General features: G+C 70.0%; 98 protein-coding genes and 1 tRNA gene. 67 read left to right on the top strand and 32 right to left on the bottom strand.

The genetic code is table 11. The features are described from left to right. Positions 1-746, top strand: a 746-nt coding sequence (locus tag BA895_RS08615) for an HNH endonuclease signature motif containing protein (protein ID WP_217493867.1), incomplete at its 5' end; no start/stop codon positions are given. A gap of 226 nt (positions 747-972) precedes the next feature. Here BA895_RS08615 and BA895_RS08610 read toward each other — a convergent pair. The 8 genes from BA895_RS08610 to BA895_RS08575 all read right to left on the bottom strand — a co-directional run bounded on the left by BA895_RS08610 (position 973) and on the right by BA895_RS08575 (position 6,679). Then, complete coding sequence (locus tag BA895_RS08610; protein ID WP_070191500.1) at positions 973-1,683, bottom strand: class F sortase; 711 nt, start codon at positions 1,681-1,683, stop codon at positions 973-975. Between the two features lie 47 nt (positions 1,684-1,730). Beyond that, positions 1,731-2,501, bottom strand: coding sequence for a CHRD domain-containing protein (locus BA895_RS08605; RefSeq protein ID WP_083283137.1), 771 nt, complete (start codon positions 2,499-2,501; stop codon positions 1,731-1,733). Positions 2,502-2,743: 242 nt separating this feature from the next. Beyond that, entirely contained in the window at positions 2,744-3,559 is an 816-nt protein-coding gene (locus tag BA895_RS08600; protein WP_070191482.1) for an isocitrate lyase/phosphoenolpyruvate mutase family protein, read from the bottom strand. Positions 3,560-3,694: 135 nt separating this feature from the next. Continuing rightward, complete coding sequence (locus BA895_RS08595; protein ID WP_139142576.1) at positions 3,695-3,913, bottom strand: hypothetical protein; 219 nt, start codon at positions 3,911-3,913, stop codon at positions 3,695-3,697. A gap of 155 nt (positions 3,914-4,068) precedes the next feature. Beyond that, positions 4,069-4,818, bottom strand: coding sequence for a maleylpyruvate isomerase family mycothiol-dependent enzyme (locus BA895_RS08590; RefSeq protein ID WP_070191480.1), 750 nt, complete (start codon positions 4,816-4,818; stop codon positions 4,069-4,071). Positions 4,819-4,852: 34 nt separating this feature from the next. Continuing rightward, positions 4,853-5,494: a TetR/AcrR family transcriptional regulator gene (locus BA895_RS08585; protein WP_070191479.1), complete on the bottom strand. Its 642-nt coding sequence runs from the start codon at positions 5,492-5,494 to the stop codon at positions 4,853-4,855. 64 nt (positions 5,495-5,558) lie between these two features. Further along, positions 5,559-5,744 (bottom strand): hypothetical protein, encoded by a 186-nt coding sequence (locus tag BA895_RS08580; protein WP_070191478.1) that lies wholly within the window; start codon positions 5,742-5,744, stop codon positions 5,559-5,561. Between the two features lie 152 nt (positions 5,745-5,896). After that, complete coding sequence (locus tag BA895_RS08575) at positions 5,897-6,679, bottom strand: TauD/TfdA family dioxygenase (RefSeq protein WP_070191477.1); 783 nt, start codon at positions 6,677-6,679, stop codon at positions 5,897-5,899. 177 nt (positions 6,680-6,856) lie between these two features. On the opposite strand from BA895_RS08575, the gene BA895_RS08570 reads away from it, so the two are divergent. Continuing rightward, positions 6,857-7,405 (top strand): acyl-CoA thioesterase, encoded by a 549-nt coding sequence (locus tag BA895_RS08570; protein WP_070191476.1) that lies wholly within the window; start codon positions 6,857-6,859, stop codon positions 7,403-7,405. A 34-nt stretch (positions 7,406-7,439) separates the two neighbouring features. On the opposite strand, the gene BA895_RS08565 is transcribed toward BA895_RS08570, so the two are convergent. Then, entirely contained in the window at positions 7,440-8,159 is a 720-nt protein-coding gene (locus tag BA895_RS08565; protein WP_070191475.1) for a bacterial transcriptional activator domain-containing protein, read from the bottom strand. Positions 8,160-8,780: 621 nt separating this feature from the next. Here BA895_RS08565 and BA895_RS08560 point away from each other — a divergent pair. From BA895_RS08560 to BA895_RS08480, 17 genes are all read left to right on the top strand, one after another. Next, entirely contained in the window at positions 8,781-9,863 is a 1,083-nt protein-coding gene (locus BA895_RS08560; RefSeq protein WP_070191474.1) for a hypothetical protein, read from the top strand. Between the two features lie 26 nt (positions 9,864-9,889). Further along, positions 9,890-10,291 carry a hypothetical protein gene (locus BA895_RS08555; RefSeq protein ID WP_139142575.1) on the top strand — a complete coding sequence of 134 codons (402 nt, stop codon included), beginning with the start codon at positions 9,890-9,892 and terminating at the stop codon, positions 10,289-10,291. Between the two features lie 10 nt (positions 10,292-10,301). After that, complete coding sequence (locus BA895_RS08550) at positions 10,302-10,487, top strand: hypothetical protein (RefSeq protein ID WP_070191472.1); 186 nt, start codon at positions 10,302-10,304, stop codon at positions 10,485-10,487. After that, positions 10,474-10,860, top strand: coding sequence for a hypothetical protein (locus BA895_RS08545; RefSeq protein ID WP_139142574.1), 387 nt, complete (start codon positions 10,474-10,476; stop codon positions 10,858-10,860). The genes BA895_RS08550 and BA895_RS08545 overlap by 14 nt, the downstream gene beginning before the upstream one ends. Before the next feature lie 163 nt (positions 10,861-11,023). Continuing rightward, on the top strand, positions 11,024-11,959 hold the full coding sequence (locus BA895_RS08540) for a hypothetical protein (RefSeq protein WP_070191470.1): 936 nt from the start codon (positions 11,024-11,026) through the stop codon (positions 11,957-11,959). 313 nt (positions 11,960-12,272) lie between these two features. Next, positions 12,273-12,830: a hypothetical protein gene (locus tag BA895_RS08535; RefSeq protein WP_070191469.1), complete on the top strand. Its 558-nt coding sequence runs from the start codon at positions 12,273-12,275 to the stop codon at positions 12,828-12,830. A gap of 42 nt (positions 12,831-12,872) precedes the next feature. Continuing rightward, positions 12,873-14,408, top strand: a complete 1,536-nt coding sequence (locus BA895_RS08530; protein WP_070191468.1) for a hypothetical protein — start codon at positions 12,873-12,875, stop codon at positions 14,406-14,408. 97 nt (positions 14,409-14,505) lie between these two features. Beyond that, on the top strand, positions 14,506-15,018 hold the full coding sequence (locus BA895_RS08525) for a hypothetical protein (RefSeq protein WP_070191467.1): 513 nt from the start codon (positions 14,506-14,508) through the stop codon (positions 15,016-15,018). Beyond that, positions 15,015-15,818, top strand: coding sequence for a PP2C family serine/threonine-protein phosphatase (locus BA895_RS08520; RefSeq protein WP_070191498.1), 804 nt, complete (start codon positions 15,015-15,017; stop codon positions 15,816-15,818). Before BA895_RS08525 ends, BA895_RS08520 begins: the two co-directional genes overlap by 4 nt. Before the next feature lies 1 nt (position 15,819). Further along, a complete protein-coding gene (locus BA895_RS08515) occupies positions 15,820-18,585 on the top strand; it encodes an FHA domain-containing protein (RefSeq protein ID WP_070191466.1) in 2,766 nt (921 codons plus the stop codon). Further along, a complete protein-coding gene (locus BA895_RS08510) occupies positions 18,582-20,357 on the top strand; it encodes a serine/threonine-protein kinase (RefSeq protein WP_070191465.1) in 1,776 nt (591 codons plus the stop codon). Before BA895_RS08515 ends, BA895_RS08510 begins: the two co-directional genes overlap by 4 nt. A gap of 159 nt (positions 20,358-20,516) precedes the next feature. Next, positions 20,517-21,281 carry a hypothetical protein gene (locus tag BA895_RS08505; protein ID WP_083283135.1) on the top strand — a complete coding sequence of 255 codons (765 nt, stop codon included), beginning with the start codon at positions 20,517-20,519 and terminating at the stop codon, positions 21,279-21,281. Beyond that, positions 21,278-27,595 carry an Ig-like domain-containing protein gene (locus BA895_RS08500; RefSeq protein ID WP_070191464.1) on the top strand — a complete coding sequence of 2,106 codons (6,318 nt, stop codon included), beginning with the start codon at positions 21,278-21,280 and terminating at the stop codon, positions 27,593-27,595. Before BA895_RS08505 ends, BA895_RS08500 begins: the two co-directional genes overlap by 4 nt. Positions 27,596-27,659: 64 nt before the next feature. Further along, complete coding sequence (locus BA895_RS08495; protein WP_070191463.1) at positions 27,660-28,685, top strand: MoxR family ATPase; 1,026 nt, start codon at positions 27,660-27,662, stop codon at positions 28,683-28,685. A gap of 25 nt (positions 28,686-28,710) precedes the next feature. Beyond that, positions 28,711-30,165, top strand: a complete 1,455-nt coding sequence (locus BA895_RS08490; RefSeq protein ID WP_070191462.1) for a DUF58 domain-containing protein — start codon at positions 28,711-28,713, stop codon at positions 30,163-30,165. Continuing rightward, positions 30,162-32,903, top strand: coding sequence for a transglutaminase domain-containing protein (locus BA895_RS08485; protein ID WP_070191461.1), 2,742 nt, complete (start codon positions 30,162-30,164; stop codon positions 32,901-32,903). The genes BA895_RS08490 and BA895_RS08485 overlap by 4 nt, the downstream gene beginning before the upstream one ends. Next, positions 32,900-37,339, top strand: a complete 4,440-nt coding sequence (locus BA895_RS08480) for an FtsK/SpoIIIE domain-containing protein (RefSeq protein WP_070191460.1) — start codon at positions 32,900-32,902, stop codon at positions 37,337-37,339. The genes BA895_RS08485 and BA895_RS08480 overlap by 4 nt, the downstream gene beginning before the upstream one ends. 176 nt (positions 37,340-37,515) lie before the next feature. Here BA895_RS08480 and BA895_RS08475 read toward each other — a convergent pair whose 3' ends face one another. Genes BA895_RS08475 through BA895_RS08465 form a run of 3 tightly spaced genes read right to left on the bottom strand, consistent with a single transcriptional unit; the run spans position 37,516 to position 40,699 of the window. After that, complete coding sequence (locus tag BA895_RS08475; RefSeq protein ID WP_070191459.1) at positions 37,516-38,496, bottom strand: hypothetical protein; 981 nt, start codon at positions 38,494-38,496, stop codon at positions 37,516-37,518. A gap of 32 nt (positions 38,497-38,528) precedes the next feature. Continuing rightward, the gene (locus BA895_RS08470; protein WP_070191458.1) at positions 38,529-39,293 is read right to left on the bottom strand and encodes a FadR/GntR family transcriptional regulator; all 765 of its coding nucleotides are present in this window, start codon (positions 39,291-39,293) and stop codon (positions 38,529-38,531) included. Further along, entirely contained in the window at positions 39,290-40,699 is a 1,410-nt protein-coding gene (locus BA895_RS08465; protein ID WP_070191457.1) for an amidase, read from the bottom strand. Before BA895_RS08465 ends, BA895_RS08470 begins: the two co-directional genes overlap by 4 nt. 156 nt (positions 40,700-40,855) lie before the next feature. Between BA895_RS08465 and BA895_RS08460 the strand changes: the two genes are divergently transcribed. From BA895_RS08460 to BA895_RS08420, 9 genes are read left to right on the top strand one after another with little or no spacing between them, the layout of a single operon-like run. Beyond that, complete coding sequence (locus BA895_RS08460; protein WP_070191456.1) at positions 40,856-41,923, top strand: isocitrate/isopropylmalate dehydrogenase family protein; 1,068 nt, start codon at positions 40,856-40,858, stop codon at positions 41,921-41,923. A 31-nt stretch (positions 41,924-41,954) separates the two neighbouring features. Next, complete coding sequence (locus BA895_RS08455) at positions 41,955-43,490, top strand: ABC transporter substrate-binding protein (RefSeq protein ID WP_305778069.1); 1,536 nt, start codon at positions 41,955-41,957, stop codon at positions 43,488-43,490. 19 nt (positions 43,491-43,509) lie between these two features. Continuing rightward, positions 43,510-44,460 (top strand): ABC transporter permease, encoded by a 951-nt coding sequence (locus BA895_RS08450; RefSeq protein ID WP_070191455.1) that lies wholly within the window; start codon positions 43,510-43,512, stop codon positions 44,458-44,460. Beyond that, entirely contained in the window at positions 44,457-45,383 is a 927-nt protein-coding gene (locus tag BA895_RS08445; protein WP_083283134.1) for an ABC transporter permease, read from the top strand. The genes BA895_RS08450 and BA895_RS08445 overlap by 4 nt, the downstream gene beginning before the upstream one ends. Further along, positions 45,380-46,435 carry an ABC transporter ATP-binding protein gene (locus BA895_RS08440; protein ID WP_070191454.1) on the top strand — a complete coding sequence of 352 codons (1,056 nt, stop codon included), beginning with the start codon at positions 45,380-45,382 and terminating at the stop codon, positions 46,433-46,435. The genes BA895_RS08445 and BA895_RS08440 overlap by 4 nt, the downstream gene beginning before the upstream one ends. Next, positions 46,432-47,295, top strand: coding sequence for an ATP-binding cassette domain-containing protein (locus BA895_RS08435; protein WP_070191453.1), 864 nt, complete (start codon positions 46,432-46,434; stop codon positions 47,293-47,295). Before BA895_RS08440 ends, BA895_RS08435 begins: the two co-directional genes overlap by 4 nt. After that, on the top strand, positions 47,292-48,356 hold the full coding sequence (locus BA895_RS08430) for a P1 family peptidase (RefSeq protein WP_070191452.1): 1,065 nt from the start codon (positions 47,292-47,294) through the stop codon (positions 48,354-48,356). The genes BA895_RS08435 and BA895_RS08430 overlap by 4 nt, the downstream gene beginning before the upstream one ends. A gap of 8 nt (positions 48,357-48,364) precedes the next feature. Next, positions 48,365-49,825: an aldehyde dehydrogenase family protein gene (locus tag BA895_RS08425; RefSeq protein WP_217493866.1), complete on the top strand. Its 1,461-nt coding sequence runs from the start codon at positions 48,365-48,367 to the stop codon at positions 49,823-49,825. Positions 49,826-49,828: 3 nt separating this feature from the next. Further along, complete coding sequence (locus BA895_RS08420; protein ID WP_371327702.1) at positions 49,829-50,665, top strand: SDR family NAD(P)-dependent oxidoreductase; 837 nt, start codon at positions 49,829-49,831, stop codon at positions 50,663-50,665. Positions 50,666-50,828: 163 nt separating this feature from the next. Here BA895_RS08420 and BA895_RS08415 read toward each other — a convergent pair whose 3' ends face one another. Continuing rightward, positions 50,829-51,980 carry a hypothetical protein gene (locus BA895_RS08415; RefSeq protein WP_070191451.1) on the bottom strand — a complete coding sequence of 384 codons (1,152 nt, stop codon included), beginning with the start codon at positions 51,978-51,980 and terminating at the stop codon, positions 50,829-50,831. Positions 51,981-52,270: 290 nt separating this feature from the next. Here BA895_RS08415 and BA895_RS08410 point away from each other — a divergent pair, with 290 nt between their 5' ends. From BA895_RS08410 to BA895_RS08365, 10 genes are all read left to right on the top strand, one after another. Then, entirely contained in the window at positions 52,271-52,546 is a 276-nt protein-coding gene (locus tag BA895_RS08410; protein WP_083283133.1) for a WXG100 family type VII secretion target, read from the top strand. Positions 52,547-52,685: 139 nt separating this feature from the next. Then, positions 52,686-52,961, top strand: a complete 276-nt coding sequence (locus BA895_RS08405; RefSeq protein ID WP_139142573.1) for a WXG100 family type VII secretion target — start codon at positions 52,686-52,688, stop codon at positions 52,959-52,961. A gap of 747 nt (positions 52,962-53,708) precedes the next feature. Then, positions 53,709-55,061, top strand: coding sequence for a DUF6421 family protein (locus BA895_RS08400; protein WP_070191492.1), 1,353 nt, complete (start codon positions 53,709-53,711; stop codon positions 55,059-55,061). Between the two features lie 61 nt (positions 55,062-55,122). After that, a complete protein-coding gene (locus tag BA895_RS08395) occupies positions 55,123-55,845 on the top strand; it encodes an SDR family NAD(P)-dependent oxidoreductase (RefSeq protein WP_070191448.1) in 723 nt (240 codons plus the stop codon). Positions 55,846-55,924: 79 nt separating this feature from the next. Continuing rightward, entirely contained in the window at positions 55,925-57,010 is a 1,086-nt protein-coding gene (locus BA895_RS08390; protein ID WP_070191491.1) for a low specificity L-threonine aldolase, read from the top strand. A 67-nt stretch (positions 57,011-57,077) separates the two neighbouring features. After that, on the top strand, positions 57,078-58,115 hold the full coding sequence (locus BA895_RS08385) for an ATP-binding cassette domain-containing protein (protein ID WP_070191447.1): 1,038 nt from the start codon (positions 57,078-57,080) through the stop codon (positions 58,113-58,115). Then, positions 58,112-58,972 (top strand): ABC transporter permease, encoded by an 861-nt coding sequence (locus BA895_RS08380; RefSeq protein WP_070191446.1) that lies wholly within the window; start codon positions 58,112-58,114, stop codon positions 58,970-58,972. Before BA895_RS08385 ends, BA895_RS08380 begins: the two co-directional genes overlap by 4 nt. Before the next feature lie 65 nt (positions 58,973-59,037). Beyond that, entirely contained in the window at positions 59,038-59,355 is a 318-nt protein-coding gene (locus tag BA895_RS08375) for a helix-turn-helix transcriptional regulator (protein WP_070191445.1), read from the top strand. Between the two features lie 2 nt (positions 59,356-59,357). Then, positions 59,358-59,876, top strand: a complete 519-nt coding sequence (locus BA895_RS08370; RefSeq protein ID WP_139142572.1) for an SRPBCC domain-containing protein — start codon at positions 59,358-59,360, stop codon at positions 59,874-59,876. 87 nt (positions 59,877-59,963) lie between these two features. Continuing rightward, on the top strand, positions 59,964-61,112 hold the full coding sequence (locus BA895_RS08365; protein ID WP_070191443.1) for a DNA glycosylase AlkZ-like family protein: 1,149 nt from the start codon (positions 59,964-59,966) through the stop codon (positions 61,110-61,112). A 202-nt stretch (positions 61,113-61,314) separates the two neighbouring features. Here BA895_RS08365 and BA895_RS08355 read toward each other — a convergent pair whose 3' ends face one another. Together BA895_RS08355 and BA895_RS08350 are read right to left on the bottom strand one after the other, a co-directional pair. After that, positions 61,315-61,959, bottom strand: coding sequence for a DUF5701 family protein (locus BA895_RS08355; protein WP_254666394.1), 645 nt, complete (start codon positions 61,957-61,959; stop codon positions 61,315-61,317). A 404-nt stretch (positions 61,960-62,363) separates the two neighbouring features. Then, a complete protein-coding gene (locus tag BA895_RS08350; RefSeq protein ID WP_139142571.1) occupies positions 62,364-63,278 on the bottom strand; it encodes a hypothetical protein in 915 nt (304 codons plus the stop codon). Positions 63,279-63,597: 319 nt separating this feature from the next. Here BA895_RS08350 and BA895_RS08345 point away from each other — a divergent pair, with 319 nt between their 5' ends. From BA895_RS08345 to BA895_RS08325, 5 genes are all read left to right on the top strand, one after another. Continuing rightward, the gene (locus BA895_RS08345) at positions 63,598-65,328 is read left to right on the top strand and encodes a triacylglycerol lipase (RefSeq protein WP_070191440.1); all 1,731 of its coding nucleotides are present in this window, start codon (positions 63,598-63,600) and stop codon (positions 65,326-65,328) included. Between the two features lie 16 nt (positions 65,329-65,344). Next, the gene (locus BA895_RS08340; RefSeq protein ID WP_083283131.1) at positions 65,345-66,589 is read left to right on the top strand and encodes a low temperature requirement protein A; all 1,245 of its coding nucleotides are present in this window, start codon (positions 65,345-65,347) and stop codon (positions 66,587-66,589) included. A 204-nt stretch (positions 66,590-66,793) separates the two neighbouring features. After that, a complete protein-coding gene (locus tag BA895_RS08335; protein ID WP_083283130.1) occupies positions 66,794-67,204 on the top strand; it encodes a pyridoxamine 5'-phosphate oxidase family protein in 411 nt (136 codons plus the stop codon). Next, entirely contained in the window at positions 67,201-67,617 is a 417-nt protein-coding gene (locus tag BA895_RS08330) for a DUF488 domain-containing protein (RefSeq protein WP_070191439.1), read from the top strand. Before BA895_RS08335 ends, BA895_RS08330 begins: the two co-directional genes overlap by 4 nt. Before the next feature lie 40 nt (positions 67,618-67,657). Next, positions 67,658-67,924, top strand: a complete 267-nt coding sequence (locus BA895_RS08325; protein WP_139142570.1) for a hypothetical protein — start codon at positions 67,658-67,660, stop codon at positions 67,922-67,924. Positions 67,925-67,990: 66 nt separating this feature from the next. On the opposite strand, the gene BA895_RS08320 is transcribed toward BA895_RS08325, so the two are convergent. The 3 genes from BA895_RS08320 to BA895_RS08310 all read right to left on the bottom strand — a co-directional run bounded on the left by BA895_RS08320 (position 67,991) and on the right by BA895_RS08310 (position 70,441). After that, on the bottom strand, positions 67,991-68,737 hold the full coding sequence (locus BA895_RS08320) for a hypothetical protein (protein ID WP_254666393.1): 747 nt from the start codon (positions 68,735-68,737) through the stop codon (positions 67,991-67,993). 263 nt (positions 68,738-69,000) lie between these two features. Further along, positions 69,001-69,603: a hypothetical protein gene (locus BA895_RS08315; RefSeq protein ID WP_217493864.1), complete on the bottom strand. Its 603-nt coding sequence runs from the start codon at positions 69,601-69,603 to the stop codon at positions 69,001-69,003. Between the two features lie 22 nt (positions 69,604-69,625). Continuing rightward, positions 69,626-70,441, bottom strand: a complete 816-nt coding sequence (locus BA895_RS08310) for a DUF2249 domain-containing protein (RefSeq protein WP_070191436.1) — start codon at positions 70,439-70,441, stop codon at positions 69,626-69,628. Between the two features lie 66 nt (positions 70,442-70,507). Between BA895_RS08310 and BA895_RS08305 the strand changes: the two genes are divergently transcribed. From BA895_RS08305 to BA895_RS08275, 7 genes are all read left to right on the top strand, one after another. Further along, positions 70,508-71,239, top strand: a complete 732-nt coding sequence (locus BA895_RS08305; protein ID WP_217493863.1) for a metalloregulator ArsR/SmtB family transcription factor — start codon at positions 70,508-70,510, stop codon at positions 71,237-71,239. Further along, positions 71,236-72,531, top strand: a complete 1,296-nt coding sequence (locus BA895_RS08300; protein WP_070191434.1) for a hypothetical protein — start codon at positions 71,236-71,238, stop codon at positions 72,529-72,531. Before BA895_RS08305 ends, BA895_RS08300 begins: the two co-directional genes overlap by 4 nt. Then, positions 72,528-75,278, top strand: a complete 2,751-nt coding sequence (locus tag BA895_RS08295) for a multicopper oxidase domain-containing protein (protein WP_254666392.1) — start codon at positions 72,528-72,530, stop codon at positions 75,276-75,278. The genes BA895_RS08300 and BA895_RS08295 overlap by 4 nt, the downstream gene beginning before the upstream one ends. Positions 75,279-75,403: 125 nt before the next feature. Then, entirely contained in the window at positions 75,404-76,708 is a 1,305-nt protein-coding gene (locus tag BA895_RS08290) for a globin domain-containing protein (RefSeq protein ID WP_083283129.1), read from the top strand. A 101-nt stretch (positions 76,709-76,809) separates the two neighbouring features. Then, entirely contained in the window at positions 76,810-77,235 is a 426-nt protein-coding gene (locus BA895_RS08285; protein ID WP_083283139.1) for a TraR/DksA C4-type zinc finger protein, read from the top strand. A gap of 80 nt (positions 77,236-77,315) precedes the next feature. Further along, positions 77,316-77,780 (top strand): hypothetical protein, encoded by a 465-nt coding sequence (locus BA895_RS08280; protein ID WP_139142569.1) that lies wholly within the window; start codon positions 77,316-77,318, stop codon positions 77,778-77,780. A 44-nt stretch (positions 77,781-77,824) separates the two neighbouring features. Beyond that, the gene (locus BA895_RS08275) at positions 77,825-79,291 is read left to right on the top strand and encodes a hypothetical protein (RefSeq protein ID WP_070191431.1); all 1,467 of its coding nucleotides are present in this window, start codon (positions 77,825-77,827) and stop codon (positions 79,289-79,291) included. 88 nt (positions 79,292-79,379) lie between these two features. Here BA895_RS08275 and BA895_RS08270 read toward each other — a convergent pair whose 3' ends face one another. Next, the gene (locus BA895_RS08270) at positions 79,380-80,741 is read right to left on the bottom strand and encodes a S53 family peptidase (RefSeq protein WP_070191430.1); all 1,362 of its coding nucleotides are present in this window, start codon (positions 80,739-80,741) and stop codon (positions 79,380-79,382) included. Positions 80,742-80,919: 178 nt separating this feature from the next. Here BA895_RS08270 and BA895_RS08265 point away from each other — a divergent pair, with 178 nt between their 5' ends. The 5 genes from BA895_RS08265 to BA895_RS08245 all read left to right on the top strand — a co-directional run bounded on the left by BA895_RS08265 (position 80,920) and on the right by BA895_RS08245 (position 86,583). After that, the gene (locus tag BA895_RS08265) at positions 80,920-82,080 is read left to right on the top strand and encodes a CaiB/BaiF CoA-transferase family protein (protein WP_070191429.1); all 1,161 of its coding nucleotides are present in this window, start codon (positions 80,920-80,922) and stop codon (positions 82,078-82,080) included. A 67-nt stretch (positions 82,081-82,147) separates the two neighbouring features. Next, positions 82,148-83,344: an acyl-CoA dehydrogenase family protein gene (locus BA895_RS08260; protein ID WP_070191428.1), complete on the top strand. Its 1,197-nt coding sequence runs from the start codon at positions 82,148-82,150 to the stop codon at positions 83,342-83,344. Continuing rightward, on the top strand, positions 83,344-84,495 hold the full coding sequence (locus BA895_RS08255; protein ID WP_083283128.1) for an acyl-CoA dehydrogenase family protein: 1,152 nt from the start codon (positions 83,344-83,346) through the stop codon (positions 84,493-84,495). The genes BA895_RS08260 and BA895_RS08255 overlap by 1 nt, the downstream gene beginning before the upstream one ends. Before the next feature lie 67 nt (positions 84,496-84,562). Beyond that, the gene (locus tag BA895_RS08250; protein ID WP_070191427.1) at positions 84,563-85,300 is read left to right on the top strand and encodes an enoyl-CoA hydratase-related protein; all 738 of its coding nucleotides are present in this window, start codon (positions 84,563-84,565) and stop codon (positions 85,298-85,300) included. Between the two features lie 83 nt (positions 85,301-85,383). Beyond that, positions 85,384-86,583, top strand: a complete 1,200-nt coding sequence (locus BA895_RS08245; protein WP_070191426.1) for an MFS transporter — start codon at positions 85,384-85,386, stop codon at positions 86,581-86,583. Between the two features lie 52 nt (positions 86,584-86,635). Here the strand turns inward: BA895_RS08245 and BA895_RS08240 are convergent, their stop codons facing one another. The 4 genes from BA895_RS08240 to BA895_RS08225 form a co-directional block, all read right to left on the bottom strand. Beyond that, positions 86,636-87,229 carry a hypothetical protein gene (locus BA895_RS08240; protein ID WP_070191425.1) on the bottom strand — a complete coding sequence of 198 codons (594 nt, stop codon included), beginning with the start codon at positions 87,227-87,229 and terminating at the stop codon, positions 86,636-86,638. Between the two features lie 176 nt (positions 87,230-87,405). After that, positions 87,406-89,139, bottom strand: a complete 1,734-nt coding sequence (locus BA895_RS08235; protein WP_070191424.1) for an HNH endonuclease signature motif containing protein — start codon at positions 89,137-89,139, stop codon at positions 87,406-87,408. Positions 89,140-89,376: 237 nt separating this feature from the next. Beyond that, on the bottom strand, positions 89,377-91,137 hold the full coding sequence (locus BA895_RS08230; RefSeq protein ID WP_083283127.1) for an MDR family MFS transporter: 1,761 nt from the start codon (positions 91,135-91,137) through the stop codon (positions 89,377-89,379). 1 nt (position 91,138) lies between these two features. Then, positions 91,139-91,543 (bottom strand): MarR family winged helix-turn-helix transcriptional regulator, encoded by a 405-nt coding sequence (locus tag BA895_RS08225; RefSeq protein WP_139142568.1) that lies wholly within the window; start codon positions 91,541-91,543, stop codon positions 91,139-91,141. A 343-nt stretch (positions 91,544-91,886) separates the two neighbouring features. Here BA895_RS08225 and BA895_RS08220 point away from each other — a divergent pair, with 343 nt between their 5' ends. Beyond that, positions 91,887-92,633 (top strand): GAF and ANTAR domain-containing protein, encoded by a 747-nt coding sequence (locus BA895_RS08220; protein WP_070191422.1) that lies wholly within the window; start codon positions 91,887-91,889, stop codon positions 92,631-92,633. A gap of 99 nt (positions 92,634-92,732) precedes the next feature. Here BA895_RS08220 and BA895_RS08215 read toward each other — a convergent pair whose 3' ends face one another. Further along, positions 92,733-93,518: a sigma-70 family RNA polymerase sigma factor gene (locus BA895_RS08215; protein WP_070191421.1), complete on the bottom strand. Its 786-nt coding sequence runs from the start codon at positions 93,516-93,518 to the stop codon at positions 92,733-92,735. Positions 93,519-93,633: 115 nt separating this feature from the next. Further along, the gene (locus BA895_RS08210) at positions 93,634-94,512 is read right to left on the bottom strand and encodes a maleylpyruvate isomerase family mycothiol-dependent enzyme (protein WP_070191420.1); all 879 of its coding nucleotides are present in this window, start codon (positions 94,510-94,512) and stop codon (positions 93,634-93,636) included. A 26-nt stretch (positions 94,513-94,538) separates the two neighbouring features. On the opposite strand from BA895_RS08210, the gene BA895_RS08205 reads away from it, so the two are divergent. Continuing rightward, a complete protein-coding gene (locus tag BA895_RS08205; protein WP_070191419.1) occupies positions 94,539-96,575 on the top strand; it encodes a cytochrome c oxidase assembly protein in 2,037 nt (678 codons plus the stop codon). 98 nt (positions 96,576-96,673) lie between these two features. On the opposite strand, the gene BA895_RS08200 is transcribed toward BA895_RS08205, so the two are convergent. Then, complete coding sequence (locus BA895_RS08200; RefSeq protein ID WP_070191418.1) at positions 96,674-97,279, bottom strand: TetR/AcrR family transcriptional regulator; 606 nt, start codon at positions 97,277-97,279, stop codon at positions 96,674-96,676. 60 nt (positions 97,280-97,339) lie between these two features. Here BA895_RS08200 and BA895_RS08195 point away from each other — a divergent pair, with 60 nt between their 5' ends. After that, a complete protein-coding gene (locus BA895_RS08195; RefSeq protein WP_070191417.1) occupies positions 97,340-98,794 on the top strand; it encodes an MDR family MFS transporter in 1,455 nt (484 codons plus the stop codon). Between the two features lie 455 nt (positions 98,795-99,249). Here the strand turns inward: BA895_RS08195 and BA895_RS08190 are convergent, their stop codons facing one another. After that, on the bottom strand, positions 99,250-99,666 hold the full coding sequence (locus BA895_RS08190; protein ID WP_070191416.1) for a hypothetical protein: 417 nt from the start codon (positions 99,664-99,666) through the stop codon (positions 99,250-99,252). Positions 99,667-99,727: 61 nt separating this feature from the next. On the opposite strand from BA895_RS08190, the gene BA895_RS08185 reads away from it, so the two are divergent. The 5 genes from BA895_RS08185 to BA895_RS08165 all read left to right on the top strand — a co-directional run bounded on the left by BA895_RS08185 (position 99,728) and on the right by BA895_RS08165 (position 105,069). Next, positions 99,728-100,534: a carbon-nitrogen family hydrolase gene (locus BA895_RS08185; protein ID WP_070191415.1), complete on the top strand. Its 807-nt coding sequence runs from the start codon at positions 99,728-99,730 to the stop codon at positions 100,532-100,534. Continuing rightward, positions 100,531-102,456: an NHL domain-containing thioredoxin family protein gene (locus BA895_RS08180; RefSeq protein WP_083283125.1), complete on the top strand. Its 1,926-nt coding sequence runs from the start codon at positions 100,531-100,533 to the stop codon at positions 102,454-102,456. Before BA895_RS08185 ends, BA895_RS08180 begins: the two co-directional genes overlap by 4 nt. Before the next feature lie 13 nt (positions 102,457-102,469). Then, complete coding sequence (locus tag BA895_RS08175) at positions 102,470-103,381, top strand: hypothetical protein (protein WP_070191414.1); 912 nt, start codon at positions 102,470-102,472, stop codon at positions 103,379-103,381. 85 nt (positions 103,382-103,466) lie between these two features. Continuing rightward, a complete protein-coding gene (locus BA895_RS08170) occupies positions 103,467-103,943 on the top strand; it encodes a hypothetical protein (protein ID WP_139142567.1) in 477 nt (158 codons plus the stop codon). Positions 103,944-104,022: 79 nt separating this feature from the next. Then, the gene (locus BA895_RS08165) at positions 104,023-105,069 is read left to right on the top strand and encodes a zinc-dependent alcohol dehydrogenase family protein (protein ID WP_070191412.1); all 1,047 of its coding nucleotides are present in this window, start codon (positions 104,023-104,025) and stop codon (positions 105,067-105,069) included. Between the two features lie 635 nt (positions 105,070-105,704). On the opposite strand, the gene BA895_RS08155 is transcribed toward BA895_RS08165, so the two are convergent. Next, a complete protein-coding gene (locus BA895_RS08155) occupies positions 105,705-107,567 on the bottom strand; it encodes an acyl-CoA dehydrogenase (protein WP_070191410.1) in 1,863 nt (620 codons plus the stop codon). Positions 107,568-107,749: 182 nt separating this feature from the next. On the opposite strand from BA895_RS08155, the gene BA895_RS08150 reads away from it, so the two are divergent. Then, complete coding sequence (locus tag BA895_RS08150; protein ID WP_070191409.1) at positions 107,750-107,974, top strand: hypothetical protein; 225 nt, start codon at positions 107,750-107,752, stop codon at positions 107,972-107,974. 46 nt (positions 107,975-108,020) lie between these two features. On the opposite strand, the gene BA895_RS08145 is transcribed toward BA895_RS08150, so the two are convergent. Next, a tRNA-Gly gene (locus tag BA895_RS08145) sits at positions 108,021-108,094 on the bottom strand. Positions 108,095-108,229: 135 nt separating this feature from the next. Further along, positions 108,230-108,781 (bottom strand): TetR/AcrR family transcriptional regulator, encoded by a 552-nt coding sequence (locus BA895_RS08140; protein ID WP_070191408.1) that lies wholly within the window; start codon positions 108,779-108,781, stop codon positions 108,230-108,232. A gap of 87 nt (positions 108,782-108,868) precedes the next feature. Here BA895_RS08140 and BA895_RS08135 point away from each other — a divergent pair, with 87 nt between their 5' ends. Beyond that, positions 108,869-109,780 carry an NADP-dependent oxidoreductase gene (locus tag BA895_RS08135; RefSeq protein ID WP_070191407.1) on the top strand — a complete coding sequence of 304 codons (912 nt, stop codon included), beginning with the start codon at positions 108,869-108,871 and terminating at the stop codon, positions 109,778-109,780. Positions 109,781-109,847: 67 nt separating this feature from the next. Beyond that, positions 109,848-110,522: a TMEM175 family protein gene (locus tag BA895_RS08130; RefSeq protein WP_070191406.1), complete on the top strand. Its 675-nt coding sequence runs from the start codon at positions 109,848-109,850 to the stop codon at positions 110,520-110,522. Between the two features lie 71 nt (positions 110,523-110,593). Here BA895_RS08130 and BA895_RS08125 read toward each other — a convergent pair whose 3' ends face one another. Further along, positions 110,594-110,767 (bottom strand): CsbD family protein, encoded by a 174-nt coding sequence (locus BA895_RS08125; RefSeq protein ID WP_070191405.1) that lies wholly within the window; start codon positions 110,765-110,767, stop codon positions 110,594-110,596. Positions 110,768-111,034: 267 nt separating this feature from the next. Between BA895_RS08125 and BA895_RS08120 the strand changes: the two genes are divergently transcribed. Further along, entirely contained in the window at positions 111,035-112,996 is a 1,962-nt protein-coding gene (locus BA895_RS08120) for a translation factor GTPase family protein (protein ID WP_070191404.1), read from the top strand. A gap of 39 nt (positions 112,997-113,035) precedes the next feature. Here the strand turns inward: BA895_RS08120 and BA895_RS08115 are convergent, their stop codons facing one another. Beyond that, a complete protein-coding gene (locus BA895_RS08115) occupies positions 113,036-113,833 on the bottom strand; it encodes a hypothetical protein (RefSeq protein ID WP_217493861.1) in 798 nt (265 codons plus the stop codon). Positions 113,834-114,646: the final 813 nt, after the last annotated feature.

Genomic DNA, 114,646 nt, shown 5'->3' with positions numbered 1-114,646 from the left:
GCGGCACCCTCGACCCCGAAGGCGCCGCGACCCTCAAAGCCGCCATCGACCCCCTCAGTGCGCCCCGCCCCCTCACCGATGAGGCCGGGGTCAAGATCGAGGACGACCCCCGACCACCCCACCAGCGGCGGATGGACGCCCTGCTCGACCTCGTCGCCCGCGGTGTCACCGCGCCCGGTCAGGCACCGAGCACAGACAAGGCCAAGATCGTGGTCACCATCAACTTCGAGGCCCTACGCGACTGGGCCGCGAACGGTTGTCCACCCGACTGGGCCACCCGCGGCGGCGGAAAGGGCTCGGCCGGGAAGAACGGCGTGGCGGGCAAGGGCGGGAGCGGGTCGTGCCTGTCCGGGGACGTGCTCAGCGCGGCCATCGTGCGCCGGATGGCGTGCGACGCGACGATCATCCCCGTCGTGCTCGGCTCCGACTCCCAACCATTGGACGTCGGTCGGGAAGAACGCCTCGTCACCCGGGCCATGCGCACCGCCCTCTGGCTCCGCGACAAGGGCTGCTCGTTCCCGGGCTGCTCCACCCCCGCCCAATGGACCGACGCCCACCACGTGCGGCATTGGATCGATGGCGGCACCACCTGCCTGGGCAACCTCGCCCTGCTGTGCCGGCGACACCACATCTACGTCCACGACAAACACCTCACCGCGACCATCACCACCACCGGCGTCACCTGGCACACCTGGCAACACTGGCGCACCACCTTCGGCACCGGTCCGCCACCTCATCGAGCGTAATTAGACTCACCCCCTGAGCACCGAGCAGACGGTTGCGGCACTGGTTGAGCGGCCGCCTCGTGGTGTGGGGCACCCAGGCCGGCGGCTCGACGGCATCCTCATCGATGGGCACCCTTGTAGAGGGACCCCCTCGTCGATGGGCACCCTTGTAGACGGACCCCCTCGTCGATGGACACGGTGCAGTCCCAACAACGTTGGGTTGCGGGCCATGCGCCCGTGCAACTCTTCAGGCGCGGGTGAGGTGGGCGAAAACCACGACGTTGTCGCGGTACGTGCCGTTCCCGTCGAGCTGGCCACCACACGTGATCAGCCGCAGCTGTGAGCTGGCGAGCTGGCTCTCGTAGACAGCCGCGGTCGGGAAGGCCCTCTTCGAGAACGCCTGCACTCTGTCGACGGTGAACACGGGCGTTGTACCGTCGGCTCGGCTCACGCGTATCTGATCGCCTCGCCGCACTGCGCCGAGACGGTAGAACACGCCCTCGCGCCCTGACGCGGTGTCGACGTGTGCGGCCAGCACCGCCGATCCGAGCTGGCCTGGCGTGGGCCCGGCGGCGTAGACGCCGACCTGATCAGCCTCGACCGGCACCGACAGGGTGCCGTCACGCTGAACCTGCAGAGGCACGAAACTGCTGCTCCTCAGGCCGATCGAGCGAATATCGAGTCGCACCGGTTGCGACGCCGGCAGGAACGTCGCCGGTGATGGGCGGGCCTTCGCCTTCGCGGGTTTGCGAGCAGCCGGCCCGGTAGGGATGGGCGAGGCAGGTGCGGATGTCGTCACCGCAGCCGCCATCGCAGCTGGTGGCTGCGGTGGCGGGCCCGGACGGTCCAGACCGAAGCCCACCAGCACGGCACCGGCCGCGAGCAGCGAGACGCTGGCCAGCACGGCGCCGTGGGCGCCGCGCTGGCCAGCGTTAGCAGGTAGACCGTGTCGGTTCATCGCGTTGCCGTGCCCCGAGCCCAGAGGCCGGAGCACAACCATGGGGCCTAGGCCGCAGCGTTGGACCGACGCTTGAGGGCGAAGGCACCGGCTCCGGCGCCAGCCAGCAGCAGGCCGCCGCCCACCAGCAGCAGGTTCTGGTTCGAGCCTGCAGCCGTTCCACCGCCACCGGTTGCCATGCCGCCGGCCGGGGCGGCCTTGAGGATGCCGCAGAGCGCGGGGTCGGTGGCCTCGGTGGGCAGGCTGGGGTCGAGGTCGCTCTTGGTGGCGCCGTCGTACTTGCCGTTCTTGTTGTAGTCGACGCCGTGCACGACGATGGCGGCCTGGCCGGCCTTGATTCCGGCGGCGAGCTCGGGGCTGACCATGATGCTGCCGCGCTCGTAGCTGATCTTGCCGCCGGCGGCGGTGTCGAACCGGTCGATCGCGAGGGCGCTCTTGGGCGAGGTGTCGCCGGTCTTGGTCAGCGAGACCATGACGCCGCCGTAGGCCGGTCCGCCTTCGCTGGTGTTGATGTGGCCGTCGCCGTTCTTGTCATCGGCGATGGTGGGGCACGCGTGGGTGGCATCGGCCGCGAAGTGGATGTGGGCGGCGTGCGGAGAGCCGGCGAGCAGACCGGACGCGGCGACGGTCACGGTGACCATGTCGCCGTCGACCTGCACGGATGCCGTGCCGCTGACGTTGGAGACGTTGTTGTTGGCCACCGGGTTCAAGTTGCCCGACACGGTGGTGCCAGCGGCGAAGGCGGGCCCGACGGCGAGGGCCAGTGCCCCTGCCGCGGCGAGGGAGGTGCCGGCGATGCGGCGCGTGCTGATGTTCATGTTCGTTGCCCTTCGTTGATGGAGCTCAGACATGGCGCAACGACCCCTGCTCGATGGCAGGCCGCACTGACCACCCGTTGACGCAAACTATTACAAAAGTGCCGTTCGTGCGATTTGTCTAGGCTTCGACACCGAAATGAGACTCCTCTTGTGGTCGATGCGGTTCGCTACCGCGGCGATGCCTGATGGAGCTGTGCTCAGGAATGCCGAAGGACCGGCGGTCTGGCCGCCGGCCGCCCCCATCACGAACCGAAGCGTCGCTGGATGTCGCCATAGGCGATGGCACCGTCGAGGAAGCCGAGCGTTCCCGAGTCGAGCAGCTCCCGGCCAGCGCGCTCCAACGTGCTGAGCGCCGCGCGGGCCAGACTGCCGCCCAGGCTGACCCGCCTGACGCCGAGATTGAAGAGTGTCGGCGCATCGATGACATTGGCGAGCCCGGCCACCACGTTGAGCGGGCCGGGAATGGCTGCGGCGAGCCTGCGGATCGTGTCCTCCTCGACGACGCCCGGCACGAAGATGCAGTCGGCCCCGGCCTCGAGATACCGCATTGCCCGTTCGACCGTCTCCGAGAAGGGGTCGCGACCCGTGCCCGTGAAGTAGGTGTCGGTGCGGGCGTTCAGCACGAACGTGCCGCTGGGGGCCGCGGCCCGGGCAGCTGACAGGCGATCGACCGCCTCATCGACTCCGAAGAGGCCGCCCGGCCCGGCATCCTCGAGGTTGCCGCCCACCGCTCCGAGCTGCACGGCCCGCGCGACGGTGCGGCCTACCTTGTCGGGGGTGCTGCCGTATCCGGCTTCGAGGTCCGCGGTCACCGGCACCTTCACCGCGGCCACGATCTCAGCGACGCGCTCGAGCATCCTGTCGCGGTCCAACACCTCTCCGTCAGCGAGCCCGCAGGACCACGCGATACCTGCACTGGTGGTGGCGATCGCTGAGAAGCCGACCTGCTCGAGGATGCGAGCGGACCCGGCATCCCAGGCGTTGGGCAGCACGAACCCCTCACCTGCGTGCAGCGCCAGCAGGGCTCTCGCCTTGTCTGTCGAAGATCCCGTTGTCATGAGCGCTCCTTCTCGAGGTCGACGCCGGGCTCACCGTCGTCGAGATCGACGCACAAGGTTCTCCCGCGTGCGTAGACCTCGGCCGTGGACGGCAGTCGGCGATGGGGTAGACCGTTGCCCGTCGCGGGCGAGGCCTCAGTCGACTTGCAGGCGTACCGCGACGAAGCGGGCGCCGTCACCGTCGAAGTCGGTGATGCGGACCTTCAGATGCTCACCCACCGTGGCCCGTGACCCACCTGGGCCGCGGATGACGCCTTGCATTCCTTTGGCGGTCACGAGGGCGACGGCGCTGGTGACGCGAGTCACCTGGCACACGATGAGGTCGCCGACCTTGAGCTCTGGCATCTGGCTCACCACTTTCCTCTGCACCGGCAGAGCGGCAGGTCAGCAGTCTCAAGGAGACCCGTGCTCTGTGTGAAGGGGCCCTGGTTGCCGTGGCAGCCGAAGGTCACCGTGGCCACGGTAGCGCTACCGTGCCAGCCGATCGAGGGATGCGGGGCGCGGTTGTCTCACAGGGGCAGCGGGTGGCGCATCACTCCGGTGCCAGGCAGTCGCCCGGCCAGGGTGCGGATGAAGTCGAGTGCGTCCATCTCGACGGGCTCGCCGCCCTCGCCCTGCCTGAACGTGCCGCCTGCGGTGCCGGTCAGGTGCAGGTCGAACGGTTCGCCGTGCAGCTCGCCCCACTCCTGCACGATGTCGGCGACCAAGCGTCCGTCGTGGGCGGGGTCGAGCTCCATCGGCCGGCCGATGACGGCGTGGATGTCGATGCGGTGCGCCCACGTGTCGCGGGTGAAGCCCACTTCGAGCAGGTAGTTCACCGGCTTCCAGCCGACCGGGGGGCCGAACGGAACCGGGGTGTAGCGCATCGGCAGGGGAGTGCCGAACCGGCCCTTGACCGCCTTCGGACCGACTGCCCCGAGCTGAGCGACGACCCCGTCGTTGCTCAGGCCCGAGCGCTCGCGGATCTGGAGCTCGTTGAGTCCGTCGACCCAGTGGTGGGAGTCGATCTGCTTGTTGAGGGGAAGGCCGCGGAGCAGCTGGTGCAAGAAGACCAGCGGCGAGGCCTGGGCGTCGGCAGAGCCGAGAACGTGCAGGACCATGGTGCGCACGTCCCACCCGACGCAGTCGGTATCGACGGTCCATTCCTCCGGGGCCAGCGAGGCGGTCAGCGCCGCGAACCTCTCGAACTCGGCCGAGGCGAGAACCCGGGCCTCCGTGCGGTTGATGCGGGTGACTCCAGCGGTGTCTGTGGTGGCCATCGAAGTCTTCCTTTCGTTTCGGTGAGAGGTGAGATCAGGTTTGGGGGCCGGGCCTGGGGGCCTTTCGGGCGGGCTGTCGAGCGGGTCGTGGGGTGGGATGCCGGGCGGCGGCGAGCAACATGTCGACGGCTCGTTCGGCGTGGTCGGCCCAGCGCTGGCCGCCGGGATCGTTGGCGACCTGCTGGTGCGACATCCCGCTGATCAGGGCGCTGAACAGGTCGATGTCGGCGTCGGTGGTCATACCGGCCCTGGCCGCGAGTGCGGTTGCGCGCCGGTAGAACTCCAGCGAGGGTGCGTAGGCCTCGGGTGATGGTTCGAACCCGGGCAGGGTGCGTTGGAAGAGCATCTGGTGGCGTACGGCACTCGCGCTGGAGAACAGCACCAGGTCTCGGACGAGCTCGATGAGCGCCTCGCGTGGGTCGCCGACCTCGTCTCGTGCCTCGAGGTGACGCAGCAGCTGGTGGTAGCCATCGGCGAACATCGCGTCGTAGAGGGCGAGCTTGGAGTCGAAGTACACGTAGAGGGAGGGCTGTCGCAGCCCGACGGCGGCGGCGAGGTCGCGCAACGAGATCGCCCCGAGGCCGTCGCGTTGGGCCAAGGTCCAGGCGGCGTCCACGATCTCGGTGATCTTTGCTTCGCGGCGTTTCGCTCGAGGGTCTTCGGCAGGCAGGGTCATGGGGGGCTCCAGGCGAGTCGCAGCGGGGGCCGCTGGGTGTCGGTCAGTTGCGTCAAGGGTGGCTTCAGGCCATCCGAGGCCCGCGCGGGCTGGCGAACCACGGGCTGCGCCACTGCAGACGGCGCCGGGCCACGAGGCGGCGAGGGCTGCGGGTGGCGCGTACCTGGCTGCTCAGTCGGCCGCGCTCCGCCTGCTGCAGCCGGTCGGCGATCTGCAGACTCGCGAGCTGCTGAATGAGGTAAGGGTTCATGTCGGTACTCCTTGATCCGATCGGCGATAGTATTTCTATCGCCAATAGGAAAACTATCGCTGATAGTTTCGCTGGTCAAGGGTTCTGGTGGAGAGTTCTTCCCTGGGGGTGTCATCAACGCGCCGGCCATCGGGGCCGCACGGGTCACGAGGTCAGTGCGCGACCGATGCGTAGCCGGTCACCATCCCCCGGTGCATCACGCGATCGCCCACGACGCCGTCGTGGTCGGCGCGATGCATGACGCAGCCGTTGTCCCAGATAACGAGGTCTGCCGGAGCCCAGGCGTGCCGGTAGAGGTTGTCGGGCCGGGTCGAGCGTGCGTAGAGGTCGTTGATCACGGACGTGGACTGTGCGGCATCCAGACCACTGACGCTGCCGCACCGGTCGGGAAGGGTCAGGTAGAGGGCCACGCGCCCGGTCAGCGGGTGCGCCCGGAAGAGCGGATGGTCGGCCTCGTGCTCCTGGGCCTCGCCCGGGTCGACCCCGGTGACGACATGCCGAACGACCCGGCCCTCAAGTCGTCGGCGTAGCGGGCCCGGGAGCAGATCGTAGGCACGGTACTGGTTGGTGAAGAGCGTGTGCCCGCCCTGGGCAGGCACTTTCACAGAGCGTAGGGCCGTGTACGCCGGCGGATGGCGCACGTAGCTCGTGTCGACGTGAAAGCGGCTCCGTGGTGGGCGCGTGCGCCCGATGTTGCTGACGACGTTGAGGTCAGGATGACCGTCGACCGGGGTCTCGCCGACGGTGAAGACCGGATCACCGAACCGCCGCAGGAACGCGTCGAACTGCTCGTCGTCAAGCGGCTGGTCCCGCAGCACAGCGACGCCGTTCTCGGCCAGGAGCAGAGCGAGCTCGCTCGCCTGGTCGTCGTCGAGACGGCTGGCGTCGAGGTCTGCTACCTCGACGCCGACCGGGTAGAGGATCGTCGTACGCATGGCTCTCTCCTTCGCGGGTCGCGGGGTCGGTGGCGACCACCGTTCAGGCTTCAGTCTGGGTTCGCATCCACGACCGATCAATCCGGAGACGCGAACCCTGGTTCCTCAAACGGCCGAACGGTTGCCTGACGCGGTGCTCCTGTCATGCTGGTCACACCGTCAAAGGAGGACCCGGTCATGGTTGCGTCCGCCGCGCAGGGCGAGCCCAAGGTGCCGCCAACCGGCGGCGACGGTTCCCTGCCCACTCCCTCGCAGACCCGGCTGACCCTGGCCCACATCATGAGCTCCCACGACACCAACCTGATGGGCACAGTGCACGGCGGGGTCGTGATGAAGCTCGTCGACGATGCCGCCGGCACGGTGGCGGCTCGCTACTCCCAGGGGCCCGCAGTGACCGCCTCCATGGACGAGATGGTGTTCCTGGCGCCGGTGCGGGTCGGTGATGTGATCACCGTCGAGGCGCAGGTGAACTGGGCCGGTCGCAGTTCGATGGAGGTCGGATGCCGGGTGCAGACGACGCGATGGGACCAGCTGAGTGAACCAGTGCACGTGGCGTCGGCCTACCTGGTGATGGTGGCCGTCAACACCGACGGCGGCCCGCGAACGGTGCCGCAGCTGGACCCGCAGACACCCGACGAACGACGCCGCAACCGGGAAGCCCTGATCCGACGGGAGTCTCGGTTGACCCGGCGACAGGCCATCCACGAGTCCCGCCACACCCGGTGAGCCGGAGGTCGACCGGTCAGAGCTCGCAGACACGTCAAGCGCCGGTCGCCGAGATCCCCTCGGGCTCTGCCAGGGGATTGCCGAACGGGTACAGCTGACGGATCACGGCCCGCAGGTCGGGCCCGGGCTGCACGCCGAGCTCACGTTGCAGCGCGCGCCGGTACCGCCGGTAGTGGCGAAGGGCGTTGCTGGGGTCACCGCGTCGGGCGTGGATCTCGATGGCCAGCCGGTTGGCGCTCTCCGACCACGGTTGCACCTCGACGGCCGACAGTGCGTAGGGCAGCGCCTCGTCGGTGTGCCCGGCCGAGAGCAGGCGGTCGGCTGCCTTCTCCAGGGCTTGCGCGGCCAGCATCTGGAGCCGCTCGTTGGGAGCCTCGAGCCACTCGTCCTCCCACCCCGGCAGCAGGGATCGCCCGACCCAGGCCGGTGGTGCGCCGACCGCCGGGTAGGTCACCTCGTAGATCGTGGCGTTGACCCAGTCGAGGGCCCCGTCGAGATCGAGTCTGACGCCCTCCGCGATGGCCAGCACGTCGCCCGACACGGTGATGAAGCCGTCGGCTGCCACGTGCAGCCGAGAGAGGGTGGCCCGCAGGTTGGCACCGGATCGCCCCGATGCCGCGTCGGGCCACAGCACCGCGCCCACCCGCGAGCGCGCCAGCGGTCCGGTGAGGGCGGTCACGGCGAGCAGCCGCTCGACGCTGTGCGGCAGGGGTCGCACGTGACCCTCGACGCGCGCCTGGAAGGGACCGATCACGCGCAGCTCTCGGGAGGGGCGTGGCGGTCCGGCCGAAGTCACTCGGGCCCGACCCTGGCCGTCAACGGGCCAAGACCGCGATCCCGCACAGGACGCATGGAGCCAGCGTAGGGACTTTCCGAACTTTTGCACCAAATGACCGTGCGGGCGTGTCACGAGCCTCGCGCGGCGCGGCGCGTCTGGCTTTCACCCAACGGCGGTCACGGGCCCGAACTCTGTCGGGAGACAGGGTTTCGCGTAGACCCATCGTGCGCTGAGCGGATGCCGTGGGGCGGCCTTCGTCGGGCCGGCTTCGAGCGCGGCGCGGAGGAGCTAGCCGATTACGCACTGCCCCAACGGCATCCGTCACCTGTGTCAGCGGTCACGTTCGGCGGCAGCGCGCCCGCGGGCCTGGCCTGGCCCCTGTATGGCTGCTGGTGCGGACGTCGCGGAGGCGGCACCGTCACAGATCGGTGCGATCAAGGCCACCGGTAGAGCCTCGTGTGAGACGTTCCGGTGCGCTGGGCCGGCGCCGGGCACCGGTCCAGCGATGCGCCGGCTCGCTCTGCGGTGCGCCGGCTCCGGTTGCCTGCAGGAGCCGCCACGTCGGCGGCTCCCATCAACACGACGGAGGCAGCACCCATGAGCACCAACTGGAACCTGGGTTATACCCAGATGCTTCGCAACACCCAACCTTCCTACTGGGGAAACTGGAGCCTCGACGCGCACGTCGCCGCCGGAGCCGTCGGCATCGTCAACACCTCGACCGGCGCCTTCCAGTACGTCTCGACGCTGCCGCAGGTGCAGGTGGGCACCACCCACGCCCCGTCGAACGAGTGGAAGGTGCAGTCGTCCGACGTCACGCAGACCACAGCTGCGGTCGACCTCAAGGGCTCGGTCGTCGACCCCGACACCGGCACGAAGGTCGACGCCGGCGTCGAGATGACGTGGTCGTTCGGATCGGAGGGGTCGCTCAGCTCGACCTTCCTGCTCTCGAACCAGTCGTACCTGGTCGACCCGCTGACCCAGTTCGCCTCGAACAAGGACTGGCTCGTCGCTCAGGCCACCAGCGCGGGCATGTGCGAGGGGGGCCAGATCACGCAGGGCTTCGGCGTCATCACCCAGGCCCTGATGGCCGTGAGCGGCCTCAACCTGGGCGCCCAGTCGCAGAACTCGTCGTTCTCGATCACCGGTTCGGTCGGTGCGACGAACGCGATGGTGGGCGACGCCGGCGCCGATGCCAAGGGCTCGTACGCCCAGACGAAGGCCAGCGCCTCGTTCGAGGAGCACCTCTGGCCGGCCGACCCCAACGTCGTGGCGACCACGCTGATGCCGGTCGCCTACCAGTTCGCCTCGTTCGTCGGTCAGACGCCGGTGCTCGGCTGGGTGAACAACCTGTCGGGCATCTCCATCCTGCTCGACGACTCGCACGGTGGCACCTACATCGTCGACGCCAAGGCGACGTACTCCGTGAACGGCAAGCAGCAGTCGTGCAGCGCGCAGGTCTCGGGGGGCCGAGCCACCATGATGAACGCCATCCCGGTGGGGGCCACCAGCCTGACCCTCGACCTCGGGTTCAAGGGCATGTTCAGCGACGAGAAGCACCGCTTCAACTGGCCCTCACCCATCGGTCAGTTCCCGAACGGGCAGATCTTCATCGACCTCTTCGGCGTGTGGCCCGGGGCGACCCGCGCGGTCGAGCGCACGACCGGCGCGGTCGGCTGACGGCCCGGACGAGAGAGGAGAGCGCCATGCCCTGGTCGAAGCCAGATCCCGACGACCCCCCACGCAAGAACCAGCCGAACTACGAGCGTCGCCGGGTCTCGATCCCTGGGCCCGCGAGTTTCACGAACGCCGATGCCAGGCGCCTGATCGAGGAGACCAACTTCGCCACCTCGTTCTACGTCAACACCTCTGCCAAGAAGGAAGAGACGCGTCAGGCGTACGCCTACGTCACCTTCGAGGACTGGAGGCTGTGCGTGGTCGGCCACATCCACGTCAAGGAGGGCAAGTTCACGCTTCCCGGCAAGAGCTTCATCCCCGGCTGGGCCGGCTGGAGCCTCAAGACTCCGCCGGGCCAGTGCGCCGTCATCGACGGTCTGGACGACCACGGTGACTTCCCGGAGGACGACCGCTACCCGACGAAGGACTGAGCTGAGTGACATGAGCAACGACGAACAGAAGCAAGCGGATTCGGCGACCAACACTGGGGCGACCGACGGGCACCAGGACGTCGGGGGCCAGAACGAGACGATCCCCGCGCCGCAGCAAGAGCCGTCGGCCATCGACGTCTCCGACATCGAGGAACGGCCGGCGCCGGACGGGGGTGACAGCGATGCGAACGCCTAGCCAGAGCGTGGCCCGAGGGCGGTCGTACTCCACCTATCGGGTCGGCTACTGCCTCAACTACGTGTGGAACGCGATTGCCTCGCCCACGCACTTCGGGCTCTCCGACGCCAACGCGGGATGGGCGGCCACGGTGCACCGCCACACGACCGACACCCCGCCCGCAGGTGTGCCCGTCTACTGGGCCGGCGGCGATCACGGTCACGTCGCGCTCAGCGTCGGGGGCGGCCGGGTGCGTTCGACCGACTACCCCCACAAGGGCAGCGTGGGTGAGGTCGGTATCAAGGACCTCACCCGGATGTGGCACCTGACCTATCGAGGGTGGGGCGCCGACTACTGCGGCCACGCCATCCCGAACGTCGCCATCCCCAGCTAGGCGTCACCGCGTCTGTCCGGCATCGCGTCTGTCCGGCATCGCGTCTCCGGGCACAACGCCATCCAGCACAACGGCATTCACAACAACGGCATCCACAACAAGGGCATCGAAGGAGAAGGAACGACATGACCACGAGCAGTGCCAACCTCAACCAGGCGGAGCCATGAGCACCATCCAGCTCTTCGCCTACGACATCGCCACCCACGACGGCACGAAGGTCAACGCCGCGCTGAGCGCCCAGGGCGCGAAACCGGCCGAGCTGCCCGCCCCTGACCTCTTCCGACACCAGGCCCAGCTGCAGCTCGACCTCATCAAGACCGAGGTGACCAAGCGGGCCACGGCGAGGTCTCTGCCGGTCTTCATGGCTCCGGAGTTCTTCTTCAAGGCCTACGACGGGCTGCCCTACGACCGCGCCACCTTCTTCAACGGCGTCGACGTGCTCAAGACCTTCAGCGCAAGCGTCCCCGACGTGCTCTGGGTCATCGGCACCATCTGGTGGCAGGAGCCCGTGAAGTCGGGTCAGGCGCTGGTGCACAACACCGCCCTGGTGCTCAAGGCCGGCACGATCGTCAGGTCGTGGCAGAAGGAACGCCTGTCGGGCATCGACGGACTGGCCAAGGACGGTACGGAGGTCTGGGACCGCTGGGAGCAGGAGCACGCCCGCGTGCTCGTCGCCACCCAGGACCCGCTCTTCCAGGCGCCCGGGCCGGGTGGCGAACAGATCTCGATGGGCATCGAGATCTGCCTCGACCACCTGACCCTCGACCGGGGCCCGAACCGCGAGGGGGTGCTGCGCACGACGTACGTGAAGCAGAACGGTTTCAGGGGCGCCGGGGTCGATGTGCATCTGCTCACGGCGGCCGGGATGCGCCTCCAGAAGGAGAACATCGTCTCGAGGCGGGGCGGCGCCATCCTGCGCGTCGATGGCGGTCGGGGCGCGAAGCCTCGTTCGCAGAGCGCCGTGGTGGCCCGCGAGGGGTCGACGCCGGAGTCAGCGCTGCGACGGTGGGCACCCACGCTCGCCGGGGGCGATCCGGTGTACGTCGGGAACGACCCTGACGACCGCCTTGCCGTTCACCCTCCGGTGAACCTGGGCTAGGCGAATACCCGCCGGGCTCGTCGGGCGAACCGTGAGGCGCCCCGCCACTGCTGACGGTGGCGGGGCGACCTCGCGTCCTTGATGTCTCAGCGCCACCGCCTTCACGGTCGCGCCGCCGACGGGCCATCCGAGATCGAGCAGCCCAGGCTTGGTGGCGATCGGGGCTCGCACGTCGAGTGGGGAGTTCTCCCCATCGACGGTTCCGGTGGCCGGGCCTAGCCTTCGAGGCAGTGCGGCATCCGTCGACACGTTGAGTCACAAGGCTGAGCCACAACGCTGAGCCACGAGACGCTGAGCCACGAAGGGGGTCGCCATGACGACACTGGCGTTCCCGAGCACTGTGTTCCCGGGGCCACCGCAGCTCGCGCTCGAGATTCCGCCGGACTGGGAGTCGGTTCCGGCGGCCGGCGAGACCGACCACGTCGTGCTGGCCGCCCTGCGGCCGCTGCCCGAAGACCAGTTCAAAGCCAACATCATCGTGACGGTCGACGAGACCTTCGCCGACCACACCGTGCGATTCGACCTCGACGGCGTGGAGGCCACGGCCGCGCATCGCCGCGAGGGCACGGTCGGTCAGGTGTACTCGCGTCCTATCGACGGCCTCACCTTCTTCGGTCTCGACCTCAGCTACATCGACGACATCGCCGGAACGCTGCTCGTCAGCAACCTCTTCGGCTTCCTGCGCAGACAGGTCGACGGGGGCCTGCTGCGCATCACGGTGACCGCCACCATCGGTTCGGCCGACCACACCGCCGACTACGCCACCGTTCACCAGGTCATCGACGGGCTCCGGGTCACCCCCGCCGAGGGCACCGTCCCACTCATCGCCGACGACGCCGACGACGCTGTCGCGGCTGACGGCGAGGGCTGACGACGTGCGACCGCAGCCGACAGGCGCAGGGGGAGGCGCCGAATGACCATGTACAAGAGGGGCGCTGACGCCGAGGCGTTGACCCGCATCGCCGGAAACATCCGGGGGCTGCAGGGCGAGCTGGCGCGCATCGAGCAGAGCTCGCGCTCGGCGATGGGCTCGATCCAGGGCAACTGGGGCGGCCAGAACCTGCTCACCCTCGTAGGTCACTTCAACGACACCGCCATCCCTGCGATGCGGGCCTGCAACGGGGTCTTCGACGCGATGGCGCAGAAGCTCGACACGAACGCGAAAGCACAGGTCGCCACCAGTGGTGGCGGAGCGGGGGGAACAGCCGGGCCGGGGGGAGCCGGCGGAGGCAGTGGTGGCGGCGGTACCAGCACGGGTGGGGGCCCGTCGGTGCCGCCGCCCCACGGCAAGAACGACGTGACCAAGACCAAGGGCAAGAAGTTCAGCCTGGAGGACAAGGACCCCGACGAGACGTCGGGGGGCGAGGGCAACCAGTACACCCGCACGCAGCACGGGTCGACGCAGACGTACGAGAACACCCGCACCGGCGCCGACGGGCGAGAGCACTACGACCGGTACACGCACGCCGGTGACTACCACCAGCCCCAGCTGCAGCACGAGACCGGCTACACCCGCGAGACCGAGCGCGACGTGCACCGGCCGTGGCTACCGACCGACGGCTCCGACGACCCGGGCCGGTTCGCGAACCGGCACGACGACGCATCGCGGCGCATCGGCCATGGCGTCGAGGCCGTGAACTGGACCTACAAGGACGAACACCCCGACAGCAGCTACACCACGCACTACTACGACTCGAACGGCAACCCGACCGACAAGGACCACGCCGCGAGCTCCACCATGGGCGGCACCCTCGGCACCGAGACGAAGCACCACACCGAGGTCGGCATCAAGGACGGCGCCCTCTACGCCGGGGCGGGAGCCGGCGCCGGCGCCTATCTGCTGAAGGGCAAGGTCGACGGCAACCTCGGTGACCACGGACGTTACGAGGCCGGTGGTTTCGTGGGCGCCGAGGCGAAGGCGGACGCCGGGGTGAGCCTCGGCAAGGACGGTTTGCAGGCCAAGGTCAACGCAGAGGCCTTCGCCGGCGCGAAGGGCAACGTCGGGGTCTCCTACGACAACGGCCCCCTGGCCGGTCACGCCGACGCGAACGTGATGGCAGGAGCGGAGGCCAAGGCGGACGCCTCGGTGGGGATCGGCAAGGACGGCGTCAAGGCCCATGCCGGCGCTGACGCCTTCGCGGGTGTCAAGGCCGGCGCCGAGGTGGGCGGCAACGTCGCGGGTGTTGGCGGCACGGTGGGTGGTGAGGTCTACGCCGGCATCGGAGCCCACGCCGACATCGACGCGAACTTCAGCGCCGAGAGCGTCAAGGTCAAGGTCGATGTCGGCGCCGCGATCGGGATCGGGGGCGGGGTGAAGTTCAGTGTGGACGTGCAGCCCAAGGAGATGATGAGCGACGTCGGCCATGGGCTCGGTGACGCCGGCAAGGCGATCGACGGTGGGCTCGAGCACGGCGCCAAGGCGATCGGCAAGGTGTTCGGCTGGCACTGAACGCGACCCTTCGCAGGCTGACGCCCGGTCTGGCCCTGCGATGATTGACTGACCGCGCCGCCCCCGACCCTGCGGGCGCGACCGAAAGGACTGACCGATGAGCACGCTGGCCTACCCGAGCCCGGACTTCCCGGGCCTGCCCTCCGTGGCACTGGACGTGCCCGAGGGCTGGGAGCCCGCATACGCCCCGGGAACGACGATGGCGGCGCGTCTGCCCCGCCCGAACGGGTTCTCGCCGAACGTCGTCGTCAGCATCGAGCAGTGCATGGCCGGCCACACCGTCGAGCGCTCGCTCGAGCAGATCGCCGAGATGGCCCGTTCTCGTGGCGGTGACGTCTCGGAGCCGTTCGCCGCAGAGCTCGGTGACGCCGAGTTCATCGGCTGTGATGCCACCTGGCCCGACCCCGACGTCGACTCGGTGCTGCAGGCCAACCTCTTCCACATCGTGCGCACCGGCGGCCCGGGGATCGCCGGCTACCTCGTGCAGCTGACGGGTGCCGTGGCGGGCCCTGACGCCGAGCCCGACTACGAGCTGATCCGCGACGTGCTGACCACGGTGCGGGTGACCCCGTGGGCCGTGGGCGGTCAGCCGACCAGCGCCGTCTCATGAGCGGGATGCTGCCCAACATCGCGGTCGGGCTCGCCACCGACGTCGGGCGGGTGCGTTCTCTCAACGAGGACAGCGCCCTCGCCCACGGCACCGTCTACGTCGTCGCCGACGGGATGGGCGGCCACGCCGCCGGCGAGGTCGCGAGCAGGATCGCCGTCGAGACCGTCGCAGCCCTGTCGGAGCGAGACGGGCTGCAGGTGCGAGACGTTGTCGCCCAGGTGGGAGAGGCCAACCGCCGCATCCTGGCCTCGGCCGCCCGTCACCCCGAGCAGACCGGCATGGGCACCACCATCGCCGGGCTGGCCCTCGTCTCGGTCGGGGGGTCCCGGCACTGGGCCGTGTTCAACCTCGGCGACTCCCGCGTCTACCGGCTGCTCGACGGCCACCTCTCGCAGGTCACCGTCGACCACTCCGAGGTGTGGGAGCTCGTCGAGCGTGGGCTGATCACGCCCGAGGAGGCCGCCCGGCATCCGGGCCGCAACGTGGTGACCCGCTCGCTCGGGCGCGATCCCATGGGCACGGTCGACACCTGGGTCTTCCCGCCCTACCCCGGCGAGGTGTTCGTGCTGTGTTCCGACGGGCTCTCGAACGAGCTCGACCTCGCTGAGATCGAGCGGGTCGTGTGTCAGGTCGGTGGTGCCGACGCTGCCGCCCGCGAGCTGGTTCGCCTCGCCGTCGAAGCAGGTGGCCGTGACAACGTCACTGCTATCGTCGTCACGTCGCAGGGGCAGGAGCACGACTCCGACGTGGACGAGGACACCACTCCCCGGCAGAACGTGAGCTTAAGAGCAGGGGAGTGACGTGGCTGGGCCCTCGGTAGATGTCGAGCGTGCGCCCGACGGGTGGACCCACATCGGCGGGCCGAGCATGCACCTGCTCATCGCCCTCGACGAGGACGACGATCGCACCCTCGCGGCCAGTGACGCGGCCGACGGCGGCGACCTCGACGACGTCATCGAGGTGCTCACAGCCGGCGGCATGCGTAAGGCCCGACACTTCGTCGGCGTGCACTGGAAGAACGAGACGCGCATCGTGTGCTTCGGCCCGGTCGCAGCCACCGTCACCGACGCCGACGGCACCGAGCGCGAGGTGCGCTCGACCAGCGCCCGGGTCTGGACCGACCTCGAGCTCGACCGCCCACCCGAGAAGGTGTCCATCCGGGTGCTCGACGAGACCGAGCTGAGCCGGCCGGTGCCGCCCGACACGTTCACCGAGGCGGGTCTCTCGCCCTCGCCGTCCGAGCCGAGCGCCGTGCCGGATGCCGCTGACCTCGGCGCCGCCCGGGTGTCGGCCCCCGCTGCAGTGTCGACCGCCGACGTCGGTCACGTGTCACCCGATGCAAACGTCGCCCGCCCGGAAGCGCAGCAGCCCGAAGCGCAGGGGCCCGAAGCGCAGGGGCCCGAAGCGCAGGGGCCCGAAGCGCAGGGGCCCGAAGCGCAGGGGCCCGAAGCGCAGGGGCCCGAAGCGCAGGGGCCCGAAGCGCGATCGGTGGAGACCCCGGCTGCGGTCGAGCCTGACTCTGCGGCAAGGCCGCCGACGATCCCGACCTTCGGCGCCAGGAGCGACAGGAGCGACAGAGGTGGCGGAGCGGGTCCTGCGCGCCCGACCAGCAGCCCCTGGGGCCGCTCCTGGGCCACGTCGGAGCCGGTCGCCGTGACTACCGATGCGGCCGCGGAGCCCGGGGTAGCGGAAGCACTGCCCTCACCCCCTTGGGAGTCGCCGGTCGCCGTGGCACCACCGCCGGCCCCGCCATCGGGGCCGGCCCCCGTCGACGAGCCGCCAACCGAGCCCACCGGCGAGCGGCAGCCGACCCGACCGGCTGATGCGCCAACCGAACCGACCGACACGGGGCCGCGGCGGGCATCGCCGTCCGGCCTGCCCAGCTGGGGCTCACGTCGGCCCGCTCTACCTCGGCGCGCAGCAGCGACGCCACCGGCTACCACCGTTGCCCCCAGCCCGCCGACCGATCGGGAGCCAGGGCCGGTCACGGGCATCGAGCCGGTCGAGCAGCCGGCGACGAGTGGGGAGCCGGTCGAGCAGGAAACCGCACGCGTGGCGGCGCCCGTGGACGCTGCGATGGTGCCGGAGCGGCTGGCACCGGCCGACCGCCCTGTCACCGGCGGCCCGGTCGACGTCGAGTCGACCTGGCGCCCCTCCGCCGACCTGCCACCGGCTCAGCCCACTCGGTCTCAGACCGCGCCCGTGCCCGAGACCACGGCCGTTCCCCCCCCCAAGCCCGCATCCGAGCCCACCCCCGACCCCATGAACGAGAGGGAGGCCCAGCGCGAGGTCGGCGTCTCCGAGGCGAACGACCCGCCGAGCTACGACTACCTGTTCGGGCACACCGTGGCCGCCGACGAGCACCGCAGGTTTCTGGCCGACCTCGAGCCGGGTGACGATGAAGAGACTCCCAACGGCACGAACGACGCAGACAGCTCAGACCGGCTGCCCGCCGAGCAGGCCGCAGATGCTGAAAACCCATTGCCGACAAGGGGATCAGTCCTGTCAAGCCCGCCCAACCCGGCACCGACAGCGCCATCCGCGCCGCTGCCCACCACCACCGGGGGCCTGATCTCGTCGGTTCCGTGGGCCAGCTCACCGCCCGCCTCGAGCACGACGCCCCAGCGGCCTGACGAGGCGGCCGGCCCTGCTGAGGTCGCTGCGGTGCCGACGTTCGGTGGGCGACGCACCCCGCCACCCGCCCCGAGCCTGCTCCCGAACAACCCGCCGCCGGGGCCACCGGTCTCGACGAGCGCCTCGTTCATGGTCTCCGGCCCCCCGCCGGCTGTGGCGCCGCCGCCCGCACCCACAGCCACCCCGCTGCCCGCACCCACAGCCACCCCGCTGCCCGCACCCACAGCCACCCCGCCGCCGGCACCCACCCCGTCGCCCGCTCCGCCCGGCCCAGCCGCCTCGTCGTCGCCCGTTCAAGCCACCGCCCTCGCCGCCGGCCACGGTGGCTCCACGACCGCCGACGACCGCAACGACGACAGCAATGACGCAGACCTTCGTGATCACGAACCCGACGACGGTCTCACCATCGACCGCACCGCCCTGACCGAGGCCCGCAACGCGGCTCAGCAGTCGGGGGAGTCGGGACCCACCGTGCTCGCCGTGCTCTGCTCGGCCGGTCACGCGACACCTCCGCACAGCGAGCATTGCCGAGTGTGCGCAGCTGGCATCCCCACGCAGGACCCCTTCACCATGCCTCGCCCGGCGCTCGGCATGCTGCGCCTGTCGACCGGCGACGTCGTGAGCCTCGACCGCAGTGTGCTGCTCGGACGGGCGCCGAAGCTCTCCGTCGACCTCTCCGGTGCCGACCGTCCGCACGTGGTGAAGGTGCCGAGCCCGCAGCGCGACGTGTCGCGCAACCATGTCGAGATCGTGCTCGAGGGCTGGCACGTGCTGATCCGAGACCTCGGCACGACCAACGGCACCACGGTGGCCCTGCCCGGTGACCAACCGGTGCGGCTGCGCGCCAACGACCAGCAGGTGCTCGAGCCGGGCTCGCTCGTGTCGATGGCCGACGAGATCACCTTCACGTTCGAGGCAGGGGAGAGCCCGTGAAGAAGGGCGCCCCGCCGAAGATTCCGGGCCTCGTCTTCGTGCAGCCGCTCGGGTCGGGCGGCTACGCCGACGTCTTCCTCTACGAGCAGCAGAGCCCGCGCATGCCGGTTGCCGTCAAGGTGCTGAAGGGTGACGGCCTGACCGACTCGCTGCGCCGGCAGTTCGTCGAGGAGGCCGACACCATGGCCCAGCTCGGCGACCACCCGTACATCGTGCAGGTGTTCCGGTCGGGCACCTCCGACGAGGGGCGGCCCTACCTCGTGATGAAGTACTACCCGCCGCCCAATCTGGCGATGCGGGCCCGCGCCGAGCGGTTCTCGGTCGAGGAGGTGCTGCGCACCGGCATCCAGCTCGCCAGTGCGGTCGAGACGGCGCACCGGGCGAACATCACCCATCGTGACATCAAGCCCGCCAACGTGCTCATCAGTGCCTACGGCGCACCCGGCCTGACCGACTTCGGTATTGCCGGGCGCGGCGGCCTCGGCGAGAACGTCGAACCCGACACCACCGATGACGTCGGCGTCTCAGTTCCGTGGGCGGCGCCAGAGGTGCTCTACGGGCAGAGCAACGGTGACGAGCGTTCTGACACCTACTCGCTCGCGGCCACCCTGTGGCACCTGCTCGTCGGAAGGTCACCGTTCGAGGTGCCCGGCGGCGACAACTCGGCCTACGCGCTGATGCCCCGCATCCGTGGCTCGGCCCTGCCGGGCACCGGCCGTCAGGACGTGCCGGCCGGGTTGGAGCGGCTGCTCGCGCAGGCGATGGCCAAGAACCCGGCCCAGCGCCCCGCGTCCGCTCTCGAGTTCGCGCGCGCCCTGCAGACGGTCGAGGCGAACCAGCGGCTGGCCCGCACCCCGATCGTCGTGCTCGACGAGCAGGGTCACACCACGCTCTTCAGCCAGACGAAGAACTCCCCAACGGGGCGAGGTGACACCGACGACGACCGCACTCGCATCAAGGCGCCGCAGACTGTCATCGCCCAGCCGGGTGCGTCGGCTCCGCTCGACGAGACGACCCGACGCCGCATCGAGGAGGCGCCCACCCGCTACTCGCCCGCGCCGATGCCGGGCGGTGGTGCGCCGGGGGGTGTCGGCTCCGCGCCGGCCCGGCCGGCCACCGGGTCAGCAACCGGAACCGCGCAGGCGTCGGCGGCCGCACCGGTGCGGCCCGCGGCCCGCACCGAACCCACCACCAGCCAGACCGCTCGACTCGCAGCAGAGGCAGAGGGCGACACGGTGCGCCGTCCGGCCGCCGGCGTCGGTGGCCCGACCGCCGCCGACCCGGCCGTTGCCGACCCGGCCGCAGCCGCGCCCGGGGCCGCCGGTCTGCTGGCCCGACCTCGCGTGCTGTGGGGCCTGGTCGCGAGCCTGGCGGTGCTGGTCGTCGCCGTGGCCTTCCTGCTGCTGCGACCCGGCTCGCAGGATGACCCGACGACCCCCTCGGGCCCCTCGCCGAGCATCACGCTGCCCCAGCTGACCGACTCCAACGCGGTGCCCGGCGCGGTGTTCGACCCGCCTGACCTGCAGGCCGACTCGGTCAAGGGCGGTGTGCGGTTCAGCTGGAGCTACCCCGACCCGTCGAAGCAGGACACCTTCCAGCTCTTCGCCGGCGCGACGGCATCCGACGCGGGCAAGGCCAAGCCGCTGGCTCTCAAGACCCTGGACCACACGGTCAAGCTCGCCCCCGGCCGGCAGCAGTGCGCCTTGGTGGTCGTCGTGCGCAATGGCGCCTCGTCGCCGGCGTCGAAGGCCGTCTGCGAGCGGGCGCAGTAGCCCGAGCCCGAAAAGGCCGCAAAGTCGTACCACCGAAGCAACCGAAACCGGCATAAGAGCGTCATAGGCGCGGAAGCGGCGCTAAGGTGCGCGACGGCGGCCATCTCAGGCGTCCGTCGGGCGTGCGCTCGTTCTGTCGACAGGTGAGGGGACCTGATCGTGATCCACAGCAAGGTGACCGTGGAGTTCTGCGGTGAGCAGTACGCCGTGTCACCCGACGACGGGCTCACCATCGGTCGCTCCGGCGACGTCGAGGTCGACGACAACCCGTACCTGCACCGCACCTTCCTCGTCGTGTCGTTCGAGCACGGCTTCTGGTGGCTGAGCAACACGGGGTCGACGCTGACGGCCACGGTCGCCGACGAGCAGGGCCTCTTCCAGGCCTGGCTGGGCCCCGGGGCCCGCATCCCGCTCGCGATGCGCAAGCTCATCGTCTGGTTCACGGCCGGTCCGACGACCTACGACTTCGAGATCCACGTGGCCAGCCCGGCGTTCAAGTCGGTCGGCACCGACGGTGACGACAACCCGCGCGACAGCGTTCACGACGGCAACGACGAGGAGGTCGGAGCGGCCACCGTGGGGCGCATCTCGCTCACCCCCGACCAGAAGCTGCTGATCATCGCGCTGTGCGAACCGTTCCTGCGCCGACGCGAGGCCGGAACCAGCCAGATCCCCTCCTCGGCCGCCGCGGCCAAGAGGCTCGATTGGACCTTGACGCGGTTCAACCGCAAACTGGACAACGTTTGTCAGAAGCTCGCGGATGCCGGAACCCGTGGTCTGCACGGTGGAGTAGGAAAGCTGGCGAGCAACCGCAAGGCCAGGCTCGTCGAGCACGCGCTCTCGACGAAGCTCGTCACGGAGCACGACCTGGCGCTGATCGACGGGGGGCCGGGGGGTACCGGCACCGAACAGGGGAATGCATGAGCACCGCCGCTACCAAGCGACGAATCGGAATCATCGGAGTGGTCGTACTCGCCCTCGTGGCGAGCCTGCTCGTGTGGTTCGCGACCCGTTCCGACGGTGAGATCGTGCGCAAGGCCGACCTCAACGACGGTGGCGTCTGGGTGACCAACGCCGAGCAGGCCCGCTACGGCCGCATCAACAAGCCGGCCGGGCAGCTGGATGCCGGTGTGGTCTCGGGCGGCACGAGCGGTTCGGGTCTCGACGTGCTCCAAGCGGGCAGCGCCGTGCTCGGCATCTCCAAGGCCAGCAACCAGCTCGTGCCGATCAACGCCGCGGAGGGCACCCTCGCCCCCGAGCAGGCGATCGTGCTGCCCAAGGCGAGCACCGCCACCGGCAACCAGGTGTTCACGGCGCCCGTCGTCGACCTGCGCGGCGGCACCGTCGCGATGATCGACCCGGCCAAGGGCGAGGTGCGCGCCGAGCGGGTCGACGAGCGGGCCGGCGTCGAGTCGCTCGACGCGCTGCAGACCCAGGCCAAGCCGATCGCCACGGTCGGCCCCAACGCCGCCGTGGCCGTCGGGGTCGACGGGGTTGTCTACGCGCTCTCCGCCGAGAAGGGCGTGCTCGCCATCCTGCGTCCGCAGGGCCAAGGTTTTGCCAAACCCGAGCAGGTCAAGCTCGACCTCGCCTCGAAGTCGGCCCAGGTGACCGCCGTCGGTGGGCACTGGGTGGTGTTCGACTCCGGCACCGGAAAGCTCTTCTCCGACCGTCTCGAGGCGCCCGAGCAGCTCTCCGTCGGTGACAGCGAGCCCGGCACGCCGGCCTACGCCGCCCTTCAGCAGCCCGGCCCCGATGCTGACACGGTGCTCATCGAAGACCGGTCGGGCCTGACCAACGCTCCGATCGTCAAGGACGCGCAGCCCGGTGGTGGGGTCAAGCTCAGCCAGGGCGGGCCCGACCAGAAGCTGCTGCTCACGGCCCCCGTGCGTCTCGGTTCGTGCGTTCACGCGGCCTGGGCCGGAGCGGGTCGGGCGTTCTACGGGCGCAACTGTGGCGCGCCCGGTGACGCCTCCACCATTCAGCTCGCGTCGAAGAACAAGGGAGTGCGGTCTGACGGGGTCAAGCTGCGGGTCAACCGCGGCCTCATCGTGCTCAACGACCTCGACTCCGGCGACGTGTGGGACGTCGACCGCGGCCAGATCAAGATCGACGACTGGAGCTCGCTGATCCCGCCGCCGCAGACCGACAACAAGAACAAGAAGAAGGACGAGAACCTCGTCGACGACGAGGTGAGCCGCACCCCGCCGAAGGCGCTGCCCGACTCGCTGCAGGTGCGCCCGGGCCGCACCTCGACCCTGCACGTGCTCGACAACGACTCCGACTCGCAGGGTTCCATCCTCGCCATCTCGCCCTCCGACGTCGGCAAGGCCAGCCAGGGCGGGATCGCCACGAGCGCCTCCGCCGACGGCCAGACCGTTCAGGTCACCGTGCCCGAAGAGGCGCAGGGCCAGTTCAGCTTCTCCTACACCGTCAACAACGGCACCACGGCCAAGAACGGCCGGGCCACCGCCAAGGTCACCGTGCGCATCGTCGGCGACGAGGTCAACACGCCGCCCAAGGTGCGGGCCGGCGACAAGAACCTCACCTCCGCGAAGTACCCCGTCGTTCATGCCGGCACCGTCAAGGTCGGGGTCATCGCCGACTGGCGCGACGCCGAGAGCGACCCCATCCAGGTCAGCCCGCTCGACGCGCGCACCGGGGTCGACGGCAGCGGCGCCCTCACGGTCAAGGCGCAGGACAAGCGCGGCAACCAGGTCGTCGAGTATCAGGTCGACGACGGTCGCGGCGGCACGAGCAAGGCCGGCATCACCCTCTCGGTGCTCGGCGACGACGACCGCGCCGTCGCGCCACGCACCCAGCCCGACGTCGTGCGCGCCGTGGTCGGCAAGCCGGTGCAGCTGCAGCCGCTCGGCAACGACATCCCGGGCGCCGACCCGAGCGACACCGAGGCCCGCCTACAGCTGGCCCAGTCGGTCAAGGGCCCGGGGCAGCTGACCCTCGACACCAACCTCGACACCAACACCCTCACCGTCACCGGCGCGACGCCGGGCACCTCCACCATCACCTACGCGGCCCAGTCGGGTTCGGGGGTCTCGGTCGGCCGGGTGCGGGTCGACATCGTGCCCAACCCGTCGGCCGACCTGCCCCCGGTAGCTACGCCGGATGCCGCTGTCGTGCGCGGTCAGACACCCGTGATCGCCGACGTTCTGACCAACGACTACAGCCCGCGCAGCGACGTGCTGGTGGTGCAGAAGGTGGTCACCTCGAGCGCCTGGCTGCGGGTCTCGGTCGTGCAGGGCCGCTGGGTGCGCGTGCAGGCGACGGCGCCGCTGGCGAACCAGGCCGAGCGCCGCGGCACGGTCAGCTACACGATCAGCGACGGCACGAAGACGGCCGTCGGCCAGCTCTCGGTCGTGCAGAAGCCTGAGCCCAAGAACGTCATCCGGCCCACCGTGACCGACGACCAGGCCCTGGTGCGCGTCGGCGACGCGGTGACCATCCCCGTGCTCGACAACGACTCGATGAGCGAGGGTATCCCCCTCAAGCTCGACCCCGCGGGGGTTCGGGTCGTCTCCGGTGGTGGCCAGGCCTTCGCCTCGGGCACCGTCGTGCGCTACGTGCCCGGTGCCGACAAGACGACCGCCCAGCGCACGGCCCTGCTGGAGTACACGACCTACCCGGAGGGTCTGCGGGCCCGGGCGGTGACGGGCCGGGTCGCGGTCACGATCAAGCCGTTGCCCGACGCGGTCAAGAACCCGAACCAGCCACCGGCGGCGCGCAGCTTCTCGGCCAGCGTCACCGCCGGTGACACCCTCGCCATCACGGTCCCCACGAGCGGGGTCGACCCCGACGGCGACCTGACCTTCGTCGGCGGCATCGTCGGCGACCAGGGCAATGCCGTCAACCTCACCTACGGGCGGGTGCTCGGTTTCGGCGCCGCCACGATCCGCTACGAGGCCTATCCGCGAAGCGCCGGCACCGAGGTGATCCGCTACCAGCTGCGTGACCGGTTCGGGCTCTCGAGTGAAGGCTTCATCCGGGTCGGCGTCGTGCAGCCCGGCGACCCGCAGCCCCCCGTCGCGGTGGAGGACGACATCGTCGCCGCCCCCGGCCGCACCGTTCGTGCGGAGCTGCTCTCCAATGACCTCATCGCCGACGGCGACGAAGTGCAGTTCGAACGCTTCGACAAGCTCAACGACGCCGACGTGCTCAAGGACTTCAAGCGCCAGAGCGACAACACCTTCAAGGTGGTGGCGCCCGAGGAGGGCCCGGCCAAGGTGCTCACCTACGGCATCACCGACGGGCTCTTCGACGCCTCGCGCTCGACGCTGACGGTGCGGGGTCAGCAGAACTTCAACAACCCGCCCATCGCCGTCGACGACACCGGCGTGGCCAAGCGGGGCGACACCTCGATCGTGGTCGACGCCCTGGCCAACGACCGCGACCTTGACGGCGACCAGGCCTCGCTCAAGCTGACCAAGGTGATCGGTGACGGCGCCGTCATCGAGGGCCGCAAGGTGCGCATCACGCTGCGCCCCGAGGCGCGGGTCGTGCCGTACCTCATCGAGGACGCCGACGGCGCCGTGGCGATGGCCCTGATCTACGTTCCGGCCGGCAGCAACGGACTGCCCTACGTCGTGTCGGGCAAGACGATCAGGATGAACCCCGACTCGACGGTCAAGGTGAACCTGGCCGACTACGTCGTCGACCCGCGGGGTGGCTCGGTCGCCCTCACCTCCCCTGACACCCTCTCGAGCTCACCGAAGCAGAACCTTCAGGCGCAGTCCGACAGCGCCACCGAGCTCGCCCTGAGCTCGACCAACGGCTACGTCGGCCCGGCTGCCGTCATGCTCGAGGTGACCAACTCGACCGGCCCGGCCGACAAGGGCGCCCAGCGCACCTACGTGACCGTCCCGGTGCAGATCGGGCCTGACGTGCCGGTGCTGCGCTGCCCCGACCTCGAGGTCTCGCTCGCGGCCGATGGCCCGGCCCGAACCGTCGACATCCCGCGGGTCTGCCACGCCTGGTTCCCATCGGGCCTCGACGCCGGCTCGGCCCAGTACGAGTCGACCTGGAGCCCGGCCGTCGACCGGGTCGACCTGCGTCAGGCTGGGGCCGGTGGCCGTCAGGTGGTGCTCCAGGCCCAGGCCGGGGCCCAGGCCGGCGCGACCGGAGCGGTCACGATCAACGCCAAGGGCGGGGCCGAGAAGTTCAAGATCCGGGTCAAGGTGACCAGCGCCCCCCCGATCGCCAGCCTCCGGCCGGTGCAGATCGAGGGCCTCATCGCCGGCACCAGCCGCACCGTCAACCTGGCCCAGTATCTCGACAGTCCGCTGACCGACCCGCAGTGCGCGATCGAAACCAGCCGGGTGGTGTCGGGCACGTCGGTGACGGCGAGCCAGAAGGGCTGCCAGCTCACCGTGTCGGCCGGCGAGAAGGCGCGAGGCGACGCTCGGGTAACGGTCCGGGTCTCTGATGCCCCGGGGCGGCCCCCGGTGACGGGTGAAGTATCGATCACGGTGCGCAGCAAGCCCGACCCGACGGAGGCTCCGACAGCGGTCGCCGACCGCATCCTCGGTGGCACGGCTCGCGTCGACTGGCGCCCGCCGGCCTACGACGGTGGGCTCCCGATCCTGCAGTACGGCGTGACCCCGTCGGGTGGCAAGGAGCAGATCTGCGGGGCGTCGCCGTGCACCATCGCCGGGCTGAAGAACGGCCAGGCGTACACCTTCACGGTGCGGTCGCGGAACGCCGTCGGCTGGTCAGACCCGAGCCGGGCCTCGAACGCGGCCACGCCCGACAAGAAGCCCGAGCAGACCTTCGTCGGCGACATCACCCCCGGCGACCGCAAGCTGACCGTCATCTGGGCGCCGCCTCAGAACGGCGGTAGCGCGGTCACGAAGTACCGAGTGCAGTGGATCAACATCGGCGGTGGGGCCGGCGCCACCGGTCAGGCCGAGGTGGCGGCCGGGGTGACCAGCCGGGTCATCACCGGGCTGGTCAACAACGACGCCTACCAGATTCGCGTGCAGGCCCAGAACGGGGCCGGCTGGGGGCCCTACGGCCCCTCGGCCAAGGCCCAGTCGTTCGGCACCCCAACCCCGGTGGCGGCCCCGAACCTCGCGCCGCGCACCCCGACGCCGTCGGCCGCCAACGCGCAGGTCAGCATCAGCTGGCCCTCGACCAACCCCAACGGCCCGGCCATCACGAAGTACGACGTCTACCGCCGTAGCGGCAGCGGAGCCTGGAGCCTGGTCGCTTCGGTCTCCGGAGGTAGCCAACGGGTCGCCTCCGACTCGGTGCCCTACCAGGGGCAGACGGTGCAGTACGCCGTGACCGCCACCAACGGTGGGCCGGCCACGTCGGCGCGGTCGAACTTCAGCAGCTACCGGGCCGACGGCATCCCCGAGACGCCGCGGCTGAGCTCCGTCGTCACCCCGTCGGCGAACTATGCCGCCAACGCCGCCGTTGCGCTGGGCAGCTCGCGCTCGCGCGGGTATGACCACGTCGAGTGGCGCACGTCAGCAGGGCGATCCGGCTCCTGGGCCGGCGGCGCCACCGGCGGCACGGCAACGAGTCTGGGCAACACCCCGCAGACCATGCAGGTACGAGCCTGCAACGTGGCGGGTAACTGCTCACCCTGGTCGAACAGCGTCAGCTTCACCCCGTACGGGCCGACGAACGGGCTGGGTGGCGTCTCCTCGTCACACGGCGACGACAGCATCACCTTCACGTGGAGCCGCCCCGCGGCCAACGGCAACGCGATCTCCGGTTACAAGCTCGGCGGAGACGCGAACGGCACGCTCCCTGCGGGCACCACGAGGTACACCTTCAACGGACTGGGCTACTCGACCACGAAGAGGATCACGGTCACCCCGTTCGCCGACCGTTCCGGCAACGGGCCGTCGTCTTCGGCCAGCGACAAGACGAACGCGAAGCCGCCGCCCCCGAAACCGCAGGTGCTCAGTGTGACTCACGGCGACCGATGCGGCGCGGAGTGCAACACCGGGGCCGACCCGTGCGACTCCACCTGCTTCCACGTGAACTATGTGCTCAAGAACTTCGATGGCTCCATCTCCTGCCTCATCACCAGCGACCAGGGCGATGGAGTGCTCGGCACCGACGACGGCACGAGAGGCAGCCACCGGCCCCAGAGCGACGCCAACGGCAAGCTCAACAAGTCGGGCAAGTTCAACGGCTACTTCGGGGGCTGGATGCAGGTGGAGTGCACAGGATCGAACGGCCGCGCCAGTTCGGGGCACCGACCCTGGTGATCACCTCTTTCTCGCGTTGCCCGCCCCGCAGCGCGAACCCGCTTGCCCCGACAGGAGAACGACCATGAGCTCGGCCCCGACCGCCCAAACCACTGCCCAGGCCTCTGCACAGACCACCCCGCAGATCACGCAGGAGCAGGTGACCTGGTTCGCGCACACCTTCGACCAGCTCGTCGGCAACATCGAGAAGGCCGTGCTCGGCAAAGACCACGTCACCCGCCTCGCCCTGACCTGCCTGCTCTCCGAGGGGCACCTGCTGCTCGAGGACTTCCCGGGCACCGGCAAGACCCAGCTCGCGCGGGCTCTGTCCGCCACCGTGCAGGGCACGCACAGCCGCATCCAGTTCACCCCCGACCTGCTGCCGAGCGACGTGACCGGCGTGACGATCTACGAGCCGACGAAGCAGACCTTCGAGTTCCACCCCGGCCCGATCTTCGCGACCATCGTGCTCGCCGACGAGATCAACCGGGCCTCGCCCAAGACCCAGTCGGCGCTGCTCGAGGTGATGGAGGAGGGCCGGGTCACCATCGACGGAAAAGCGCACTCGGTCGGGGCGCCGTTCATGGTCATCGCCACCCAGAACCCCATCGAACAGGCCGGTACCTACCGCCTGCCCGAGGCCCAGCTCGACCGCTTCCTGATGAAGGCCAGCGTCGGCTACCCCGACCACGAGGCGACCATCGCCGTGCTCGCCGACGCCAAGACCCGTGACCGCGCCAACCAGCTGAGCCCGCTCATCGCCAGCAACGTCATCGTCGACATGGGCAAGCTCGCCGACGAGGTGCACGTCGACCCCGCCATCCTCGGCTACATCAGCCGCATCGCCGAGGAGTCACGCCGCCACCCCAGCCTCAAGCTCGGCCTGTCGGTGCGTGGCTGCCTCGCCTTCGTGCGCTGCGCCAAGACGTGGGCGGCCAGCCAGGGCCGCACCCACGTGATCCCCGACGACATCAAGCTGCTCGCCGAACCGATCCTCTGCCACCGCCTGCTGCTCGCGGCCGAGGCCCAGTTCGCCGGCACCACCGTCGAGCAGGTCATCGACTCGATCCTGGCTGACATCGCCCCGCCCGCCGAGCGCGCGTCAGCGTGAGCCGACCAGCCAGGACCTGACACCCATGACCGATCTCGACCAGCGCGGCCCGACCGGCGGGCCCTCATCCGCCCCAGCGACGGGTGAGCCAGTGGGCACGACCTCCGGTCGCCGGGCCAGGTTGGCCGGCTCGCTCGGCTCGCTGGGGTCATCGTTCGGAACGACGAGTCGCGGCATCCGCCAGATCACCCAGGGCGTCACCCACAACCTCGGGCAGGTGGCCGACCAGGCCCGCCCGGTCTGGCGCCCCGTCGCGCGGGTGCTGGGTTGGGTGAGCCCGCTCGGGTGGACCATCCTGGCGCTCGGGGTGGCCTGCTGGGTCGCCGGTACGCACTGGGGCTGGACCGAGCTGCTCATGGTGGCCGGGGCGGCCCTGGTGCTCTTCGCCATCTGCCTGGTGCTCGCAATGGGCCGAACCCGGGTCACCATCGAGGCGCAGGTCGACCCGCGACGGGTCGTGGTCGGTGACCCGGCCACCGGCCGCATCATCGTCACCAACGAGGCGCGCACGCCGATGCTGCCGATCCTCGTCGAGCTGCCCGTCGGTCTCTCGGCAGCCCGGTTCGTGCTGCCGGCCCTGACGCCCGGTCATGCGCACGAAGAGCTGTTCGTCGTGCCGACCTCGCGCCGTGGCGTCATCCAGGTCGGTCCGGCCACGACGGTGCAGGGTGACCCGCTCGGGCTGATGCGCCGTACCCTCACCTGGACCGAACGCACCGAACTGTTCGTGCACCCGCGCACCGTCGCCCTCGAGAGCCTCGGGGCGGGCCTGCTGCGTGACCTCGAAGGCAGCACCACCGAAGACCTGTCGATGAGCGACCTCGCCTTCCACGCCCTGCGCGAGTACCAGCCCGGCGACGACCGCCGCTACATCCACTGGCGCAGCTCGGCGAAGGCCGGCCGGCTGCTCGTGCGCCAGTTCCTCGACACCCGCCGCTCGCACGTGTCGGTGCTCGTCGACCCCGACCCCGAGCAGTACCGCTCCGGGCACGGCAAGACCGGGCAGGCCGACCGCGAGGTCGTGCGCGACGTGATGGCGGCGAACGCACCCACGGCCATCCAGGCCGACGTCGAGGCCGCCATCTCGGTCGGCAGCTCGATCATGGTGCGGGTCATGCTCGACGAGCAGGACGCCACCATCGTGTGCGGTGACCAGCGCGTCACCAAGGCGGTGCCCCAGGTCGGCCTCGACGCGATGAGCCGGGTCGTGCCCGGCCCCGTCGACTTCTTCGCCATGTCGCTGGATGCCGCCGACCTGGCCCCCGACACGAGCACCGTCTTTCTCGTCACCGGTCCCCATCGCCCGTTCATCGAGCTGCAGCGCGCCGCCGGGCAGTTCTCGCAGGAGGTGGCCAAGGTGGTCGTCGTCATCGACCCGCAGGCCGACCACGGCATCCGCCGCGGTGGTGGCCTGCTCATCCTCACCCTGAGCCGCCTCGAAGACCTGCGGCTGCTGCTTGTGGCGGGGGTGTCGCGATGACGGGTCAGCCGAGCGGCTCCTCGATCAACCGCCCGGCGGCCGGCGGTCGCTCCGCGGTCCCTTCCGTGATCCCGGCGATGGCCGGACCGACGCCCTCGATGCTGACCAAGCCGCCCACCCTCCGCGAGAAGGCGAAGGCACAGGTGGCGCGGCTGCGCCCGAGCCCCGCACACCTGATCGACGCCGGCTTCACCACGGCCCTCGTCGGCCTCGCCCTCATCGGCTTCCGCACCACCTTCTTCGGCCTCGGCTGGTTCTGGGTCGGCTTGGCCGGTCTGGTGATCGGGCTGGTCATCACCCACGTCACGGCGACCTTCCGGCTGCCCGGCATCCTCACCGGTCTGGGGGTGGCCGTCGCCTACCTGCTGCTGGCGGGGCCCATCGCGACCCGCGAAGACCTGCTGCTCGGGTTCGTGCCGTCGGGCTCGACCTTCGCCGGGGCGGCGCACATGGCGGTGCCCGGGTGGAAGGAGCTGCTCACGGCGCTCCCACCGGTCGACTCCGAGGGGCCCTACCTGGCGCTGCCCTTCCTCTTCGGGCTCGTCGGCGCGGCACTCACCTACGGCGTCGCCCGCCGGTGGCCCGGCGCCGTGACCGCCCTCGTCACCCCGGTCGCCCTGCTCGTCACGTCGCTGCTGCTCGGCACCCTGACCGCCGCGGCGCTCGCCTTCCAGGGTGCCCTCTTCGGCCTCGTCGCGATCGGCTGGGCGGCCCTGCGCAGCAACCGCAACCGCCCGGCCCTGCAGAACGGCGCCGCCCGCACCACCCGGGCCGTGACCACGGCCGCGCTGCTCGCGGTGGCCACCGTCGGCGGGTTCTTCGTCGGCCCACACCTGCCCGGCGCGGATGCCGCCGGACGCACCGTGCTGCGCACCGGGCTCACCCCGCCCTACGACGTCACGGCGTTCCCCAGCCCGCTGGCCGGGTTCCGGCAGTACACCGAGCCGAACTCCTCGAAGCTCTTCACGAAGACGCTGCTCACCGTGCAGGGGCTGCCGGCCGGAACGCCGGTGCGCTTCGCCACGCTCGACTCCTACGACGGGTATGTCTGGGGTGCGGGCAACGCGGCCGACCTGGGCACCGGCACGGCGGGAACCAGCTTCCGCAAGGTCGGCACCCACATCGCACCCGCCGACGAGGGCCTGCGCGCCGGCCAGGCGGTCACGGCCACCGTCACCGTGCCGGCGGGTGGCTACGGCGACGTCTGGCTGCCCACGTTCGGCACCGTCACCGGCCTCGAGTTCACCGGCAACCGCGCCAAGGCGCTCGACGACGAGCTGCGGTTCAACATCGACACCAACACCGGCGTGCTCCCCGAGAAGCTGCAGCCCGGCGACTCCTACACGGTCACCGCCTACGTACCGGCTCAGACCACCCCGCCCGCGAACGTCGAGACCGGCTCCGGCCCGCTCGACGGCATCGACACCGAGTCGCTCAACTTCGTCAACGACCGGCTCGACGCCTGGACCGGCAGGGTCGACGGCACCTGGCCGAAGGTGCTGGCCATCGCCAAGGCCATGCAGGACGGCGCCTACACCGACGGTGGCACGCCCGGCGACTACCAGAACAAGTTCCTCGCCGGGCACAGCCTGCGAAGGATGACCCAGTTCGTGAAGTCCACCCAGCTGGCCGGCAACGACGAGCAGTACGCCTCGGCGCTCGCGCTCGCGGCCAACCGCATCGGCATCCCGACCCGGGTCGTCGTCGGTGCCATCCCCAAGGTGGCCGGCACGGTCAAGGGCAGCGACGTGCACGCCTGGGTCGAGGTGCGGCTCGCCGACGGCACCTGGCAGTCAGTGCTGCCCGCCCAGTTCCTGCCCGACCGGAACAAGAAGCCGCAGCAGCTGATCCAGAAGTCGCAGGAGAAGAAGACCGGCGCACAGGTGCCGCCACCGGCGGCCAACAACCCGCCGAGCGTGCTCCAGGGCCCCGACCAGGCCCAGAACGCCACCCAGCTCAAGGCGCCGCCCAAAGACGAGAAGAGCCCGCTCGACCCGAGCACCTGGCCCGAGTGGCTGCGCTGGCTGGTCTTCTTCCTCGTGGTTCCACTGCTCGTGCTGCTCGCGGTCTACGGCCTGATCCGCCTGGTGAAGTGGGTGCGCCGGCGGCGTCGCCGCACCCGTGGCAGCACCGCGCACCGGGTGACCGGTGGCTGGCGCGAGGTGGTCGACACTGCACGTGACCTTCGGATGCCGCTGCCCACCAAGGGAACCCGCCTCGAGGAAGCTCGTTCGCTCGAGCTGCACGTGACCGGTCCACCGCCGACGCCGGTCAGCACGGTCGTCGACGGCGCGCTGATGGGCGCCCCGGTCGCGGTCGCGTCGCCCGCCACGGCGCAGCCGGCCGTGGCTGCTGTGTCTGGCAACCCGAGCTCACCGGTCGCGGGAGACGCCGGAGACGTGAGAGACGCGGTAGTCGCAAAGGGCGGTCTGGGGCTGGTCACCCTCGCCACGTCGGCCAACACCCACGTGTTCGACATCGACCCGCCGACCGCCGAGGAGGTCGACGGCTTCTGGGCCGACGTCGCCACTGCCCGCAAGGCGATCCGCGCCGAGAACACCTTCTGGCAGAAGGTGCGCGGCGACGTGTCGCTCCGCACCTTCCGCAAGGGACGAAGCGCGAGCTCGACGCCGACCGCCCAGCGCTCCGGGCGCAGGGCTGCCGGGGCCGCCGGAGCTGCACGGGGCACCTCCGCGCCAGCCACCTCTCGCCGGCTCGGCAGGCGGGAACGCTCGTGAAGCTGAAGTTCGTACTGCGTTCCGGCGACCGCGAGACCGACCTCGTCGCCACCACCGACTCGGCCACGACCGTCGGTGACCTCGCCGGCTTCGTCGCTGCCTCCGATCCGCACCGCTCGAGCGTGCTCGGGGCCGACCACGCCATGACCCTCGTGCTCGTCGACCACGAGATGCGCAGCCTCGACGCCCGGGCCACCGTCGCCGAGAGCGGCCTGCAGTCGGGGATGCGGGTCAGCGTGACCCGGGCGGGCGAGGGCTTCGTCGACCGCGGCCGCCCGGCCGCCGTCGTCTCCATCCGGTCGGGGCCCGACGCGGGGCGTGAGGTGCAGCTCTCGCGCGGCACGGCGTACGTCGGCCGTGGGCGCGGGTGTGAGGTGCAGCTGACCGACGAGTCGGTGTCGCGCAAGCACGCCAAGCTCGTCGTGCAGGAGGTCGTCGAGGTCGTCGACCTCGGCTCGGCCAACGGCATCACCGCGGCCGGTCAACAGGTGGCCCGGGCCCAGCTCAAGAGCGGCGACATCGTGCGGCTCGGTGAGACCGAGCTGGAGGTTCACCTGCACGGTGACGGCGCCGTCAGCCGCCCCGGCAGCGGCGTGCTGTCGGGGGATGCCGGCACGGTCTCCTTCTCGCGCTCCCCGCGGGTGGCGCCGCTGTTCGAGGGCCAGGAGTTCCAGGTGCCCGAGCTGCCCGAGCGCGGCAAGGGGAACCCGCTGCCGCTCATCGCGATGATCGTGCCGCTGCTCATGGGGGCCGTGCTGTTCGCCGTCACCAAGAGCCCCTACTCGATCATCTTCATGCTGATGATGCCGCTCATGATGGCCGGCACCTACATGGAGTCGCGCCGGCAGCAGAAGAAGGACTTCGTGCAGGCGATGGTCGAGTTCAAGGAGGACATCGGCCTGCTGTCCGACCGCATCCGCGCCACGGCCGACACCGAGGTCGGGGTGCGCCGCGGTGAGCACCCCAGCGGCGGCGACTGCCTCCTCGCCGTGCGTGACCGGTCGGCCCTGCTCTGGACCCGTCGGCGCGACGGCCACGGCTACGGCGAGCTGCGGTTCGGCCTCGGCACCCGACCCTCGCGCTCGACCATCAAGATGCCCGCCGTGGGCCGGTCGAAGGCAGAGGCCTGGCTCGAGGTCTCTGACAACCTCAGCGGCCTCGAGGTGGTGCACGACGTGCCGGTGGTCGCCACCCCGCTCGTCGACGGCGCCGTCGGCATCGCCGGGCCGCGCCGCACCTCGCTCGACGCGGCCCGCTCCCTCGTGCTGCAGGCTGCCGCGCTGCACTCCCCGGCCGAGCTGGCCGTGTGCGCCTTCGCCTCCGGCGGGTCGGCCCGGGACTGGGACTTTCTCAAGTGGCTGCCCCACACCAGCTCACCGCACAGCCCGGTCGACACCGGGCACCTGGCCGGTTCGACGCCGGCCTGCTCGGCGCTCGCCGACGCCCTCGAAGACCTCATCGCCTCGACGGGGCCTGCGAGCTCACCGAACGCAGCGGGAGCCGCCGGCGGCCAGGGTGGCGGCCCGGCATCCGGGGCACGCGAGCGCCCCACCGTGCTCGTGCTCGTCGAGAGCGACGCCCCCATCGACCGCAGCCGTCTCGTCGCGATCGCCGAGCGCGGCCATCGGCACGGCATCATCGTGGTCTGGGTGGCCGAGACGCAGACCCTGCTGCCGGCCGCATGCCACACCTTCCTCGTCGTCGCCGACGACGAGACCTCGCTCGCCGGCTACGTGCACCAGGGCGACGAGGTTCGGCCGGTGGCGGTCGACCGGGTCAGCTACGACGAGGCGATGGCCGCGGCCCGGCTGCTCGCGCCCGTCGTCGACTCCGGTGTGCCCGTCGACGACGACAGCGACCTGCCTCGCACGGTGTCGATGCTCACCCTGGCCGGTACCGACCTCGCCCGGGCCGAGCAGGCCGTGGTCGAGAAGTGGGGCGAGTCGCGCTCGATCCTCACCGGACCGTTCGCGCCGGCGGTGCTGCCCCGCAAGCCCGGCAACCTTCGAGCCGTTATCGGCCAGTCGAGCCAGGGCACCTTCTCGGTCGACATCCGCACCGACGGGCCGCACGCGCTCGTCGGTGGCACGACGGGCGCCGGCAAGTCCGAGCTGCTGCAGTCGTGGATCCTGGGCATGGCGGCGGCCCACTCGCCGCAGCGGGTCACCTTCCTGCTCGTCGACTACAAGGGCGGCTCGGCGTTCCGCGACTGCGTCAAGCTGCCCCACACCGTGGGCCTGGTCACCGACCTCTCGCCGCACCTCGTTCGGCGGGCCCTGGCGTCACTGGCCGCCGAGCTGCACTACCGCGAGCACCTACTCGCCCGGCACAAGGCGAAAGACCTGCTCGAGCTCGAGCGTCGCGGCGAGGTCGACGCCCCACCGTCGCTGATCCTCATCGTCGACGAGTTCGCCGCGCTGGTGCAGGAGGTGCCCGAGTTCGTCGACGGTGTCGTGAACGTGGCGCAACGAGGCCGCTCGCTCGGGCTGCACCTCATCCTGGCCACCCAGCGGCCGGCCGGCGTGATCAAGGACAACCTGCGGGCCAACACCAACCTGCGGTTGGCCCTGCGGATGGCCGACGAGAACGACTCGGAAGACGTGCTCGGCAGCAAGGAGGCGGCCTTCTTCGACCCCGCGCTGCCCGGCCGCGCCGTGTCGAAGACCGGGCCGGGGCGGCTCGTACCGTTCCAGGCCGGCTACGCCGGTGGCTGGACCTCCGACGTGCCGCCGCCACCCGACATGAAGGTCGAGACCCTCACCTTCGGCGCGGGGGTCGTGTGGGAGCCGCCCGCCGACGACGCTCGCGACGACACGGAAGATCTTGGGCCGACCGACATCCAGCGTCTCGTCGCGTCGATAGACCGGGCCTCGAAGCTGGCCGAGCTGCCGAAGCCGCGCAAGCCGTGGCTGCCCGACCTGCGCTCGGTCTACGACCTCGCGTCGCTGCCCACCGGACGACGTGACGACGAGCTCGTCTTCGGCGTGGCTGACGACCCCGACCGTCAGGCCCAGCCCGAGATCTCGTTCCGCCCCGACAAGGAGGGGAACATCGCCATCTACGGCTCGTCCGGTTCGGGCAAGTCGGTGTTCCTGCGCAGCATCGCCGTGGCCGCCGGCTACACCGTGCGCGGCGGGCCGTGCCAGGTGTACGGGCTCGACTTCGGCAACCGGGGGCTGGCCATGCTCGAGGCGCTGCCGCACGTCGGCTCGATCGTGCCGGGCGGTGACCACGAGCGGGTCACCCGTCTGCTGCGGATGATCCGCGCGACCATCGACGAGCGCGCGAGCCGCTACTCGAGCGTGAGTGCGTCGACCGTCACCGACTACCGACGCCTCGCGGGACGGCCCGACGAGCCGCGCATCATCGTGCTCATCGACAACATGACCGCGTTCCGGCAGGCGTACGAGGTCGGGGGCCGGTTTCAGTGGCTCGACGTGCTCGCCGGTCTGGCCGCGGACGGCCGCCCCGTCGGGGTGCACTTCGTCATCGCCTCCGACCAGCGCACCGGCCTGCCGACGAACCTCGCGGCCGCGGTTCAGGGTCGGATCATCCTGCGGATGAGCAACACCGACGACTACAGCGTGTTCGGCGTGCCGGGTGACGTGCTGACCATGGCCTCACCCCCGGGCCGCGGCTTGATGAACGGCTCGGAGGTGCAGGTCGGGGTGCTCGGTGGCTCGAGCGACGTGACGGTGCAGGCCGCCGCCGTCGTGGCCTTCGCCGATGCGACGCGCAAGGCCGGGGTCGGGGTGGCGCCCCCCATCGAGAGCCTGGCCGAAGACATCCCCCTGGCCGACCTGCCGCCCGAACACGGCGGTCGTCCGGTGATCGGCGTCGCCAGCTCGACCCTCGAGCCCTACGGCTTCGACCCCAGGGGCACCTTCGTCATCACCGGGCCGTCGGGGTCGGGGCGCACCACCGCCATGGCCGCCACCGCCGCCGGCCTCTACCGGTTCAGCTCGGCATCGGCGCTCTACCTGATGACGCCGCGGCGCAGCAGCGAGCTGCTCGGCCTCGGCGTGTGGGCCGAGACGGCGGTCGGGGGCGAGGCCACCACGGTGCTCGCGAACCGGTTGGCCGACGACATCGAGCACGGCCGCATCACCGCGCCGGTGGCGGTGTTCGTCGAACGCATCGACGACCTCGCCCCGGCCGGCGCCGAGAACGCCCTCACCACGCTGACCAAGGCCTGCATCGACAACGACCAGTTCGTCGTGGCTGAGGGGGAGGCGGCGTTCTTCAGCAGCAACTTCGGCATCCAGGCCCTGCTCAAGACCTCCCGCTCGGGGCTGGCGCTGCACCCCGACGGCAACGAGGGCCTGTCGGTGTTCAAGGCCAACCTGCCCTCGCTCAACCGGGCCGAGCTGCCCCCGGGCCGCGGGTTCATCGTCGAGAAGGGCAAGTTCGAGCTGCTCCAGGTCGCCCTCCCCTGACCCCAGCCCCGTCCCAATCCGTACGTACCCGTACCCGTACCCGTCCCCGTCCCCGTACCGACCACCGTGCTCCCACCACGCCAACACACCGAGTATTCGCGAACACACCGAGTAACTACCCGGTGGGTTCGCGATTGCTCGGTGTGTTGCGGGGGTCAGCCGGGGGAGGGGCCAGGTCAGGGGCTGGCGATGTCGTTGGGCTGGTCGATGAGCTGGGGACCCAGGGTCAGCCACTCTCGAGCCGACAGGATCCTCGAGCTCTGGGCGAGGCGGAAGGCGGCGGCCTCCGTGCTCTTGCTGAGCGGGGCGCCGCTCCACCCGACGTAGGCCACCAGACCCGGCGAGGGCTCCCAGGCGACGGTGCCGTTGCCGCCGCCCACCGTCGACGCGACCGCCGGAGCCTCGTTCACCTTGCCCATCAGGGTGACGGTGCCGGCGTACAGCGCGTCCTCGAAGCTGCCGCCCCGGGCCAGGCCGGTGTACGTCATGCCGAGCGCCCCTTGGTAGTAGCGCAGCTGGTGAACGAGCGGCATCCGAGACGGGGAGCGACTGATGACCGTGAACCGCAGTGGCGGGGCCACCTGGGGACGGCCGTCGACGACCCGGGTGGTCGCCGCGATCTGGGCAAGCACGGTCAGGGAGAGGTCGCCGCGCACGCGGGCGTACTGCCCGCCCACCGGCCACACGATCTGGCCGGCCGTGGCTACGCCGTCGACCGGCCCGACCGACACCCGGTTGCGGTTCTCGCGTGGGGCCGCGGGCACCGGGTACGTGACGACGGCGCCGTGGTGGCCCAGCGACCCGTCGTCGCGGCGCACCACAACGGTCCAGGCGTCGAAGACCGCGGGGAGATCACGACTGGTCAACGCGGCTCCCGGCGTCATGTAGTCGAGCGCCACGCCGCCGAACGGGGGCAGGGCGGTCTCGAGGGTGACCGAGGGCTCGACACCGGATGCCGTTGGGTCGGGGCTCACCGTCGAGACGGGTGGGGTCGAGCGCGAGGGCAGCGGAGCGGCATCCGTAGAGCTGCTCGCGTCGAACCGGCCGAGGGCCCAGAGGCCCACCAGGGCAAGCAGCACGATGCCGACCACCGACAGCAGCCGGCGAGCCCGGCTCTCCGGCCGCGCCGCGTCGCTGGTCAGGGGTGGCTGGCCCATGCCCCGAGTATCCCCCCTCCGGAGGTGGGGGGTCAGTCGGTGGGGTCGAGCAGGGCGAGCAGGGGTTCGCGGTCGGCTTTGGGCAGGTAGCCGGCGTAGTAGTCGTAGAGGTTGCGCCGCGAGATCCTCGCCGCAGCGGGCCCGTCACCCGCGCGGATGGCCTCGAGAACCTCCTCGTGGTGGCGCAGTGACTCGCGCATGAGGGCCTTGCTGTTGCGGGAGCGGGCGATCTTGTCGGAGATGAGCGACAGCACCACGCCACGCACCACATGGTTGCAGACCTGGATCAGGCTGTTGCGGCTGACCCGGGCGATGGCCTCGTGAAACGCGACGTCGGCCTCGCTGAACTGCTGGTAGCCGACGTCGATCGTCTGGCGCATGGCCTCGATGGTGGCCTCGATGGCGGCCAGCTCGTCGTCGGTGCGCAGCCGGGCGGCGAGCATGTTCGCCGAGCCGTCGAGCACCATCCGGAAGGAGATCAGCTCGGCCAGGTCGACCCCATCGACCCGCGCCAGCCGGGTGAGCTGTTTCGACAGGGCCTGGCTCGAGAAGGGCAGGATCTCTGGCCCGTTCGGGTCACCGGGCCGGGAGCGGATGACACCGTTGCTCTCGAGCACCCGCAGGGCCTCGCGCACCGTCGACCGGCTCGCGCCGAACTGGGCGACGAGCTGTCGTTCGCTCGGCAGCCGTTGCCCGGGGCGCAGAGTGCGGCTGGCCAGGGCGTCCTCGATCTGCTCGATGATGCGCTGGTAGAGGCGCACCGGCCGTACCGGTTCGAACGGGGCGGGGGAGGTCATGCCTCCACCTGGGGCGCGGGCTGCTCCGTGGTGCCGCGGTCGGGCCAGCAGGGCACTGCGGCGCACGGTCGGTGCTGCTCGACCCACCGCGCCGCGCGAAGCACGCCCAGGTCGTCGAAGCGCCGGCCGGAGATCTGCACCCCGATCGGACGCCCGTCGGCGGTGAAACCGCAGTTGACGGTCGCGGCGGGCTGCCCGGACATGTTGTACGGGGCGGTGAAGCCGACGTGTCGCATTCCCCTGCCGTCGTCCGGGTAGGGCATCGGCTGTTCGGCGGCGAAGGCCGAGACCGGCGCCACCGGAGACATGACGATGTCGTGCGGCTCGGTGGCGGCGACGGTGGCGGCCTGCATCCGCATGATCTGCTGGTAGCACTCCAGCACGCGCGCGCCCGAGGCATCGGCCCCGACGAGGCACCACTGTCGCACGTACGGGAGCACCAGGGCCTGCCGCTCCGGGGGGAGTGCGGCGTAGTCGGTGAATGACCGCACCCGCCAGAACAGGTCGAGGCCATCGAGCAGGGCGGGGGTCAGGAACGGCGCGACCGGTTCGACGTGGGCGCCCGCCTTCTCAAGGAGCGCCGCGACCTCGGCCACGGCGGCAGCGACGTCGGGCTCGACGTCGCCCCCGCACCCGGCATCCAGATGCAGGCCGACGCGGATGCCGCTGACGTCGAGGTCGAGCGCCGACCAGTCGATCCGCTGCGGGGGCAGGCTGGTCCAGTCACGGGTGTCGGGTCGGCTCAGCACCTCCATCAACAGGGCGGCGTCGGCGACGGTGCGGGTCAGGGGGCCGGCGCACCGGCCGAGGTACGGCGTATCGAGGGGGACGCGCCCGGCGCTCGGCTTGAGGGTGGCCAGCCCGAGCCAGGTGCCGGGGAGCCGGATCGAGCCGCCGATGTCGCTGCCCACGTGCAACGGCCCGTACCCACCTGCCGCGGCGGCTCCGGCTCCCGAGCTCGAGCCGCCCGTGGTCCAGTCAGGGTTCCACGGGCTACGGGTCGTTCCGTGCAGGCTCGACACACCGGAGGAGAGCATGCCCCAGTCGGGCATGACCGTCGATCCGAGCACGACCCCGCCCGCCTCGAGCACCCGGTCGGTGATGGGGGCGTTGCGCTCGGGGATGACCGGGACCACGCCGGCGTTGCCCGCGGGCATGGGAACACCCGCGCGGGCGATGTTCTCCTTCAACGTGACCGGAACACCGTCGATGGGGCCGAGAGGTTCACCGGCTCCCCATCGTGCCTCACTGGCCGAAGCCGCGGCTCGGGACTGCTCGATGTCTCGCACCCAGAAGGCGTTCAGCACCGGCTCGCGACGGTCGATCACCTGCTGCACCGCGTCGTGAACCTCGACCGGTGACACCGAGCGGTCGGCGAACCTCGCCGTCATCTCGATGGCGCTCATTGTGGCCAAGCCGGTATCCACGGCCACGCCAACTCCCTTCGCCCGAACCGCTCGGCTGGTTCCGGTCGGGAACCTTGACAAGCACCGACCCAGTCGTCAGGGTAGCGTCAATCGTCACGAAGTCCACTGGTCAGACCAGTTCCTGAGGAGGTCACGATGACGCAGCCCGCAGCGCCGGTGCGCCTCGCGGTGATCCCGGGCGACGGCGTCGGCCCGGAGGTCGTCGCGGCGGCGGTTCTGGTGATGCGTGCCGCCGTGGCTGCTGAGGGAGGCGAGCTCAAGACCACCGAGCTCGACTGGGGCGGCGAACGATTCCTGCGCGAAGGTGCAGCGATGCCGGCCGATGCGGCCGCCGTGGTCAAGACTCACGACGCCGTTCTGTTCGGGGCGGTGGGCCGACCCGACGTGCCCGACCACGAGCTGGTGTGGGGGCTGATCATCGGCCTGCGCCAGCAGCTCGACCTCGCGGTCAACGTGCGCCCCGTGCACGCCTTTCCGGGCGTGCCGACCAAGGTGCGCGACACCGACGGGGTCGACCTCGTCATCGTGCGGGAGAACACCGAGGGCGAGTACGTCGGCGCCGGGGGACTGGCGCACGCGGGCACCGGCCACGACCTCGGCATCGAGGTGGCAGTTCACTCACGGCGCGTGATCGAGCGCGCCGCCCACCACGCCTTTGCCCTGGCCGAACAGCGCTCCGGTCGCCTCAGCCTGGTGACCAAGTCGAACGCCATGCGCTTCGGCTATCCGCTGTGGGACCGGGTCGTGACCGAGGTCGCCGAGCAGTATCCAGCGGTCGAGCTCGAGATCGTGCTCGTCGACGCCATGGCCGCCCGCATGATCCAGTCCCCACGGTCGCTGGACGTGCTGTTGGCCGGCAACCTCTTCGGTGACATCCTCTCTGATCTCGCCGCGGTGCTGGCCGGCGGAATGGGCATGGCCCCGAGCGCCAACATCCATCCCGGTGGACAGGTGCCGGGTATCTACGAACCCGTGCACGGGTCGGCTCCCGACATCGCCGGACGCGGGCTGGCCAACCCGGTCGCCTGCATCCTGTCGGGCGCGCTTCTGCTGGACGACCTCGGCCACACCAACGCGGCCCACGGCATCCGGGAGGCGGTCGCCGCAGCGCTGCTCGACCCGGTGAACCACACCCCCGACCTCGGCGGCGACGCCACGACGGCAGATCTCGCGTCCGCCGTTCTCAACCGGATGGAGATCTAACGTGATGCACCAGTTCAGAGCGTCAACCCGCGTGAGGCTCGTGGCCGTCGCCGCGACGGCAGCGGCCAGCCTTGCCCTCGCATCGTGCTCGGCCGGCTCATCGACCTCTGGCGGAGGCAACGGCAACCCCGCCGGCGGCGCCACCGGCGGTGGGCAGACCAGCGACGCCGGGTTGAGCATCGGGCTCGTGGCCGAACCGTCGAACCTCGACTTCACCAAGACCGACGGTGCGGCTATCCCGCAGGTGCTGCTCTACAACGTCTACCAGGGCCTCGTGCAGCTCGACCAGAAGGGCGACATCTCACCCGGCCTGGCCACGAAGTGGACGGTGTCAGACGATCGCAAGACCTACACCTTCGACCTCGCCAAGGACGCGACGTTCACCAACGGCAAACCGTTCACGGCCGACGACGCGAAGTTCTCGATCGACCGCGTGAAGAAGGACTGGACGGTCTCGCTCAAGTCGGCGATGAACGTGGTCGACAGCGCCACGGTCGTCTCGCCCACCCAGCTCAAGGTCGTGCTGAAGGCACCGAGCAACGACTGGCTCTACCGCATGACCACTCGGGTCGGTGCGATGTTCAGCCGCACCGGTGTCGACCAGCTCGCCACCAAGCCGGTGGGCACCGGCCCCTACGCGCTGGGCAAGTGGACCCGCGGCGACTCGATCTCGTTGGTGCGCAACGACGCCTACTGGGGCAAGAAGCCGTACTACAAGACGGTCACCTTCAAGTACTTCAAAGACCCGACCGCCCTCAACAACGCCCTCCTGACGGGCACCATCAACGTCGTCGGCACGGTCCAGACCCCGGAGTCGCTGGGCCAGTTCGAGAACAACCCGAAGTACGACGTCATCGAGGGCACGACCAACGGCGAGGTCGTGCTGTCGTTCAACAACGGCAGCGGGCCGATGAAGAACAAGAAGGTGCGCGAGGCGGTGCGCTACGCCATCGACCACAAGGCGCTCGTCGACACCTGCTGGGCCGGCCGGGGCGCCCTCATCGGCAGCATGGTGCCGCCGACCGACCCCTGGTACGAAGACCTGACGGGGCCCTTCCCGCACGACGTCGCGAAGGCGAAGACCCTCCTGCAGGAGTCGGGCGAGGCGAACCAGACGCTGCGTCTGCGCATCCCGACCCTGCCGTATGCCGTGTCGTGCGGCACCGTCGTCAAGAGCCAGCTCGAGCAGGCCGGCTTCAAGGTCACGCTCGACCAGCTGGAGTTCCCGGCCGCCTGGCTGACCACCGTGTTCACCAACGCCGACTACGACATGTCGATCGTCGCGCACGTCGAGCCACGCGACATGGGCGCGGTGTTCGGCGACCCCGGGTACTACACGCGCTACACCAACCCGGCCTTCAGCCAGCTGTTGAAGCAGGCTGATGAGGGCACCGAGCAGCAGCAGGTCACCGACATGAAGAAGGCCGCCCGGATGCTGTCGGAGGATGCTGCGGCCGACTGGCTGTTCGTGCTGCCCAACCTCATCGTGGCCGACAAGGGAGTCACCGGCATCCCCAAGAACGCGATCTCTGAGTCCTTCGACGTGACTGGGCTGTCCGGCTCCTGACGGGCCCGGGTGCGCACCGATGACTCTCCGACTGCTCCAGCGTCTCGCGATCCTCGTCGCGAGCCTCGTCGTCAGCTCGGTGATCGTCTTCGCCTTCATGGCGGTGCTGCCCGGCGACCCGGCCCGCGTGGCGCTCGGCGTCAACGCCTCCGATGCCGCGGTGGCCGAGATGCGAAGCGAGTTCGGGCTCGACCGGTCACCGGTCGCGCAGTACCTCAGCTGGGTCAGGGGGCTGGTCACCCTCGACCCGGGCAGCTCCTACGTGTCGGGCACCGCGATCGGTCCGCAGCTCGCCGACCGCCTACAGGTCACCCTGTGGCTGGTGGTCACGGCGATGGTGGTGGCGCTCGTCGTGGCGATCCCGGTCGGCACCGTGATGGCCGTGCGGCACCGCCAGGTCTCCGGGCTGGCCCTGTCGGCCGTGTCCCAGCTGGGCGTGGCCATCCCGGCGTTCCTGGCCGGCATCCTGCTGATCACTGTGTTCGCGGTGAAGCTGGGCTGGTTGCCGGCCAACGGGTGGACCCCGCCGGCGGACGACCCGGCGATGTTCCTCAAGCAGCTGGTGCTGCCGGTGGCCTCGCTCGGCCTCGTGCAGGCGGCGGTGCTGACCCGCTACGTGCGCAGCGCCGTGCTCGACGTGCTGCGGGAGGACTACCTGCGCACGGCTCGGGCCAAGGGCCTGCCGCCGATGCGGGCCCTCGTGCGGCACGGGTTGCGCAACGCCGCCGTGCCGGTGGTCACGGTGCTGGGCCTGCAGCTGGCCACCCTGCTGATCGGCGCCGTGGTGGTCGAGCGGGTCTTCGTCATTCCGGGGCTGGGCAGCCTCCTGCTCGACAGCGTGTCGCAGCGTGACCTGATCATGGTGCAGGACGTCGTGATGATCCTCGTGATGGCGGTGCTGGTCGTGAACTTCGTGGTCGACCTGCTCTACGTGCTGATCGACCCCCGGCTGCGGGTGAGCGCCCGATGAGTGAGCTTCCCTCAGAGCACGCCGACACCTCCGCCACGCCCCTGTCACCGAACCGGCCTGGCGCAGAGACCAACCCGACGCAGGATGCCGTTGGGCGTCGTAGCCGACGCCGACTGAACCCGAGCCTGCTGGTGGGGGGTTCGCTCGTGTGCCTGATCGTGGTGATGGCCCTCGTGTCGTTCGTCTGGACCCCCCACGACCCGACCCTGGTCAACTCCGCCACGCGGCTGCAGGAGCCTTCGTCGGACTACTGGTTCGGCACCGACAAGTTCGGGCGTGACGTGTTCAGCCAGATCATGGTCGGTTCGCGCACGACCTTGTTCGTCGGCTTCGTCGCGGTTGGCGTGGCTGCGGTGATCGGGGTGCCCGTGGGCATCCTCGCCGGCATGGTGCCACGCTGGTTCGGTGAGCTGCTCATGCGGGGCAACGACCTGCTGCTGGCCTTCCCCGCGCTGTTGCTGGCGATCATGTTCGCTGCGGTCTACGGGGCCAGCACGCTGGTGGCGATGATCGCCATCGGAATCGCTACGGTTCCCAGCTTCGCCCGGCTCATCCGCAGTGGCACGCTGCAGGTTCTGCGCACGGATTACGTGCTCGCCGCCAGGGCGGCGGGTCGGGGCCCGTTCGCGATCGGCACGAGGCACGTGCTGCCCAACGTCAGCAGCCTGGTCACGGTGCAGGCGTCGGTGTCGTTCGCGATCGCTGTGCTGGCCGAGGCGGCACTGTCGTTTCTGGGCTTCGGCACGCCGCCACCGACGCCGTCGTGGGGCCGGATGCTGCAGGAGAGCCAGGAGCTGTTGTTCCTGGCCCCGCGGCTGGCGGTGTTCCCGGGGGTGGCGATCGCGGTGGCGGTGCTGGGGTTCAACCTGCTCGGTGACGGGTTGCGCGACCGGTTCGACCCGAAGCTGGATGACCGTCGATGAGCGCCGCACCCGTGACGACTCCGGAAGACGACGCGAGCGGGAAGGCGGGCGCAGACGTGCTCGTCGTGAAGGGCCTGGACGTGAGCGTCAGACATCAGAAGCTCGTCGAGGACGTCACCTTCACCGTCCGCTCCGGCGAGCGAGTGGGCCTGATCGGGGAGTCGGGCTCGGGCAAGTCGTTGACCGCTCTGGCCCTGATGGGGCTACTGCCTGAGGGGCTGACGGCGACCGGGTCGGTACAGGTTGACGGCGTCGGCCACGACCTGGTCGGCGCCGACGAGCGGGCGATGTCACGGGTGCGGGGCCGCGACATCGCCATGGTCTTCCAGGAGCCGATGACCGCGCTCAACCCCACCATGAGGGTGGGCGACCAGGTGGCCGAGGCGATGCTGATCCACCGCACCCGACCAAGCCGCCGGGCCGCTCGCGTCGCCGCCGTCGAGCTGCTCGGGCAGGTCGGGCTGCCCGACCCTCCCGGCACGGCGCGGGCCTACCCCCACCAGCTCTCGGGCGGGCAGCGGCAGCGGGTCGTGCTGGCCCTGGCCCTGGCCAACGACCCGGCGCTGCTCGTCTGCGACGAACCCACCACCGCGCTCGACGTCACCGTGCAGGCGTTCGTGCTCGACCTGATCGTGCAGGGGGTGCTCGACCGACGGGCGGCGATGGTGTTCATCACCCACGACCTCGCCGTGGTCGCCACCGTCTGCGAGCGCGTGATGGTGATGTACGGCGGCCGGATCGTCGAGGCCGGCCCGGTGCAGGAGGTCTTCACGCGGCCCCGACACCGTTACACCCAGGGGCTGCTCGGGGCCTCTGACCTGACCGTTGTCGACGACCGTGGCCGCCTGGCGACCATCCCTGGGTCGGTGCCGGCCGCCGGCCACTTCCCGGCCGGGTGCGTCTTTCGCAACCGGTGCCAGCACGCCACCGCCGCCTGCGAGACGCGCCCGAGCTGGACCGCCACCGGCGATGACGCCGGCTTCGCCTGTCACCATCCCGCCGGTCTGCCGGATGCCGCACCCCGTGCGACCCCTGGGGGTGGTCGACCATGACCAGTGCCTCAGCCGTCACCCCGGGCGCCGGCCCGCCGGCGATCAGTGTTCGTGAGGTGACCCGCGACTACCGCCGCCCGCGCGCCTCGTTGCTGCGCGCGAGCGATCCGGTGCGGGCCCTGCGCGGGGTCAGCTTCGAGGTGGCGCAGGGCGAACGCTTCGGCATCGTGGGCGAGTCCGGCTGTGGCAAGTCGACCCTGCTGCGCATCATCTCGGGGCTCGACCACGCCACGAGCGGCACCGTGCACGTCGAGGGCACCGACCTCACCGGTCTGCGCGACCGCCGGCTGCGGTTTCTCCGCAGCCGGCTCCAGCTCGTCTTCCAAGACCCGATGAGCTCACTGGACCCCCGGATGCGGGTGCGAGACATCGTGGCCGAGCCCCTCGTCGCCCAAGGTCTCGGGCCGTCACGGGGCCGCGTGGGCGAGCTGCTCGAGGCCGTCGGGCTACGGGCCGACGCCGCCGACCGGTATCCGCACCAGTTCTCCGGCGGACAACGGCAGCGCATCTCGATCGCCCGCGCCCTGGCACCCCGGCCGAAGATCCTCGTGGCCGACGAACCGGTCAGTGCCCTCGACGTCTCGGTGCGCGCGCAGGTGCTCAACCTCATCGCCGACCTCGTCGACGAGCTCGACCTCACCCTGGTGTTCGTCTCGCACGACCTCTCCGTGGTGCGCCACGTCTGCGACCGGGTCGCGGTCATGCACGAGGGCGAGATCGTCGAGATGGGCCCGGTCGCCGACGTCTACGACAACCCCCAGCACCCCTACACCCGCCAGCTCATCGCGGCGATCCCGACGCTGGGCAAGGCCCTGTCGGGCACGACCGCCGCCGACCTCACGAGGGAGACACCAGCATGACGACACGGCAGGGCCAGACCAACAGCCTCACAGACGTGGCCGGTCTGCGGGTGGGGCACGCGGGCCGTCGTGGTGACGGCTGGCTCACCGGAACCACGGTCGTGCTGTCACCGCCCGGCGGGGCAGTCGCCGGTGTGGACGTGCGAGGTGGCGGCCCGGGAACCCGTGACACCGACCTGCTCGACCCGCGCAACATGGTCGACCGGGTGCACGCGGTCGTACTCTCGGGCGGCAGCGCGTTCGGGCTCGGCTCCGTCGACGGCGTCATGGGGCGCCTGTTCGACAACGGGGTGGGCCTGCCGATGGGCGCCCCCGGTGAGGTGGTGCCCATCGTGCCGGGCGCCGTCGTGTTCGACCTGGGTAGGGGCGGCGACTTCGCCACGCATCCGGGGCCCGAGTTTGGCGAGCGCGCCTACGACGCAGCGGCATCCGGCCCCGTCGTGATGGGCTCGGTCGGAGCGGGAACCGGCACGGTTGCCGGCGGGTTGAAGGGCGGGGTGGGTTCGGCCAGTGCCGTGCTCGATGACGGCACGACGGTGGCGGCACTGGTCGTCGTCAACGCTCTCGGGTCGTGTGTCGACCCCTCGACGGGTGAGCTGTACGCCGTGCGCCTCGGCCTCCCCGGAGAGTTCCCCGCGCTCGCCGCGCCCCATGCAGCAGACCTGCAGGCCGCCCGTCAGCGCGCCGCCGACCTCGCCACCGGCGGCGGGGCGAGATACGGGATGGCGACGACGCTCGGGGTCGTCGCGACCGACCTCACGCTGACCAAGGCGCAGTGCGCCAAGGTCTCGGGCATCGCCCACGACGGTATGGCGCGCGGCATCCGGCCCGTACACACGATGTTCGACGGCGACACGGTCTTCACCCTGGCCACGGGTGAGCGGGAGGCACCCGACCCGGCAGCGTTCCACGCCCTGCTCGAGGCGGCGAGTGACTGCTTCACCCGCTCGATCGGGCACGCGATGCTGAGCGCCGAGACGACCTCGTCGCCGGCGGGCACGTGGCGGTCGTACCGCGATGCGTTCCCGTCGGCCTTCACCGGCGCGACGACGAGAGGGTGACCAGAGCGATGAGTGAGCTCACGATGGACTTTCCCGACGGACTCCCGATCGGTGACGACTGGCAGCCCGTGCCGACGACGGTTGATATTTGCTTTCCCTACGACGGGTCGCTCGTCGCGACTGCCCCGGTAGGAGACGCAGACCTGGCCCGCCTCGCCCTCGACGAGGCTCTGGCGGTGCGCAGAGAGGTGGCCGGGCTGGCGTCGCACGTGCGACGCCGGGCCTTGCAGACGGCCCACGATGCGATCGCCCTGCGACGGGGCGACTTCGAGCGGTTGCTCGTGGCCGAGACCGGCAAGCCGCTGGTCGACTGCCGGATCGAGGTGGACCGCACTCTGTTGACGTTGCAGACCGCGGCCGAGGAGGTTGCACGACTGCACGGCGAGACGGTGCCGCTCGACCTGTTGCCCTCGGGCGAGGGGCTGCTCGGCTTCTGGGTGCGCAAGCCCATCGGAGTGGTCGTGGGCATCGCGGGCTTCAACTACCCGGTGCTGCTCGCCGCGCACAAGATCGCGCCGGCGCTCGCGGCGGGCTGCCCAGTGGTGATCAAGCCGGCCCCGCAGACCCCACTGGCGACGCTGTGGCTCGTGCACCTGGTGCGCGAGGCCCTGCACGAGGCGGGGGCACCCCGAGCCGCGCTGCAGCTGGTGACCGGTGGCCCTGAGGTCGGGGTGGCTCTGACCACCGACCGCCGGGTGGGTGCGGTGTCGTTCACGGGGTCGGCGGCCGTGGGGCACCAGATCGCCCGGGATGCCGCGCCGACGAAGGTGCTGCTCGAGCTGGGCTCCAACGCCGCGCTCGTGGTGGCCGCCGACGCCGACCTCGAGGCCGCGGCGGATGCCGTGGTGCGGGGCGGCTACTACGCGTCAGGGCAGGCCTGCATCAGCGTGCAACGGGTCGTGGTGGTTGAGGCCGTGCGCGAGGACTTTCTGACGCTCTTGGCCGGCCGGATGGGCCGTGTTGCCGTGGGAGACCCGCGCGAGGAGACCACCCGGGTATCGGCTCTCATCGACGAACGGTCGACGGGGCGGGTGCTGGAGTGGGTGGCGCAAGCGGTGGGCGCAGGTGCCAGGCTGGTGGCCGGCGGCAAGCGGGTCGGGGGTGCGATCGAGCCGACCGTGCTGCTCGACGTGCCCGACGGCGTCGCCGCGTGGGACGAGGAGATCTTCGGCCCTGTGGTGGCGGTGCGCTCGGTGCCCGACCTGGAGACGGCGTTCGAGGTGGTGAACCACTCGCGGTACGGGCTGCACGCCAGCGTGTTCACGGCATCCTTGGCAACGGCCTTCGAGGCGGTCGACAGCATCGAGGTGGGCGGGGTGATCGTCAACGAGGTTCCCGGGTTCCGTTCCGACGTCATGCCTTACGGCGGGGTCAAGGACTCAGGCTCGGGGCGAGAGGGCCCCCGGTTCGCGATCGAAGAGTTGACCGTGACCCGGATGGCCGTCATCCGGCCGACGACGAAAGGCTGAACCATGACCGAGCAGATGGACGGGCAGCGTGACGGGCGCTCGAACGAGCCGATGCCGGCCCGCATCGACTACTCGAGGTTGTTCCGGCTCGACGGCCGCCGGGCCGTCGTGGTCGGTGCCGGCAGCGGCATCGGTCGCGAGAGCGCGCTGGCCCTGACGGCACACGGGGCCGAGGTGGTGTGCGCCGACCGTGACATGAGTGCCGCGCAGGAGACGATGGCCATGGGCGGCGGGATCAGCGCTTATGAGCTGGATGTGCTTGACGCGGCGGCAGTTTCGCGGGCCGCAAGCGAACTGGGCGGTGACCGAGGGGTCGACGTGCTTGTCTTCACCGCCGCGACCAACGTGCGCAAGCGGCTGCTCGACTACTCGGGGGAGGAGTTCGACCGGGTGGTCGCGCTCAACCTGCGGGCCTCGTTCGATCTGGTGCGCGCGTTCGGGGCGGGCATGGCCGAGCGCGGGCGGGGCAGCATCATCGGCTTCAGCTCGATCCGCGCCGTCACGGTCGAACCGGGACAGGGCGTGTACGCCGCGACCAAGGCGGGCCTGGTGCAGCTGCTGCGCACGGCGGCCGCCGAGCTCGGGCCCTCCGGCGTGCGCGTCAACGCGATCGCTCCCGGCGTCGTCGACACCCCGCTGACCGCGCAGATCCGGGCGGTACCGGAGTGGTCGGAGGCCTACGCGAGCAAGAGCGCCCTCGGCCGGTGGTCGCACGCCGAAGAGCTCGCCGGGGCGGTGGTGTACCTCGCGTCCGACGCGTCGAGCTTCGTCACCGGCAGCCAGCTGTTCGTCGACGGCGGCTGGACCGCCATCGACGGCCGGTACACCCCGCCCGCCTGACCCACCCGCCCGTCCAACACACCGAGTAATCGACAAACCCTGCAGTTACGCCTGCCCACGTTGACGCCTACTCGGTGTGTTGCGGGTGAGGGGGTAGACGGCCACTTGACTGCGCCCGCCTGACAGGGCGGCCCACCCGGTGCGTGGTGGCTACGGCGGTCGGTCAGTAGCGGAAGATGGCCGCGACCTGGCTCTCGGGATCGACCGTCTCCGAGGTCGCATAGACCCGGCCGCCCTTGTTCAGGGTCGCCACAGCGGCCGCGTCGACCTGGTCGAACTCGGCGTACCGCTCGTCGGCCCCGAGCTCCACGATCGCCGGTTCGTTGCCGGCGACCTGCTCCCAGCACCACGGGTCGGCCTTGACGAACAACGTCTCGACCCGTCCCTCGGCAGCCGCCTCGGCGACATCCTTGAGGTCACTGGACACGCGCCCGGTGCCGTGCAGGCTTCGGAACCGTTCGATCTCCAGGGCCCGATCGTCTCTTAGGCGCCGCTCGACCAGCGGCCAGGCCATCTCGTGAAGCTGCTTGATCGAGAGCTGGTCCGAGCTGTGCACGACGGCTTCGTCGAGGAGGTGGTCGTACCGGTTGACCTCTCGGTAGCTCGCTACCAGTGGTTCGAGCCCGAGCAGCACCATCGGGGCGGTCTCACCGGCCAGCACGTCGCGCAGCCCGGTGGAGACCTGTCGAAGGAAACGCACCACCTCGTCCTTCTTGAGGTGCCGGTCGCCGGCGCCGTGCCCGTAGAACACCGCTGGTCCGCCCCGACCGGCGCCGGCCGCAGGTCGGGCCATCGTGTCGGAACGGGGTTCCTGAGGGGCGACGGCATCCGCCAGGCTGGTGGGAACCTCGCCGAGCTGAACTTGTTCCACGGTGTTCCGGCTACCCTCCAGGAGGCGGATCTCCCGCTGACTGAGCGCCAGCAGCAGGAAACGCTCATCGCCGGCGAAGAGACGAAGCAAGGGCCCCATCACGGTTCGGCTTCCCACCGTGGCCAGCTCCGGCATGGGAGCCGGCACCCGGAACGAGCATTGGCCGTCCGGGCGAAGGAACATGGCCAGCCCGTCGCTCATGTACTGCCAGGCCATGGCGTCGTTCTGCAGCTCGCGGGCCGGGGCGAGCAGTGTCTCGACGTCCGGACGTCGCATCCGCTGCGTCAGCAGGTCTTCGACCCCGGAGACGAGGTTCTTCCACTTGAGCTTGTCGGCCTCGATGCCCTCACCGAAGCGGTGGGTCGGCATGAAGAGCGAGACGTGTGGGCCGTCTGGCCCCGGCTGCGTGAGCGATTCGAGCTCGGTACGAGTCAACAGATCCATGAAGGTCGTCCTCCCTATCGAATTGACCTCCAATCGTAGCCCGTCGAGTCAAGCGCGCAAAACCAGGCGGCGCGCTTCGGTCGGCGGAATAGACTGGTGCGCAACGGCTTTCGCCCAGCCTGTTGGTCGCCTTGGCCGACGAACCCGAGATTGGACGTTGATGGGGAGTGCTCCCCATCGACACCTCGTGCGGGCTCGCCTAAGTTCGTCAGTGTTGCAAGGGACGGCCAACTTCGGCTGGTCCGGAGATCATCCCGAACAGTCGGGGGACGCACGAGAAGGAGAACGACATGGCTTGGCTCGGAATGAACGACGATGAGGTCAACGCGCAAGGCAACGTGCTACAGCACCAGGCCGAGGCGATCCAGAAGCTCATCAGCAAGGTCGACAGTGAGGTCGAGTCGCTGAAGGCGAACTGGCAGGGTGACGACTCGAAGCAGTTCGAGCAGGAGTGGACCGGCACGCACCGTCCCGAGCTGCAGAAGGCGCAGAAGCTGCTCACCGACATGAAGTCGACGATCGACCGCGAGGTCTCGCAGCAGCGGTCCACGTCGTCGCAGTACTGATTGCGGCAGCGATCGATTGAGCATTGCGGCAGCGATCGATTGAGCATTGCGGCAGCGATCGATCTGAGACGGACTGCGAACCTGCACTGAACGTCGCTCACCACCACTGACACTGAACGCTTCTGAAGGGATCTGAACCATGGCTGTTTACAAGAAGGGCATGAACGCCGACGCCGTTTCGTCGTCCGGCGACAAGTTGATCGGCTACAAGGGCGAGCTCGACGGCATCGTCGAGGCGGTCAACGGCGCCGTCAACTCGATCAAGAGCAACTGGGGCGGCACCGACTCCGAGCAGTTCCAGAGCGACTGGCACGGCCACCGGCAGGTTGTATCGGCCGCCGGTGACAAGCTCGACGCGATGGGCAAGAAGTGCAAGACCAACGCGGAGTCGCAGAAGCAGACCTCGAGCAAGTGAGTTCGGTGGCGGCCTGAGGGGGGCTGCCGACCGGCCCGGGCAGGGGTCCACACGAACGAAGGGCGATCGCTTCCTCAGGGGACGGAGCGGTCGCCCTTCTCGCGTGCCGCAGTATGTGCTGTCCATTCGGCTTCTTGACGCAGATTCTGTAGGATTGGTGTGACCACGCAACAGAATCTTCTTCCGAGGGTGCCAGGCATGACTATTTTTCCTTCCGTCCACGTGCTCGACGGCGACGCGAGTGTCACCACCATGCTGGCCGACCGCGGCCTCCCCGTGGTCGCGTCGCCGAACCTGGCCGACGTGGTGGTGCTGGCCCAGCTGGGCGACCTCGACCGTGTGCTGGCCGACCTGCGGCCGCGCGCTGGTGTCATCGCTCTCGGAGCGCAGGGCGCACCGAACGGGCTGCACCTGACGGCCGCCACGGGCGCCCCCAAGGGGACCGTCGAGGCGGCCCCCCCTCGGCTCGGAGCCGGTGCCCTCGACCTGCTGGCCCGCGTCGAACCGGGCGCCCTCATGGCCACCGCCGCCTTGGCCGTCGAGGCCCCGGCCGTCGCCCTACTGCGCGCCGACGGTGTCGCCGTGGCGGCCACCAGCCGCCTCGATGACCGCCACGTCGCCGTGCTGGCCGTTGAGCCCGGTACGGCGAAGAACGCCGACGACTCGTTCGCCGAGCTGCTCGCCAACGCCGTGTCGTTCGTGGCGCCGCCCGCCGACACCCACTTCGCTGACGAGCCGCACCCGCTCGTGGCCGAGCCCGCCTGGCAGAGCCTCAAGACCGCGGTGACCGAGCTGCGACCGCTGCAGGCCGCCAACGGCTCGGTGCCCGACCCTCACACGCACGAGCACGCCACCCGGCTCGTCGGCGAGATCACGAACGGCATCCACGGCCTGGCGCCGCTGCTGCCCCACGACGCCGACTACCTCGAGGCGCTCGTCAAGGACTTCACCCGGTGGGCCGATGGCGGCTTCGAGGTGCCCGACTTTCTCGACGCCCTCACCGCGTTCGCCCCGGCGAGCAATCGGGTCGACGGGCTGCCGCACCTCGTCGTCTTTCCGATGTACACCCAGAACGGCAACCCCGACCGCAACGTCGAAGCCGTTCTGCTGCAGGTGATCTGGCCCGACTTCGTCGCCGAGCTCGAGGCGGGCGACTACTCGAACACGCTCTTCCTGCCGATCCGCTTCCTCGACTTCACGCCCGGTTACGACACGAACTCGGCCGTGCTGTTCCCCGAGACGGTCGCGATGCGCGAGGTGCCCGCCTTCACCTGGGGCGGTATCTTCGCCGACCGCGAGGCGGCCCGGTTCCGTCGCGTCGTCAGCGAAGCGGCATCCGTCACCCGGCTGCCTCTGCCGCCGGATGCCGCTCGCCTCGTTGCCGACCAGCAGCTCGCCGAGCGCACCTTCGTCATGTGGGATCTCATCCACGACCGCACCCACATGCACGGCGACCTGCCCTTCGACCCCTTCATGGTCAAGCAGCGGATGCCGTTCTTCCTCTACGCGCTCGAAGAGCTGCGCTGCGACCTCACCGCGTTCCGTGAGTCGGTGGCGCTCGAGAAGCAGGGGCACCCCTACGCGCGGATGGTGCAGTACGCGGTGCTCTTCGACCGCATCTTCCGCTTCTCGATCACCGGCTCGCGGGTGCGCAACTACGACGGCCTCGGGGGCCAGCTGCTCTTCGCGTGGTTGCACCAGAAGGGCGTGCTGCACTGGACCGATAACCGCCTCACCATCGAGTGGGATGCCGTCACCGAGCCGGTGCTCGAGCTCGGCCGCGCCATCGAAGACCTCTACTGGCGCTCGATCGACCGGCCCAAGGCTGCGCACTGGCTCGCCGCCTACGACCTCGTCGCCTCCGCCGTGACGCCGCACCCGAGCTCGGCCTGGGCGCGCAACGCCGCCGGTGACCGCACCGCGCTGCCGCTCGACGGCCCGCCCAAGGGTCTGACGGATGCCGTGCTGCCCGACGAGTTCCCGCTCTCGATGTTCTTCGAGGCGTTGTCGAAGAAGATGAAGCCGGTCATCGAGTCGACCGCCGGCATCACCGGAGCCACCGGCGATGCACCTGACAGCCGCGACACGCCCACGGCGTGACAGGGCACACTGGTGGGGCCGCACGCACCGTCCCCTCTGCCGACCCTTCAGGAGCCCGCTCATGAGCGTTGTCATCGTCACCGGAGCCACCGGAGCGACCGGTCGGGCCACCTGCGCCGCACTGGTGGCCGGCGGTCACCAGGTGGCCGCGGTCGACCGTGACGCGACCGGGTTGGCCGCGATCCTCGCTGAGATCGAGTCGAGCTCAGGCACTGGCACGCTCACAGCGCTGACAACGCACACCTGCGACCTCACCGACGCGGCGGCCACTCGTGACGTCGTGGGCGTGATCCGCGCGGAACACGGCGGTCTCGACGGCCTCGTGCATCTTGTCGGTGGGTGGCGCGGTGGTGCGTCGTTCACAGAGAACGTCGACGAGGACTGGTTGCTGCTGCGCTCGTTGCTCGTCGACACCCTGCGCAACACGACCCTTGCCGTGCACGACGACCTCGCCGCCTCCGATGCCGGCCGGGTGGTGGTCATCACGGCCGCCTCGGTAGAGAAGCCGACCGCAGGCAACGCCAACTACGCCGCGGCCAAGGCGGCGGGGGAGGCGTGGATCCTCGCCCTGGCCGACTCGTTCCGGTCACTGCAGTCGGGTCACGCTGAGTCACCGACCCCGCAGAAGGCCGCGGCGGTGACGGCGGTCGTCAACTACATCGGCACCGGCCGCACCGCCACCACCCCGGCGCGGCTGGCCACGAGCATCTGCGAGATCATCGACGGTGACGCCGGCGTTCTCAACGGCGCACGGGTCGACCTGCGCCCCGACGCCACGCGCTGACGGTCGGCGGCCGTCGCCCGACGACCGCCCGGCGACACGAGGTCTCACCGAGACCACCGAGCCCCTTCTCAGGAGAGACGTGACGAGCACGACCCAGAGCCTGCCCACGAACCTGCACGACCGCGAGAGCCGCGGTTTCGCCTCCGACAACTACGCCGGTCTGCATCCCGAGGTGCTCGAGGCCCTTGCTGCGGCCAACGGTGGCCACGAGATCTCCTACGGCGAGGACCACTACACCGCGCGTCTCCAGGCGGTCGTCGGTGAGCTCTTCGGTGAGGGCGCCACGGCCTGGCCGGTCTTCAACGGCACGGGGGCCAACGTGCTGGCCCTGCAGGCCATGTTGCCGCGGTGGGGCGCGGTCGTGTGCGCCGACACGGCGCACATCCAGACCGACGAGAACGCCGCCCCTGAGCGCGTCGGCGGCCTCAAGCTGCTCACCGTGCCCACGCCCGACGGCAAGCTGACTCCCGAGCTGATCGACGCGCAGGCCTGGGGCTTCGGCGACGAGCACCGCGCCCAGCCGCTGGCCGTGTCGATCACGCAGACCAGCGAGCTCGGCACCTGCTACACCCCGGAGGAGATCCGGGCCATCACCACGCACGCTCACGGCCTCGGCATGCGGGTTCACCTCGACGGTGCCCGTATCGCGAACGCCGCTGCCTCGCTGGGTGGTTCGCTGGCCTCGTTCACCTCTGACGTGGGCGTCGACATCGTCAGCCTCGGCGCCACCAAGAACGGCGCGCTGGCAGCCGAAGCCGTCGTCGTGCTCGACCACAGCCTGACCGCCGAGCAGCACGGGCTGGTCTACCTCCGCAAGCTCAACATGCAGCTCGCCTCGAAGATGCGGTTCATCTCGGCGCAGCTGCTCGCGCTCTACGACGGCGACCTCTGGCTGCGGTCGGCCGGCCACGCCAACGAGATGGCTCAACGCCTCGCGTCCGGGGTCGGTCCGCTCGACGGGGTGACGATCACCCAGGCCGTTCAGGCCAACGCCGTGTTCGCGGTGCTCGACCGCGACGTGGCGAACGCGCTGCGTGAGCGCTTCCGGTTCTACGACTGGAACCCGGCCACCGGAGAGGTGCGCTGGATGTGCTCGTGGGACACGACGGCATCCGACGTCGACGCCTTCGTGGCTGAGCTGAAGCGGCTGCTCGCTCTGGCCTGACGTCAGCGCCGGCTGCTTCGGGTCAGCGTGGCCGACCGCTGTCGGGGGTTTCGCCTAGAGTTCCGGTGTGAGTGATGCTGCGATTCTCGCCGAAGACCTCGTCAAGACGTTCGGGGGGAAGGTGCGCGCCCTCGAGGGGGTGTCGCTTCGCGTCGAACCCGGAACGGTGCTCGGGCTGCTCGGCCCCAACGGCGCAGGCAAGACGACCGTCGTCAACATCCTGACCACACTGTTGCGACCGGACTCTGGCCGGGCCGAGGTCGCCGGCATCGATGTGCTGAGCCACCCTGCCGCGGTGCGTCGCTCGATCGGGCTGGCCGGGCAGTTCGCCGCTGTCGACGATGTGCTCACCGGCGCCGAGAACCTCACGCTCGTCGGTCGGCTCAACCACCTGTCGACGGCTCAGGCCCGCACCCGCGGCGCCGAGCTGCTCGGCCGCTTCGGCTTGGCCGAGGCCGGAGACCGGGCCGCCAAGACCTACTCCGGCGGCATGCGCCGACGCCTCGACCTCGCCGCCGCGCTCGTGGCCCGACCGCCCGTGCTGTTTCTCGACGAGCCCACCACCGGGCTCGACCCGCGCAGCCGCATCGAGCTGTGGGAGGTCATCGAAGACCTGGTGCGCGAGGGCACCACTCTGCTGCTGACCACGCAGTACCTCGAGGAGGCCGACCGTCTCGCCGACCGCATCACCGTCGTCGACCATGGCCGGGTGATCGCTGAGGGCACGTCGACCGAGCTGAAGGCCCGCATGGGTGGAGCGGTGATCGAGGTGCGCATGGCCGATGCCGAAGAGGCCCACGCCGTGCACCGGGCGCTCGCCGGGGTCGGCGACGGTGACCTCAGCCTCCAGGGTGAGGTCGTGCAGGTGCCGGCCACCGACGGCACGGCCGCGCTCAGCGAGGTGGTGCGCCGTCTCGACGCCGCTCACCTGACGGCCCGCGGGCTTCAGCTGCGCGAGCCGAGCCTCGACGATGTGTTCCTGGCGCTCACCGGTCATGGCGCCGAGGCGGATGCCGCTGCGCCGGGCGACGAAGCCGGTGACGAGCCGGCCGCGCCGGGTACGCACGACACGCTCGTGAACCAGAGCAACGGAGGGCGAGGATGACCACCATGACCCGGGCGCAGGCTCGCGCGGCGCAGTCGGACGACCATGGCTCTGCACTGAAGTGGGCCGTGAGCGACACCCTCGCCATGGCCGGGCGCAACCTGCGCCGGCTGCTTCGCCAGCCCGAACAGATCATGTTCAACCTCGTCTCGCCGATCATGTTCGTGCTGCTCTTCCGCTACGTCTTCGGCGGCGCGATCGGCGGTCTGGCGGAGGTGAGCTACGTGAACTACCTGATCCCCGGTATTGCCGTGCAGACCGTGCTGTTCAGCGCGGGCGTCACCGGCTTCGCCTTGGCCGATGACCTGCAGAAGGGCTTCATCTACCGGCTGCGGTCGCTACCCATGGCCCGCAGTGCCGTCTTCGGCGGTCGGGTGGCGGCCGACACCGTCAACAACACGCTGGGCCTGCTCGTGCTCATCGCCACCGGGTTCGCGGTGGGTTTTCGACCCTCGAACCTGCCCGGCCTGGTGCTCGCCGGGTTGCTGCTGCTGCTGTTCGCGCTCGCTGTCAGCCTCGGGTACGCCTTGATCGGCATGACGGTGCGCAGCGCAGAGGCGGTCAACGCGGCCACCTTTCCGATCATCTTCCCGCTCACCTTCGCCTCCTCGGCGTTCGTACCGGTCATGACCATGCCCGACTGGCTGCAGGGCTTCGCCACGCACCAGCCGGTGAGTGTGGTCATCAACGCCGCCCGGTCGCTCATCCTCGGTGACTCCGCCACCGAGGCCCAGCGGGCCCAGCTGTTCGGCGGCGCCGACACGGCATCCCTGGTGCTGCAGTCACTGGCCTGGACCGTCGGCATCGGGCTGCTGTTCGGGGCGCTCTGCACTCGCAAGTACCGCAACCTCAGCTGAACCGGCGGTCGCGGGCACAATGATTACCCTTGCGGTTACGTAACTGCTCGGGTAAGTTCGAAGCCATGGACGCAGTGTGGCAGGCGTTGGCCGACCAGAGTCGACGCACGGTGCTGGAGATCCTGCGGGATCATCCGGCGACCTCGGGTGAGCTGGCCGATGCGCTACCGATCGCACGGCCGGGGGTCTCTCGGCACTTGAGGGTGCTGCGGGAGGCGGGCCTGGTCGACGTGCGCCAAGACGCGCAGCGCCGGATCTACAGCCTGCGGCCCGAGGCGCTGGTCGAGGTGGACGAGTGGCTGGGCGAGTACCGCGCCCTGTGGCAGAACCGGCTCGATGCCCTGCACACGGAGATCGCACGAGGAAAGAAGGCGCAGAAGTGAGGATGACCGGAACGATGCGGGCGCTCGACGACGAGCGGGGAGCGGTGCGGGTCGAGGAGGTGTACGACACCGACATCGACGATCTGTGGCTCGCGTGTACGACGCCGGAGCGACTGGCGCGCTGGATCGCCGAGGTGTCGGGTGACCTTCGCGTCGGCGGCACTGTGCAGGCTGTCTTCACGAGCACGTGGGCCGGCCCGATACGCATCGAGGTGTGCGAGGCCCCGCAACATCTGCTGGTGACGATGGAACCGGGAACCGACGACGAGACCCGACTCGAGGCGTGGCTCATGGCGGAGGGGTCGCGTACCCGGCTGGTGGTCGAGGAGCGGGGACTGCCCGTCGACCAGCTGCACTTCTACGGGGCCGGTTGGCAGGTTCACCTCGAAGACCTCGGGCGTTCCGTCGCGAGCGATGGGCCGGTGCATGTCGGCGGCTGGTCGGAACAGACGGCGGCCCCGGCCTGGCATGCCCGTTGGACCGAGCTCACCCCGCAGTACCGAGACGCGGCGGCAGGCTGATGTCCGACAGCATCCGGTTGAACGGGACCACGGTCAAGGCACCCGACGCGCTCGCGGTTCGTCCGGAACCTGTGTGAGGCTTCGGGAATGTTCATGTCGACTGAGTCCTCGGTCACCTGGGCGCAGGCCCGCTCGTGGCGGATGGGGCGTCAGCTGCTCGATCCCGTCGGCTCTGAGTCGGTGGCTGGAGCCGTACGTCGGCTCGGCGCGGTTCTCTCGATGGACGAGTCGCTCGCGGAGCTTGCCGTCCGGACTCGCTGTGCGACGTCTCGCCCCGGCCAGCTGGCACAGGACCTGGTCGAGGGAAAGGTCATCAAGGCCTTCGCCTTCCGCGGGTCGATGCACTACCTCTCCCCCGAGGAGGGCGGAATCTATCTGGCCCTCCGTGCGGCTGGCCGCCAGTGGGAGCTGCCGAGCTGGGTGGAGTACTACCGGCTGAGCCCATCCGACTGGCCCGACTTTCGTACAGCCGTGCGTGAGGCGCTGAGCGATGGGCCCTTGACCGTCGTCGAGCTGGGCGAAGTGCTGACGAGGCGCCGGGCCTACCGGCATCTGAAGCCGGTCTTCGACGAGGGTGCTGGCACGTTGATCAAGCCGCTGACGTGGCAGGGGGACCTGAGCCTCGGACCGACCCGCGACGGCCAGCACACGTGCCAGCGCCTCGACACCAACCCACGGTGGGGCGGCATCCCGGATGTAGACGAGGCGGGCCCCCGAGCCATCGTGGCGTACCTGCGCACGTACGGCCCGGCCACGCCCGACCACCTCCACTACTGGCTCGGCAACGGCCTGAGTGCGCGACGCAAGCGGCTCACCACCTGGTTCACTGGGCTCGGCGACCGCCTGGTCGCGGTCGACGTCGAGGGCACCCCGGCCTACGTCGTGCGCGAAGACGTCGAGGCGCTCGCAGGCGCGCTGCCTTCGGACGCGGTGCGCTTCCTGCCCGGTCACGACCAGTGGGTGATGGGCCCTGGCACCAAGGACGTCCACGTCACTCCGTCGTCACTTCGGGACCGGGTCACCCGCAAGGCGAACCCGGTCATCGTGGGCGGGGTGGTGTCTGGAACCTGGGCGCGAAAGGGTGACGAACTCACCGTCGCGGGGCTTCGCGATCGACCGGACTGCCACGAGCTCGTCGAGCGTGAGACCGCACGGCTGGCCGGCATCCTCGACCGTGACCTGCACCTGAAGCTCACGTCTTCGCAAACGGCTGCGAGCCGAGGATGCCCTGGCTGACGTCGAACTCGTCTTCCTCAAGGTCGAGCATCACCACTGCGTAGTGATCGACACACTGGGTCGTCATCGTTCGCAGACGCGTTACGCCGAGCGACACCAGCCACGTCGCCGAAGCCTCGACGGAAGCACGACTCTGACGCACGCATCTTCGCCACGACTGAGGCGCCTGTTCAGCGAAGGGTCGACCCGTAGAGGGCGCTGATCATGGTCTGTTTCGGCCCGCCGCCGAGGCGAAGCCCAGCCAGGTGTGACGGTTGCCCGCCCAACACCATCCGACTTTGGGCGCATCACGGTTCGCTATGCCATCTCGCCCGGTCCCGTTGCTGATCCACAGGGCCGGCGTTCTCGGGTCCAGCACGCCGTTGGGCTTGCGGAGCCGCGAGGCGATCGTCATGAAGCAGTGGTTTCGTTCGAGCGACTGCGGCTGCTGAAGCAGCCACTGGATGCCTTCACCGAGGGTCAGTGGCGTGCGCCCGGCCTCGAGAATGGCCGGCAGGGCCTCGTTCGGGCTCCAGTTGGCCATCTGGTCGCCTCGGTCGATGTGGTTCACAAAGTAGGCGGGGCCATCGGGAAGCGTGACCTGCTCGATCGGGGTGAACAGGTCGAGGTCAGGCAGGTCGACAACGACGAACGCGTGCTTGCCCCCGCGTTCCAACAGCGGCACGAGCTTCGATGCCGGTGCCCGACTGGGGTGGACGACCAGGAGTCCCTCGTCAGTGGAACCGGTGTTGGCGGCGCTGCGTAGATCTCGTGCCGATAGTCCGGCAACCTCGTGCACACCGAGCTCAATGAGACGCTCGGCCTGATGAGCAAGCGGGGGTAGTCCGGTCTGCACCACAGTCGACACGCGGGGCTCCGATCGTCGAGACACAAGGAACCCCCTACAACGCCGTCACGGGAGGGATGGTTCCGAAGGGGGCAACCGCGGAGCCCACCGCGGCACGTGCCAACGTGGGCGTTCCCGTCGGCTCTTCACGGTCATGGGATGCCGCCCTCGCCTCGCAGACCTCGAACTCAGCCCACACCAGGGCGGTGGCCCGTGGCTGACGAGCGGTGCCGCCGGTCCTGTCAGTCGTCCGTCGCTTCAATACCGAGCTGGGCCAGTTCGGCCGTTCGGTCGTGCGTGAGCCGGAAGAGGCCACCAGCAGAACCCCGGTGGTGGTGAACGCCGGCCAAGCTCGGCCCCTGCGGCGGCGGAACGCCCATCGGGTGATGGCGCCTCGGCCGCTGCGGCGCAGGGCGGCCTGTGCCTCAGCCCCTATGCCAGAACTTCAGCCCGAGCGTCAGCGCCTTGAACGCTCGTTGGGCGAAGTCCATACGTGTGTGCACCTTCTCGATGAGTTCCGTGTTGGCACCCAAGTGGCTCAGCTCGTCCGACAGAACGGCGGGAGTGCCATCCGCGTTGAATGTCCGCACCCGCTGCGCTTCCGTGCGGCACTTGAGCCCAGCGACACTGCTCCCCAACACCTCGATCATGACCTCCCGGGAGTCCGCCTCCTCGAGGTGGGACACCGTCTTGGCGCCCTCGACACCAGCGAGTGCGCAGGCGGCAACGGCCGCACCGGCCGGAGACCTTCGCCCCAGCGCCGCAACCGCCGCAGTCTCGCCGGCGGACGCAACTCTCTCCACCGCCAAGTCGTGAGCCGCCCAACCGAGCGTGTAGTCCAAAGAGACGGACCAGTTCACGTCCTCCGGCGGAACATTCACGGACACATTGCCCTTGGGCATCAGCAACGGCAGGGAAGAACCCACAGCGTCCATGAATGAGGCTTGCCGCAACGTCTCGTCCAAACGCGTGACCTGACCGCTACTACCCGACCGCGACTGCAGCTTCCACACCGCATCTGTGTCGTTCCGTAGCCACATGGCGGTCGCAGCCCCGTTCGTGCATGCTGGCATGTGCTTGAGGTACTCCACCTCAGCTTCAACATCAGTTGTGATCGTCAACCCGTACGGGTAGTCCGAAGGGCACTCGTCATCCGGCACTCGGTACACCACCGGGGCGGTGGGACTACCGCCTGCACGGCCATCGCCGCCCGCATCACCACCGCCGCCGGCCGAACTGCCACCTCCACCGCTACCGGCCGTGGTGTCGCCTGTGTCTGGACCGCACGCCGCCAAGGTCATTGTGAGCAGCACGAGAACGACCGGGCGAATGCACTTCATCTGGGGATTGTCCACCCAGTGCGGGGCGTCTGTGTGAAGGTTCCTGAAACCTGTAGTGCCATCAGGAATTGGGTAGATGGATGGCACGATCGCGGCCGCTCACCTTCGTACAGGGCCGTATGCCGTCGAGAGAATCGTCCCTGCTCGACCCGTTGTCGGGGCGAGGCACGCACCGTGGCGGTCCCGAGCGCCACGAACAACACGCCACACGCAGCGGACCGGCCCCCGCCAGGCACCGTTGACGCCACCGGCCTGAGCGGAGTAGGAAGAAAGGAGCCTCACGGCATCTCCGTCGAGACAACCCTCGTTGGAAGGCGCCATGGACCAGCTTCCCATCGTCTATCTACGCGGTTTCGCCGGAGCCACCACCTCGATCAACGAGCAGGTCGACGACCCGTTCTACGGCTTCAACACCGGGGCCACCCACATCCGCACGAACGGCGATGGCGACCCGAGCTTCTACCAGTTCGAGGGGCCCCTGCTGCGGTTGATGGTCGACCACGGCTACCAGCTGCTCGTACACGGTTCACAACGGGCACTTCTGCAACAGGGTGACACCCCGCTCGCGCCGGCCTCGATCTGGATCCACCGCTTCTACGACAGCGCCGCCACCACGTTCGCCGCGCCGCGCCCGGAAGGTCTGCTGCACCGTCTCGCCGACGCCGTGACCCACCACGTCGCCTCCCCGGGGTTCAACCTCGAGGCCGCCGCCGCCGATCTCTATACCCTCGTGCTGCTCGTGCTGAGGCGCACCGGGGCACCCAAGGTCATTCTGGTGGCGCACTCGATGGGCGGTCTGGTGGCCCGCTGCATGATGCAGAAGGTCTGTGAGAGCGACGACGCCGACGGTCAGCCCCGCCGTCGTGCCGCCGACATCGTCGACAAGCTCTTCACCTTCGGCACCCCTCACGGCGGCATCGTCACCCTGTCTCGCGCCGCGAACGCCGTCATGGCCGACCTCGGGCCGGCCGGCAGCGACATCTTCGCCCCCGACAAGATGTACGGGCTGCTCACTCCCGGATCCCAGTTCGGTGACCTGCCGCCGCAGAATGACGACCGACGATGGGACCCGCGGGTCATTCCTGCGGACGTCTTCGACGTCGACAACGTCTTCTGCATCGTGGGCACCGACCCTGCCGACTACGGCCCCTCCCGGCTGATCGTCGGCGCCAAGAGCGATGGGTTGGTGCGCATCGAGAACGCCTACGTGAAGGGTTCGCATCGGGCCTTCATCTACAAGTCGCACTCCGGCGCCTACGGCGAGGTCAACTCCGAGGAGGCCTACCAGAACCTTCAGCGCTTTCTGTTCGGCCGGTGGGCGGTCTCAGCCCTGCTCAGCGGCCTCGCCGACACCCGAACCGACACCGCTGCTGCCGCCGACCAGGCCGGGGTGTCGTGGCAGGCCGACATGCGGCTGACCATCCGCGGGCTGCCGGTCGTCATCAGCCAGCAGCTCGCCGAGCACTGGTGCCCGATCATGTTGGACCAGCTGGGCGGCCGGCCGTCGCCCACCCCCGGCAGCAACGAGGCGGTCGACGCCGACCGACCGCTCGCGCCCGTGCCGCTGGTGTCGACCTTCCTGCTGGAGCGAACGGGTGATGCGCCGGCCGGCGGCAAACCGAACGCTGAGGGGCTGCTCTGTCGCTACGTCGTGACCCTGCGCGTCGCCAAGGTCGTGCAGGCCAACGACGCCTTCGACTTCACCGACCACCTCGAAGGGGTGCCCGACTGGTCCGACTCTCTCGTTGTCGATGTCGGGCCCACCGACACGGGCGGGCTCGGGGCCTATACCGGTTGGAACAGCGCGATACCCGGCGCGCTCGACCTCGCTCCGCGGATGCCCAACCGGCTGATGCTCACTCCCGAACCCGCCTCTCGTGATGGCCGTCCGAACACACTCGTCGGGCAGGTCGACCTCCCCGATGTAGCCCGTAGCCTGTCGGTCTTCGGCCCCACCACCACGATCACGATCCGTGTGGGCGACCGGCGGCCAAGCCCGGCCCCTAGCCCGATCCCCAGCCCGACCCCGGCCCCGAATCCCTCGAGCTGACGGGCCACCTCGACCGATGCCATCACCGGAGGCCGAGCGGGCCGCCCCTTCGCCGTGGGCCAGCGCACGAGCGTTCCGACACCACTTCTGGCAGCCGCCCCGCGCCCACGGCGATGCCATCGCGGGGCGCGAGGTCAGTTTTCTCGAGCTGTTCTACGACTTGGTCTACGTCGTCGTCGTGGCGCAGGCCGCCCACCACCTCGCGGGCGACGTCACCTGGCCTGGGCTGGGCCGGTTCGCGGTCGTGTTCTCCCTCATCTGGATCGCCTGGGTGAACGGGGCGGTCTACCACGACCTCCACGGCCGCGCTGAAGGCCGCACCCGGGCCTACGTCTTCCTCCAGATGGGGGTGCTCGCCCTGCTCGCCGTCTTCACCGGGAGCGCCACCGGAAGCGACGGGCCCGCCTTCGCTGTGGTCTACGGGGTGTACCTGTTGCTGCTCGGCTGGCTCTGGTACTCCGTGCGTCGGCAGGACTCAGCCGAGTACCGCCCCGCGACCACGCCCTACATCGCGGGTGTGCTCGGTTCGGCGGTCATCGTTGGCGCCAGCGCGCTGCTGTCCGACGGTCTGCGGCTGGGGGTGTGGGCCCTGGTGGTCGTCGCCTGGCTGGTCGGCCTCATCGTGCTCGACCGGCGCCGGGGCCTCTCGCGTGACACCAGCACCAACGCGAGCGAGTCGCTGGTCGAACGCTTCGACCTGTTCACCATCATCGTGCTGGGCGAGGTGGTCGCCGGGGTGGTCGGCGGCATCGCGGATGCGGGCCGTGTCCCCATGGCCGTGGTGACCGGCATCCTCGGCCTCGGCATCGGGTTCGCCTACTGGTGGAGCTACTTCGACTTCGTCGGGGCCCGGCGGGTCGCCCCGCGGCGCGGCGCACTGTCGCTCTGGCTCGTCGGGCACCTTCCGGTGACGATGACCATCGCCGCCACTGGCGGGGTCATGGTGCTGATGATCGAGCACGCGTCAGACGGTCACGCCCCGGGCCCGGCGCCCATGGTGCTGTCGGCATCGGTCGCCGTGGGGGTGCTGGCGCTCGTGCTCGTCGCCACCTCGCTCGCCGACTGGCACGAGCTGCCTCAGGTCTACCGGCCGGTGGCCGCGGCGTTGGCTCTCGCGGCCGTGGTCGCACTGGTGCTGGGTTGGCTGGCGCCCCCGCCCTGGCTGCAGATCCTCCTGCTGACGCTGGTGCTCGGCGCCGTCTGGCTCTTCGGCGTTCTCACCTGGTTCTCGCGAACCCATCAGCCCGACACGAGGCCATGACCGGCGCGGCCTCCCCTGTCTGTCGGGTCACACCGGGCCCAAAGGCCCTTCCGCCCAGCCGGATCCGCTGACACGCTGGGTGTTCACGTTCGGGCCGCGACCGCCGCGCCTCGAACCGTCCGAACCAGTCTTGAACCAGCCTGGAACGCAGGTGACGGCCCGACTCCAGCGGCGGCGCGACCACCCCGTTCGAAGGGAGCGCCGATGCCGACCACGAGCCAGCAACCCACCATCCTGTCGCCGCCGCAGTGCCGAGAACGCCTCGAGTCCAAAGAAGTCGGCCGCGTCGGCTGGGTGAGCGCTCACCGGCCCCGGATCCTGCCGGTCAGCTACACGTGCTTCGACGACTTCATCGTCATTCGCACCGTCGAGGGTCGCACCCTGTCGCACCTCACGCGGCGCGCCCCGGTCGTGTTCGAGGTCGACGACCTCGACGAGAGCGGCCGCCGGGGTTGGAGCGTGATCGTCAACGGTTTCAGCGGCTCGATCGTCGCGCCGAACGAGGCTGCCCTCGTGTGGAAGTCCGACCTCGCACAGCCGTGGGCACCGGGCCAGCGCCCCCTGCTCATCGCGATCAGCATCGAGACGATCACCGGCCGCGTCTTCGGGTCATGAGCCGCCGACCAGACGCGTCGACAAGCCGACCGCGGGTGAAGCGGGTCTACGACGCGCCCAGCCCCGACGACGGCACCCGGGTGCTCGTCGACCGGGTCTGGCCGCGCGGTCTGCGCAAGGACGACGCGCACCTCGACGAGTGGCTCAAGACCGTCGCCCCGACCACCGAGCTGCGCAAGTGGTTCGGTCACGTGCCCGAGCGCTACGACGAGTTCGTCACGCGCTACGCCAACGAGCTCGACGGCGGTGAAGCCGCTGCCGCGTTGGAGCATCTGCGCGAGCTGGCCGCCGCTGGCCCGCTCACGCTGCTCACGGCGACGAAGCAGTGGCAGATCAGCCAGGCGGCCGTGCTCGTCGGGCTACTCACCGGGCAGGCCCCGAGCGAAATGAACGACGAGGGCGAGCCGTCCTGAGGCGACGTCGAAGGGCAGGGGTCCGCCCTAGGGTGGCGGCGTGACTCCGACGCCTCTGCCGCCGACGCGAGCCCAGCGTTGGATGGTTCGGCATCAACGAGGCGTCCGTGGCTTCTTGTCCGTGTACGCCGTGGGGCTCGTCCTGAACCAGGTTCTGAACGTGTCGCACGGTGACGCTGGGTGGATCACGTGGACCGTGACCCTTCTCAGCCTGATCACCATGATCGCATTCGCCGCCGTGTTGCTGCCCCACCTGCAGCAGCAGGGGGACCGTTCGGACTCCGCCCACGAGAACGATGGCAGCTGAACCAAATGGAGCGCCTAGGCGGCCAATGCAGAAGGCGGTGACGCGTCGGTGAGATCGTCGAGTTCCTCAGGTGCCGGGTAGCAGCTTGTAGTGGAGGCGGACCACGGTGGCCGACCGCAGGCAGAGTCGGTGGTCGGTGCGCAGAACGCCCTCGGCGTCGACGTAGACCCGGAAGGTCTCGTGAATCGGTGCCCTGGCGGCGTGGGCCTGGCCGCGACTCTCTACGACGACGTACGCGCCATCGTGGCCGAAGGGCCCGGCGGGCGAGCTCAGTTCGAGTGAGCCATCTGGTAGGGCGCGGGGCCGCAGCAGTACCTGCACGTTGCCTGACTCGAGCGGGAACGCCACGTGGATGCTGGGCTGCTCCGAGCCTGGGAGCGTGCGGGTGGAGTAGCAGCCGCTGTAGACGTGGTCGCCCGTTGAGCGCAGGGTGCGGATCCATCCTGCTGCCTGCTGGCGCCCGGCGGCATCCATGATGGTTACGACCCGGCTGTCGATGCCGAGAGCGACCTCGAGCGGCTTCGTGGGAAGCGCCAGCTGCTGGACGCGACGCCCGAAGTATCGCGAGATGAGCTCGCCGCCAGGCTGGAAGATCGGATTCCACTGGGTCCAGATCTCCATCCGCCACTGGGAGGTGTGCTCGTAGAAATGGCGCACCTCGGGCCGGATGTGGTCTGCGTTGAAGAGCGGACCGTTGAGGCGGTCCATGTCGGGCAGCAGGCCGGCGTCCGTGCCGTCGTGGCACAGTGACCCTCCGATCTCGCGTGCTGCCGCGGTCAGCCACCCGTCCTCGATCGTCGGACCGTGATGCATCGGGGCGGCCAGCCATTTCTCAGCTCCCAGCAAGTCGACCGGTCGACCCGTGAGGCGCCAGAAATTGCGAGTACCGCGGTCCAGCCAGCTCATCCGCGACGTCATACGGACAGCGTGCCCCGGATGCCGGCCCGCGCGCCTCAGCCTGGCAGTTCGAGCCGGTGTTACTCGGGCTCAAGGCGCCAACCGTGCGCTCGACTTTTCCGTCGTGTCCGTCAGCGAGGTCGACGAGATCGTTGACGGCGAACAGGTGCGTTGCTGCCTCAGCGCGCGCGAACGTGCGCCAGCCACAGCCCGACGGGGATGCTGATGAGCAGCAGCGCCACGAGCGCCCGCACGGCCAGCAGCGCCACCTGCCGCCCGCGTGCCACCTCGGTTCGACCGGGGCCGCGGCGAGTCGCGACGAGCAGACCACCGAGTGCCACCACGAGCATCGCCCCGCCGAGGTTGACGAGCCACGTCGCGCTCCAGAGGGTTCCGGCGATGACGGCGGCGTTGCCGAGGTTCCAGGCGGCGAACTCCACGAGCAACAGACGACGCCCGGCCCGGGCCTGCCCTGCCAGCATCCCCTGACCAGCGGCCAGGGCGATCTGGGCCACGCCGGCCACGAGCACGAGGTAGGCGGCCGCCCACGAGCCGTGGGAGAGCGCCATCGGGCTCGTGACGGCAGCCACGAGCCCCCCGGCGATGATGCAGAGCGCGCCGACGAAGAAGGCTGGGAGGTAAGGCGCCCACGCCTCCCGGACCGCGCGTGCCGCCCTGGTCGGCGGGGTCGGCGAGAGGGCCCCGGCGGACCCACTGGCTGATCCCGCTGGTGGGTCCCCGACCGACGGGCCGGGCTCGGTCTCGCTGCCCGACCGGGGCACGTCGCCTACCTCCCACTCCTGGTCAGGCCGACTGGCGCACGATGGCCAGGCGCCACGCCTCGGGGCCGCGCTCGAGGTACTCGACCGTGAACTCACCGGGGTTGCGCCGTTCAAGCTGTGCGAGCAGCGGCTTGGGGTCGTGCGGTGCCACCAGCACCAGGCCTCCGTTGGCCCGCACCCCGTCGAGGGCGCCGAAGACCGTGGCGTGCCGAATGGCGTGCGGAACGGCCCGAGCGTCGAGCTCGGGGTAGCCCGCCGCGGCCTCCTCTCCACAGGTGCAGTCATGGGCGACCGGCGCCGTGGCCTCGGCTGAGGCGGCTTGTGCGTGCCCGTCGCCACCACCGATCAGCTCGTGCATCCCCTCGAGCAGCTTGGCCACCGACACATCGGGGGCACCGACCAGCAACGGGAGCACGAGAGTGTTCTCCTTGTCGAGGTGGGTGTCGAAGAGCACCTGTAGGGTCCGGGCCCCGGCGGCCTTGGCCACCGTGCTGGTGGCTCCCTCGATCTCGTCGACCAACGCCATCAGCACGGCGTGCTCGCGCAGCATCGACTCCACGAGCAGACGCCCCTCGACGCGTTCCCGGGCTGCGGCGTACAGCGTCGTCTCCTCCGCAACCGCGTGGGGAATGAGCTCGGTGCGGCACCACTGCACGAGGTCGGTCGCGGCCGTGTCGACCCAGCCGCCCGACGGCGCGTCGTCGGTCTCGCGAACGGCGGCCGCGATTACGCCGCCCGCCTTGAGGGCCAGCGCTCCCGAGAGCTGGGCGTGATGCTGCTCCACCGCTGCGGCAGCGCGGGCGTCTGCTTCGTCGGATGCGATGACGAGCTCGTTCATGATTAACCTTCCAACGGTGAGGTGTGGCCGGTTGGCGACGTGTCTCTATTTTTATACACTAGTACCGTGCAAAAACAAGACGCCTCCAAGACGGGCCTGGACCGGGCCCTCGGGCCGCTCCCCGCCCTTTCGTCGGTTGCGCCCGCAACGACCTCCCGATCCCGAGCGCGCGTGCTCGCTGCGCTGAACGAAACCGCAGAACCACTGAGTCTGGCTGCCCTGAGCGACACGACGTCGTTGCACGTGAACACCCTCCGCGAGCACCTCGACGCCCTCCAGCAGCAGGGCCTGGTCTCTCGAGCCCTCGCCGAGCCCAACGGCCGCGGCCGCCCCGCGTGGCTCTACACCGCAGCGCGCGCTGCCGTACCGAACGGGGTGCGTGAGTACGCGGGCCTGGCTTCGGCACTCGCCGACTCCATCCGCCGGCACAGCCCCGACCCTGCGCAGGAGGGTCGGGAAGCGGGGCAGGGCTGGGGTCGTGACCTCGCCGAACGGCAGGGCCCACCCCCCGGCCCGGGCGCCCTCGCGGCCCGGCGCCACGTGGTGGGGTTGCTCGACGACCTCGGCTTTGCCCCTGAGACGACCGGCAGGGTCACCTCGGTGCGACTGACCCGATGCCCGTTGCTGGATGCCGCCACCGCCAACCCCGAGGTCGTCTGCTCGGTGCACCGCGGCATCGTCGAGGGCGCGCTGTCGCAGTGGGGCTCGCCCGAACCGGTGACCCTGCTGGCCTTCTCCGAACCGGGCGCCTGCCGGTTGCGGCTGGGCGGTCGGCCGGCAGGGTCACCACCGGCATGACGACCCAGGGCCGAGCGCTTCGTCGGCGAGCGCCCTTCCTGATGCTGGCCGCTCTGGCCCTGCTCGCCGGCCTCGACGCCGCGCTGCTGCTGCTCGGGCTGCCGGCTCCCGTCACCACCGAGCGGTTGCCGGAGGTGCACGGCATCCTGCTCGTCATCGGCTTCGTTGGCACGTTGGTGAGCCTCGAACGCGCGGTTGCGTTGAAGCGGGCCGTCGGCTTCGCGGCTCCCGGCCTGCTCGGTGTCGGCGCCCTGGTGGTGCTCTCACCGACTCCACTTCGGGTCGGTCAGGTGCTGTTGCTCCTCGGCGCCGTCGCGCTCGTGGCCGTCTACCTGCCCCTTTGGCGACGCCAGCGCGACGAGGCGGTAGCGGCCCAGGCGTTGGGCGCGATGCTGGCCGTCGGCGCCCTCCTGCTCTGGCAGTCGGGTGTGGCCGTACCGACGGTGCTGCCGTGGCTGGTCGGCTTCGTCGTGCTCACGATCGGCGGCGAGCGGCTCGAGCTGGCCCGGATCGCCATGGGCCCGAATGCCGGTCGCGACCTGCTCATCCTCGGCGGGCTGTTCGCCGTGTCCGTCGGCGCGAGCCTGCTCTGGCCGGCGACCGTTCCCCTGCTGGGGGCGTCGCTGCTCGTACTCGTCGGCTGGCTGGCCTCGCACGACGTCGCCCGCCACACCGTGCGATCGCAGGGCCTGCCCCGGTTCTCGGCGGCCTGCCTGCTGGCGGGCTACCTCTGGCTCGGCGTCGCCGGGGCGACCTGGCTCGTCGGGGGCGCAGCCGGTGACGGCGCCCGCTACGACGCTGTCGTGCATGCCGTCTTTCTCGGCTTCACGATCTCGATGATCATGGCGCACGCGCCCGTCATCCTTCCCGCAGTGCTGCGCCGACCCCTGCCCTACCACCCTGCGTTCATCGGCCCTGCGGTGCTGCTGCACTCGGCGCTGGTCCTGAGGCTGTGGGGCGGAGACGCGCTGGGAGCGTCGTGGGCCTGGCGCTGGGGTGGGGTGCTCAACGGAGTGGCCATTCTCGCCTTCGTCGCGGTGGCGGTCTGGTCGGCCACGCGCCTCCGGCCGGTCGCCCGCCGAGCGCCGGGCTCTACCGGTGACGCCGTCGTCGCTGCCGAGGGAGCCCCCGCTGGGGTTGCCCGCGCTGGGGTTGCCCGCGCTGAGGTTGCCCGCGCTGAGGTTGCCCGCGCTGAGGTTGCCCGCGCTGAGGTTGCCCGTGCTGAGGGTGCTCTCGTGAGAGATACTGATATTGCGGTCGACTCCCGCCCGGCATCCGGGATCGGGCGGTGACCCCCGAGCTGGGCCGTCGACCGGCCACTGGTGAACCCGCTGCCGCCAAGGGCGGCTTCTGGCCGCTGCGCGACCTCCCGACGGTGGTCTGGCTGCTGGCTGCACTGGCGGCGGCGGTGCTGCACGCGAGCCTGCCCGCACCGAGGTGGTTGCTGATCCACCTGCTGCTGCTCGGCGCCGTCAGCCACTCGATCCTGGTGTGGAGCCGATACTTCTCCGACGCCCTGCTGCACCTCCCGGCCCGGCCCGGCGACCGACGACGGCAGTCGAGCAGGCTGGCCCTGCTCAACGGCGGCGCCGTCGTGGTCGTCGTGGGGGTGCTCATCGCCCAGTGGGTGATCACCGCGGTGGGCGCCACCGCCATCGCTGCGGCCGCGCTCTGGCACGGCACGGTACTTCTCGTTCAGCTGCGTCGGGCCCTCAAGGCCCGGTTCGCGATGACGGTGCACTACTACGTCGTGGCGGCTGCGCTGCTGCCCGTGGGGGCCTCGCTCGGCACCGTCGTCACCGCCGGCGACGGCAGCAGCGGCGACGAGCGCCTCGTGCTGGCGCACGTCGCCGTCAACGTGCTCGGCTGGCTCGGTCTCACCGTTCTCGGCACCCTCGTCACGCTGTGGCCGACGATGCTGCGCACCCGGGTCGTGCCCGGCGCCGAGCGGGCGGCCACCACGGCTCTGCCGGTGCTGGCCGCGGCGGTCGTGGTGGTGGTGGCCACGACCCTGGCCGGCTCGTTGCTCGGAGCGGCGGCCGGCCTCGCGCTCTACCTCGGTGGGGTCGGGGTGCTGGCCGTGCCCTTCGTTCAGTGCGCCCGCGCCAAACCCCCGTCATCGTTCGCCACCTGGTCGGTGCTGGCCGGGCTGACCTGGCTCGTGGTCACGCTCGCCCTGCTGACCGGCGCGATCGCCACCGCGCCGACCTGGCAGCAGGCCCACGACCGACTCACCCTCGTGACCCCGGCGCTCGCCGTCGGCTTCGCGGCCCAGGTGCTGTACGGAGCCATGTCCTACCTGATGCCGGTCGTGCTGCGGGGCGGGCCGTCGGCCGTGCGAGCTGCCACCGCGGTGCTCGAACGAGGCGCCCCGCTGCGGCTGACGGTGGTCAACCTCGGCCTGCTCGTGGCCGTGCTGCCCGTGCCTCCTGCGGTGAAGTCTCTCGCCGGACTGCTCGTGGTTGCGGGCTTCGCCGCCTTTCTACCGTTGATGGCACTCGCTGCGAAGGCCTCCCGGCGGGCGAAGGCAGCGGCATCCGGCAAGCCAGGCTCCGGGCCGGGGTCGATCACGCGGCCTTCGCCCGGCCCGACGCCACGCGGCTCGCGGCCGAGCGCCGAAGCGGCGCAGCAGGCCCGCAAGCAGGGCAGCGGGCTCGCGGTGGCCGGCCTCGCGCTGGTGCTCGTGGCCGTGGCGGCCGGAGTCTCCTTCGACCCGTCCGCCGTCGGACGGGCCGGCACCACTGCCGCCTCGGCCGGGGTGGCGCCCACCGGGCAGACCACCACGGTGGCGGTGACGGCCGACAACATGCGCTTCACCCCGGCTCGGGTCGAGGTGCCGGCCGGCAACCGCCTCGTCATCATGCTGCACAACGCCGACCCCGAAACGGTGCACGACCTCGTGCTCGACACCGGAGCCGACAGCGGCCGGCTCGACCCGGGGGCACGGGCGTCGCTCGACGTCGGGGTGGTGGGGCGCGACCTGCAGGGGTGGTGCTCGGTCGTCGGGCACCGGCAGATGGGAATGGTGTTCGAGGTCGTGGCCGTGGGCGCGCCGGCCGGCAACGAGGCCGGCCACGCAGCGGCCGATGCGGCGCCCGCCATGGGATCGCACGCCGGCGCCCAGCCCGACGGCGTCACGCCCGAAACCGCCGGCGCCCCAGCCCGGCTCGACTTCAGCCGGATGCCGGGTGCCGGGTTCGCGGCCCACCCGGCGCGGCTGCCGGCCGCGAGCTCGAAGCGCATCCACCGGCAGACGTTCACCATCAGCGAGGTGGTTCGTGAGGTGGCCCCGGGGGTGGTGCAGACCCTCTGGACCTACAACGGCTCGGTGCCCGGTCCGACGTTGCGCGGCAAGGTGGGTGACGTCTTCGAGATCACCCTCGTCAACCGGGCCACGATGGGGCACTCGATCGACTTCCACGCAGGGGCCCTGGCGCCCGACGGCCCGATGCGCACCATCCCGCCGGGCGGTTCCCTCGTCTACACCTTCACGGCGGCCCGGGCCGGCATCTGGATGTACCACTGCTCGAGCATGCCGATGTCGGCGCACATCGCGAACGGGCTCTTCGGGGCAGTCATCATCGACCCGCCCGCCCTCGCCCCCGTCGCCCACGAGTACCTGCTCGTTCAGTCGGAGCTCTACCTCGGCGCCGACGGCGGCCCGGTCGATGTCGACAAGGTCAACGCGGAGCGCCCCGATGCCGTGGTGTTCAACGGGTACGCGAACCAGTACGACCATCAGCCCCTGACCGCGCGGGTCGGCGAGCGCGTGCGCATCTGGGTGCTCGACGTCGGCCCGAACCGGCCCACCTCCTTCCACGTCGTCGGCGGCCAGTTCGACACCGTCTACGCCGAGGGGGCCTACCGGTTGCGAATGGGGCAGGAGGGTCAAGGCGGCAGCCAGGCGCTGTCGCTCGCTCCCGCTCAAGGCGGGTTCGTCGAGCTCGCCCTCCCCGAGGCCGGGCACTACCCCTTCATCTCGCACCTCATGGTCGACGCCGAGCGCGGCGCGCACGGCGTGCTGGCCGTCAGCCCCTGACCAGGGCGTTCGTCGATCCGTATCTGATCGGGATGAATTGGTAGTCACGGAAATATCCGTGTAAATTGGACAAAGAGTCGCCGTTTCGACTCGCCCCCTTTGCCGCCCGAGAGGCCAGACTGCCGATGAACGCCGTTCCCACTGCCGTCCAGACCCAACCCGCCGCACCGACCCCCACCGGTAGCGAAACCCCTCGCCCCGCCGCAGCCCCGAAACCGGGGCTGCTGTCCGCCGAGTCCGCAGCCGTCGTGGCGGCCACGGCTCCCGCGGTGGCCGCGCACGCGGAGGAGATCACAGCTCTGTTCTACCCGAGCATGTTCGCCTCCCACCCCGAGCTGCTGCGCATCTTCAACCAGGGCAACCAGGCCACCGGCGAGCAGAGCCGGGCGCTCGCGGCATCCGTCGTCGCGTATGCCGTTGCGCTGATCGACCCCGACGCGCCCTCGTTCGAGCACGTCATGCGGCGCATCGCGCACAAGCACGTGTCACTCGGCATCCGGCCCGAGCAGTACACCATCGTGGGGCACCACCTGCTCGGGGCCGTCGCCGAGGTGCTCGGCGATGCGGTCACGCCCGAGGTGGCCGACGCCTGGGGCGAGGTGTACTGGCTCTTCGCGATGCAGCTCGGCGCCGAGGAGGCCCGCCTCTACCAGCAGGCCGGCATCCGGGCCGACGACGCACTGCGCCCCTACGTCGTCGTTCGACGTATCGACGAGGCCCACGACATCATCTCGCTCGTGCTCGAACCCGCCGACGGCCTGCCGCTGCCCACGACCGAACCGGGGCAGTACGTCTCGGTCTTCGTCGACCTGCCCGACGGTGAACGTCAGCCGCGCCAGTACACCGTCTCGTCGACCGCTTCGGGAACCCGCCTGCAGATCACGGTGAACCGGGCACGCGGTGTCGACGGCGCGCCGGACGGCCGGGTCTCGACGCACCTGCACGAGGGGGTGCGGGTGGGTGACCGGCTCGACGTCAGCTCACCCTGCGGCGACTTCGTCGTGTCGGATGCCGCCGGCCCGCTGCTGCTCGCCAGCGCGGGTGCCGGGATCACCACGGTGCTGCCGATCGTCGAGCACATCGCCCGCACCCAACCACAGCGGCCGGTGATCGTCGCGCACGCCGACCGCACGGCGCGCGACCACGCCCTGCGTGACACCGTGCTGCACGTCGGCCGCGCGATCGACAGCTTCACGACCTACGCGTGGTACGAGCACGTCGAGCCTGACGACACGCGGTCGGCCTCGGGCTACATGGACCTCCGCACCATCGACCTGCCGGCTGACCTGCAGGTGTTCACCTGCGGCCCGCTGCCGTTCATGCGGCACGTGCGCACGACGTTGCTCGAGCGGGGGGTGCCGGCAGAGCACATCCGGTACGAGGTGTTCGGCCCCGACCTGTGGGCCTCGCAGGGCGAACCCCCGGCCTGACCCCCGCAACACACCGAGTAATCCTCAACCCACCGGGTAGCTACCCGGTGGGTTGAGGATTACACGGTGTGTTCGCCGGCCGCTGCGAGGACAATGGCTCGATGGCCACTCCCTCAGCGATAGATCGGGCGCGGGCTCGGCTGGCCGCCGACCGGGCGGCGACCGCATCCCGTCTGGCGGCGCTGCAGAGCGGCTTCGCCGGCGTGGTGGCCGCGTCCGAGGGCTCCAACGCCGATGACGAGCACGACCCCGAGGGCTCGACCATCGCCTACGAGCGGTCGCAGCTCGCGGCCCTCGTGGCCCAGGCCGAGGCTCATCTGGTCGACATCGACCGGGCGAGTGAGCGCATCGCGGCCGGCGACTACGGACGGTGCGAGGTCTGCGGCACAGATATCCCCAGCGGCCGGCTGGAGGCTCGCCCGACGGCATCCACCTGTATCGCCTGCGCGGCAGGGGAGCATCGACATGGGGGGGGAGACACCGCTAGGGATCGGCCCTACCCGACCGGCACTTCTCGACCGAGATGACCGGAACGCCCGACGGGTATCAGGCGAGTCGGGCCCGACCTCTGACCTCTGAGCGACGAGATCGTGGGGAGGTGTCGCACGTGTCGGCAAGGGCTGAGGGCAGCGGGGGGTTGGTGACCGGAAGCGCCGCCACCCTGGCCCTCGCTGCGGCCGGATGGCTCGCCCTGGGGTTGACGACGCCCTCACCACAGTCTCCCCGCACCGAGGTCGGACGGCTCACCGACCTGGCGGACCTGACAGCCGGTGGATCAGCATGGTCGAGCCCTTCGGCGTACCCGGACGACCGGACCCAGCCCACGCTGCATCCGGAGGCGCGACCCGCGGTCGTGGTGCAGGGCGCTCGCGTCGTGCTGATCGCGCACGGCGCCGACGACGGCTCGGGGGTGGCCGGCGAGGCGTGCCAGACCGGTCGGCTCCCCGGCGTCGACCGCCTCGGGGTGCACACCGTGACCTGCATGGTGCGCGACCGGGCCGGCAACCTCGCAGTCGCACGCACCACCTACCGGGTGATCAGCAAGGTGGGAGCGCGCAAAGCCCCGGCGTGACACTCACGCGAGGTGGTCGAAGGGTGACCGGGCAGGATGGGGGCATGAGCGACCCCACCGGAGTGGTCTTTCCCCTCGAAGCCAGCAGCCAACGGCGGAGCACCACGGCGACCGGCCGCGCCGTGGTGGCCGATGCCCTGCGCGCGGTCGACCCCGTGGGTGCAGCATCGGCCGAGCGTGAGACGAACTGGAGGCAGGGCTACCTGCCGCACTTTCGCCGGCTCGTCGAGGCGGGCCTGGTCTCGCCGGCGGCCGCTCGCACGATTGCCCGCGACGGCCTCACGTCGCTGCACGAGCGGATGCGGTGGATGGGCCCGGAAGGCACCGAGGGCGACCAGCCGCTGATGTCGGCTTTTGCGCCGGAGGGCGACGCGCTCGGTTCGCACACCTTCACGGGTGAAGGTGTCCCCGACCGCACTCTCTCCATCCCGGATGCCGGTGAGCGCCTCTCGGGTGACCGTCTCCGACGTCGTCTCGACGTCTGGGTCGAGACCGGCATGATCGAGCCGAGCTGTGCCGCGGCGGTGAATCTCGTCATCGACAACCCCGACTGGCTCGACCTCCGCGATCGCACGGTGGTCGTGCTCGGCGCGGCCGCCGAGATGGGCCCCCTTCGGTCGCTGCTGCGGTGGGGGGCTGACGTGGCGGCCGTCGACCTCCCGCGAAAAGAACTGTGGGACAGACTGGTCGGCGACACCCGAAAGCTGGCCGGGTCGATCACCGTGCCGGTCAGGCCAGGGGACGACCCGGTCACCGCCCGCTCGGGAGGTGACCTCGTGCACGACCTCGGGTCGGTGACCCGGTGGGTGTCGCAGGTCGACGGCCCAGTCGTGATCGGCAACTACGTATACGCCGACGGTGAGACCAACGTCCGTGTGTCGATGGCGGTCGACGCGCTCACCCGTCGCGTGGTCGAGCAGAAGGGGCGAGGCGAGGTCGCGCTCGCCTTTCTCGCCACCCCGACCGACGTCTTCGCCGTGCCCGGCACGGCCGTCGACCGCTCGGTGGCGAACTACGCCGCGCGGCGCACATCCAAGGTGCTGCGGGTGCCGTTGCGCACCATCAGCGGGGGCCGGCTGCTTCGCCGCAACTACGTGCCCGGCCAGAACCCCGGCATCAACGACAGCGTGGTGTTGCAGCAGGGGCCGAACTATCTGCTGGCCAAACGACTTCAACGGTGGCGCGCCACGACCTATCGAGAGGAGGGCGGTGTGGTCTCGCTCAACGTGGCGCCGCCCACCCGCACCCGGTCGGTGCTGAAGAACCGGGTGCTCGCGGCCGCCTACGCCGGGGCGCACCGGTTCGGCATCGAGGTGTTCGAGCCGGGAACGGCCAACACCCTGATGGCTGCGCTGCTCGTGCACGACCTGCGCACCGGTTCGCCTGCCCAGCCGCAGCCGTGGCAGGACGAGGCTCACGAGGCTGCTCACGGGGGGCTCTGGACCTCGAGCTACGACCCACGCAGTGCCCTCGGCCTCGCCGCGCTGCTCGGTCTGGCCTCGGCCCGCTAGTTGGATGGACGAACGGACGGACCAGGGTTTCCCCAGCCCACCCGCTCGTCTATTTGCTCCTCTCGTGTGAACGGCTGAACCGCCCGCCCTAGAGGGCGGCGGCCAGCGAGAGCGCGAGCGTGTTCACCACCGGTGTCCCCAGGCCGCTCGCGGCGTCCCAGCCGATGCCGGCGGTGAAGCCACCGAGCCCGAAGTCGCCGTTCTGGCCCCTGGTGATGTCGTGGAAGGCCGACGGGGTGTTTCGTGCGATCTGGTACAGAGCAGGGTTGATCAAACCCAGCCGCCCCTTGTTCAGCTGAGCGATGTCGGCGGCGATGCCGGCCCACTGCGGGCTGCCTGAGCTCGTGCCGCCGAAGATGTAGAACGAGCCCTGGAGCGCGACGATGACCCCACCGTTTATGGCGGCGTTGTAGGACACGTCGGGCACTCCACGGCTGGGCAGGTCTCCGACCCCGTTCTGCCACCACGGCATGCCGTAGGTGTTGCTGAAGCCGCCACCGCCGGTAGTACGGAAGCCGAAGGCCTTCTGCTCGTTCCACACCACCTCGCGCTGGTAGCGACCCGTCACTGGGTTGGCGAAGAGCTGCGTGCCGCCGACCGAGGTGACGTAGGGGTCGCTCGCGGGGGTCGACGCCGCGATGAGGTTGCCGGTGCCGTTGCAGGTGGGCTCCGTCGACCCGGAGTCACCGGCCGAGGCGAAGAGGGTCATCCCCTGGCGGCGGGCCTGGTTCGCGATCGCATGCTGGGCCGCAAGGGTGGTGCCGGGTTGGCGTGTGCCGTCTGGGTTGACGCCGTAGCACGACTCTGCCTCGCCGAAACTCATCGACAGCGTGTCGCCCAGGTTGTGGTCGACGGCGTACTTGATCGCACTCTGGAGGTCGTTGTCGTTGTTGGACTTCGCCAGAACGAGAACGATCTTGGCGCCCGGGGCCATGGCGTGGGCCCACTGCACGTCGAGGTTGATCTCGCTGGCCCAGCCCTGCATGTTGGCGTCGTTCGGGTCGAACGGGGTGAGCCCGTCGGGGGCCACGATCTGCAGCGGTGCGGTTGGCAGTCCCCAGACCGAGTTGAAGGAGGAGAGGTCGGCTCGCAGTGTGGGGCTCTGGTAGGCGTCGACGACGACCACCTTGCGTCCCTTGCCGGTGAAGCCGGCGTTGATCAGCTTGTCAGTGCCGTAGGCCGCACGAATCTGGTCGGGACCGTAGCAGCGCACCGTTGCGGTGACCGACTGGCAGCCGAAGACGACTCCACCCTTGGCCCGGGCGTTGGACGGCGGCGAAGGAGTCTTGACCTTGGGTGGCCCGCCTCTGGCGGCCGGGCTGGCGGCGCCTGAGGACTGATGGGCGGGCGCAGCGTTGGCTGCGCCCGCGGTTCCGGCCGCTGCGGCGGCCACGACGGCCGCGCAGGCGGCAGCGGAGACGATTCCGAACATGAAGGACGAACGAGACATGCGGACCTCCGTTCGAGCAGGGCGAGCGGTGACCGGGCGGTCGTCGACTCACTCCCTGTCTTGACCGATATACCACGGGCCGCGTCTCGCGGTCCTGGTTTTGCGTGGATCACCCTTGTCCGGTCTCGTGTGGGAAAGTGAGCCGGCAAGCGCTCGACCGCAGAGGAGATGGCAACCCATGACGGACCCCGCCCTGGGCGCGCCCCTTACGGGGGTGGTGGTGGCCGACTTCAGCCGGGTGCTGGCCGGGCCGATGGCCACCATGATGCTGGCCGACCTCGGCGCCCGAGTGATCAAGATCGAACGCCCCGGCGTGGGCGACGAGACCCGAGGCTGGGGCCCGCCGTTCTCGGCCGCCGGCTCGACCTACTTCGAGGCCGTCAACCGCAGCAAGGCGTCGATCGCCCTCGACCTCGCGGCACCAGGTGACCTCGCCATCGCCCTCGACATCGCCGCGCGGGCCGACGTCGTCATCGAGAATCTGCGGCCCGGCGTCATGGAGCGGCTCGGGCTGGGCTACGACGTCGTCGCGAAGACGAACCCACGCGTCGTCTACGCCTCGATCAGCGGCTTCGGCAGTGGCGCCGGGGCGGCCCTGCCCGGCTACGACTTCGTCGTGCAGGCCGCGAGCGGCCTGATGAGCCTCACGGGTGAGGTCGACGGCGATCCGATGAAGGTGGGCGTCGCGCTCATCGACGTGCTGACGGGAAAGGATGCCGTGATCGGCATCCTGGCCGCGTTGTCGGCGCGCGAGCGTACCGGCCACGGTGACCGTCTCGAGGTCAGCCTGTTGACGAGCGGCCTCGCCGGGTTGGTCAACCAGGCGCAGGCCTACCTCGAGACCGGGCGGATGCCCGCTCGGCTCGGCAACGACCACCCGAGCATCGCGCCGTACGGTCTGCTGCCCACGGCCGACGGTCCGTTGGCCGTGGCCTGCGGGAACGACGGGCAGTTCGCGCGGCTGGCTGAGGCGGTCGGCCGCGCAGACCTCTCGAGCGACCCGCGGTTCGCCACCAACGCGGGCCGGGTCATCCACCGGGCCGAGCTGGGGGCGGCGCTCGCCGAGGCGATGCGTCGCCACGACCGAGATCACTGGGCGAGCGTGCTCACCCAAGCAAGCGTGCCGGTGAGCCCGATCAACGACCTCGCCGCGGCGGTCGAGCTGGCCGAACGACTCGGGCTCGAGCCCACGGTGGAGGTGGGCGACGGGTCGACCCGGCAGATACGGCATCCGGTCAGCTTCACGGCCTACGCCACGGCGCCGCCCACCCCGCCTCCCGCCAACGACGCCGACCGTGAGGCGGTGCTGGCCTGGCTGGCCGGGCAGGGGCGCGACTGACCCCTGGGCCGCGACCCGGGCTGTGGCAGAGTGGGCGACCTACCCGCTCGACCGAGGAAGGGCCAGGATGCCGCGTCCGCTGATCCCGCCGATCGTGACCGAGCAACCGGCCCTGACCGAGCTGCGGCACGAGGTGCGCGCCTTTCTCGCGGAGCAGATCCGGGCCGGGGCCTTCGTGCCTCACGTCGACACGTGGCTGACCCGGTGGGACCGTGACTTCACCCGTGAGCTCGGTCGGCGCGGCTGGCTCGGCATGGTCGTGCCGCCGGAGTACGGCGGTCAGGGCCGCAGCTACCTCGAACGGTTCGTCGTGACCGAGGAGCTGCTCGTCGTCGGGGCACCGGTCGCGGCCCACTGGATCGCCGAACGTCAGATCGGCCCGTCGCTGATGCGCTACGGCACCGAGGAGCAGAAGCAGGCCTTTCTGCCTGGCATCAGCCGCGGCGAGATCGTCTTCGGCATCGGCATGAGCGAGCCCGACTCCGGCTCCGACCTCGCCAGCGTGCGCACCCGCGCCGAGCGAGTCGACGGGGGCTGGCGGCTCACCGGCACGAAGGTGTGGACCTCCGGTGCGCACGAGGCCGACGGCTTCTTCGCCCTCGCCCGGTCGGCGCCGCTCGACCCCGCCCACCGGCACGACGGCCTCAGCCAGTTCATCGTCGACCTGCACGCTCCCGAGATCGAGATCCGGCCGATCATCTCGATGGGCGGTGACCATCACTTCAACGAGGTGCATCTCGGTGGTGTCGTCATTCCCGACGAGCGGGTGCTGGGTCAGATCGGTGACGGCTGGTCGCAGGTGACCTCCGAGCTGGGCTTCGAGCGCAGCGGCCCCGAGCGGTTTCTCTCGACCTTTCAGCTGCTCGCTGCGGCCGCGTCGGCCATGAACGAGGGGAGCCTGCCCCTCGACGCCGGCCTCGGTCGGCACGTAGCCCGGGTCGCCGCCCTGCACCACATGTCGTTCGCCATCTCGAGCGCGCTCGAAGAGCAGACCGAGTCGGATGCCGGTGGGCCGGGAGCCTCCGCTGCGAGCGGTGCCGTCGACGTCGACACCGCGGCGGCCGCGGTCAAGGTGCTCGGCACCACGGAGGAGGGCGACATCACCGACTACGTCGACACCCTGACGGCCTCGGGCTGGCCGCGCGGTGATGAGCTGTTCAGCCTGCTGGAGGCCGCGATCCTGCAGCGGCCCGGCTTCACCCTGCGCGGGGGCACCAACGAGATCCTGCGCGGCGTCATCGCCCGCGGACTGGGGCTGCGCTGATGGCCGACCCCGTGCTGCCGACCCCGACCCCGACCCCGAACCCCACCTGGGCGCGGGCGACGCCCGCGGACGGCAGACCCCTCACCAGCCACCCCGTCGCCGACCCCGACCTCGTCGACGTGCTCGTCGACCTCTTCGACGACTATCGCAGCAGTCGTCCGGGCCCCAGTGTGAACCTCGCTTTCGACGCCGACCTCTGGGGCCGTCTCGACGCCCTGGGTCTGACCCGCCTGAGTGCGTCGGAGGCCAGTGGTGGCAGCGGCGCCGGGTGGCTCGAGGCGGCTGCCCTGCTGGGGATCGCGGCCGGCGCCGCGGCTGCCGTGCCGGTGGCCGAGCACGACGTGCTCGCCGCGTGGCTGCTCGAGTCGGCGGGGCTGCCCAATGACGGCCGGCTGCGCACCGTCTGCCGCCCTGACCCCTCCGGTGTGGCCATCAACGTCACGTGGGCCAGCGACGCCGCGTCGATCGTGGCGCTCTGGGAAGACCGCGACGAGTGGCGCGTCGCTGACGTGGCGAGCGGCCGCTCCGAGATCACGGCGGGGCGCAACCTCGCTGGAGAGCCCTGTGACACGGTCGTGTTCGACCTCGACGACCTCGAGGGTGGGGTCGTCGTCGACCACAGCATCGGCGAGCAGTTCCACCTCCGGGGCGCCCTCGCCCGCTCGGCGCAGGTCGTCGGTGGCATGGACCGGGTGCTCGAGATCGTCGTTGCCCACGTCACCGAGCGCACCCAGTTCGGCCGGCCGATCGGGCGCTTCCAGGCCGTTCAACACCTGGTGGCCGACATCGCGATGGAGGCCGCGCTCGCGCGCTCGGCCACCGACGCCGCGGTCGCCCGCGCAGCGGCATCCGACTGGTCTGACCCGGGCATGCTCTTCGCCGTCGGTGTGGCGAAGTCGTGCGTCGGACACGCCGCCTCGGTCGTCGTGCGGGGCGCCCACCAGGCGCTCGGCGCGATCGGCACCACCCGCGAGCACGAGCTGCATCTGCTCACCAAGCCCATTCTTTGTCGCCGTAGCGAGTTCGGCTCGGTGCACGAGTGGGACGAGACCCTGGCCGAGCTGGCCAGCTCGGCCGGGCACGACCGGCTCTGGCCGCTCGTGCTCACCGGTCGCGCCGCCCCGCCTTCCGTCTCTCGCAGCGCGACCTGATGGGCCCGAAGACCTCCCTTCGGGCGCACCGACCCGGCCACCGAGCCTTCCCGAGGGAGAACCACACATGACCGAGATCCGCTATGTCGTCACCGACGGGGTCGCCCTGATCACCCTCGACGCCCCCGAGCGGCGCAATGCCCTCTCGGTGGAGATGTCCCGCGAGCTGATCGACGCCGCGCGCACGGCCGAGTCGGATGCCGCGGTCGGAGCCGTCGTCGTCACCGGCGGCGCGCACTTCTGCGCCGGGGCGGTGCGCAGCGTGCTCGCCGAGACCGGCCGCGACCCGGTCGCCGACGAGGCCTACCGCAACCTCGAGACGGTCTACGCGGCCTTCACCACGATCGGTGGCATCGGCGTGCCGACCATCGCGGCCGTGCGCGGGGCCGCCGTCGGGGCCGGGCTCAACCTCGCCCTGGCCACCGATCTGCGCATCGTGAGCCGCACGGCCCGGCTGCTCCCCGGCTTCGCCCAGATCGGCATCCATCCCGGCGGCGGGCACTTCACCCTGCTGAGCCGGGTCGCCGGTCGCGAGGCCGCGGCGGCGATGGGCCTCTTCGGTGAGGAGGTCGACGGCGAACGGGCCGTTGCGCTGGGGTTGGCCTGGGCGGCCTGCGACGACGCGGATGTGCAGGACCGCGCCCTCGCCCTGGCCGGCCGGGTAGCGGCCGACCCGGCCCTCGCGCGGCGAACGGTGGCCAGCTTTCGCCGCGAGACGGCATCCGGCGGAGTGGCGTGGGACGTCGCCGTCGAGGTGGAACGGGCGCCGCAGATGTGGTCGCTCCGACGAAAACATTCCGACTGAACTGGCCGAAGCGGAGCCATCCTGACCGGTAGCGGCCCGCAGATGTAAGGATGAGGAGTTCGCAACTTACCGAAGGAGATCTAGTGCTGGCGTCCTACCGACCTCTCTTCGAGGTTCCGGGGGCGCGTGTCTTCATCGCGGGAGGCATGATCGCCCGCTCGGCCGGGGCGATGTTCGGGGTGGCGACGGTAGCCATGGTGGCGGCCCGACGCGACTCCTATGCCCTTGCCGGTGCCGTGATGGCGGTCGGAATGGTGTCGCTGGCCCTGTTCGCGCCCTTCCTCGGGCGTCTCGTCGACCGCTATGGCCAGCGTCGCATCGCGATCCCGTTCTTCCTGTGGTCAGGGTTCTGGGCGGTCATGACGATCCTCGCGTCGTGGCGCGGCTGGCCCTCGTGGGTGCTGTTCATCACCTTCCCCCTGTGCGGCGCCATCCCCAACCTCGGCACCATGGCCCGGGCGCGGTGGTCACACATCTTCGCCCACGATGCGCGCAGTCTGCACACGGCCATGTCGTTCGAGCAGGTGATGGAGGAGGTCACCTTCGTCATCGGCCCGGTGCTGGCCATCTGGCTCGCCACGAGCCTGTTCCCCGAAGCGGGCTTCGTGTTCGCGGTGCTCTGCTACACCGTCGGCGTGCTCGTGTTCATCTCGGCACGATCGACCGAGCCGCCGGTCGTGCCGCACCACGAGCGCCCGACCGCTCATGCGCACCACGTGCCCGGGCTCGTGCCTCTGGCCTTCATCATGGTGATGACCGGGGCGATCTTCGGCGTCAACGAGGTCGTCACCCTGGCAGTGGCCGAGGACATGGGCCACCCCAACGCGGCCGGGCCGGTGCTTGCGCTCTACGCGGTTGGATCAGCCTTCTCCGGCCTCGTGTTCGGCACGATGTCGCACGGGCGCAACCTGCTGAAGCTGCTGCTGGCCGGAACGCTCGGCATGGCGCTGCTCGAGGCACCGGTGCTGTTCGCCGGCAACCTGCGGATACTGGCCCTGCTGATGCTCTTCGCCGGTATGGCCACGGCGCCCACCCTGATCACGGTGATGAACCTCATCGAGCGCATAGTGCCCAAGGCCCAGCTCAACGAGGGCATGACCATCGTGCTCACCGGGCTGATCATCGGGATCGCAGGCGGCTCAGCCGTCTCTGGAGTTGTTGTCGACCACGTCGGCCCCCGCTACGGCTACCTCGTGGCCATTCTGGCCGGCGCGGTCGCCTTCGTGATGGCGCTGGGCACGCACTCGTTCCTGACCAGGCGCGACCTGGCCCATCTGCGCTGACCGGCGCTGACCGGCGCTGACCTAGGTGCCACCGCGAGCGGCCGGTCGGCTATCAATCCTGGGTCCCCACACGTCCGCCTGCGTGGTCGTCCGGGGGTGGGCTCGGCTCGCGTCGGCCCTTCAGCGCGGCTCCCACCTCATGGCTGAACCCGATGTTGGGCCCACCGATCAGCTCCCACGCCCGAGCGATGCCGATGAGAAAACAGACGATGACGACGATGGCAATGGTGCGCGCTGCCTCTGTGTCGACGGGGTTAGCTACTACCTGAGCACCTGAGACGAGCTGTACGACGAAGGTCGCGGCGAGGCCGAGCAGAAAGGCGAGGTCTCGTGTGTCACGCCAGTGCAGTGCACGAGTGCGAACCAGCAAGGTCATCGAAGCCAGGACGAAGAACAGACCCACGATGGCGACCACGACCGTGGCCCACCCGATCTTGTTGCCGGGGACCAAGGCGAAGAGGGAGACGGCGAGCGCGTTGGTGAAAGCGGTCAGGGCCGCGGAGGCCCGGACCCGATGGAGGTGGCTCTCGCCTGAGCCGGCCAGTCGCTCGTGAGAGACCGAGATAGCGACGAACAGCAAGCCGATCAGCGCCCCCGCCACCCCAGCGCTGGCCAGAAAGAAGTCGCTCAACGTCTCTGAGATCACGGCTCATCCTCGCGCACGTCAATGGGAGGGGCCAGATCGCACACCTCCAGAAGTGCGCGGATACTCGTTGACGAGGTCGGTCCGGACACGGGGCCGTCGAAGGACGCCAGGCGGAAGGAAGTCAAGGCCCCGGTCGTAGGTCGCATGGCTGCGCCTGGCCCGGTGTTCGACCGACCTCAGCAGATCGGTGGCCCGGTGCCGAAGGTGGTGCGCCAGTGTTGCCAGGTGTGCCAGGTGACACTCGTGGCGGTGATGGTCGCGGTGAGGTTCTTCTCGTGGACGTAGATGTGGTGTCGCCGGCACAACAGGGCGAGGTTGCCCAGGCAGGTGGTGCCGCCGTCGACCCAGTGTTTGACGTGGTGCGCGTCGGTCCACTGCGCGGGGGTGGAGCACCCCGGGAATGAGCAGCCGCCGTCGCGGAGCCAGAGCGCGGTGCGCATGGCGCGGGTGACGAGGCGTTCCTCCCGACCCACATCGAGGGGTTGGGAGTCGGAGCCGAGGACGACGGGGATGATCGTCGCGTCGCACGCCAGCCGGCGCACGATGGCCGCGCTGAGCACGTCACCACTCAGACACGACCCCCCCCCACGCCCAGGGTTCGGCTTGCTGGTGGCCCAGTCGGGTGGGCAGCCGGAGGCTACGTATTCGCGTAGGGCCTCGAAGTTGATGGTGACCACGATCTTGGCCTTGTCCGTGCACGGTGCCTGGCCGGGCGCGGTGACACCGCGGGCGACGAGGTCGAGCAGGGCGTCCATCCGGCGCTGGTGCGGCGGTCGGGGGTCGTCCTCGATCTTAACCCCGGCCTCGTCGGTGAGGGGGCGGGGTGCGGACAGGGGGTCGATCGCGGCTTTGAGGGTCGCGGCGCCTTCGGGGTCGAGGGTGCCGCTCATCCCGACCATCCCGGCCGCGTTCGGGCCCGTGAACCACAACCCGCGGCCGTCGCGGCGTCTCTGGTCGTGCTCCTCAGCATCCTTCGGGGGCCGGACCTGGTCAGACAGCTCCCGGGCCAGCTTGGCGAGCTGTTCCCACCGCAGCAGGGGTGCTTGGTCGGTCAGGTGGGTGACGGCCTGGTCGAGGTCGTCGGGGTCAGCGACGGGCTTGAGGCGGGTGTGGAAGTCGATGACCTGCGCGGCCTTACCGACCGTCACCCGCCCGGAGTGAGCCTCGTTGTCTGCCGTACCGGTACCCGTGCCGCTGTCGGTGTCGGTGTCGGTATTGCTGTCGGTGTCGGCACGGTCGGGAGTGGCTCCGGCGCCCTCGCCGGTAACGGCGTCGCACAGGTCAGCCCAGCGAGGCTGGTTGAACGCGGCCCCACACGTCACGACCGCTTTGGCAGCGCTGGCGGTCAGAGTGGGGTCGACCGTGCGCAACCAGTCGACCCGCGACAGGCCACCCGGGGAAGCCACGCCGCGGGCCTCGAGCTGGGTCACCAGGCGCACCAGGTTGACCTCCTTGTGGTGTTCCACGGCGCCGAGCTGGGTCACCGACTCGAGCAGGTCGGCCTCGGTCATCCGGGCCGGTTCCATCTGAGGCCGGTCCAGGCTCGCGGCCGCGAACGCGAACCCCGACGCGTACGCCCCAGACACGTTCGACCAGTTCGCCCAATGGACCGTCAACGGCGCCGGGAACTCCCGTACCGGCCGCTCCTCACCGGGCGAACCCGACGGGGCGGCGTCGGGTGAGATCGGGTCAGTGGCACTGTCTGCGGGCTCAGCGGCATCCGAGCGAGCCGGCCCTGCGGCATCCGATGCAGCCGGCCCTGCGGCATCCGAGCGAGCCGGCTCTGCGGCATCCGGGATGGGGGTCGACCAGAACCCAGCCGCCGCGGTGCCACCGGTGGCACGCTGGCTCGACTCGAGGTCGGCCAGCTGCTGCCGGAGCCTCTCGAGAAGCGAACCCTCGTTGTTCATGACTCAAACCCTAGAGGCCACCACCGACACTCCCCCGCGCGCGGAATCGGCTTGTCCACAACCGAACTCGCCGCTCGGCCGAGGCTGTGCGGTTGGCACCGGGAAACCGGGAGAGGTGCCAACTGCACAGCGGACTGTGCGGTTGGCACCTCTCGGGCGGGCCGGGTGCCGAACGCTCAACGGAACGTGGTCACTCGACGTGGACCGCCGGTGGCGACGTCAGCTATGTCGAGCGAGCTAACGCTTGGAGGGCGCGCGATGGCGACCGGGCGCGAGCTTGACGGGGCTGTCGGGCTCGTCGGAAACCTCACGTCTGGCATCGTCGGGAACCTCGACGTCGGGCGCGGGCACGGCCTGCTTCTCTCCCGGCTTGGGTCCGAGGTCGACGTGCGGCAGGAACCACGACACGATGAACGCCGCCAACAGGATGAAGGTCGCCGTGAAGAAGACCGACTGCATGGCCGAGGAGAACCCCTCGAGGTAGGGGTGCGCCAACCGGGGGTCGATGCGCTGCACGAACGACGAGTCGCTGAGCCCACCGCCCGCACCCGACCCACCGGGCTTGAGGCTGTTGATGAACTGGGCGTTCGCGGCGGGGTCACCCTGAGGGTTTCGTAGGGCCGCTTGGAAGTCCGGCGTGCGAACCGCCGCGGCGTAGGCGGCGGGGATGTTCTCAGCCGCCTTGGTGAACAGGATCGACAAGAAGACCGCTGTGCCGAGCGTGCCACCGATCTGGCGGGTGAACGTCGCCGAGGAGGTGGCGACGCCGATGTCACGCCGGCTCACGGCGTTCTGCACCGCCAGGGTGAGCGGCTGGAAGTTGAAGCCGAGCCCGACGCCGAAGAAGACCATGATGATCATCGTCTTCCAGGTGGGAGTGTCGGCGCCGATGTAGTGGAACCCCCACATCGAGCCGGCTAGCAGGCCGGAGCCGATGATCGGGAAGTGCCGGTAGGTGCCGGTGCGCGAGATGAGCTGGCCGGAGAGGATCGAGCCGAACATGATGCCGAGCGTCAGCGGCAGCAGCAGCAGGCCGGCTTCCGTCGGGCTGGCGCCCTTGACGATCTGGAGGTAGAGCGGCAGGGAGGCCAGCCCACCGAACATGCCCATGCCGATGAACACCGAGACGATCGAGGAGACGGCGATAGTGCGGATCTTGAACAGGCGCAGGGGGATGAGGGCCTCTTCGCCCATGGCGCGCTCGACGAGGAAGAAGGCGATGACTCCCGCGACGCCGACGCCGAAGCAGAGCAGCGACTTGGTGGATCCCCAGCCCCACTCGCGGCCCTGCTCGGCCACGATGAGCAGCGGCACGAGCGCGACGCTCAGAGCGGCGGCCCCCCAGTAGTCGACGCGGTGGTTGCGGCGGGTGTGCTTCAGGTGCAGGGTTCGGGTCACGACGAAGAGCGCCGCGATGGCGATCGGCACGTTGACGAGGAAGACCCAGCGCCAGCCGGTTACTCCGAGGATGGTGTCCTGACCGGCGAAGAAGCCGCCGATGACCGGGCCCAGCACGCTCGAGGTGCCGAACACGGCGAGGAAGTAGCCCTGGTACTTGGCGCGTTCGCGGGGAGCCACGATGTCGCCGATGATCGCCAGCGCGAGGGCGAAGAGGCCACCGGCGCCGAGGCCCTGGATGGCCCGGTAGGCCGCCAACGAGCCGATCGAGGTCGCGAGCGTGCAGAGCATCGACCCGATGGTGAAGATCGAGATGGCGAGCAGGAAGAACTGCTTGCGCCCGTAGATGTCGGACAGCTTGCCGTAGAGCGGGGTGACGATGGTGCTCGTGATGAGGTAGGCCGTCGTCACCCACGCCTGGGCCGAGAGCCCTCCGAGGTCATCGGCGATGGTGCGGATCGAGGAGGCCACGATGGTCTGGTCGAGCGCCGCCAGGAACATGCCCATCATCAACCCGGTGAGGATGGTGATGATCTGCTTGTGGCTGAGGTCTGGCAGCTCGTCCTGGGCCAGGGTCGGTTGGGCCGTGGATTCGGCCATGTCAGTGCTCCTTGTCGGAGGTTCGGTCGGACGCCGGGAAGATCATGGGCGCTGCCGCGCCACGGTCCCGGAGGTTCTGGTCGAGTGAGTCGCCCAGGCGCTGCAGGCGGTCGGTGAAGATGTCGGTCTCGTCGGCCTGCCAGTCGGCAAGCAGCTCTTGGAACCACTCGCCTCGCACCAGCTGCACCTCGTCGAGCGAGCGCCGCCCGGCTTCGGTGAGAGAGACAAGGGTGGCCCGACCATCGGCGGGGTCGGGTTGTTTGTCGAGCAGGCCGTGGGCGAACAGTCCGCTGACCTGACGGCTCACGGTCGAGACGTCACTGTGCAGCATTGTGGCCACGTCGGAGATGCCGACCGGCCCCATGGTGTGAACCATGAACATCACCGGGTAGGCGGTGGACTCCATGCCAGGGTGAACCTTCGGTGCGATCGCGCGCGCGGCCAGAAGAAGCTTCTGGACGCGGATGAGCGCATGAAAGAGATCGTTCGCCTGGTCGGTGCTGACCTGCACACCCCTGCCTTCCCGTAGTACTTGTTTGCAGCAAGCAAGTATTAACCCGGGTAGTTGAATCCGTCAACATGACTCTTTCGAAACGAAAGGAGCGAGGCCGGCGGGGAGGGTGGCCGAGAATCGATCGTGATCGCGACCGTGATCGCGTGCGAGGATTGAGCCAGCCGCCGGGTCGTCGGCTGCAGGGGGCTCCCGTTACGACCACACGATCACGATCTTTACGTCACCAGGAGGGACCATGTCACTCGACATCCCCGAGGACAGCTCCATCAACGAGGTGTTCCGGCAGCTCTCGCACCTCATCTACGCAGGCGCCGACGCCACCTCGATCCACGAGGCACTGGTCGTCGCCTCGAAGCGTCTGGTCGACGGCTGCGATCGTGCATCACTGCTGCTGCGCGAGCGCGACCAGTACCGCACGAGCGCCAGCACCGACGAGATCGCTCGCCGGATCGACCAGATCGAGCTCGAGATCGGTGAGGGCCCGTGCGTCGACGCCATCCTCGATGAGGCCTACCAGCACGACCCCGACCTCACCGACAGCGTCTCGCCCTGGCCGACCTTCACCGCCCGCATCGTCGCCGAGACGCCGGTGCGTTCGGCGATCGGCTACCGGCTCTTCCTCGACGGTGACAAGGTCGGTGCCCTCAACCTCTTCTCCGACACTCCTGGCGCTCTCAACGCATCCTCGGCCGACACGGGCGCGGTGCTCGCCTCCTTCGCGTCGGTGGCGCTGATGGCGCTACGAGCTCGCCAACAGGCCAGCACCCTGCGTGAGGGTCTGCAGAGCAACCGCGAGATCGGCAAGGCGGTGGGACTCTTGATGGCGACCCACCGGGTCACGGCCGACGAGGCCTTCGCCCTGCTGCGAACGACGTCGCAGGAGCTCAACGTCAAGCTCGCCCAGGTGGCGGCGCAGGTCGTGCTCGGGCAGGAGACCCAGCTCGCCGCCCGAGCCTCGGTGCCCAACCCCGCGCAGCGCTAGCGAAGCCGGGCGACCCGGCATCCGTGACGACGAGAAGCCGGCCGGGTCGCCCGCCTCCGCGTGGAGACGGGCGGTAGGGGCGGGCCGGTCAGGCGTCGCTCAGGCGGTGACGCCGGCCGAGCTGAGCTGGCTGCGCAGCTCGTCGAGCACCCGCCGCAGCAGCCGGCTGACCTGCATGGCGCTCAGCCCCATTGACGACGCGATCTCGGCCTGGGTCAGGTCGGCGTCGAAACGCAGCTTGACCAGCTGCTGGTCACGCGCGGGCAGGCGGCGGATCGCGGTGCGCACGAGGATGCCGTCGTCGAGGGCCGGGTCTGTGCTGGTGTCGACCCGAGCATCGACCAGGTCGAGCACGGGGCGGCTGCCCTCGGAGGTCGTGGCGTCGAGGGAGGCCGGCCGCAGGTTGGATGCCGCCACCTGGGCCTCGCGGATGCGTTCGGGCGTCAGGTCGAGCTCGTTCGCGAGCTCGTCGGCATTGGGCTCGTGCCCGATCTCCTGCTCGAGCCGGTCACGAGTCTGCGACACGAGCTGGCGACGTTCCTGCAGCTCTCGGGGCGGTCGCACGAGCCAGCCGTGGTCGCGGAAGTGGCGGCGGATCTCGCCAGTGATGGTGGGGGTCGCGTAGGCGCCGAACTCGGTGTCCTTGGAGAGGTCAAAGCGTTGCAGCGCCTTGAGCAGCGCCAGGAAGGCGACCTGCTCGAGGTCTTCGCGGTCGAGGCCGCGGCCGGCGTAGCGGTGGGCAAGTGACCGCGCGAGCGGCATGTGCTGCACCGTCACGAGCTCGAGTGCGTCGTGACGCTCGCCCTCATCGGTCGAGGTCCGGAAGATCTCGATGAGCTCACGAGTGCGATAGTCGGACCGCTGGGGATGGGCGAGCGCGGACATGAAGCCTCCGGGACGTAAGACAAACGACGTCCGGCAGTGGCTTTACCGACAGTGAAGACGCTATGTCTTCCGCAGAAGTTACGCAAGGCCATCGCACCGACCCCGGAACCGCCGACTAGAGCTCAGTAGCCAGCAGCTGTGTGAGAACCAGAGACTCCAGCACGCGGTGGGCCACGGCTTCATCGCCGATGACGCTGTAGTGGATCTGATCGGTCGACCGGCGACCGGCCGCCCGGCGGGTGAGGGCCTCGGTCGTCAGCTGGATGCTGGTCACGTCGACCGACTCCTGCCCCTCGGGGCGGTCGGTACCGCTGAAGAGCAGCACGCCGAACGGGCGCCCGTCGTCGCCGACGCGCACTCGCACGCCTTCGCGGGCCACGACGGGCCCGGTGACGTCGAAGACCACGTCGTGCCCAGCGCCCACCTCGGCCGTGCGAGCAATGGTGCGCGGCAGGGATCTCAGGATCTCGGCGGTGGTGAGGGCCGCGCCCGCGCTGTCGAGGTCGCCGGGGCTGTTGAGGGCCTGCCGAAGGTCTTGTTCGCGCGTCCAGGCGTCGATGGTGCGCAGCAGCAGCTGCTGCCCGAAGGTGGTGTCCGGCCCGAACGGCCCGCCGATGACCGAGTCGAGCTCGAGGTCGGACCGTCGCAGCGCTTCCATCCGCTCGGGGTGGAAGGCGGCCAGCTCCTGCAGCACCATCTTGCCGGTCTGCGTCGACCGCCTCTCGACGTCGGCCTCGACCGTTCGGGTGAACGTTCCGTAGGGCACCGCCCCGCTGTCGCTCGCGGCGAGCTGGCGCGGAATGCCGGCCAGGGCCTTCTCGGAGGCCACCACGTGGGCGAGCTGCTGCTTGACCGACAACCCCCCGAACTCGGTCGGCAGCTCGAACTCCTGCTCACGGCAGGCCCAGCCGAGGTCGATGATGGCCTGCACGGTCTGCTCGAGGGCATCGAGCATCCCGTGGAGGTCATCTGGTGCGGCCGGGTGCATAGGCATGGGGCCAGACTACTTACCCTTGAGGTATGCCAACCCAGCAGCGAGTCGACCCGGCGGCGCGCCGGCCACGGCTTGCGGTTGAGATCGTGCCCATCGTGGTGGTCGTCGGGTTGGTCGCGACCGTGCTCGCGGCCATGTTCTCCGGGGCGACAGCACCGCCTCCCGAGGGGCTGACGGATGCCGGTCCCATCGTGCGCTGGACCCTCCCGCTCGTGCGCGTTCTGCACGACGTCAGCGCCTCACTGACCCTCGGCGCCCTGCTGTTCGGCGGCATGATCGTGCCCGCGGCCAAGGGCAAATCACGGCTCGACGACCCGCGTGTCGCTCATGCGTTCCGGGTGGCGACGGCCGCCGGTTTCGTCTGGGCGCTCGCCGGAGTGGTCGGGGTCGTCTTCGGCTTCGCGGATGCCGCCGGGCTGGGCCTGTCCGACCCGGCTTTCCTGAGCTCGCTGATGAGCTCGGCCTGGTCGATCGAGACCTTCCGGGTCGGCCTGATCAGCGCCGCGGCCGGCTTCGTCGTGGCCTCGGGGTCGTCGCTGGCGCGGTCACGCTGGGCCGCGGTGGCGCTCGGGGCCCTCGCCCTGTTCGGCATCCTCGTGCTCGGGCTCGCCGGTCACGCGGGCGGCTCGGCCGACCACGAGACGGCGGTCAACGCTCTCGGCGCGCACCTGCTGAGCGCCGGGGTCTGGGTGGGCGGGCTCCTGGCCCTCATCGTGCTGAGGCCGACGTTCGGCACCTCGCTGGGTGTGGTCGTGCGGCGCTACTCCACCCTCGCACTCTGGTGCTGGGTGACCCTGGGTATCTCCGGCGTCATGGCGGCCACGACCCGGCTGGGCACCTGGCAAGACCTCACCACGTCCTATGGCGTCCTGATCCTCGTCAAGGTCGCAGCCTTCCTCCTGCTCGGTCTGGCTGGTTGGTGGCACCGGCACTCGACCATCGCCGCGCTCTCGTCGAAGGCGCAGACCGGCATCCGCAACCGTCCGTTCGTTCGCCTCGCCATCGGTGAGACGCTGCTCATGGGGCTGACGTTCGGGGTGGCCACGGCGCTGGCCCGCAGCGCGCCCCCCGTTCCCGAGATCACCCCGAACCCGTCGATCGCGTTGGCGCTCACCGGGTTTCCGGCGCCGCCCGCGCCGACGGCTCTGACCTGGCTGACCGCCTGGCGGGTCGAGTGGCTGTTCCTCGCCACCGGCCTGCTCGCCATCGGGCTCTACCTCTACGGAGTGGTTCGGCTGCGCCGTCGCGGTGACGCGTGGCCGGTGTCACGCACCATCAACTGGGTGATCGGCTGGCTGCTGTTCCTCTGGGTCACCAACGGGGTGCTCAGCATCTACGGCCGGGTCGCCTTCTCGTGGCACATGACCCTGCACATGACCGAGGCCATGGTCATCCCGATCTTCCTCGTGCTCGGGGCGCCGATCACCCTGGCCCTGCGCGCGATTCCCGCCCGCACCGACGGCACCATCGGTTGGCGCGAGATCGTGCTGCGTGTCGTGCACTCGAAGCTGTTCCTGGTCGTCGGCAACCCGATCTTCGCCGGAGGCTTCTTCTTCTTCAGCCTCATCGCCTTCTACTGGACCGGGCTGTTCGAGATCGCCCTGCGCACGCACACGGGTCACCTGCTGATGACGGCGCACTTCGTGCTGGTCGGCTACATGTTCGCCTGGGTGCTCATCGGCATCGACCCCGGCCCGAAGCGCTGGCGGCCGGCCCTGCGGCTCATCGTGCTGTTCGCGACGATCGGGTTCCACGCCTTCTTCGGGGTCTCGATCATCAGTGGCACGACGGTGCTCGCGCCCGGCTTCTTCGAGACGATCTCGCTGCCCTGGGTGCCCGACCCCCTCGCCGACCAGCGCAACGGGGGCGCGGTCGCCTGGGCTATCGGAGAGCTCCCGGCACTCGTGCTGGCTCTGGTCGTCGCGGCGCAGTGGTACAAGAGCGACAGCAAGGAGGCCGACCGCTCCGACCGACGCGCCGACCGTGACGGTGACGCCGAGCTGACGGCCTACAACGAGCGGCTGGCGAACCTGGCCGCCCACGACACACAGGCCAAGCGCTGACGCACCCGGTCAGCAGCCGGAAGCAACTCGCCGCGGTGCGATTCGCGCTGGGACGCCGGGTGTGAGCGACCGGTCCGACGTCCCCCGGATAACGGCACTCACCGCCTGATGACGAGGGGGAGGAACACCTCGTCGACGATGGACTCGATGACCTCGTCGGGCACGGTCTTGAGGGTCATCAGGAGCTCTTGTCGGTAGAGGTCGAAGGGCACCCCGGCCACTCGAGAGGTGAGTCTGTCGGGGTCAGCCTCGCCGCGCTCGACCGCGCGGTCGAGAACCTGTTGCATGGCGCTGCTGCGGCCCGACAGGAAGGCGCTGCGTAGTTCGGCGATACCCGTACCGGTCTCGGCGAAGTAGCCGCCCAGCTGCAAGATCATCTGCACGCCGATCTGAGATCGCGAGCGGTTTGCCCGGCGCAGCAGCTCGATCACGTCATCTCGCAGCGACCCGGTGTTCGGGACCGAGACCTGTTGCTGCGACCCGGCTCGGGTGGCCGCGGCGTGAACCAGGTCGGCCTTGCGTGGCCAGCGGCGATAGACGACGGCGCGACTCGTTCGGGCGCGCTCGGCGACGGACTCGATGGTGAAGCGGTCGTAGCCCTTCTCGAGGATCTCATCCCACGCGGCGTCGAGCAGCGCAGCCTCGAGCGCCGCACCGCGGCGCCGCTTCGGCGCGGGCTCCTGAGGATCGCTGGTAAGAGACATTGTGTTTCTTCTTCTCTCGCTCTACCTTGAAGATACACGCTGTATCTCAAGGAGTTCTCGATGTCCGAAACGCAGACCGAATCGCCGCAGATCGATCCGGCAGTGTGGCGCACGGTATGGACCGTGCTCGTCGGTGGGTTGGCCGTGCTGTTCGACACGACCATCGTGGCAGTCGCCCTGCGCACGCTCGCGGATGACCTGCACACCTCCGTCGCAACCATTCAATGGGTCACGACCGGCTATCTCGTCGCCCTCGCCATCACCATCCCGATCACCGGCTGGGCCCAGCGGGTCCTGGGCAGCAAACGGCTCTGGATCATCGCCCTCGCACTGTTCCTCTGCGGGTCGGTGCTCTCGAGCCTGGCCTGGAACGCGGGCAGCCTGATCGCTTTCCGCACCGTGCAAGGCGTCGGCGGAGGCGTGCTGCTGCCACTCATGTCGACCCTCGTCGTGCAAGCGGCAGGCGGGAACAACCTCGGCAGGATCATGTCTGTCGTGAGCCTGCCCGCAGTGCTCGGGCCGATTCTCGGCCCGGTGGTCGGCGGGTTGATCCTGCAGCACCTGCACTGGTCGTGGATGTTCTGGGTGAACGTCCCGTTCTGTGTCGTCGGCATCGTCCTGGCGGTGATCGTGCTGCCGACGGACGGGCCGGTGCGCCGGGCGCCCCTCGACGTCGTCGGCTTCCTGCTGATGGCTCCCGGCCTGGTCGGCATCCTGTGGGGAATCTCGAACTCCAGCAAGACCGGTGGATTCGGTCGGGCCGATGTCGTCGCGCCGCTCGTCGCCGGCCTGCTGCTGATGGCTGGGTTCGTGGGCTGGGCGCTGCGGCGTCAGGGCAGCGCCCTGGTTGACGTGCGACTGCTGAAGCACTGGCCGCTGGCCTCGTCGTCACTGCTGCTGTTCCTCTCCGGCATCACCCTCTACGGCGCGATGATTCTTCTTCCGCTGTACTTTCAACAGCTGCGGGGCACGACCGTGCTCATGGCCGGCGTGCTGCTCATCCCGCAAGGTCTGGGCACGCTCGCGAGCCGCGCGCTGGCGGGGAAGCTGGCCGACACCATGGGCGCGCGCCTCCTGGTGCTGGTGGGATTCCTCATCGTGCTGCTGGGCACGCTGCCGTTCGGCTTCGCCGACGCGCGCACCAACGAGTGGTGGCTGATGGGCGCGCTCTTCGTACGCGGAATCGGTCTCGGCGTCGTGACGATCCCGCTGATGGCCCTCGGGTATCGGGGACTGGAACGTTCCGCCGCGCCCGACGCGAGCATCATCACCCGAATCGCCGGCCAGGTGGGTGGCTCGTTCGGCGTGGCCGTGCTCGCGGTGATTCTCGTCGGCGCCGCCCCCGAGGGGTCCTCGACCGCTTCGCTCGCCAGCGCCTTTCAGCAGTCGTTCTGGTGGGCGATCGCGTTCGCCGGCGTCGGCGTGCTGATCTCACTCGCGCTGCCGGGGCGGCTCCCCGATGCCACGGGGGCTTCGACGCAGGTGCCCGTCGCTGCTCGCGCTCGCGCCGAGTAGCCCCCGACGCTCGACGATAAGTGCGGCTGCCCCGCCGCCTCGGCCAGCGGCATCCAGCCGTGGTCCGATTGGTGCGATCGGATGCCGGGGGCTGGCCCACCGGAATCCAGCCGTGGTCCGATTCCAGTGGCAGGAGGCGGCGTGCGGGCCGCTTGATTCCAGCCGTGGTCCGGTTGGTGCGGTGGCTGGGGTCTCGGGGCCGCTTGAATCCAGCCGTGGTCCGATTGGTGCGGTCGGATGCCGGGGGCTGGCCCACCGGAATCCAGCCGTGGTCCGATTCCAGTGGCAGGAGGCGGCGTGCGGGCCGCTTGATTCCAGCCGTGGTCCGGTTGGTGCGGTGGCTGGGGTCTCGGGGCCGGATGATTCCAGCCGTGGTCCGGTTGGTGCGGTGGCTGGGGTCTCGGGGCCGCTTAAATCCAGCCGTGGTCCGATTCCGGGGCCGCGAGGTGCGGGGCTCAGGGCTGGCGGCAGTCGACGGCCACGATCGGCTGGATGCCGCTCTGCCCCCGTGTCACCCCGACCGCGACGGGCACGGTCGCGAACCGGACCGTCACCGCAGCCCCCGCCGACGACAGACAGGCAGGCCAGCTCTGGTAGTGCCGGGCACCGATGGCGTCGAACCAGAGCGGCACCTGACCGGTGGCCCCGAGGTCGGTTCCGTCGACCGTCAGCGACACCCCGTCGGCGCCCACGGTGCCCGTGCCGCTCTGCCAGTCGAGAGCCGCGCCGGCCGGGCCACCGAACCGAGCGAGCAGGGTGATCATGACCATCAACACGAAGGTGCTGGTCACGGCCCCAACCCAGAGCGCACCGCCGACACTGAGGTCGTCAACCCGGTGGGCGAGGCCTCGAGAGCGCGATACCGGCTCCATGATCTGACGATAGTCCCGCAGCCGCGTTGGTGTCAGAGGCCGGTCGTGTGAGAGTGGCCTCATGAAGGTCTCCGTGATCCAGCTCGGCTACGACGACCGCGAGACGGTGCAGGAGCGAACCGCCCGGGTGGTCGCCCTCGTCGAGTCGCAGGCCGGGCACGACCTCGTCGTGCTGCCCGAGCTGTGGCCGGCGGGCGGCTTCGACTACCCCCGCTGGAACGAGCGGGCCGAGCCGGTCGACGGTCCGGTCGCCAAGGCACTCTCGGCGGCGGCCGCCAAGGCGCGAGTGACCCTGCACGGCGGGTCGATCGTCGAACGGGCCGAAGCCACCGAGGCGGGCGGGCGGGGCCTCTGGAACACCAGTGTCGTCTTCGGCCCCGACGGTGGGCTGCTCGCCACCTACCGCAAGATCCACCGGTTCGGCTTCGGCGAGGGCGAGCCTGCCCTGCTGGATGCCGGCAACGACGTCGTCGTGGTCGACGTGCCGGTGGCGCGGGGCGAGGCCGTGAAGGTCGGGCTCTCGACCTGTTACGACCTGCGCTTTCCCGAGCTCTACCGGCGGCTGCTCGACGCCGGCGCCGAGGTCTTGGTCGTGCCGGCGGCGTGGCCGATGCGCCGGGTCGCCCACTGGACGCTGCTGGGCCAGGCGCGAGCCATCGAGAACCAGTGCGTCGTGGTGGCCTGCAACACCGCTGGCACGCATGCCGGCCATGAGATGGGCGGTCACTCACAGGTGGTCGACGCCACGGGGAAGGTTCTGGCGTCGGCCGGTGCTGACGAGCAGGTGATCAGTGCCGACCTCGACATCGCTGCGATCGACCACTGGCGCCGCGCCTTTCCGGTGCTGCCCGACCGCCGACTGCGATGACAGCCACCGACCGACGAGCCGACACGGCAGCCCACAGAACGACCGACAACGTGGCCCCGAGCAGCCTGCGGTCACGCGTGCGGGTCCGGGCGCCGGAGCTGGTCGGCCGGGGCTGGCTGGGCACGGGCGGGCAGGCCCTCTCACTCGAAGGGCTGCGCGGGCGGGTCGTCGTGCTCGACTTCTGGACCTTCTGCTGCGTCAACTGCCTGCACGCTCTCGATGAGCTGCGGGCGGTGGAGGCGCTCTTTCCCGACGTCCTGACCATCATCGGGGTGCACTCGCCGAAGTTCGAGCACGAGGCCGACCCCGATGCCGTCGTGGCCGCCGTCGAGCGCTACGGCGTGACCCACCCGGTGCTCGACGACCCCGAGCTGGTCACGTGGCGGGCCTACACCGCGCGGGCCTGGCCGACGCTCGTCGTGGTCGACCCCGAGGGCTACATCGTCGCCTCGATGTCGGGCGAGGGGCACGGCCCCGGCTTGGCTGCCCTCGTTGACGAGCTCGTGCGTGAACACCGCGAGAAGGGCACGCTGCAGCCGGGTGACGGCCCCTACGTTCCGCCACCGGCAGCCGAGACCGCCCTCAGGTTCCCGGGGAAGGTCGTGGCGCTCGGTGACGGAACCTTCGTCGTGTCTGACACCGCGAACCACCAGGTGGTGCACCTCGGCGCCGATCTTGAGACCGAGCTGGATCGGTGGGGCGGGAACGGGCAGCTGAACGAGCCCCAAGGGGTGCTGCTGGCGCCGCCACCGGTGGTCGAGGCCCTGGGTGTCGATCTGCTCGTCGCCGACTCGGTCAACCATCAGCTCAAGGGAATCCGCTTCGGCGAAGGCTCTATCCACGTACTGGCCGGAACCGGTGAGCAGCTGCGGCAGCGCGGCGGCAGTGGGCCGGCGCTCGGCCAGCCGCTGTCGACCCCGTGGGACCTGGCCTGGTTCGACGACCGGGTCGTCATCGCGATGGCGGGCACGCACCAGCTGTGGCAGTGGGTGCCGGGCGACTCCGTCGACACCGGCACGGTCGGCGTGCTGGCCGGCACGACGAACGAGGGTCTGCGTGACGGCCCGGCGGAGGCCGCCTGGTTCGCGCAGCCGTCGGGGCTTGCCGTCTCGGGCGACGGGCTGCGCCTGTGGGTGGCCGACTCGGAGACGTCAGCCCTTCGCTCCGTCAAGCGTGTCGGTGACGACCTACTGGTCGAGACCCATGTCGGCACAGGCCTGTTCGACTTCGGGCACCGCGACGGCCCTGCCGCCGAGGCCCTGCTCCAGCATCCGCTCGGAGTGACCGCGCTGCCCGACGGGTCGGTCGCGGTCAGCGACACCTACAACGGTGCGATCCGCCGCTACGACCCGACGACCGGGGTGGTTGCGACGATCGCCCAAGGCCTGGCCGAGCCGAGCGACGCCGTCGTCGAGGTCGACGACGAGACCGGCGGGACCCGTCTCGTGGTGGTCGAGTCCGCCGCCCACCGACTCACGCGGGTCGCACTACCCCGTGAGGCCCAGCACGTCGACGGTCTGGCGCAACGCACCCAACGCCCGCCCACGCGCCTGCCCTCGGGCCTGATCGAGCTCGAGGTCGCCTTCACGCCACCCCCGGGGCAGAAGCTCGACGACCGCTGGGGTGACCCGACCATGCTCCAGGTCTCGGCCACCCCCGAACACCTGGTGAGTGACGGTGACGGGCGGGCGAGAGGGCTCCGGCGCACCATCACGCTGGCGAGCGGCATCCCGACAGAAGGGGCGGGGCCCACCGGAACGTTGCACGTGTCGGTTCAGGCCGCGGCGTGTGACGGCGACCCGGTCACCGGCGAGGTGCCGGAGCACGCCGCCTGCCACCTGTTCCAGCAGGACTGGGGCATCCCCGTCGTCATCGACGAGGCGGCCGAGCCCCGGCTCGTACTAGACCTGCGCGGAACCTGACGAGAGGCGCACCATGAACGAACGCCCGCACGACGCCGGCTTCTCTGCGCGCACGCCGTTCAGCCTGCTGCTCGGCCTGCTCTCCGCGGTGCTGCTACCCCTCGCCCTGGTGCTCGCCTGGGTGTCGGCGGTGGGCACCCGAACCGACACGTTCGTCGACACGGTCAGCCCGGTGGTCAAGACGGCCAGTGTGCAGCAGGCTCTGAGCGCCACGGTCACGAACGCGGCGCTGGGCCGGCTGGCGCTACCCGAGCGGCTGCGGGCAGTGGCGGCCGTCCCGGTTCGCGAGGGCGTCACCACCGTGCTCGCGAGTGACCAGTTCGCTCGGGTCTGGTCGGCTGCCGTCACCACCGCGCACGACCAGTTCGCGTCGACGATGGCGCAGCCGGCCGGCTCGACCCCGGAGGGGCTCGTTCTTCGCGTGGCGGTGCCCCTCGACCGCCTGAAGGCCCGACTGGCCGGCCTGGGCATCACTGTGCCGCAGAACTTCGCGCCGACCGTGGGCGTACCCGTGCTGTCGAGCGCCCAGCTCGAACGCCTCCGGCCCGCCTACAGCTTCGCTGACCGGTTCGGCGTCTGGGCGCCGTTCGTGGCCGTCGGGCTCGGCGTGCTCGCGGTCGCGGTGGCCTTGCTGCGGCTTCGCGCGACGGCCTGGCTGCTCGTCGGCTGGGGCATAGGGCTGGCGCTGCTCGCGGCCGCGCTGTCGCTGGCCCGGCCGCTGGCCGTCGATGCCGTCGTGAAGGCCGTCGACAGCTCGTCGGCTCCGACGGAGTCAGTGCGAGCCGTCGCGGATGCCGCCTACGACGCCGTCGCGACGGGGATCGGTCAGTGGGTGTTGGTTGCGGGAATCGGCGTCGCGGTGGCGCTGGTCGCAGTGCTGGTGACGCGAGGCGTGTCACGCCGGGGTCAGCAGTCGACGTACTGACCGTCGCCAGAAACGCGACCAAAGTCGCACGGTGTCATCCTTTCGGCCGATGACCGTAGAGCCGGGTGTGACCAGACTCGAGGCCATGGAGACTTCTCGCCGACTCGAGCACTCGGGCGCCGACCGGATCTTCGTCGTCCTCGTGGCCGCGGTGGTCGGCGCCCTGCTCGCCGTCGGGTTGCCCTTGGTCACTGCCTTCGCCGGCGACCACGACCTTCCCTTCCCGGCCTGGCTGCAGTCGGTGGCCCGGCTCGACGCCACCTGGCTCACCTGGGGCCGCCCGGTGATCGGGCTGGCTGTCGGGGCGCTCGCCGGTCTCTTGGTCATCGACCAGTCGTGGCGCCTCGACGTCACGCGGGAGCGCATCGTCGCGAGGCAGGGCAACGACGTGAGACGCATCCCTCGTGAGCGCGTCGCAGCGGTGTACCGCACCGGTCGTCGAACCGTGGTCATCGAGGCCGGCGATGGCGCCGCCTTGTTCAAGGGGACTGTCGAGGGCGAGCGCACGGCTGTTCCCCACGTGTTCCTGGCCTTGGGCTACCCCTGGGAGGGCGAGGTCTGAACGCAGGCGGATGCTGCTTCGTGAACATTTCCGGCGCGTGACAGTCTGAGCCGCAGAGTGGTCGAGAGGGAGGAACGCCGTGCGAGCCGTTGTCTACGACGAATACGGGCAGCTACCCACGGTGCGTTCCGTGGCCGAACCCCCGTGCCCGGCCGGCAGCGTGATCGTGCGAGTGCGGGCCACCGGGGTCTGTCGCTCCGACTGGCACGCCTGGAGCGGGCACGACCCGGTGAGGTTGCCGCACGTGCCGGGTCACGAGTTCGCCGGCGTGGTCGACCAGGTGGGCGCCGGGGTCACCCGTGCCGCAGTTGGTGACCGGGTGACGGCACCGTTCGCCTGTGGCTGCGGCGTCTGCGAGTGGTGCCGCTCCGGCGACGCCCAGGTCTGCCCCGACGGCTACCAGCCCGGCTTCAGCGGGCCCGGTTCGTTCGCCGAGCTCGTCATGGTGCCAGCCGCCAACACCAACCTGGTGCACTTGCCCGACTCGCTCACGTTCACCGCCGCGGCCGCCCTCGGCTGCCGGTTCGCCACCGCCTTCCGCGCCCTGCACACGCACGGTAACCTGGCGGCCGGCCAGTGGCTGGTGGTCTTCGGCTCCGGCGGTGTGGGGCTCTCGGTGGTGATGATCGGCCGTGCCATCGGTGCACGGGTCATCGCGGTCGACGTCTCGTCGAGCGCTCTCGACCGCGCCAGAGAGCTCGGCGCCGAGCACGCCTTCGACGCCGGCGACCTGGCCGGCGCAGTGGCCGGCATCCGGGAGGTGACCGGCGGCGGAGCGCACGTCGGCATCGACGCGATCGGCTCGCCAAGCGTCGCCTCGGCCTCGATCGAAAGCCTGCGGCCACGGGGCCGTCACGTGCAGGTCGGTCTGCTGCTGGGCGCGGATTCGTCGGCGGCGCTGCCGATGGGTCTCGTCATCGCCCGAGAGCTGGCGGTGTTCGGCTCTCACGGGATGCCGGCCGTCGACTACCCGGCCATGCTCGAGCTGGTGGCGAACGGCCGGCTCGACCCGGCCGCGCTCGTGAATCGGGTAGTGGGCCTGGAACAGGCAGGGGAGGCCCTGGTCGCCATGGGCCGCCCCGGGCCGCCGGGACTCACCGTGGTCGTGCTCGACCCGGCCGGCTGACGACTGAGCTCCGGCGCCGTCACCTGATCACAGGGCGGCCCCGGTCGTCGTCGTAGCAGCTCGTTGCCGGTCGGGGGTGAGGCCGGCGATTCGTGATGATGTGGGGGAAGTGAGCACACCTACTCAGGCGGAGGTCGGTGCAACGCTGCTTGCATGGTGCCGTGACCGAGAACAGCGCCGCCTGCAGCCGCACACCGCCGGGGAGCTCGACGCTGCCACCCCGACCGACCGCGACCGCTGGGCCGCCGCCCTCCGCATGGGTTCGCCGCTCGTGGTCGTGCTCGGCCTGGGTGTCAGCCTGCTGGCCGTGACCGGTCGAGTCGATCAAGCGGCGGATCGGTCAGCACCAGCTGCAGTCAGGACAGCAGCAATCGCAGACTGATTCGCAGACTGATGCCGTGGCCGGGGGGCTGCGGCGTGAGGATCGCGAGACCGCAGGCCGGGGGGTCGGCGGTCGTGGGTGGGGGCCGTTCATCAGGGGGTGAACGGCAGGGGCTGGTGGCGGGGGCCGCCAGTGGGGCTGGGGGTGGGGGAAGTCGAGTGGTCACGGGCTGGGGGGTCCGTGACCACTCGTTGCCTTGAGAGACAGGCCGGCATCCGGGGGGATGCCGGCCTGTGGCGCGCTGGACGCCGCGTCAGAAGGCCGACTCGGGCACGTCCATCAGCGCGTTGTCGACGGCCTCGGCCATGACCCGCTCCGCAGTCAGCTTCGGCAGTACGTTCCGGGCGTAGAACGACGCGGCTGCCACCTTGCCGATGTAGAAGTCGCGATCCTTACCGACCGCGCCACCGTCGAGGGCCCGCTGGGCCACCTCAGCCTGGCGCAGCAGCAGCCAGCCGACTACGAGGTCACCGGCCGCGAGCAGCAGCCGGGTGGTGTTCTGACCGACGCGGTAGACGTTGGAGACGTCGCCGCCGAAGCGCGGGTCGCTCTTCATGGCGTCGTCGACCATGTGACCGACGATGCCCTGCACGTCTTCGAGTGCCCGGCCGAGCAGCTCGCGCTCGGTGTCGAGGGAGCCCCCGAGGTTCTTGGCGAACTCCTGCATCTGCGACGCCACGTACTGCAGGGCCTGGCCCTTGTCGCGCACGATCTTGCGGAAGAAGAAGTCGAGGCCCTGGATCGCCGTGGTGCCCTCGTAGAGGGTGTCGATCTTCGCGTCGCGCACGTACTGCTCGACCGGGTAGTCGGCCAGGAAGCCCGACCCGCCGAAGGTCTGCAGCGACTCGGTGCCGAGCAGCGTCCACGCTCGCTCGCTGCCGAGGCCCTTGACGAGTGGCAGCATCAGGTCGCTGACCCGGTGCGCCATCTCAGCGTCCGAGCCGGGCACGAGCGCTGCGGCCGGGTTGCCACCCTGCGCCTGGTTCACGGTGTCCTGCTGGGATGCCGTGTAGAGCACGAGGGCGCGCAGCCCCTCGGCGTAGGCCTTCTGGAGCATGAGGGAGCGGCGCACGTCGGGGTGGTGGGTGATCGTCACCCGCGGCGCTGCCTTGTCGGCCATCTGCGTCAGGTCGGCGCCCTGCACTCGCTCCTTGGCGTAGGCAAGGGCGTTGAGGTAGCCGGTCGAGAGGGTGGCGATCGCCTTGGTACCGACGAACATCCGCGCGTTCTCGATGACCTTGAACATCTGGGCGATGCCGTCGTGGACGTCACCGAGCAGGGTGCCGACCGCCGGCTCGTGCTCGCCGAAGGTGAGCTCGCAGGTGGTGGAGGCCTTGAGGCCCATCTTGTGCTCGAGGTTCGTGACGTAGACGCCGTTGCGCTCGCCGACGTCGCCGGTCTCGAGGTCGACGTGGAACTTCGGCACGACGAAGAGGCTCAGGCCCTTGGTGCCGGGGCCGGCCCCCTCGGGGCGGGCGAGCACGAAGTGCACGACGTTGTCGACCATGTCGCTCTCGGCGGAGGAGATGAACCGCTTGACGCCGCTGATGTGCCAGCTGCCGTCGGCCTGCTGCACCGCCTTGGTTCGCCCGGCGCCCACGTCGCTGCCGGCATCCGGCTCGGTGAGCACCATGGTGGCGTGCCAGGCGTGGTCGACGATGTGCTGAGCGAGCTTCTTCTGGTCGTCGGTGCCCAGGTAGTAGAGCAGGCTGGCGAACGAGTAGCTGGCCGCGAACATGTGTACGGCCGGGTTGGCGCCGCACACCATCTCGGCGACCGACCAGCGCAGGGAGGCCGGCACGACCATGCCGCCCAGCTCGGCGGGGACGTCGAGGTTGCCCCACTCTCCGTCGACGTAGGCCCGGAACGACCTTTTGAACGCCTCGGGCATCGTCACCGAGTGGGTGGCCGGGTCGAACACGGGCGGATGCCGGTCGCTGTCGAGCAGGCTCTCGGCCAGCTCGTGCTCGGCCAGGCGTGAGACCTCGCGCAGGATGTCCTTCGCGGCGTCGACGTCGACCTCGGCGTAGATGCCCGTGCCGAGGACGTCTTGGCGCCCGAACACCTCGAAGAGGTTGAACTCGAGGTCTCGAACGTTGCTCCGGTAGTGGCCCATGGGGTCCTCCACTCACTTCTGCGCCACTCGACGGGCGGTCGGGGCGTGCTTGCTGCCAAAGTTACTGGCCGGTTACTCCATCATGCTACCGGTCAGTAATGAGGGCAAGGGCCGAAGGTCACAATTGACCGTGACGGAGATCTCGGACGCGCCGCACGGTGGTGATGCGGTGGAATGACCGCATGGAGACCCCCCAAGGCCTGGCCGACGACCCCTACGACTGGAGCGAGACCAAGTCGGGCGGCATCCGCATCCTGCGCGGTGGCCGGGTCGTCTGCGTCATCGGTGGCACGGCAGCCGGGAGGCTGGCGGCGCGTCTGGCCGCTGCCGACGGCGCCGATGACCCGAGAGCCCAGCTCGCCCTGGCGAAGGCCTCAGGCCACTACAAGCACGGCACCGAACGCTGAGCGGAAAGACGAAGGACCCGGTCGAGGTGACCGGGCCCTTCGCAACTGGAGCAGGTGGCACGAATCGCACGTACGTCTTCCTCCTGGAGGGAGGCTGTTCTGCTACTGAACTACACCCGCATTGCACTCATAGGTTAACGGGTCGGACTGCGCTGGTGAAATCGAACCTGCCGCCTTCGAGCACTCGGCGCCGTACACCGGCAGTGCTGCGGCCCGGTGGTGCGGTGGACCAGGACGTCTACCGAGGGCCCAGCATCAGTCTGGTCGGGACGCCCTGCCGGCCAGCCACCTGTCGACCGTAGTGACGATGAACCGGTCGTCCACGGGTGTTCGGGCGATGAATCGCCGGTAGAGGATGGGGCCGCACAGCAGCGCGAAGTCGTCCTCATCCACCGCCCGTCCGGTGGGTCGCAGAAGGACATTGAGCGCTTGGTGCCGGTCTGTGGCGACCGCGGCGAGGGCCTGTTCGCTGACCATGTCACGATCAGCTTGGGCGGACAGGGTGGTGAGCGCGGCCGCCGTGGCGGGTACGGCCATTCCTGCTCGCAAGCTGGTAAGGAAGTCGATCACCGTCGTGCGTAGATTCCCGCTCTCAGTGGGGTACCCGACCTCGGGCCCGGTCAGGACGAGCTCGGCCAAGAGCTGCTCACGAGTAGGCCAGTGACGGTACAGGGTCTGACGGGTGACTCCGGCCTTCTCGGCGAGAAGGGTGTAGGTCAGCCCGACCGCCCCGGTGGTGGGCAGAAGCTCGCGCGCCACCGCGAGCACCCGCGTCTTGGTGCTGCGTACTCCAGCGTGTTCGACCATCGACTGATTCTCTTTCCCTCGCTCGTTCGATCATACGTTGTGTATGATCGCGGCACCGACTGGCCGTCACGACCCCCTGGAGTGCAGATGTCTGCTGCTGTCATCTATAGCCACTACGGCTCGCCGGAGGTGCTAGTTCTCTCTGAGGTCGTCCCGCCAGAACCTGGCCCGGGCCAGGTCTTGGTTCGCGTGCGGGCGGCCACCGTGAACCCGCTGGACATCAAGCTTCGCCGAGGCGACATGTCGTTGGTGCGACCCCAGCGCTTCCCGGTGACTCCCGGCTTGGACGCCGCGGGAATCGTCGCCGCCGTGGGCGCCGACGTTCAGGGTCTCGAGGTCGGAGACGAGGTGTTCGGGGCCACTATTACCGGCAGCTATGCCGACTTCGCGCTGATGGAGGCGCCGACCCCCAAACCGGCTGGGCTGGAGTGGGGCCTGGCCGCCTCCCTGGCCACGGTCGGAGAGGCGGCCTACCGGGCGCTGGCACACCTGGGTCTCGAAGCCGGTCAGACCCTGCTGGTGCACGGCGCCGCCGGCAGTGTCGGCGCCATTGCCACCCAGCTCGCCGTCGCCCGCGACATCATCGTCATCGGGTCGGTCGGCCCTGACGACCTGAAGGAGGTCGAGAGCTTCGGTGCGACCGCGGTCGAATACGGCCCAGGCCTCGTCAACCGGGTCCGTTTCGCAGCGCCCCAGGGCGTTGATGCGGCGCTCGATACCGCCGGCCACGGAGTGCTGCCCGACTCGATCGAGCTCACCGGGAGCGCGGACACGGTGATCACGATCGCCGACCCGGCCGCCGGACAGTTCGGTGTGCGTTTCACCGGCGACGATCACAGCGACCGGGCCTTCGCGGCTCTGCCCGAGCTGGCCGAGCTGGCCGTAGAGGGAAAGCTGACCGTGCGCGTCTGGGGACGCTACCCCCTGACTGACGCCGCGCGGGCCCACGCCGAGATCGAAGCGGGAACGGCCCACGGAAAGATCATATTGCTCCCCTGACGTCGAACCACCGTCTGGTATCCACCGCCTAGCCTGTGCCGCCCCCCAACGAGCCAAAGGAACAACCGTGATCGAAGCGGATGCCGCTCTGCCGCGAACCGCTGGACCGTCCACCAGCCGCGTCGAAGCCTTCAGCGACGGCGTCTTCGCCATCGCCATCACGTTGCTCGTTCTCGACGTCCGGGTACCAGAGGGTCACGAGGGTCACCTGGGGCTCGAGCTGCTGGCCATCTGGCCCTCCTACGTGGCCTACGCCATCAGCTTCCTGACCATCGGCGTCATGTGGCTGCACCACCATCACCTGATGATGTTCGTGGCCACGGTCGACCGGGGCCTGCTCTACCGCAACCTGGGGCTGCTGGCCGTGGTCGGCTTTCTGCCGTTCCCCACCGAACTGCTGGCCCGTTTCGCCACCGGTGCTGACAGCGACGACCGCCGCGCCGCGGTCGCCGCCTACGGCGTCACGATGATCATGCTGAGCCTGACCTTCGCCCTGCTGTGGGCTGGGGTTGCGAGACACGGCGAGCTGCGGACCGCAGACGCCGACATCGCCGCCATCCGGTCATCGCGCAACGCGGCGATCGCGGCCATCTTCTGGTATCTCGCGGCCACCGGGCTGGCGGTGCTCGCGCCGGTCGTCTCGTTGGCCATCTTCGCCCTGCTGGCCGTAGTCTTCGCCGCGGTGCGACCCGGGTCTCGACCGGCTCGGATGCGACGCGGAACGCCGATCAAGGGGGAGTGACACACCGCACGAACGCCCCGAACCATGAGGGTTCGGGGCGTTCGGGTGCGGGGTCAGCCGCTACGACACACTCAGTTGTCGAAAGCGTCCTTGACCTTCTCGCCGGCGTTCTTGAGGTCGGCCTTGCCCTGGTCGGTCTTGCCCTCGGCTTCGAGGCTCTGGTCGTCGGTGGCCTTGCCAGCGGCTTCCTTGCCCTTGCCGGTCATGTCCTCCATGGCGTTCTTGGCCTTGTCCATGAGTCCCATATGCGTTCCCTTCTTCGTGTCCGATGACTGCGAACGTCATGCGACCGAGACGGTCACTGCAGTCTGCTTCATCCTCTCAGTACCCGTTGTGGCGCTTCTCCTCACGGTCGACGCGCGGGCGACCGAAAAGGGTTGGCGGCCGGCCCGAACGCGGGCGTACGGTCAGCGCGTTCGCAAGACCGCACGACACATCCCGGAAGGAGGCAGGCAGATGCGAGGTTCGCGCTTGCTCCCCGCCCTGCTTCCACTTCTGACAAGGGATTCTGCGTGCCTTCACAATCGCTCAACCTGGGCATCCTCGCCCACGTCGATGCCGGTAAGACCACTCTGACCGAGCGGCTCCTGCACCTTGCCGGAGTCATCGACGAACCGGGGTCGGTCGACTCCGGAACCACCTCGACCGACACCCTGGCCCTCGAGCGGCGTCGCGGCATCACGATCAAGGCTGCGGTCGTGTCGTTCCCGCTCGGTGACCTCACGGTCAACGTCGTCGACACCCCCGGTCACCCCGACTTCATCGCCGAGGTCGAGCGGGTTCTCTCGGTGCTCGACGGTGCCGTGCTCGTGCTCTCGGCGGTCGAAGGCGTGCAGCCTCAGACGCGAATCCTGATGCGGGCCCTGCAGCGGTTGCGCGTGCCGACGTTGATGTTCGTCAACAAGGTCGACCGCGTCGGTGCGAACCTCGACCTGGTGCTCACCGCGATCAGGGCCCGCCTGACGCCGGATGTGGTGATGATGGGCAGCGTGTCTGCTCTCGGCACCCGCCGGGCCCAGTTCTGCCCGCACGACCGTCTAGACGCTGCCTTCCGTGACCGAGAGACCGCCGCGCTCGCCGAGCATGACGACACCTGGTTGGCGGCGTACGTCGAGGGTCGCACCCCCTCGGGGCGTGAGCTGGCAGCGGCGATGGCGGGCCAGACCCGCACCACCTCGCTGCATCCGGTGTATGCCGGCTCGGCTTCGACCGGAACCGGCGTTCCCGAGCTCATGACGGGAATCGCGGCCCTGCTGCCGGCATCCCGGGCCGATGCGGACGCTCCCCCCTCGGGGCGGGTGTTCAAGATCGAACGCAGCCTGGCGGGCGAGAAGGTCGCTTACGTGCGGATGTTCAACGGGTCAGCGCGGCCCCGGCAGCGACTGGCCCTGTCCGGTGGCCGGATGGGCAAGGTGTCGGCGGTGGAGGTCTTCGGAACCGGCCGCTGGCGACGAACCGATATCGCCGCGGCGGGGCAGATCGCGCGACTGCACGGCCTCAGGGCGGTGCGGGTGGGCGACGCGTTCGGTGAGCCGGGCGGCCTCCAGGATCATCATTTCGCCCCGCCGACTCTCGAGGCTTCGGTCACCGTGGTGCGCCCCGAGCAGGGCCCGGCCTTGCGCACGGCACTTGACGAGCTGGCCGACCAGGACCCGCTCATCGACGTGCGCACCGGTGACGACGGCCTCCCCACGGTGTCGCTGTACGGGCAGGTTCAGCAGGAGGTGCTCGGCTCCACGCTCGCGGAGGAGTACGGCATCGAGGTCGAGTTCGCCGACGCCGGGGTGCTGCACGTCGAACGCGCTCGCCAGACAGGTGAGGCGGTCGAACGGCTCAACACCGACTCGAACCCCTACCACGCCAGCATTGGGCTGCGGCTCACCCCGGGTGCGGCGGGCTCGGGCCTGCGGTTCGCGAACGAGACCCCCGCGCGCGACATGCCCCTCTACCTGTTCAAAAGCTCGACCGCGTTCACAGCCTCGATCGAGAAGCACGTTCGTCGAACCCTCGAACACGGTTGCTACGGCTGGCGGGTGACCGATGCCCTGGTGACCCTCACGGAGTGCGCCTACAGCGTCGCCGACGGTCCACCGTCACGGCGCGGCCCGACCAGCACGTCCTACGACTACCGCCAGCTCACCCCGATCGTGATGCGTCAGGCGCTGCAACAGGCGGGCACGCGGGTCTGCGAACCGGTGCTGCGGGTGCTGGTCGAGGTGCCGGCCCCCGATGCGGTCGCCGTGGTGCGACTGGTCACTCGCTGGGGCGCCGAGCTCTTGGCGCAGACGGCCACGGGCGACCTGGCCCTGCTCGAGGTGCGCTTGGTGGCGAGCCGGCTGCACGACCTGCAACGGCAGCTGCCCGACCTCACCGGCGGGGAGGGAACCCTCGAGCCGCGCTTCGAGGGCTACCAGCCCGTTCACGGTGAGCCGCCGCTCCGAGCAGGTTGGGTGGCCGCGAGCCGATCCGGCTGATGCTGCCGGCATTGATCGCGGTCGGCGCCGGGTTGAGTGCTACGGAGTGGCCGCCGTACCGTCGGGTTCGGCCATGCCGTCGCGTCGCGCCATCGCGATCACCACGCCGATGAACACGGCTGCCAGCACGGCGGTGATGGTGCCGTCGCCGAGTCCTAGACCAGTGCGACTGACGGGCTTGCCGACCCAGTCGGCGACCGAGGCACCGAGCGGCCGGGTCACGATGTAGGCCATCCAAAAGGCGACGACGGGGTTCAGCCCGAGCCGCCAGCCCACCAGGGGCACGGCCATCACGGCCAGGAACAACCACACCGAGCCGAGGTAGCCGAGGTTCAACGTGATGGCGGTGAGGTCGCCGGCCGCGGTTCCGAAGGCGAAGGTGGTCATGACCGCTACCCAGTAGAACCACTCGCGGCGCCGGGTGCTGATGCTGTGGATCGACAGGGTGCCCTCGGCCCGCTTCCAGCACGAGAACACCACCAGCAGCGCGAGCGCGAAGAACGGCGTCGTGACGGCATACGGGATGCCTGCTCCGACGTGGATCACGTCGGCGGCCATCGTGCCGACCACGGCGACCATGGCCACTGCCGACCAGTACAGCCACACGACGTAGCGCGCGGACCGAAGCTGGGCCGCCATCGCCACGACGAACACGACACTGCCACCGAGCAGCCCGACGGCACCGAAGCGTGCGAACAGGAAGTCGGAGCACGCTTCGCCCATGCCGGTCGACAACAGCTTGGCGACCCAGAACAGCACCGTCACCTGGGCGACCTTGACGGTCAGGGGCCGACGAAAGATCGCGAGGCGAACTGGCAGCGAGATGGGCGTGGTCACGCGACCGAAAAGTACTGGCGCATTCTGAACGCACCCTGACCAGCGGTGCTGGTTGTCGGAGCGAGCGACGGGAATCGAACCCGCGTATCCAGCTTGGGAAGCCTGCCCAGCGGTCCAACTGTGGCCAGCGTGTGCTTGGGTGGTGCACCGCCAGTCTCCGGGGCGACCCGAAATTGCCTCGGCGTTGTTGCACGTGGAGTGCACGCTTCAGTCGAGGAACCTCTAATCCGTAGAACCGTGCCAAGGGTTCAAGCGGTTCTCATTCCGTTGCAAGCGAGCACGCATTGCAGAGCCGGGCCGCACCGCGTCGTCCCATGCTGGCGACGTTGAACAGTGCCCGTGTGAGCACGATCATCAGCAAAGCTCAGAGCCATGCCAGCGGTTCGTCCCGAACTCCATGCATCACCGATGTGCGGTCTCCCTGTCCAGTGCCGAAGGCCGCCCGGCCATGCCAACTGGCGTCTAGCGCCGGGTGCCTTGATCTACTCCGCTGTTTGCGCTTCCTCCTGGTCGACGGTCCTTGGGCCTGGAAGATCCGAGCACTCGGCGTGGGTTGATCGGTTGGGCGCGGCGTAGGGAACTGTGCACATGGGATGGTCCGCTGGCCTGGGCGGTTGCCAGTGTCCGCCGCAGTTGTGCGCTCACTGGTCTGTCACATCTATTCCACGTGGACTGGGTCCTCGTGACATCTTGCTCTTCTAGCTGGGTCAAGTCCTGATCGGTGGTGTACGGCGGGTAATCCTTTGAGGTTGTTCGGTTAGCCCGGAGATTTCATCGACGGGTGCTGCGGGGGGCTGTCGCGTGGGCTGAAAA

Origin of the sequence: Humibacillus sp. DSM 29435, assembly GCF_001758225.1 — a bacterium.
Taxonomy (GTDB): Bacteria; Actinomycetota; Actinomycetes; order Actinomycetales; family Dermatophilaceae; genus DSM-29435.
This window is presented reverse-complemented; position numbering and strand designations above follow the sequence as displayed.

Bases quoted from the DNA above. Each gene is read 5' to 3' on its own strand.
- BA895_RS08610 (WP_070191500.1), bottom strand. From the start codon at position 1,683: ATGAACCGACACGGTCTACCTGCTAACGCTGGCCAGCGCGGCGCCCAC.
- BA895_RS08605 (WP_083283137.1), bottom strand. From the start codon at position 2,501: ATGAACATCAGCACGCGCCGCATCGCCGGCACCTCCCTCGCCGCGGCA.
- BA895_RS08600 (WP_070191482.1), bottom strand. From the start codon at position 3,559: ATGACAACGGGATCTTCGACAGACAAGGCGAGAGCCCTGCTGGCGCTG.
- BA895_RS08590 (WP_070191480.1), bottom strand. From the start codon at position 4,818: ATGGCCACCACAGACACCGCTGGAGTCACCCGCATCAACCGCACGGAG.
- BA895_RS08585 (WP_070191479.1), bottom strand. From the start codon at position 5,494: ATGACCCTGCCTGCCGAAGACCCTCGAGCGAAACGCCGCGAAGCAAAG.
- BA895_RS08580 (WP_070191478.1), bottom strand. From the start codon at position 5,744: ATGAACCCTTACCTCATTCAGCAGCTCGCGAGTCTGCAGATCGCCGAC.
- BA895_RS08575 (WP_070191477.1), bottom strand. From the start codon at position 6,679: ATGCGTACGACGATCCTCTACCCGGTCGGCGTCGAGGTAGCAGACCTC.
- BA895_RS08570 (WP_070191476.1), top strand. From the start codon at position 6,857: ATGGTTGCGTCCGCCGCGCAGGGCGAGCCCAAGGTGCCGCCAACCGGC.
- BA895_RS08560 (WP_070191474.1), top strand. From the start codon at position 8,781: ATGAGCACCAACTGGAACCTGGGTTATACCCAGATGCTTCGCAACACC.
- BA895_RS08555 (WP_139142575.1), top strand. From the start codon at position 9,890: ATGCCCTGGTCGAAGCCAGATCCCGACGACCCCCCACGCAAGAACCAG.
- BA895_RS08550 (WP_070191472.1), top strand. From the start codon at position 10,302: ATGAGCAACGACGAACAGAAGCAAGCGGATTCGGCGACCAACACTGGG.
- BA895_RS08545 (WP_139142574.1), top strand. From the start codon at position 10,474: ATGCGAACGCCTAGCCAGAGCGTGGCCCGAGGGCGGTCGTACTCCACC.
- BA895_RS08540 (WP_070191470.1), top strand. From the start codon at position 11,024: ATGAGCACCATCCAGCTCTTCGCCTACGACATCGCCACCCACGACGGC.
- BA895_RS08535 (WP_070191469.1), top strand. From the start codon at position 12,273: ATGACGACACTGGCGTTCCCGAGCACTGTGTTCCCGGGGCCACCGCAG.
- BA895_RS08530 (WP_070191468.1), top strand. From the start codon at position 12,873: ATGACCATGTACAAGAGGGGCGCTGACGCCGAGGCGTTGACCCGCATC.
- BA895_RS08525 (WP_070191467.1), top strand. From the start codon at position 14,506: ATGAGCACGCTGGCCTACCCGAGCCCGGACTTCCCGGGCCTGCCCTCC.
- BA895_RS08520 (WP_070191498.1), top strand. From the start codon at position 15,015: ATGAGCGGGATGCTGCCCAACATCGCGGTCGGGCTCGCCACCGACGTC.
- BA895_RS08500 (WP_070191464.1), top strand. From the start codon at position 21,278: ATGAGCACCGCCGCTACCAAGCGACGAATCGGAATCATCGGAGTGGTC.
- BA895_RS08495 (WP_070191463.1), top strand. From the start codon at position 27,660: ATGAGCTCGGCCCCGACCGCCCAAACCACTGCCCAGGCCTCTGCACAG.
- BA895_RS08490 (WP_070191462.1), top strand. From the start codon at position 28,711: ATGACCGATCTCGACCAGCGCGGCCCGACCGGCGGGCCCTCATCCGCC.
- BA895_RS08485 (WP_070191461.1), top strand. From the start codon at position 30,162: ATGACGGGTCAGCCGAGCGGCTCCTCGATCAACCGCCCGGCGGCCGGC.
- BA895_RS08475 (WP_070191459.1), bottom strand. From the start codon at position 38,496: ATGGGCCAGCCACCCCTGACCAGCGACGCGGCGCGGCCGGAGAGCCGG.
- BA895_RS08470 (WP_070191458.1), bottom strand. From the start codon at position 39,293: ATGACCTCCCCCGCCCCGTTCGAACCGGTACGGCCGGTGCGCCTCTAC.
- BA895_RS08465 (WP_070191457.1), bottom strand. From the start codon at position 40,699: ATGAGCGCCATCGAGATGACGGCGAGGTTCGCCGACCGCTCGGTGTCA.
- BA895_RS08460 (WP_070191456.1), top strand. From the start codon at position 40,856: ATGACGCAGCCCGCAGCGCCGGTGCGCCTCGCGGTGATCCCGGGCGAC.
- BA895_RS08450 (WP_070191455.1), top strand. From the start codon at position 43,510: ATGACTCTCCGACTGCTCCAGCGTCTCGCGATCCTCGTCGCGAGCCTC.
- BA895_RS08445 (WP_083283134.1), top strand. From the start codon at position 44,457: ATGAGTGAGCTTCCCTCAGAGCACGCCGACACCTCCGCCACGCCCCTG.
- BA895_RS08440 (WP_070191454.1), top strand. From the start codon at position 45,380: ATGAGCGCCGCACCCGTGACGACTCCGGAAGACGACGCGAGCGGGAAG.
- BA895_RS08435 (WP_070191453.1), top strand. From the start codon at position 46,432: ATGACCAGTGCCTCAGCCGTCACCCCGGGCGCCGGCCCGCCGGCGATC.
- BA895_RS08430 (WP_070191452.1), top strand. From the start codon at position 47,292: ATGACGACACGGCAGGGCCAGACCAACAGCCTCACAGACGTGGCCGGT.
- BA895_RS08425 (WP_217493866.1), top strand. From the start codon at position 48,365: ATGAGTGAGCTCACGATGGACTTTCCCGACGGACTCCCGATCGGTGAC.
- BA895_RS08420 (WP_371327702.1), top strand. From the start codon at position 49,829: ATGACCGAGCAGATGGACGGGCAGCGTGACGGGCGCTCGAACGAGCCG.
- BA895_RS08415 (WP_070191451.1), bottom strand. From the start codon at position 51,980: ATGGATCTGTTGACTCGTACCGAGCTCGAATCGCTCACGCAGCCGGGG.
- BA895_RS08410 (WP_083283133.1), top strand. From the start codon at position 52,271: ATGGCTTGGCTCGGAATGAACGACGATGAGGTCAACGCGCAAGGCAAC.
- BA895_RS08405 (WP_139142573.1), top strand. From the start codon at position 52,686: ATGGCTGTTTACAAGAAGGGCATGAACGCCGACGCCGTTTCGTCGTCC.
- BA895_RS08395 (WP_070191448.1), top strand. From the start codon at position 55,123: ATGAGCGTTGTCATCGTCACCGGAGCCACCGGAGCGACCGGTCGGGCC.
- BA895_RS08380 (WP_070191446.1), top strand. From the start codon at position 58,112: ATGACCACCATGACCCGGGCGCAGGCTCGCGCGGCGCAGTCGGACGAC.
- BA895_RS08375 (WP_070191445.1), top strand. From the start codon at position 59,038: ATGGACGCAGTGTGGCAGGCGTTGGCCGACCAGAGTCGACGCACGGTG.
- BA895_RS08370 (WP_139142572.1), top strand. From the start codon at position 59,358: ATGACCGGAACGATGCGGGCGCTCGACGACGAGCGGGGAGCGGTGCGG.
- BA895_RS08365 (WP_070191443.1), top strand. From the start codon at position 59,964: ATGTTCATGTCGACTGAGTCCTCGGTCACCTGGGCGCAGGCCCGCTCG.
- BA895_RS08350 (WP_139142571.1), bottom strand. From the start codon at position 63,278: ATGAAGTGCATTCGCCCGGTCGTTCTCGTGCTGCTCACAATGACCTTG.
- BA895_RS08345 (WP_070191440.1), top strand. From the start codon at position 63,598: ATGGACCAGCTTCCCATCGTCTATCTACGCGGTTTCGCCGGAGCCACC.
- BA895_RS08340 (WP_083283131.1), top strand. From the start codon at position 65,345: ATGCCATCACCGGAGGCCGAGCGGGCCGCCCCTTCGCCGTGGGCCAGC.
- BA895_RS08335 (WP_083283130.1), top strand. From the start codon at position 66,794: ATGCCGACCACGAGCCAGCAACCCACCATCCTGTCGCCGCCGCAGTGC.
- BA895_RS08330 (WP_070191439.1), top strand. From the start codon at position 67,201: ATGAGCCGCCGACCAGACGCGTCGACAAGCCGACCGCGGGTGAAGCGG.
- BA895_RS08320 (WP_254666393.1), bottom strand. From the start codon at position 68,737: ATGCATCACGGTCCGACGATCGAGGACGGGTGGCTGACCGCGGCAGCA.
- BA895_RS08310 (WP_070191436.1), bottom strand. From the start codon at position 70,441: ATGAACGAGCTCGTCATCGCATCCGACGAAGCAGACGCCCGCGCTGCC.
- BA895_RS08300 (WP_070191434.1), top strand. From the start codon at position 71,236: ATGACGACCCAGGGCCGAGCGCTTCGTCGGCGAGCGCCCTTCCTGATG.
- BA895_RS08290 (WP_083283129.1), top strand. From the start codon at position 75,404: ATGAACGCCGTTCCCACTGCCGTCCAGACCCAACCCGCCGCACCGACC.
- BA895_RS08285 (WP_083283139.1), top strand. From the start codon at position 76,810: ATGGCCACTCCCTCAGCGATAGATCGGGCGCGGGCTCGGCTGGCCGCC.
- BA895_RS08275 (WP_070191431.1), top strand. From the start codon at position 77,825: ATGAGCGACCCCACCGGAGTGGTCTTTCCCCTCGAAGCCAGCAGCCAA.
- BA895_RS08270 (WP_070191430.1), bottom strand. From the start codon at position 80,741: ATGTCTCGTTCGTCCTTCATGTTCGGAATCGTCTCCGCTGCCGCCTGC.
- BA895_RS08265 (WP_070191429.1), top strand. From the start codon at position 80,920: ATGACGGACCCCGCCCTGGGCGCGCCCCTTACGGGGGTGGTGGTGGCC.
- BA895_RS08260 (WP_070191428.1), top strand. From the start codon at position 82,148: ATGCCGCGTCCGCTGATCCCGCCGATCGTGACCGAGCAACCGGCCCTG.
- BA895_RS08255 (WP_083283128.1), top strand. From the start codon at position 83,344: ATGGCCGACCCCGTGCTGCCGACCCCGACCCCGACCCCGAACCCCACC.
- BA895_RS08250 (WP_070191427.1), top strand. From the start codon at position 84,563: ATGACCGAGATCCGCTATGTCGTCACCGACGGGGTCGCCCTGATCACC.
- BA895_RS08235 (WP_070191424.1), bottom strand. From the start codon at position 89,139: ATGAACAACGAGGGTTCGCTTCTCGAGAGGCTCCGGCAGCAGCTGGCC.
- BA895_RS08230 (WP_083283127.1), bottom strand. From the start codon at position 91,137: ATGGCCGAATCCACGGCCCAACCGACCCTGGCCCAGGACGAGCTGCCA.
- BA895_RS08225 (WP_139142568.1), bottom strand. From the start codon at position 91,543: ATGGAGTCCACCGCCTACCCGGTGATGTTCATGGTTCACACCATGGGG.
- BA895_RS08220 (WP_070191422.1), top strand. From the start codon at position 91,887: ATGTCACTCGACATCCCCGAGGACAGCTCCATCAACGAGGTGTTCCGG.
- BA895_RS08215 (WP_070191421.1), bottom strand. From the start codon at position 93,518: ATGTCCGCGCTCGCCCATCCCCAGCGGTCCGACTATCGCACTCGTGAG.
- BA895_RS08210 (WP_070191420.1), bottom strand. From the start codon at position 94,512: ATGCCTATGCACCCGGCCGCACCAGATGACCTCCACGGGATGCTCGAT.
- BA895_RS08205 (WP_070191419.1), top strand. From the start codon at position 94,539: ATGCCAACCCAGCAGCGAGTCGACCCGGCGGCGCGCCGGCCACGGCTT.
- BA895_RS08200 (WP_070191418.1), bottom strand. From the start codon at position 97,279: ATGTCTCTTACCAGCGATCCTCAGGAGCCCGCGCCGAAGCGGCGCCGC.
- BA895_RS08195 (WP_070191417.1), top strand. From the start codon at position 97,340: ATGTCCGAAACGCAGACCGAATCGCCGCAGATCGATCCGGCAGTGTGG.
- BA895_RS08190 (WP_070191416.1), bottom strand. From the start codon at position 99,666: ATGGAGCCGGTATCGCGCTCTCGAGGCCTCGCCCACCGGGTTGACGAC.
- BA895_RS08185 (WP_070191415.1), top strand. From the start codon at position 99,728: ATGAAGGTCTCCGTGATCCAGCTCGGCTACGACGACCGCGAGACGGTG.
- BA895_RS08180 (WP_083283125.1), top strand. From the start codon at position 100,531: ATGACAGCCACCGACCGACGAGCCGACACGGCAGCCCACAGAACGACC.
- BA895_RS08175 (WP_070191414.1), top strand. From the start codon at position 102,470: ATGAACGAACGCCCGCACGACGCCGGCTTCTCTGCGCGCACGCCGTTC.
- BA895_RS08170 (WP_139142567.1), top strand. From the start codon at position 103,467: ATGGAGACTTCTCGCCGACTCGAGCACTCGGGCGCCGACCGGATCTTC.
- BA895_RS08155 (WP_070191410.1), bottom strand. From the start codon at position 107,567: ATGGGCCACTACCGGAGCAACGTTCGAGACCTCGAGTTCAACCTCTTC.
- BA895_RS08150 (WP_070191409.1), top strand. From the start codon at position 107,750: ATGGAGACCCCCCAAGGCCTGGCCGACGACCCCTACGACTGGAGCGAG.
- BA895_RS08140 (WP_070191408.1), bottom strand. From the start codon at position 108,781: ATGGTCGAACACGCTGGAGTACGCAGCACCAAGACGCGGGTGCTCGCG.
- BA895_RS08135 (WP_070191407.1), top strand. From the start codon at position 108,869: ATGTCTGCTGCTGTCATCTATAGCCACTACGGCTCGCCGGAGGTGCTA.
- BA895_RS08125 (WP_070191405.1), bottom strand. From the start codon at position 110,767: ATGGGACTCATGGACAAGGCCAAGAACGCCATGGAGGACATGACCGGC.